121 protein-coding genes and 2 tRNA genes (1 of these 123 only partly in view) are annotated in these 108719 nt (G+C 63.3%); 72 read left to right on the forward strand and 51 right to left on the reverse strand.

The genetic code is table 11. From position 1 onward, the window contains the following. Together LJF34_RS12530 and LJF34_RS12535 are read left to right on the forward strand one after the other, a co-directional pair. On the forward strand, positions 1 to 99 hold the 3' portion of the coding sequence (locus LJF34_RS12530; RefSeq protein ID WP_231185347.1) for a DUF2240 family protein. The gene continues 348 nt to the left of window position 1, outside the view; 99 of the gene's 447 nt are visible here — the last part of the coding sequence; the start codon falls outside the window, past its left edge; it ends in the stop codon at positions 97 to 99. Positions 100 to 123: 24 nt separating this feature from the next. Continuing rightward, entirely contained in the window at positions 124 to 492 is a 369-nt protein-coding gene (locus LJF34_RS12535) for a hypothetical protein (RefSeq protein WP_231185348.1), read from the forward strand. Here the strand turns inward: LJF34_RS12535 and LJF34_RS12540 are convergent. Beyond that, positions 489 to 1169 (reverse strand): HAD family hydrolase, encoded by a 681-nt coding sequence (locus LJF34_RS12540; RefSeq protein ID WP_231185349.1) that lies wholly within the window; start codon positions 1167 to 1169, stop codon positions 489 to 491. The two genes, LJF34_RS12535 and LJF34_RS12540, sit on opposite strands and share 4 nt — an antisense overlap. A gap of 72 nt (positions 1170 to 1241) precedes the next feature. On the opposite strand from LJF34_RS12540, the gene pyrF reads away from it, so the two are divergent. Further along, a complete protein-coding gene (pyrF, locus tag LJF34_RS12545; RefSeq protein ID WP_231185350.1) occupies positions 1242 to 2039 on the forward strand; it encodes an orotidine-5'-phosphate decarboxylase in 798 nt (265 codons plus the stop codon). Between the two features lie 30 nt (positions 2040 to 2069). On the opposite strand, the gene LJF34_RS12550 is transcribed toward pyrF, so the two are convergent. Then, the gene (locus tag LJF34_RS12550; protein ID WP_231186321.1) at positions 2070 to 2297 is read right to left on the reverse strand and encodes a hypothetical protein; all 228 of its coding nucleotides are present in this window, start codon (positions 2295 to 2297) and stop codon (positions 2070 to 2072) included. A gap of 108 nt (positions 2298 to 2405) precedes the next feature. Here LJF34_RS12550 and LJF34_RS12555 point away from each other — a divergent pair, with 108 nt between their 5' ends. From LJF34_RS12555 to LJF34_RS12585, 7 genes are all read left to right on the forward strand, one after another. Further along, positions 2406 to 3968: an amidohydrolase gene (locus LJF34_RS12555; RefSeq protein WP_231185351.1), complete on the forward strand. Its 1563-nt coding sequence runs from the start codon at positions 2406 to 2408 to the stop codon at positions 3966 to 3968. Positions 3969 to 3993: 25 nt separating this feature from the next. Continuing rightward, positions 3994 to 4182, forward strand: a complete 189-nt coding sequence (locus tag LJF34_RS12560) for a hypothetical protein (RefSeq protein WP_231185352.1) — start codon at positions 3994 to 3996, stop codon at positions 4180 to 4182. 164 nt (positions 4183 to 4346) lie between these two features. Beyond that, positions 4347 to 5471, forward strand: coding sequence for a quinolinate synthase NadA (gene nadA / locus LJF34_RS12565; protein ID WP_231185353.1), 1125 nt, complete (start codon positions 4347 to 4349; stop codon positions 5469 to 5471). Beyond that, positions 5468 to 7063, forward strand: a complete 1596-nt coding sequence (locus LJF34_RS12570; RefSeq protein WP_231185354.1) for an FAD-dependent oxidoreductase — start codon at positions 5468 to 5470, stop codon at positions 7061 to 7063. Before nadA ends, LJF34_RS12570 begins: the two co-directional genes overlap by 4 nt. After that, positions 7053 to 7859, forward strand: a complete 807-nt coding sequence (gene nadC / locus LJF34_RS12575) for a carboxylating nicotinate-nucleotide diphosphorylase (RefSeq protein ID WP_231185355.1) — start codon at positions 7053 to 7055, stop codon at positions 7857 to 7859. Before LJF34_RS12570 ends, nadC begins: the two co-directional genes overlap by 11 nt. Before the next feature lie 123 nt (positions 7860 to 7982). Beyond that, positions 7983 to 8750, forward strand: coding sequence for an inositol monophosphatase (locus tag LJF34_RS12580; protein WP_231185356.1), 768 nt, complete (start codon positions 7983 to 7985; stop codon positions 8748 to 8750). A 98-nt stretch (positions 8751 to 8848) separates the two neighbouring features. Continuing rightward, entirely contained in the window at positions 8849 to 9046 is a 198-nt protein-coding gene (locus tag LJF34_RS12585) for an HVO_0649 family zinc finger protein (RefSeq protein ID WP_231185357.1), read from the forward strand. Here the strand turns inward: LJF34_RS12585 and gpmI are convergent. Continuing rightward, positions 9043 to 10563, reverse strand: a complete 1521-nt coding sequence (gpmI, locus tag LJF34_RS12590) for a 2,3-bisphosphoglycerate-independent phosphoglycerate mutase (protein ID WP_231185358.1) — start codon at positions 10561 to 10563, stop codon at positions 9043 to 9045. The genes LJF34_RS12585 and gpmI overlap by 4 nt on opposite strands. Before the next feature lie 165 nt (positions 10564 to 10728). On the opposite strand from gpmI, the gene LJF34_RS12595 reads away from it, so the two are divergent. Then, positions 10729 to 10872 carry a hypothetical protein gene (locus LJF34_RS12595; RefSeq protein ID WP_231185359.1) on the forward strand — a complete coding sequence of 48 codons (144 nt, stop codon included), beginning with the start codon at positions 10729 to 10731 and terminating at the stop codon, positions 10870 to 10872. Positions 10873 to 11042: 170 nt separating this feature from the next. Then, a complete protein-coding gene (locus LJF34_RS12600; RefSeq protein WP_231185360.1) occupies positions 11043 to 12305 on the forward strand; it encodes a DNA double-strand break repair nuclease NurA in 1263 nt (420 codons plus the stop codon). On the opposite strand, the gene LJF34_RS12605 is transcribed toward LJF34_RS12600, so the two are convergent. Beyond that, positions 12299 to 12634 (reverse strand): hypothetical protein, encoded by a 336-nt coding sequence (locus tag LJF34_RS12605; RefSeq protein ID WP_231185361.1) that lies wholly within the window; start codon positions 12632 to 12634, stop codon positions 12299 to 12301. The genes LJF34_RS12600 and LJF34_RS12605 overlap by 7 nt on opposite strands. Before the next feature lie 157 nt (positions 12635 to 12791). Here LJF34_RS12605 and LJF34_RS12610 point away from each other — a divergent pair, with 157 nt between their 5' ends. From LJF34_RS12610 to LJF34_RS28970, 3 genes are all read left to right on the forward strand, one after another. Continuing rightward, on the forward strand, positions 12792 to 14636 hold the full coding sequence (locus tag LJF34_RS12610) for an ATP-binding protein (RefSeq protein ID WP_231185362.1): 1845 nt from the start codon (positions 12792 to 12794) through the stop codon (positions 14634 to 14636). A gap of 53 nt (positions 14637 to 14689) precedes the next feature. Then, entirely contained in the window at positions 14690 to 15112 is a 423-nt protein-coding gene (locus LJF34_RS12615) for a universal stress protein (RefSeq protein ID WP_231185363.1), read from the forward strand. 152 nt (positions 15113 to 15264) lie between these two features. Next, the gene (locus LJF34_RS28970; protein WP_255666015.1) at positions 15265 to 15399 is read left to right on the forward strand and encodes a hypothetical protein; all 135 of its coding nucleotides are present in this window, start codon (positions 15265 to 15267) and stop codon (positions 15397 to 15399) included. Between the two features lie 314 nt (positions 15400 to 15713). On the opposite strand, the gene LJF34_RS12620 is transcribed toward LJF34_RS28970, so the two are convergent. Then, on the reverse strand, positions 15714 to 16838 hold the full coding sequence (locus LJF34_RS12620; protein ID WP_231185364.1) for a KaiC domain-containing protein: 1125 nt from the start codon (positions 16836 to 16838) through the stop codon (positions 15714 to 15716). A gap of 167 nt (positions 16839 to 17005) precedes the next feature. Here LJF34_RS12620 and LJF34_RS12625 point away from each other — a divergent pair, with 167 nt between their 5' ends. The 7 genes from LJF34_RS12625 to LJF34_RS12655 all read left to right on the forward strand — a co-directional run bounded on the left by LJF34_RS12625 (position 17006) and on the right by LJF34_RS12655 (position 23357). Next, positions 17006 to 17830 carry an NAD(+)/NADH kinase gene (locus LJF34_RS12625; protein WP_231185365.1) on the forward strand — a complete coding sequence of 275 codons (825 nt, stop codon included), beginning with the start codon at positions 17006 to 17008 and terminating at the stop codon, positions 17828 to 17830. 48 nt (positions 17831 to 17878) lie between these two features. Beyond that, the gene (gene mptA / locus LJF34_RS12630) at positions 17879 to 18814 is read left to right on the forward strand and encodes a GTP cyclohydrolase MptA (protein WP_231185366.1); all 936 of its coding nucleotides are present in this window, start codon (positions 17879 to 17881) and stop codon (positions 18812 to 18814) included. Between the two features lie 119 nt (positions 18815 to 18933). Next, on the forward strand, positions 18934 to 19146 hold the full coding sequence (locus LJF34_RS12635; RefSeq protein ID WP_231185367.1) for a hypothetical protein: 213 nt from the start codon (positions 18934 to 18936) through the stop codon (positions 19144 to 19146). Positions 19147 to 19476: 330 nt separating this feature from the next. Next, positions 19477 to 20874, forward strand: a complete 1398-nt coding sequence (locus LJF34_RS12640; protein ID WP_231185368.1) for an NAD(P)/FAD-dependent oxidoreductase — start codon at positions 19477 to 19479, stop codon at positions 20872 to 20874. A 56-nt stretch (positions 20875 to 20930) separates the two neighbouring features. After that, the gene (locus LJF34_RS12645; RefSeq protein WP_231185369.1) at positions 20931 to 22100 is read left to right on the forward strand and encodes an inorganic phosphate transporter; all 1170 of its coding nucleotides are present in this window, start codon (positions 20931 to 20933) and stop codon (positions 22098 to 22100) included. Between the two features lie 105 nt (positions 22101 to 22205). Continuing rightward, positions 22206 to 22853 (forward strand): DUF5828 family protein, encoded by a 648-nt coding sequence (locus LJF34_RS12650; RefSeq protein WP_231185370.1) that lies wholly within the window; start codon positions 22206 to 22208, stop codon positions 22851 to 22853. A gap of 63 nt (positions 22854 to 22916) precedes the next feature. Beyond that, positions 22917 to 23357, forward strand: coding sequence for a universal stress protein (locus LJF34_RS12655; protein ID WP_231185371.1), 441 nt, complete (start codon positions 22917 to 22919; stop codon positions 23355 to 23357). 9 nt (positions 23358 to 23366) lie between these two features. Here the strand turns inward: LJF34_RS12655 and LJF34_RS12660 are convergent, their stop codons facing one another. Further along, the gene (locus LJF34_RS12660; protein WP_231185372.1) at positions 23367 to 23951 is read right to left on the reverse strand and encodes a DUF6149 family protein; all 585 of its coding nucleotides are present in this window, start codon (positions 23949 to 23951) and stop codon (positions 23367 to 23369) included. Between the two features lie 112 nt (positions 23952 to 24063). On the opposite strand from LJF34_RS12660, the gene LJF34_RS12665 reads away from it, so the two are divergent. From LJF34_RS12665 to LJF34_RS12680, 4 genes are all read left to right on the forward strand, one after another. Beyond that, complete coding sequence (locus LJF34_RS12665; RefSeq protein ID WP_231185373.1) at positions 24064 to 25323, forward strand: FAD-dependent oxidoreductase; 1260 nt, start codon at positions 24064 to 24066, stop codon at positions 25321 to 25323. Between the two features lie 134 nt (positions 25324 to 25457). Beyond that, a complete protein-coding gene (locus LJF34_RS12670) occupies positions 25458 to 25667 on the forward strand; it encodes a hypothetical protein (RefSeq protein WP_231185374.1) in 210 nt (69 codons plus the stop codon). Between the two features lie 74 nt (positions 25668 to 25741). After that, the gene (locus LJF34_RS12675) at positions 25742 to 25999 is read left to right on the forward strand and encodes a hypothetical protein (RefSeq protein ID WP_231185375.1); all 258 of its coding nucleotides are present in this window, start codon (positions 25742 to 25744) and stop codon (positions 25997 to 25999) included. 60 nt (positions 26000 to 26059) lie between these two features. Beyond that, positions 26060 to 26479, forward strand: coding sequence for a hypothetical protein (locus tag LJF34_RS12680; RefSeq protein ID WP_231185376.1), 420 nt, complete (start codon positions 26060 to 26062; stop codon positions 26477 to 26479). A gap of 18 nt (positions 26480 to 26497) precedes the next feature. Here LJF34_RS12680 and LJF34_RS12685 read toward each other — a convergent pair whose 3' ends face one another. Next, on the reverse strand, positions 26498 to 26737 hold the full coding sequence (locus LJF34_RS12685; protein WP_231185377.1) for a hypothetical protein: 240 nt from the start codon (positions 26735 to 26737) through the stop codon (positions 26498 to 26500). Between the two features lie 179 nt (positions 26738 to 26916). Between LJF34_RS12685 and LJF34_RS12690 the strand changes: the two genes are divergently transcribed. The 3 genes from LJF34_RS12690 to LJF34_RS12700 all read left to right on the forward strand — a co-directional run bounded on the left by LJF34_RS12690 (position 26917) and on the right by LJF34_RS12700 (position 28683). Beyond that, complete coding sequence (locus tag LJF34_RS12690) at positions 26917 to 27450, forward strand: DUF5815 family protein (protein ID WP_231185378.1); 534 nt, start codon at positions 26917 to 26919, stop codon at positions 27448 to 27450. 70 nt (positions 27451 to 27520) lie between these two features. Further along, positions 27521 to 27745, forward strand: coding sequence for a hypothetical protein (locus LJF34_RS12695; RefSeq protein WP_231185379.1), 225 nt, complete (start codon positions 27521 to 27523; stop codon positions 27743 to 27745). A 44-nt stretch (positions 27746 to 27789) separates the two neighbouring features. Next, complete coding sequence (locus tag LJF34_RS12700) at positions 27790 to 28683, forward strand: Vms1/Ankzf1 family peptidyl-tRNA hydrolase (protein ID WP_231185380.1); 894 nt, start codon at positions 27790 to 27792, stop codon at positions 28681 to 28683. 4 nt (positions 28684 to 28687) lie between these two features. On the opposite strand, the gene LJF34_RS12705 is transcribed toward LJF34_RS12700, so the two are convergent. Further along, on the reverse strand, positions 28688 to 28894 hold the full coding sequence (locus LJF34_RS12705; RefSeq protein ID WP_231185381.1) for a hypothetical protein: 207 nt from the start codon (positions 28892 to 28894) through the stop codon (positions 28688 to 28690). Positions 28895 to 28959: 65 nt separating this feature from the next. Next, the gene (locus LJF34_RS12710) at positions 28960 to 29841 is read right to left on the reverse strand and encodes a homoserine kinase (RefSeq protein ID WP_231185382.1); all 882 of its coding nucleotides are present in this window, start codon (positions 29839 to 29841) and stop codon (positions 28960 to 28962) included. A gap of 131 nt (positions 29842 to 29972) precedes the next feature. Here LJF34_RS12710 and LJF34_RS12715 point away from each other — a divergent pair, with 131 nt between their 5' ends. After that, positions 29973 to 30986 carry a DUF1611 domain-containing protein gene (locus LJF34_RS12715; protein ID WP_231185383.1) on the forward strand — a complete coding sequence of 338 codons (1014 nt, stop codon included), beginning with the start codon at positions 29973 to 29975 and terminating at the stop codon, positions 30984 to 30986. Then, on the forward strand, positions 30983 to 32020 hold the full coding sequence (locus tag LJF34_RS12720; protein ID WP_231185384.1) for a dipeptide epimerase: 1038 nt from the start codon (positions 30983 to 30985) through the stop codon (positions 32018 to 32020). The genes LJF34_RS12715 and LJF34_RS12720 overlap by 4 nt, the downstream gene beginning before the upstream one ends. Positions 32021 to 32024: 4 nt before the next feature. Here LJF34_RS12720 and LJF34_RS12725 read toward each other — a convergent pair whose 3' ends face one another. From LJF34_RS12725 to LJF34_RS12735, 3 genes are all read right to left on the reverse strand, one after another. Continuing rightward, positions 32025 to 32804 carry a succinylglutamate desuccinylase/aspartoacylase family protein gene (locus tag LJF34_RS12725; RefSeq protein ID WP_231185385.1) on the reverse strand — a complete coding sequence of 260 codons (780 nt, stop codon included), beginning with the start codon at positions 32802 to 32804 and terminating at the stop codon, positions 32025 to 32027. 72 nt (positions 32805 to 32876) lie between these two features. Next, positions 32877 to 33146: a PRC-barrel domain containing protein gene (locus LJF34_RS12730; RefSeq protein ID WP_231185386.1), complete on the reverse strand. Its 270-nt coding sequence runs from the start codon at positions 33144 to 33146 to the stop codon at positions 32877 to 32879. A 56-nt stretch (positions 33147 to 33202) separates the two neighbouring features. Continuing rightward, on the reverse strand, positions 33203 to 33811 hold the full coding sequence (locus LJF34_RS12735) for a DJ-1/PfpI family protein (protein WP_231185387.1): 609 nt from the start codon (positions 33809 to 33811) through the stop codon (positions 33203 to 33205). Positions 33812 to 33940: 129 nt separating this feature from the next. On the opposite strand from LJF34_RS12735, the gene thrS reads away from it, so the two are divergent. Together thrS and LJF34_RS12745 are read left to right on the forward strand one after the other, a co-directional pair. Next, positions 33941 to 35863, forward strand: a complete 1923-nt coding sequence (gene thrS / locus LJF34_RS12740; protein ID WP_231185388.1) for a threonine--tRNA ligase — start codon at positions 33941 to 33943, stop codon at positions 35861 to 35863. A gap of 254 nt (positions 35864 to 36117) precedes the next feature. Continuing rightward, entirely contained in the window at positions 36118 to 36432 is a 315-nt protein-coding gene (locus tag LJF34_RS12745) for a hypothetical protein (protein WP_231185389.1), read from the forward strand. A 247-nt stretch (positions 36433 to 36679) separates the two neighbouring features. Here the strand turns inward: LJF34_RS12745 and LJF34_RS12750 are convergent, their stop codons facing one another. The 3 genes from LJF34_RS12750 to LJF34_RS12760 form a co-directional block, all read right to left on the reverse strand. Next, positions 36680 to 37744 carry a zinc-dependent alcohol dehydrogenase family protein gene (locus LJF34_RS12750; protein ID WP_231185390.1) on the reverse strand — a complete coding sequence of 355 codons (1065 nt, stop codon included), beginning with the start codon at positions 37742 to 37744 and terminating at the stop codon, positions 36680 to 36682. Between the two features lie 763 nt (positions 37745 to 38507). After that, positions 38508 to 39548, reverse strand: a complete 1041-nt coding sequence (locus LJF34_RS12755) for a hypothetical protein (RefSeq protein ID WP_231185391.1) — start codon at positions 39546 to 39548, stop codon at positions 38508 to 38510. A gap of 143 nt (positions 39549 to 39691) precedes the next feature. Beyond that, positions 39692 to 40564 carry a PspA/IM30 family protein gene (locus LJF34_RS12760; RefSeq protein ID WP_231185392.1) on the reverse strand — a complete coding sequence of 291 codons (873 nt, stop codon included), beginning with the start codon at positions 40562 to 40564 and terminating at the stop codon, positions 39692 to 39694. Between the two features lie 54 nt (positions 40565 to 40618). Between LJF34_RS12760 and LJF34_RS12765 the strand changes: the two genes are divergently transcribed. From LJF34_RS12765 to LJF34_RS12785, 5 genes are all read left to right on the forward strand, one after another. Beyond that, positions 40619 to 41215, forward strand: coding sequence for an alpha/beta hydrolase (locus tag LJF34_RS12765; protein ID WP_231185393.1), 597 nt, complete (start codon positions 40619 to 40621; stop codon positions 41213 to 41215). A 457-nt stretch (positions 41216 to 41672) separates the two neighbouring features. After that, the gene (locus tag LJF34_RS12770; RefSeq protein ID WP_231185394.1) at positions 41673 to 43319 is read left to right on the forward strand and encodes a CTP synthase; all 1647 of its coding nucleotides are present in this window, start codon (positions 41673 to 41675) and stop codon (positions 43317 to 43319) included. Beyond that, positions 43319 to 44236, forward strand: a complete 918-nt coding sequence (gene guaA / locus LJF34_RS12775; RefSeq protein WP_231185395.1) for a glutamine-hydrolyzing GMP synthase — start codon at positions 43319 to 43321, stop codon at positions 44234 to 44236. The genes LJF34_RS12770 and guaA overlap by 1 nt, the downstream gene beginning before the upstream one ends. Continuing rightward, complete coding sequence (locus LJF34_RS12780; protein ID WP_231185396.1) at positions 44236 to 44556, forward strand: CTP synthetase; 321 nt, start codon at positions 44236 to 44238, stop codon at positions 44554 to 44556. The genes guaA and LJF34_RS12780 overlap by 1 nt, the downstream gene beginning before the upstream one ends. A 126-nt stretch (positions 44557 to 44682) precedes the next feature. Further along, a complete protein-coding gene (locus LJF34_RS12785; RefSeq protein ID WP_231185397.1) occupies positions 44683 to 45087 on the forward strand; it encodes a GNAT family N-acetyltransferase in 405 nt (134 codons plus the stop codon). 433 nt (positions 45088 to 45520) lie between these two features. Here the strand turns inward: LJF34_RS12785 and LJF34_RS12790 are convergent, their stop codons facing one another. Continuing rightward, entirely contained in the window at positions 45521 to 46192 is a 672-nt protein-coding gene (locus tag LJF34_RS12790; protein WP_231185398.1) for an MBL fold metallo-hydrolase, read from the reverse strand. 72 nt (positions 46193 to 46264) lie between these two features. On the opposite strand from LJF34_RS12790, the gene LJF34_RS12795 reads away from it, so the two are divergent. From LJF34_RS12795 to pdhA, 4 genes are all read left to right on the forward strand, one after another. Then, positions 46265 to 46498, forward strand: a complete 234-nt coding sequence (locus tag LJF34_RS12795) for a hypothetical protein (RefSeq protein ID WP_231185399.1) — start codon at positions 46265 to 46267, stop codon at positions 46496 to 46498. Between the two features lies 1 nt (position 46499). Continuing rightward, positions 46500 to 46811: a cupin domain-containing protein gene (locus LJF34_RS12800; RefSeq protein ID WP_231185400.1), complete on the forward strand. Its 312-nt coding sequence runs from the start codon at positions 46500 to 46502 to the stop codon at positions 46809 to 46811. A gap of 70 nt (positions 46812 to 46881) precedes the next feature. Beyond that, entirely contained in the window at positions 46882 to 47082 is a 201-nt protein-coding gene (locus LJF34_RS12805; RefSeq protein ID WP_231185401.1) for a hypothetical protein, read from the forward strand. A gap of 164 nt (positions 47083 to 47246) precedes the next feature. Beyond that, positions 47247 to 48293, forward strand: a complete 1047-nt coding sequence (gene pdhA / locus LJF34_RS12810; protein WP_231185402.1) for a pyruvate dehydrogenase (acetyl-transferring) E1 component subunit alpha — start codon at positions 47247 to 47249, stop codon at positions 48291 to 48293. Between the two features lie 39 nt (positions 48294 to 48332). Here pdhA and LJF34_RS12815 read toward each other — a convergent pair whose 3' ends face one another. Next, the gene (locus LJF34_RS12815) at positions 48333 to 48563 is read right to left on the reverse strand and encodes an Lrp/AsnC ligand binding domain-containing protein (protein WP_231185403.1); all 231 of its coding nucleotides are present in this window, start codon (positions 48561 to 48563) and stop codon (positions 48333 to 48335) included. 173 nt (positions 48564 to 48736) lie between these two features. Here LJF34_RS12815 and LJF34_RS12820 point away from each other — a divergent pair, with 173 nt between their 5' ends. Beyond that, on the forward strand, positions 48737 to 49426 hold the full coding sequence (locus LJF34_RS12820) for a TrkA family potassium uptake protein (protein ID WP_231185404.1): 690 nt from the start codon (positions 48737 to 48739) through the stop codon (positions 49424 to 49426). A gap of 1 nt (position 49427) precedes the next feature. Further along, entirely contained in the window at positions 49428 to 49658 is a 231-nt protein-coding gene (locus LJF34_RS12825; protein WP_231185405.1) for an Lrp/AsnC ligand binding domain-containing protein, read from the forward strand. A gap of 137 nt (positions 49659 to 49795) precedes the next feature. Here LJF34_RS12825 and LJF34_RS12830 read toward each other — a convergent pair whose 3' ends face one another. Genes LJF34_RS12830 through LJF34_RS12840 form a run of 3 tightly spaced genes read right to left on the reverse strand, consistent with a single transcriptional unit; the run spans position 49796 to position 53335 of the window. After that, entirely contained in the window at positions 49796 to 50257 is a 462-nt protein-coding gene (locus LJF34_RS12830) for a DUF5813 family protein (protein ID WP_231185406.1), read from the reverse strand. Between the two features lie 33 nt (positions 50258 to 50290). Beyond that, positions 50291 to 52399: a hypothetical protein gene (locus LJF34_RS12835; RefSeq protein WP_231185407.1), complete on the reverse strand. Its 2109-nt coding sequence runs from the start codon at positions 52397 to 52399 to the stop codon at positions 50291 to 50293. A gap of 12 nt (positions 52400 to 52411) precedes the next feature. Beyond that, positions 52412 to 53335: a HalOD1 output domain-containing protein gene (locus LJF34_RS12840; RefSeq protein ID WP_231185408.1), complete on the reverse strand. Its 924-nt coding sequence runs from the start codon at positions 53333 to 53335 to the stop codon at positions 52412 to 52414. A gap of 173 nt (positions 53336 to 53508) precedes the next feature. On the opposite strand from LJF34_RS12840, the gene LJF34_RS12845 reads away from it, so the two are divergent. Both LJF34_RS12845 and LJF34_RS12850 read left to right on the forward strand, forming a co-directional pair. Further along, positions 53509 to 54120, forward strand: coding sequence for a hypothetical protein (locus LJF34_RS12845; RefSeq protein ID WP_231185409.1), 612 nt, complete (start codon positions 53509 to 53511; stop codon positions 54118 to 54120). Positions 54121 to 54156: 36 nt separating this feature from the next. Next, positions 54157 to 54435: a hypothetical protein gene (locus LJF34_RS12850; protein ID WP_231185410.1), complete on the forward strand. Its 279-nt coding sequence runs from the start codon at positions 54157 to 54159 to the stop codon at positions 54433 to 54435. Between the two features lie 376 nt (positions 54436 to 54811). Here the strand turns inward: LJF34_RS12850 and LJF34_RS12855 are convergent. Then, positions 54812 to 54896: transfer RNA gene (locus LJF34_RS12855), tRNA-Leu, on the reverse strand. A gap of 88 nt (positions 54897 to 54984) precedes the next feature. Between LJF34_RS12855 and LJF34_RS12860 the strand changes: the two genes are divergently transcribed. Further along, positions 54985 to 55392 (forward strand): desampylase, encoded by a 408-nt coding sequence (locus LJF34_RS12860; RefSeq protein WP_231185411.1) that lies wholly within the window; start codon positions 54985 to 54987, stop codon positions 55390 to 55392. 110 nt (positions 55393 to 55502) lie between these two features. Continuing rightward, on the forward strand, positions 55503 to 56492 hold the full coding sequence (locus LJF34_RS12865; RefSeq protein WP_231185412.1) for an NlpC/P60 family protein: 990 nt from the start codon (positions 55503 to 55505) through the stop codon (positions 56490 to 56492). On the opposite strand, the gene LJF34_RS12870 is transcribed toward LJF34_RS12865, so the two are convergent. Continuing rightward, the gene (locus tag LJF34_RS12870) at positions 56485 to 57378 is read right to left on the reverse strand and encodes a serine hydrolase (protein WP_231185413.1); all 894 of its coding nucleotides are present in this window, start codon (positions 57376 to 57378) and stop codon (positions 56485 to 56487) included. The genes LJF34_RS12865 and LJF34_RS12870 overlap by 8 nt on opposite strands. 167 nt (positions 57379 to 57545) lie before the next feature. Between LJF34_RS12870 and lysA the strand changes: the two genes are divergently transcribed. The 9 genes from lysA (at position 57546) to dacB (ending at position 66958) form a co-directional block, all read left to right on the forward strand. Next, complete coding sequence (gene lysA, locus LJF34_RS12875; protein ID WP_231185414.1) at positions 57546 to 58826, forward strand: diaminopimelate decarboxylase; 1281 nt, start codon at positions 57546 to 57548, stop codon at positions 58824 to 58826. A gap of 1 nt (position 58827) precedes the next feature. Then, positions 58828 to 59088, forward strand: coding sequence for a hypothetical protein (locus tag LJF34_RS12880; protein WP_231185415.1), 261 nt, complete (start codon positions 58828 to 58830; stop codon positions 59086 to 59088). Then, complete coding sequence (locus LJF34_RS12885; protein WP_231185416.1) at positions 59085 to 59567, forward strand: hypothetical protein; 483 nt, start codon at positions 59085 to 59087, stop codon at positions 59565 to 59567. Before LJF34_RS12880 ends, LJF34_RS12885 begins: the two co-directional genes overlap by 4 nt. An 89-nt stretch (positions 59568 to 59656) precedes the next feature. Further along, the gene (locus LJF34_RS12890; protein ID WP_231185417.1) at positions 59657 to 61375 is read left to right on the forward strand and encodes an ABC transporter substrate-binding protein; all 1719 of its coding nucleotides are present in this window, start codon (positions 59657 to 59659) and stop codon (positions 61373 to 61375) included. Positions 61376 to 61404: 29 nt separating this feature from the next. Continuing rightward, the gene (locus LJF34_RS12895) at positions 61405 to 62355 is read left to right on the forward strand and encodes an ABC transporter permease (protein WP_231185418.1); all 951 of its coding nucleotides are present in this window, start codon (positions 61405 to 61407) and stop codon (positions 62353 to 62355) included. 1 nt (position 62356) lies between these two features. Next, positions 62357 to 63418 (forward strand): ABC transporter permease, encoded by a 1062-nt coding sequence (locus LJF34_RS12900; RefSeq protein ID WP_231185419.1) that lies wholly within the window; start codon positions 62357 to 62359, stop codon positions 63416 to 63418. Next, positions 63415 to 64434, forward strand: coding sequence for an ABC transporter ATP-binding protein (locus LJF34_RS12905; RefSeq protein WP_231185420.1), 1020 nt, complete (start codon positions 63415 to 63417; stop codon positions 64432 to 64434). Before LJF34_RS12900 ends, LJF34_RS12905 begins: the two co-directional genes overlap by 4 nt. Beyond that, complete coding sequence (locus tag LJF34_RS12910; protein WP_231185421.1) at positions 64431 to 65714, forward strand: oligopeptide/dipeptide ABC transporter ATP-binding protein; 1284 nt, start codon at positions 64431 to 64433, stop codon at positions 65712 to 65714. The genes LJF34_RS12905 and LJF34_RS12910 overlap by 4 nt, the downstream gene beginning before the upstream one ends. Before the next feature lie 5 nt (positions 65715 to 65719). Beyond that, the gene (dacB, locus tag LJF34_RS12915) at positions 65720 to 66958 is read left to right on the forward strand and encodes a D-alanyl-D-alanine carboxypeptidase/D-alanyl-D-alanine-endopeptidase (RefSeq protein ID WP_231185422.1); all 1239 of its coding nucleotides are present in this window, start codon (positions 65720 to 65722) and stop codon (positions 66956 to 66958) included. A 251-nt stretch (positions 66959 to 67209) separates the two neighbouring features. Here dacB and LJF34_RS12920 read toward each other — a convergent pair whose 3' ends face one another. The 5 genes from LJF34_RS12920 to LJF34_RS12940 all read right to left on the reverse strand — a co-directional run bounded on the left by LJF34_RS12920 (position 67210) and on the right by LJF34_RS12940 (position 72219). Next, a complete protein-coding gene (locus LJF34_RS12920) occupies positions 67210 to 68046 on the reverse strand; it encodes a M55 family metallopeptidase (protein ID WP_231185423.1) in 837 nt (278 codons plus the stop codon). After that, the gene (locus LJF34_RS12925; RefSeq protein WP_231185424.1) at positions 68043 to 70037 is read right to left on the reverse strand and encodes a prolyl oligopeptidase family serine peptidase; all 1995 of its coding nucleotides are present in this window, start codon (positions 70035 to 70037) and stop codon (positions 68043 to 68045) included. The genes LJF34_RS12920 and LJF34_RS12925 overlap by 4 nt, the downstream gene beginning before the upstream one ends. 60 nt (positions 70038 to 70097) lie before the next feature. Continuing rightward, positions 70098 to 70823: a helix-turn-helix domain-containing protein gene (locus LJF34_RS12930; RefSeq protein WP_231185425.1), complete on the reverse strand. Its 726-nt coding sequence runs from the start codon at positions 70821 to 70823 to the stop codon at positions 70098 to 70100. A gap of 149 nt (positions 70824 to 70972) precedes the next feature. Beyond that, positions 70973 to 71179, reverse strand: a complete 207-nt coding sequence (locus LJF34_RS12935; protein ID WP_231185426.1) for a hypothetical protein — start codon at positions 71177 to 71179, stop codon at positions 70973 to 70975. Continuing rightward, complete coding sequence (locus tag LJF34_RS12940) at positions 71179 to 72219, reverse strand: zinc-binding dehydrogenase (protein ID WP_231185427.1); 1041 nt, start codon at positions 72217 to 72219, stop codon at positions 71179 to 71181. The genes LJF34_RS12935 and LJF34_RS12940 overlap by 1 nt, the downstream gene beginning before the upstream one ends. An 87-nt stretch (positions 72220 to 72306) precedes the next feature. On the opposite strand from LJF34_RS12940, the gene LJF34_RS12945 reads away from it, so the two are divergent. Further along, positions 72307 to 73008, forward strand: a complete 702-nt coding sequence (locus tag LJF34_RS12945; protein ID WP_231185428.1) for a MogA/MoaB family molybdenum cofactor biosynthesis protein — start codon at positions 72307 to 72309, stop codon at positions 73006 to 73008. A gap of 1 nt (position 73009) precedes the next feature. On the opposite strand, the gene LJF34_RS12950 is transcribed toward LJF34_RS12945, so the two are convergent. From LJF34_RS12950 to LJF34_RS12975, 6 genes are all read right to left on the reverse strand, one after another. Next, on the reverse strand, positions 73010 to 73816 hold the full coding sequence (locus tag LJF34_RS12950; protein WP_231185429.1) for a helix-turn-helix domain-containing protein: 807 nt from the start codon (positions 73814 to 73816) through the stop codon (positions 73010 to 73012). 88 nt (positions 73817 to 73904) lie between these two features. Further along, positions 73905 to 75545 (reverse strand): DUF255 domain-containing protein, encoded by a 1641-nt coding sequence (locus LJF34_RS12955; protein ID WP_231185430.1) that lies wholly within the window; start codon positions 75543 to 75545, stop codon positions 73905 to 73907. Between the two features lie 542 nt (positions 75546 to 76087). Further along, entirely contained in the window at positions 76088 to 76846 is a 759-nt protein-coding gene (locus tag LJF34_RS12960) for a creatininase family protein (protein ID WP_231185431.1), read from the reverse strand. Between the two features lie 96 nt (positions 76847 to 76942). Then, complete coding sequence (locus LJF34_RS12965) at positions 76943 to 77461, reverse strand: peptidylprolyl isomerase (RefSeq protein ID WP_231185432.1); 519 nt, start codon at positions 77459 to 77461, stop codon at positions 76943 to 76945. 39 nt (positions 77462 to 77500) lie between these two features. Continuing rightward, on the reverse strand, positions 77501 to 77761 hold the full coding sequence (locus LJF34_RS12970; RefSeq protein WP_231185433.1) for a hypothetical protein: 261 nt from the start codon (positions 77759 to 77761) through the stop codon (positions 77501 to 77503). Positions 77762 to 77802: 41 nt separating this feature from the next. After that, positions 77803 to 78015: a hypothetical protein gene (locus LJF34_RS12975; protein WP_231185434.1), complete on the reverse strand. Its 213-nt coding sequence runs from the start codon at positions 78013 to 78015 to the stop codon at positions 77803 to 77805. A 105-nt stretch (positions 78016 to 78120) separates the two neighbouring features. Between LJF34_RS12975 and LJF34_RS12980 the strand changes: the two genes are divergently transcribed. Together LJF34_RS12980 and LJF34_RS12985 are read left to right on the forward strand one after the other, a co-directional pair. Beyond that, positions 78121 to 79137 carry a PGF-CTERM sorting domain-containing protein gene (locus LJF34_RS12980; protein WP_231185435.1) on the forward strand — a complete coding sequence of 339 codons (1017 nt, stop codon included), beginning with the start codon at positions 78121 to 78123 and terminating at the stop codon, positions 79135 to 79137. Beyond that, positions 79130 to 79537, forward strand: coding sequence for a hypothetical protein (locus LJF34_RS12985; protein ID WP_231185436.1), 408 nt, complete (start codon positions 79130 to 79132; stop codon positions 79535 to 79537). Before LJF34_RS12980 ends, LJF34_RS12985 begins: the two co-directional genes overlap by 8 nt. A gap of 19 nt (positions 79538 to 79556) precedes the next feature. Here LJF34_RS12985 and LJF34_RS12990 read toward each other — a convergent pair whose 3' ends face one another. Continuing rightward, positions 79557 to 80876 carry a cytochrome P450 gene (locus tag LJF34_RS12990; RefSeq protein WP_231185437.1) on the reverse strand — a complete coding sequence of 440 codons (1320 nt, stop codon included), beginning with the start codon at positions 80874 to 80876 and terminating at the stop codon, positions 79557 to 79559. 83 nt (positions 80877 to 80959) lie between these two features. Between LJF34_RS12990 and LJF34_RS12995 the strand changes: the two genes are divergently transcribed. Beyond that, on the forward strand, positions 80960 to 81352 hold the full coding sequence (locus tag LJF34_RS12995) for an SHOCT domain-containing protein (protein WP_231185438.1): 393 nt from the start codon (positions 80960 to 80962) through the stop codon (positions 81350 to 81352). A 313-nt stretch (positions 81353 to 81665) separates the two neighbouring features. On the opposite strand, the gene LJF34_RS13000 is transcribed toward LJF34_RS12995, so the two are convergent. Beyond that, a tRNA-Ile gene (locus tag LJF34_RS13000) sits at positions 81666 to 81739 on the reverse strand. 35 nt (positions 81740 to 81774) lie between these two features. Next, complete coding sequence (locus LJF34_RS13005; protein ID WP_231185439.1) at positions 81775 to 82329, reverse strand: FxsA family protein; 555 nt, start codon at positions 82327 to 82329, stop codon at positions 81775 to 81777. Positions 82330 to 82788: 459 nt separating this feature from the next. Between LJF34_RS13005 and carB the strand changes: the two genes are divergently transcribed. Then, positions 82789 to 85926, forward strand: coding sequence for a carbamoyl-phosphate synthase large subunit (carB, locus tag LJF34_RS13010; RefSeq protein WP_231185440.1), 3138 nt, complete (start codon positions 82789 to 82791; stop codon positions 85924 to 85926). Between the two features lie 28 nt (positions 85927 to 85954). Here the strand turns inward: carB and LJF34_RS13015 are convergent, their stop codons facing one another. After that, complete coding sequence (locus tag LJF34_RS13015) at positions 85955 to 87091, reverse strand: hypothetical protein (RefSeq protein WP_231185441.1); 1137 nt, start codon at positions 87089 to 87091, stop codon at positions 85955 to 85957. A gap of 183 nt (positions 87092 to 87274) precedes the next feature. On the opposite strand from LJF34_RS13015, the gene LJF34_RS13020 reads away from it, so the two are divergent. After that, complete coding sequence (locus LJF34_RS13020) at positions 87275 to 88009, forward strand: SDR family oxidoreductase (protein ID WP_231185442.1); 735 nt, start codon at positions 87275 to 87277, stop codon at positions 88007 to 88009. A gap of 60 nt (positions 88010 to 88069) precedes the next feature. Here LJF34_RS13020 and carA read toward each other — a convergent pair whose 3' ends face one another. Continuing rightward, entirely contained in the window at positions 88070 to 89140 is a 1071-nt protein-coding gene (gene carA, locus LJF34_RS13025) for a glutamine-hydrolyzing carbamoyl-phosphate synthase small subunit (RefSeq protein WP_231185443.1), read from the reverse strand. Positions 89141 to 89242: 102 nt separating this feature from the next. Here carA and LJF34_RS13030 point away from each other — a divergent pair, with 102 nt between their 5' ends. Next, complete coding sequence (locus LJF34_RS13030; protein ID WP_231185444.1) at positions 89243 to 89656, forward strand: Lrp/AsnC family transcriptional regulator; 414 nt, start codon at positions 89243 to 89245, stop codon at positions 89654 to 89656. On the opposite strand, the gene LJF34_RS13035 is transcribed toward LJF34_RS13030, so the two are convergent. Further along, positions 89653 to 90357, reverse strand: coding sequence for a PHP-associated domain-containing protein (locus tag LJF34_RS13035; protein WP_231185445.1), 705 nt, complete (start codon positions 90355 to 90357; stop codon positions 89653 to 89655). The genes LJF34_RS13030 and LJF34_RS13035 overlap by 4 nt on opposite strands. Before the next feature lie 54 nt (positions 90358 to 90411). Between LJF34_RS13035 and LJF34_RS13040 the strand changes: the two genes are divergently transcribed. The 3 genes from LJF34_RS13040 (at position 90412) to LJF34_RS13050 (ending at position 93431) form a co-directional block, all read left to right on the forward strand. Next, positions 90412 to 91371 (forward strand): YegS/Rv2252/BmrU family lipid kinase, encoded by a 960-nt coding sequence (locus LJF34_RS13040; RefSeq protein ID WP_231185446.1) that lies wholly within the window; start codon positions 90412 to 90414, stop codon positions 91369 to 91371. 541 nt (positions 91372 to 91912) lie between these two features. Continuing rightward, complete coding sequence (locus LJF34_RS13045; protein ID WP_231185447.1) at positions 91913 to 92410, forward strand: CBS domain-containing protein; 498 nt, start codon at positions 91913 to 91915, stop codon at positions 92408 to 92410. Between the two features lie 85 nt (positions 92411 to 92495). Further along, on the forward strand, positions 92496 to 93431 hold the full coding sequence (locus LJF34_RS13050) for an EamA family transporter (RefSeq protein WP_231185448.1): 936 nt from the start codon (positions 92496 to 92498) through the stop codon (positions 93429 to 93431). Between the two features lie 28 nt (positions 93432 to 93459). Here LJF34_RS13050 and purQ read toward each other — a convergent pair whose 3' ends face one another. Then, on the reverse strand, positions 93460 to 94134 hold the full coding sequence (gene purQ / locus LJF34_RS13055) for a phosphoribosylformylglycinamidine synthase I (protein WP_231185449.1): 675 nt from the start codon (positions 94132 to 94134) through the stop codon (positions 93460 to 93462). Beyond that, positions 94131 to 94382 (reverse strand): phosphoribosylformylglycinamidine synthase subunit PurS, encoded by a 252-nt coding sequence (purS, locus tag LJF34_RS13060; RefSeq protein ID WP_231185450.1) that lies wholly within the window; start codon positions 94380 to 94382, stop codon positions 94131 to 94133. The genes purQ and purS overlap by 4 nt, the downstream gene beginning before the upstream one ends. A gap of 292 nt (positions 94383 to 94674) precedes the next feature. On the opposite strand from purS, the gene LJF34_RS13065 reads away from it, so the two are divergent. Further along, the gene (locus LJF34_RS13065; protein ID WP_231185451.1) at positions 94675 to 95628 is read left to right on the forward strand and encodes a formyltetrahydrofolate deformylase; all 954 of its coding nucleotides are present in this window, start codon (positions 94675 to 94677) and stop codon (positions 95626 to 95628) included. A gap of 2 nt (positions 95629 to 95630) precedes the next feature. Here the strand turns inward: LJF34_RS13065 and LJF34_RS13070 are convergent, their stop codons facing one another. Beyond that, entirely contained in the window at positions 95631 to 96269 is a 639-nt protein-coding gene (locus LJF34_RS13070; RefSeq protein ID WP_231185452.1) for a class I SAM-dependent methyltransferase, read from the reverse strand. Positions 96270 to 96375: 106 nt separating this feature from the next. Further along, positions 96376 to 97395 (reverse strand): phosphoribosylaminoimidazolesuccinocarboxamide synthase, encoded by a 1020-nt coding sequence (locus LJF34_RS13075; protein WP_231185453.1) that lies wholly within the window; start codon positions 97393 to 97395, stop codon positions 96376 to 96378. Positions 97396 to 97540: 145 nt separating this feature from the next. On the opposite strand from LJF34_RS13075, the gene cofH reads away from it, so the two are divergent. Continuing rightward, positions 97541 to 98893: a 7,8-didemethyl-8-hydroxy-5-deazariboflavin synthase subunit CofH gene (cofH, locus tag LJF34_RS13080; RefSeq protein ID WP_231185454.1), complete on the forward strand. Its 1353-nt coding sequence runs from the start codon at positions 97541 to 97543 to the stop codon at positions 98891 to 98893. A gap of 21 nt (positions 98894 to 98914) precedes the next feature. On the opposite strand, the gene LJF34_RS13085 is transcribed toward cofH, so the two are convergent. Both LJF34_RS13085 and cofG read right to left on the reverse strand, forming a co-directional pair. Further along, positions 98915 to 101146 carry a PAS domain-containing protein gene (locus tag LJF34_RS13085; RefSeq protein ID WP_231185455.1) on the reverse strand — a complete coding sequence of 744 codons (2232 nt, stop codon included), beginning with the start codon at positions 101144 to 101146 and terminating at the stop codon, positions 98915 to 98917. A gap of 67 nt (positions 101147 to 101213) precedes the next feature. Then, positions 101214 to 102302 carry a 7,8-didemethyl-8-hydroxy-5-deazariboflavin synthase subunit CofG gene (cofG, locus tag LJF34_RS13090; protein ID WP_231185456.1) on the reverse strand — a complete coding sequence of 363 codons (1089 nt, stop codon included), beginning with the start codon at positions 102300 to 102302 and terminating at the stop codon, positions 101214 to 101216. A 113-nt stretch (positions 102303 to 102415) separates the two neighbouring features. On the opposite strand from cofG, the gene LJF34_RS13095 reads away from it, so the two are divergent. Then, entirely contained in the window at positions 102416 to 103060 is a 645-nt protein-coding gene (locus tag LJF34_RS13095) for a S26 family signal peptidase (protein WP_231185457.1), read from the forward strand. 21 nt (positions 103061 to 103081) lie between these two features. Here LJF34_RS13095 and cofC read toward each other — a convergent pair whose 3' ends face one another. The 4 genes from cofC to LJF34_RS13115 all read right to left on the reverse strand — a co-directional run bounded on the left by cofC (position 103082) and on the right by LJF34_RS13115 (position 106815). Continuing rightward, positions 103082 to 103687, reverse strand: coding sequence for a 2-phospho-L-lactate guanylyltransferase (cofC, locus tag LJF34_RS13100; protein WP_231185458.1), 606 nt, complete (start codon positions 103685 to 103687; stop codon positions 103082 to 103084). A gap of 78 nt (positions 103688 to 103765) precedes the next feature. Then, on the reverse strand, positions 103766 to 104563 hold the full coding sequence (locus LJF34_RS13105) for a hypothetical protein (protein WP_231185459.1): 798 nt from the start codon (positions 104561 to 104563) through the stop codon (positions 103766 to 103768). Beyond that, positions 104541 to 105716 carry a tubulin/FtsZ family protein gene (locus LJF34_RS13110; RefSeq protein ID WP_231185460.1) on the reverse strand — a complete coding sequence of 392 codons (1176 nt, stop codon included), beginning with the start codon at positions 105714 to 105716 and terminating at the stop codon, positions 104541 to 104543. The genes LJF34_RS13105 and LJF34_RS13110 overlap by 23 nt, the downstream gene beginning before the upstream one ends. 202 nt (positions 105717 to 105918) lie before the next feature. Then, positions 105919 to 106815 carry a complex I NDUFA9 subunit family protein gene (locus LJF34_RS13115; protein WP_231185461.1) on the reverse strand — a complete coding sequence of 299 codons (897 nt, stop codon included), beginning with the start codon at positions 106813 to 106815 and terminating at the stop codon, positions 105919 to 105921. A 113-nt stretch (positions 106816 to 106928) separates the two neighbouring features. On the opposite strand from LJF34_RS13115, the gene tmk reads away from it, so the two are divergent. Then, positions 106929 to 107522, forward strand: coding sequence for a dTMP kinase (gene tmk, locus LJF34_RS13120; RefSeq protein ID WP_231185462.1), 594 nt, complete (start codon positions 106929 to 106931; stop codon positions 107520 to 107522). 28 nt (positions 107523 to 107550) lie between these two features. After that, positions 107551 to 108003 (forward strand): hypothetical protein, encoded by a 453-nt coding sequence (locus tag LJF34_RS13125; RefSeq protein ID WP_231185463.1) that lies wholly within the window; start codon positions 107551 to 107553, stop codon positions 108001 to 108003. On the opposite strand, the gene LJF34_RS13130 is transcribed toward LJF34_RS13125, so the two are convergent. Together LJF34_RS13130 and LJF34_RS13135 are read right to left on the reverse strand one after the other, a co-directional pair. Continuing rightward, entirely contained in the window at positions 107902 to 108243 is a 342-nt protein-coding gene (locus LJF34_RS13130; RefSeq protein WP_231185464.1) for a hypothetical protein, read from the reverse strand. The genes LJF34_RS13125 and LJF34_RS13130 overlap by 102 nt on opposite strands. A 70-nt stretch (positions 108244 to 108313) precedes the next feature. Then, positions 108314 to 108682 (reverse strand): DUF5802 family protein, encoded by a 369-nt coding sequence (locus LJF34_RS13135; protein ID WP_231185465.1) that lies wholly within the window; start codon positions 108680 to 108682, stop codon positions 108314 to 108316. Positions 108683 to 108719: the final 37 nt, after the last annotated feature.

A 108719-nucleotide genomic window follows, 5' to 3' on the forward strand; every position in this document is an offset into this window, starting at 1 on the left:
GCCCTCACGGTCGAAGCGGCGGCGGTCGTCTACGCGCGACGGAAGGGTATCGACGTGAGCGCCGAGGCGGACGCGGCGCTCGCGGACCTCAAAACGTAAACCGCCGCCCCGCCAACGCCGGGTATGGTCGAGGATAGGATCACCGACGGGGTGCGCATCGCACAACTGCTCTCCTCCGAGTTCGACGGTCGGGAGGACCCGCCGCTCGATTCGGTCGCCGTCGTAAACGCGGACTCGGACGTCGAACCGAGCGAGGAGGGTACGCTGGCCTACGAACTCGAACGGAGGGGCGAACCGGCGGCGAAGGTGTTCGTCCACCCCGACCGGGTTCGCATCGAACTGACCGATAAAATCGAGGCCGTCGAGCGGAAAGCCGCGGAATCGGGCATCCGCGTCCGACCGAAGGCGGTTCGCCCGCCCCGCGTCCTCGTCTTCGTGGAAAGCGGCGCGGAGGTCAAACGCGCCGTGGACGCCGTAATCGAGTCGTTCTAATCGGGATCGGAACCACACGTGTCGAGCGACGCGATTATTTCGGGGAGCGTGTTGACGAGTTCGTCGCGGTCGACGTACGCGTCGGCGACGGGTTCCGGGTCCGGTCCGTCCGGATACAACACCTGCACCGTTCGGATTCCGGCCTCGTTCGCGCCGCGGACGTCCATCTCCGGGTTGTCGCCGACGTACACCATCTCGGCGGGGGAGACATCGAGGGCCTCACAGAGCGCCTCGAACGCGTGGGGATCCGGCTTTCCCGCGTCGAGTTCCCCGGTGACGACCGTCGCGTCGAAGTGGTCTTCCCACCCTAATTCGGCGAGTTTGCCTCGCTGAGCGGCGACCGGCCCGTTGGTGAGGAGGCCAACGCGATACTCCCGACGGAGTTCCGCGAGCAGGGACGGGATGTCGCCGAGCGGTGCCAGCGCGTCCAGAATCGCCCGCTGATACGCGTCGGTGAGTTCGTCCGCGCCCGCCTCCGGGCTATCCGCGAGCAGATCCGCGAAGATGGGCTTTCGCGATTCGCTCGTCAAGTGACGGCCGTGGGCGTCGAGATACTCCTGACGGGAAAGCGATGGGGCGTTCACCGCTTGGGTCGCGTCCGCGAGCAGTTTTTCCCGCGGTCTGTCGGTCACGGCGAGGGTCTCGTCGAGATCTAACCCGACAGCGGTCACGCACATGGGACATACATGGGACCGAAGTACCTTTACCAGTTCGATAACTCCATGACCCCCGGCGGAAATTTTCCGACCATGAACTTCTTCGACCGCCTCGCGGACCGCATCGCGGCGACGGACAGTATCGTCTCCGTCGGCCTCGACACCGACATCGACCGGATTCCCGAACATCTACACGAGCACGATCTGCCGCGCTGGGCGTTCAACCGGCGCATCATCGACGCCACGCACGAACACGCGGCGGTGTACAAACCAAACCTCGCGTTCTACGAGGACGCGGATGGATGGGCGGCGCTGGAGGAGACCATCGCGTACGCACACGGAAAGGACGTGCCGGTCCTCCTCGACGCGAAGCGCGCCGACATCGGCAACACGGCGCGCCAGTACGCGAAACTCCTCGATTCGGCCGACGCCATCACGGTCAATCCGTACATGGGCCGCGACTCGCTCGACCCGTTCCTCTCGCAGGAAGAGAAGGGCGTCTTCATCCTCTGTCGGACCTCGAACCCCGGCGGGTCGGACATGCAGAACCTCGAACTCGCGTCCGGCGAGACCCTCTACGAGTGGGTCGCCTCGCTCGCCGACCTGTGGAACGGCAACGGCAACGTCGGCCTCGTCGTGGGTGCGACGACGCCCGACGAACTCGAAGAACTCCGCGAACGCGTCCCGGACCTGCCGTTCCTCGTCCCCGGCGTCGGCGCACAGGGCGGCGACGTGGAAGCGGCGGCGACCTACGCGCTCGCGGACGGGGCGGGACTCGTGAACTCTTCGCGGGGCATCATCTTCGCGGGCGAGGACGCAGGGGAGCGGTTCGCCGAAGCGTCGGGGCAGGCCGCAAAGCGACTGAAAAAGCGACTGAACCGGTACCGATAGCCGCGATGTCGATGACCGCGGACCGCGCCGTCAGAACTGGTGCGTTTCGTCCTCGGTGTCCGGCGGGGTGATGTCCTCGCTGCCGGGGCCGTTCGGCGTCCGGTGGTCGCCCTCGCCGACGCCGAGTTCCGCGGCGCACTCGACGCAAAACCCGCTCTGTCGGTCCCAGTCGTCGTCGCAGACGAGGGCACCGCAGCGGTCACAGTCGTGTGTCGCTTCCGCCGTCTCGCAGATTTGACACAGGCCGGTTACGCTCATGGTCGCCCCGACGACGGCGACGCACATCAGTCTGCGGGCGGGTTCGGTTTCTCCTCGCGTTCTGCCGTACCCCGAACAGTTATCGCCGTCCGAACAGACCACGAAAGCATGACAGCGCCAGCGGATGTGATTCTCACGAACGCGGAGGTACACACCCTGACGGACGGCGACGAAACCGCCGAAGCGGTCGCCGTCAGAGGCGGGGAGATCGTCCGCATCGATTCGGCCTACGAAGTCGCGTTCCTCGACGGCACCGAAACCGAGATCATCGACCTCGGGGGACGGGTCCTCCTGCCGGGATTCATCGACGCCCACACGCACATGCAGACGGCCGGGAGCTATCTCGTCAACGCCGACCTCTCGGCCGCCGACTCGCCCGCCGATTGCGTGAACCTGCTGGCCGAGTTGAACGCCGACCGCGAGTGGGTGCTCGGCTACGGGTTCGACGAGAGCATGTGGGACGAATCGCGCTACCTCACCCGCGAGGACCTCGACGAGGTGAGCGAAACCCGCCCCGTCGTCGCGTTCCGCGAAGACCTGCACGTCGCCTCCGTCAACGGCGTCGTCCTCGACCGACTCGGCGAGGAGATGCCCGACGAGGACATGGAAACGGAGGACGGCGAACCGACCGGCGTCATCGTGGAGGACGCGGTCAACGTCGTGTACGAGACCATCGAACCCGACGCCGAGACGACGCGGAAACTCCTCCTCGCGGCACAGCGGGACGCCAACGAGAAGGGCGTCACGGGCGTTCACGACATGGTTCGCCGGTCGCGCGCGCCGAAGGTGTACCGCGACCTCGAACTCGACGGCGACCTGACGATGCGGGTTCGCATCAACTACTGGAGCGACCACATCGAGGCCGCGGACGAGGTCGGCCTCGTGACGAATCACGGCAGTCAGATGGTGACGACGGGCGCGATAAAGTCCTTCACCGACGGCAGTTTCGGCGGTCGGACGGCGAAGCTCTCGGAACCGTACGCCGACGCCGACGACGCGGCCGATACGGATGATAATGACGACGTGACTGGCCAATGGGTCGTCGCTCCCGAGGAACTGGACGAAATCGTCGAACGGTCGGACGGCGCGGGCTTTCAGGTGACGGCCCACGCCATCGGCGACGAGGCCATCGAGGCCGTGCTGGACGCCTACGAGAAAACGGAGGACGCAGGCGAGAAGCGCCACCGCGTCGAACACGTCGAACTCGCGACTGACGAACAGATAGAGCGGTTCGCCGAGTCCGGCGTCGTCGCGTCGGTTCAGCCGAACTTCCTGAAGTGGGCGCAACCGGACGGTCTGTACGACGCCCGACTCGGCGAGGAACGACGGACGCGGACGAACCGCTACCGAACGTTGCTCGACGCCGGTGCCCACCTCGCGTTCGGGAGCGACTGCATGCCCCTCGACCCCTTGCTCGGGATTCACCAGACCGTCAACGCCCCCGTCGAGGAACAGCGCCTGTCCGTGACGGAGGCGCTCCGCGCGTACACGCTCGGGGCGGCCTACGCCGGGTTCGACGAGGACGACCTCGGCACGATCGAGAAGGGAAAGCGGGCCGATTTCGTCGTCCTCGACCGCTCGCCGTGGGAACACGCCGACGACATCGAGAACATCGACGTGGCGATGACGGTGGTGGACGGAACCGTCGTCTTCGACGGACGGAACGATTAAGCCGGGGCGACCCCCGATTTCCGTCATGTTCCTCCCCGCCCTCGACACCGGAATCGGTGCCGTCCTCCCAGTGTTCTTGCTCCTCGCGCTCGGTGCCCCGCTTCTCCTCTGGTGGTTCATCGAGACGGAACGGAACCACGAGGAGGAAGAACATCGGGACTGGGAGAGCGCGGAACGTGCCGCACGGCGCGATACGCGGGACGACCGGCGATAGCGAACGCAGGTGAAGGGCCGATTTTCTGGAGAGGTATCTTACGAATAGCCTTCGGTATCGTGGATGAGCCACTTTCAGAATCCGATAGCGCCAATTGAAGAGAAAATTTTTTCAATGCTCGCTGTTGTCGGCTAGGATACTGTAGGTGAACCACCGTGCCAAAAATGGAGACAGCAAACCTCGAAACAGAACTCAGTCTATTCAAATACGACAATTTAGAGCAACTTCCCTCGGAGTACCGCGGACTGAGTGAAAAAGAACGAACGGAGCGCATCGAACGGGCGCTCGCCGAACTGGGGGACGACGTGGTCGTCCTCGGGCACAACTACCAGCGACGGGAGATCGTCGAACACGCGGACTTCGTCGGCGACTCCTATCAGTTGAGCGTCCGGGCCGCCGAAGCGGACGCGAAGTACGTCGTCTTCGGCGGCGTCACGTTCATGGCCGAGTCGGCGGACATCATCACGGACGACGACCAGACGGTCATCCTCCCGTCGATGGAGGCGTCCTGCCCCATGGCCGGGATGGCGGAAGCGTTGCAGGTCGACTCCGCGTGGGCGGACATCGAGGCCGCCGCGCCCGACGCGAACATCGTTCCCGTCACGTACATGAACTCCTACGCCGACCTGAAGGCCTTCTGTGCCGAGCAGGGCGGTGCGGTCTGTACCTCATCGAACGCCCACCGCGTCTTCGAGTGGGCGCTCGAACGAGGGGACAAGGTACTCTTCTTGCCGGACAAACACCTCGGCGAGAACACCGCCTACCGCCTCGGATTGGAAGACGAGACGGCGATGTGGAACCCGTGGGACCCCGAGGAGCAGAGCCCGGACGCCGTGGCGGACGCGAAAATCGTCCTCTGGGACGGCTACTGCCAAGTCCACGAACGCTTCGGCGTGGAACACGTCGAGCGAGTGCGGGAGAATCACCCCGAGGCAAAAGTGGTCGTCCATCCGGAATGTCGCCGCGAGGTCGTGGAGGCGGCCGACGTCGTCGGCAGCACGGCGACGATTTGCGAGTCCGTCGCGGAGGCGGACCCCGGTGAGACGTGGGCCATCGGGACGGAGATTCACCTCGTCGAACACCTCGACCGCTGGCATCCGGAGGTGAACGTGCTTCCCCTCTGCGGCGACGCGTGCATGGACTGCAACGCGATGCGCCAAATCGACCCGAACTACCTGACGTGGGTGCTGGAGGAGTTGGTCGAGGGGCGCGAGCGGAACGTCATCGAAGTCGCGCCGGACGAAAAGGACCTCGCCGAGTTGGCGCTCGACAGGATGTTGGACCTATGAGCGGAGAGGTGGACGACGCCGAAACGACCGACGTGCTCGTCGTCGGCAGCGGCATCGCGGGGTGTAGCGCCGCGCTTTCCGCGGCGCGAGAAGGTGCGGAGGTGGTCCTCGCCACGAAGGCGACGCGGCCCGAAAACGCCTCGACGCACTGGGCGCAGGGCGGCATCGCCGTGACCCGCGACGACCCGGAATCGCTCCACGCCGACGTACTGACGGCGAGCGCGAACACGGCCGACCCGGACGCGGTGGACGTGCTGGTCGAAAACGCGAACGACGCCATCGAGGACGTGCTCATCGACACGCTCGGCGTCGCGTTCGATACGGACGGCGAGGGATTCGACTACGGGCGCGAGGCCGCACACTCAGAGGAGCGAATTCTCCACGTCGATGCCAGCACGGGTCAGTACGTCCTCGGGCCGTTTCTGTCCCATCTGGACGACCATCCCCGTGTGACGATTCGAGAGGACACCGCAGCGCTGTCGCTCGTGACATACGAAGGACGGGTTCACGGTGCAGTGCTGGAACGCGAGGGAGAACTGGGGTCGGTCTTCGCGGGGGCGACGATACTCGCAACCGGCGGCATCGGGGCGCTGTACGGCCACTCGACGAACCCTCCATCGGCGACGGGCGACGGCATCGCCATGGCCGCGCTCGCGGGGGCGAAGACGGCGGACATGGCGTACGTGCAGTTTCACCCGACGGCGTTCGCGGGGGACGGCGCGGAACACCGTTCCGCGAACGGTCGAGTAGTGCGGAACACAGTTCCGCAAACCGTTCGAGCGGGCGAGGCCCGCGAGAAGACGGCGACGCCACGAGACGACACGTTCCTCGTCAGCGAGGCGGTTCGCGGCGAGGGTGCGGTCCTCCGAAACGCCGACGGCGAACGGTTCATGTGCGACGCGCATCCCGACGCCGAGTTGGCACCGCGCGACGTGGTGGCCCGCGCGGTTCAGCGTGAACGCGAACGAACCGGGGAGGTCCGCCTCGACACGACGCCGCTCGACTTCGCCGGAACGTTCCCGGACCTCGCGGCGAAATGCGACGAGCGGGGCGTTCCTCACGACTCGATTCCGGTCGCGCCGAGCGAACACTTCCTCTGCGGCGGTATCGACGCGGACGACAGGGGTCGAACGAGCCTCGACCGCCTGTTCGCGGTCGGCGAGTGCGCCCGAACCGGCGTGCACGGCGCGAACCGACTCGCCTCGACCAGCCTGCTCGAAGGGTTGGTGTGGGGACTCCGCGCCGGGGAGACGGCGGCGAACGTCGAAACCGGCCCCGAACCGGTCGAAACTCCCGACCTGCTGAACAGCGACCCGGCGCTTCCGGCGGGCTTCGCCCGGGACAAGTTCACCCGACTACGGACGGTGATGGACGAGTGCGTCGGCCTCTCGCGGACCCCCGCCGACCTGCGGCGAGCGACGGCGATGCTTCGACGGTTGAAGGGCGAGGTGGACGCCTACGCCAGAACTCGCACCGCGCGGGACCTGTACGAACTCCGGAACGCGAGCGTCGTGTCGCTCCTCATCGCGCGGGACGCGCTGGACGCCGAGTCCGTCGGTTGTCACCACGTGGAGGAACTCCGTGCTGACTGACAGGGACGTGGAGCGCTGGCTCCGCGAGGACGTGGGACACCGTGACGTGACGAACCACGTCCCCGGCGAGACGGTCGGACGACTCGTCGCGCGGGAGTCCGGCGTCGTCGCCGGAACGGACGCCGCGCGGGCCGTGTTCGACTACCTCGGCTGCGAGGTTCGTTCCGCGGTCGGAGACGGGAGCAGCATCGAGGCTGGCGACGCGGCCTTCGAGGTTCACGGTCCGGCGACGGCCGTCCTTCGGGGTGAGCGAGTCGCGGTCAACATCGTCGGCCACGCGTCGGGCGTCGCGACGAAGACGGCAGAGGCGGTGGCCGCCGCGCGAACCGTCACCGACGACGTGGCGATCGCGGGGACGCGAAAGACGACGCCCGGCCTCCGCGGCATCGAAAAGCGGGCCGTCGCGGCCGGCGGCGGCGATACGCACCGACTCACGCTCTCGGGGATGGTCATGGTCAAGGACAACCACATCGAGGAGATGGGGATGGACGGCGCGATAGCGCACTTCCGCGAGTTGGCGTCGTTCGCCGCAAAAATCGAGGTGGAGGTGGAGCGTCCGGCGGACGGCCGCCGGGCGGCGGACGCGGGTGCCGACATCGTGATGTTCGACAACCTCTCGCCGGAGGACGTCGAGCGAGGCGTCGAACTGCTTCCCGATGGCGTCCTCGCGGAGGCGAGCGGCGGCATCGGGGTCGAGGACGTGCCGGCGTACGCCGGGACCGGCGTGGATGTGATCTCCATCGGTGCGTTGACCCACAGCGCGCCGTCGCTCGACTTCTCGTTCCGCACCGGGTGAGAAGTCGGCGGCGGACGGTCCGTCGAGACGGTGTGAAACGGATGGAGGAAAAGGGGAACGAAGGGAGAGAAATCGAAAGGGAACCACCGGGAGGGATTTCACCCCCCGGTGAAACGTATCCGTATGGACGAAAATCGCCTCGATTCGTTCGAGGAGGTGGCGGTGCGGGCGTGCGATGCCGCGGGGGAGTATCTCGCCGCCGAGTTCCGAACGGAGTCGCTCGCGGCGGAGCACGGCCCGGACGACGTGAAAGCCGTAGCGGACCGGGCGGCGGAGCGCCGCGTGCTGGACGTACTGACCGACGCGTACCCGGACCACGCCGTCTACGCCGAGGAGTCGGGACGGCGGTCCGGCGCGGCCGACTACCGCTGGGTCGTGGACCCGCTCGACGGCACGAACAACTTCTGTTCGGGGATACCGTACTTCGGGACCGCAGTAGCGCTCCTCCGCGACGACGTACCGATTCTGGCGGCGGTTCGCGACCCGCTTCACGACCGCACCTACGTCGCCAAACGGGACGGGGGGGCCACCGTGAACGGCGAGCCGATTCGCGCGGAAAGCGACGTGGCGAGCGACCACGCCACGGTCGCGTTCGTCCTCGGTCTGGACGCCGTTCGGGACGAGGCGCTACGGTCGGCGGGCGACGCGCTGAACGCGGAAATCGCCGGGCGCTGCAAGCGAGTGTGGACGAGTTGGGCACCGGCGTTGGACTGGGGACTGCTCGCACGGGGGAAGATAGAGGCCGTCGTCTGCTTCCACCCGGACGAAGTGGAACAGCACGCGGGGTGGTTGTTGGCGGGGGAAAGCGGCGCGAGGCTGGCGAGCGAGGACGACCTGTATCTCGCGGCGGCGAGCGATGAGACGTTCGAGACGCTGGAAACGGTGCTTTGAACTCCAAGGGACGGGCGAGCGGTGACGGTCCCCCTGAACGTGGAAGAAGATTGTGAAAAATCGTTATAGTTATTGTTTCCCGTGCTAAACGTCAACACATGGCAGCCAAATCGAGTCGTTCCCCCTTCGACCGGCTACGGCAGCATTACGAGGACAAGGAACGGAAATGCATCGAGTGCGGTTACGTCGATACGGAGGGCCACTGGCGCGTCACGAAACGCGGCCGCGAAATCCACTATCAACACATCTGCCCATGCTGTGATGCCATCGACACGCGCGTCCTCCGATACGATTAGTTTTCCAACAGCGACTCGCCCGTCATCTCCGGCGGTTGCCCGACGCCGATGAGCGAGAGGAGCGTCGGCGCGAGATCACACAAGGACCCCCCCTCGCGAATCGTTTTTCCGTCGTCGTCGCCCTCGGGGGAGACGTAGACGAGCGGAACGGGGTTGTACGTGTGTGCCGTGTGCGGGTTCTCCGGCGTCCCCATGTCGTCGGCGTTACCGTGGTCCGCGGTGATGAGCACGTGCGCGCCGTGGGCTTCGAGCGTCTCCGCGAGTCGTCCGATTTGTTCGTCCACTGCCTCGACGGCCGCGACTGCGGCGTCGAAGTCACCGGTGTGACCCACCATGTCCGGATTCGCGTAGTTCAGGACCAGCACGTCGGGGTCCTCCGCGTCGATGACCGAGATGGCCGTGTCCGTGACGCCTTCGGCGCTCATCTCGGGTTGCAGGTCGTAAGTCGGCACGTCGGGACTCTCGATGATGCGCCGAATCTCGCCGTCGAACTCGACCTCCCGCCCGCCGTTCAGGAAGTAGGTGACGTGGGCGTACTTCTCCGATTCCGCCAGTCGAAGCTGTGTCAGGCCGTTCTCCGAGAGCACCTCGCCCAGCGTCTCCTCGGGTTGGTGGGGCGGGAACGCCACCGGCAGGTCGAACTCGGGGTCGTACTGGGTCATCGTCACGAACTCGACGTCGGGGGGATGCGTGTCGAACGGCCATACCGGGTCGATGTCCGCGATCATGCGCGTCAACTGCCGGGCGCGGTCGGAGCGGTAGTTGAAGAACATCACCGCGTCACCGTCTTCGAGCGCGCGGCCGCCCCTCACGAGCGATGGTGCGACGAACTCGTCCGTGTCGCCGCGGTCGTAGGACGCTTCCACGGCCTCCACGGCGCTCCCTTTCTCGTACTCCGCCTCCCGATTCACGATGGCGTCGTAGGCGCGGTTCGTCCGCTCCCAGTTCTGGTCGCGGTCCATCGCGTAGTAGCGCCCCGAGACGGTGGCGATGTCGCCCGTCCCCTGCTCCTCGACCACGTCTTCGAGGCTGGCGAGGAAGCCAGCCCCGCTCTTCGGCGGCGTGTCCCGCCCGTCGGTGAAGGCGTGCGTCGTCGCCTCGATGCCCCGTTCCGCCGCGAGTTCGATGAGCGAGTAGAGGTGTTGCTGATCGGAGTGGACGCCGCCGGTACTCACGAGTCCCATGAAGTGAACGCGGCCGTCGTGTTCCGCCGCGTAGTCGAACGCGCCGTTGATGGCCTCGTTCTCGCCCAGTTCGCCGTTCGAGATGGCGTCGCTGATGCGGGTGTACTCCTGTCTGACGACGCGTCCCGCACCGATGTTCAGGTGGCCGACCTCGCTGTTGCCCATCTGGCCGTCCGGGAGGCCGACCCGCCGTCCCGTCACGTCGAGGGTTCCGTACGCCCCGTCCCGCGCCAACCGGTCGAAATTCGGCGTGTCCGCGGCCTCGATCGCGTTCCGGCCGCCGTCTTCGCTGCCTAATCCCCATCCGTCGAGCACGATGAGTCCCGCTTTCATGGGCGAACCGACGGCACCGCGGGGTAACTATTCTTCGCCCGAGCGGCTGAAACGTAGGTGCCTTCTCCTCGGTATTTTTCTTTCACTTTCACTCCGCGTAAGAATCCATTTAACTACGGTAGCGGTGCTGGTTACAGTCGCTCGTTCACAGGGACGGGTGATACTATGCCCAACAGGGCACCATCGAACGGGGTTTCCGTGGCGCTCATCACCGCCGGTGCGACGATCGTCGCCAATCGAAACGACGTCGGTTGGTTGCTCATCGTCGTGGGGGTGGTACTCGCGAGACGGAAGGCGGGCGACCGATAGTCACGTGGCCGTCGTTCGCCCGGAACTCAGCATTTTATAGCACCCAATACGTCGGACGCGCCGAGCGTTCTCGTCGAGCGCAAGCGTTCGTTCGGAAGCGGTGGCGTTCGATTATGTGTGCGAATCGGAGAACGATACCTTTTTTCGGGGTGGACCGGATTGAAGCGGGCATGACACTCGACCCCGTTCACTTCGACGGCATCGCCGAACTGGCGGACAGGATAGAGTACGAAGGGGAAGAGCGCAACCATCGTGACCTCGCACGAAGCGTCTGGGAGAACTACCTCGACCCGCTGTTTCACGAGGGTACCGAGATACTCGCGCCGCTGTCCGAACTCCGGCGGAAACGCGCGAACATCGAGGAGTTGGCGCTCGAAGCGGACCAGTTCGGGACGATGCACGGACTCGACTCGGGGACCATCAACCCGCAACCGTTCAAGAACGGGTTGGTGGTGGACGTGGCGCACGCGGCGATGAGTTCGTCGCCGTCGGACCTCGACTTACACGATTCGCGGACGGTCGTGAAGGCGGTCCACTCGAACGACGTAGAGAGGAACTTCTCCATGGAGAAGTGGGAACCATACGGCAAGAACAGCAAACGCCGAATCATCCACGCACCGCGCCGGGACGACTACGAGCAGGACATCGTTCACGCGCTGGCGCTGTATCGCGCCGAGAGCAGACACGCGCTCGACCACGCCGAGGACGTTTCCGACCTCCTCCTGCTGGACGGGCCGATGTACCCGAAGGGGTTGCTCCGCTGGCGGAACAGGGGGAGGATACTTCCCGACCTGTTCGAGGAGTCCGAGGAGGTGCGGGCGATTCTGCAGAACTACGTCGAACTGGTGGAGACGTTCGCCGAGCGGGAGGTGCCGCTCGCGGGGTTCGTGAAGAACATCTCCGCGCGGTCGATAACTCGGGTGCTGCGGGAGAAGGAAGGAAACGGGATACACGCCCCGTGGACGCACGACGCCGCCTTCTTCTCGCAGGTTCTCGAACGCGGCGAGTACGAAAACGGCGAGTACGAGCGGTTCACCGACGATCTGACCCTGACGAACTGGTTCGTCTCGCGCGCCGGGTCCGACGCCTTCTTCGGAGGCGAAAAGGCCGAACGGTACATCGACCGAGAGTACGCGCCGGAACAGTACGAAGTGACGTTCTGTGTCGTCTACGACCCGCGACGGCGGTTGCTGTTCAAGATAGAGGCACCGCGGATTTTCACGGCCGACGAGACGTGTCGGCGGCGTATCGAACGACAACTGTTGAAGGAGATAGCCATCTCGAAGGGACCGCCGACGGTCATCACGAAGGCTGATTCGCTGGCACAAATCGGCCGGGACAGCACGGAGTCGCTGATACGGAGCTTCGAGAAGTCCTTCGACACCGAACTCGACCGGAACTACGACGACGTCCGCTGGGGACTCGACTACTGAAGTTCCCCTTTCTCCATCGAGAACTCAACGTCGTCGGCGTCCACGCCGATGCGGGCGAACTGCGTCCGGACGTGTTCTTCCGCGGCGGCGAGGGCTTGGTCGCGGGTGTCGAACCCGCGGGGCATCGGCGTCTCGAACGCGACGTGGACCTCCTCGCCCGATACCATCTGGGCGGTGCCGCCGCTCTCGACCTGATAGAACTCGTCACAGACCCAGACGTACGGCGCGTCTTCGTCCGGCGCGCCCTTGAACGAGGGAGAGCGTTCACCCCGTTCGTACAACGTCCCCGTGAGGGTCGTCCCGCCTGCCTCACCACGAACGAGCAACATACCCGTACGTAGGAGTCCCGAGAATAAAAGCCAAGTGGGAGAGAGGTGTCAAACCGTGAGAAGCAGCGCGGAAACGGTTCGTTTCCGTCCGTTACAGGAACACACAACACGGGGTCCGTGCGAAACACGTTTCACTCGCGCCCGAGATGACAGGTCCATGAGCGATTTGGGCGACTTCTCGGACTACGGGAACGACACCGACGATTCGTCGACGTCGGAACCGTCGTCGGAGACGAACGAGGGGCGAACGGACGACGAGCGAACGGAGACGGCGAGCACGAGGGAGGAGACCGACGATTTCGACCGGATGGACCTCGAACCGGTCGGCGACGACCGCGGCCTCGGGAGCCTCGCCGTCTCGGAAGGCCTCTCCATCGGCGAGGAGAGCGACGAAACCTGCCTCCGAGCGTACATCACCGCGCCGAACCGGGGCGACGTTCGAATCGGGAAGTACCTCCTCGTTCCCTATCCGGACGGCGAGAAACTGTTCTGTCGCATCACGACGCTCGAATACGCACAGGAGTTCCACAGCGACGACGCCACCGAGATTCACGCCCGACGGGCGATGCGCAACGGGCAGATAGACGAGCGGGACTACAAGTTCATGGCGACGCTCGAACCCATCGCCGTGCTCTTTTCGGACGACGGCGAACTGAAACGACGGATGACCGACCGCGTGCCGAAACCCGAGACGGTGGTTCGGCAGGCCAGCGACAAACGCGAGATCAAGACTGGACTGAAGATACCGGAGGACGGCGTGTTCCTCGGGCACCTCTCCGTCGGGGGCGAGAAAGTACGGACGGCGGCGGAACCGCCGACCATCGACTACCGCGTGAAGGACGACTACGACTCGGGCGACCCGCTGGTGTTCCGCCACTCGCTCGTGGCGGGGGGCACCGGGTCGGGGAAAACCCACGGGGCGAAGAACATCCTCCGCCAGTACCTCTCCACGGAGCGCACGTATCCCATGGACGACGGCCGAAACGCCCGGATGGCCGTCGTGCAGTTCGACCCGCAGGACGAGTACGCCCAGATGCACGACGACAACCCGGCGGTGAACGCGGACGACGAACGCGCGTGGGAGCGCGAGGGAATCGCCCACGGCGGCCACGACGAAACCGTCGCGTTCGTGCCGAAGGTCGGGGGGTCGACCTACGCCGCGAGCCATCACGAGGCGGAACAGGTCGAGTTCACGATCCCGTTCTCGATGGTCAGCGACAACCAGTGGCTCGTCGCGGGCGCGAGCCTCAACGACAACCAGTACGGCGCGCTGACACACCTCCTCAACCGCTTTTTCCGCAGTCGCGGTCAGTCGGGGACGTACCAGGACTTTTGTTCCTACCTCGACGACCCCGCGCTCCGCGAGGAGTTGGACGAAAGCGGCCGCGTCCACGAGGCGACGTTCGACGCGGTGAAACGGCGCGTTCGCTCCGTCCCGGGTGGCGTGTTCGACCAATCGGCCAAATCCATCACCGAACTCGTCCCGCAGTTCGTCCGGTCCGGCAGGCTCTCGGTCGTGCCGACGTACCACCTGCCGTCGAGTCGGGCCAAGGAGATGGTCGTCCTCGCGGTGTCGAGCCTGCTCATCGACCAAAAGCTCTCGAACGCACCGGAGTACCCGACCATCAAGGAGACGCCGCTCCTCGTCGGGATGGACGAAGCGCACAACTTCCTTTCCGACGCGGACAGCGTACAGGCCCGGAAGGTCATCGGCAAGTTCACCGACGCGGCGAAACAGGGTCGTAAGGAGCGACTCGGGTTGTTCCTCATCACGCAAGACCCGCAGGACATCGACGACGCGGTGTTCAAGCAGATAAACACGACCGTCGTCCTCAATCTCGGCGACGAGGACGCCATCAAGAGCGTGAACATCCCGTCCACGTTGGAGAAGAAGGTGCCGTACATGGAGAAAGGCCAGATGGTCGTCTACTCCCCGGACAACTCCGAACCCGTCGAAATCACCGGGTTGCCGAAGTGCGTCACCCGCCACGGCCGCGATTGAATCGGTCGGACGCCGGACAAAACGATATGTGAACGGCAGCCGTACTATTCGGCATGGCAAAGCGAATTCTCGTTCCGGTGGACGGGTCCGAACAGGCGACCGAAGCGCTCTCCTACGCGCTGGAGGAGTTCCCCGATGCCGAAATCGGCGTCATCAACGTCATCGACCCCATCGACGTCGGGTACACCTCCACCGTCGGCATGCCCGGCTATTCGGAGGAGTGGTACGAGGAATCGAAGGAAAACGCCGAAGCGGTGTTCGAGGAGGCACAGGAGCTCGCGGACGAGTACGGCGTCACGCTCACCACGAAGACGGAAGTCGGGCAACCGGCCCAGACCATCGTGGACTACGCGGAGGAGTTCGACCAGATCATCATGGGCAGTCACGGACGCTCGGGCGTCTCCCGAATCCTCCTCGGCAGCGTCGCGGAAACCGTCGTTCGGCGCTCGTCCGTTCCGGTGACGGTCGTTCGATAATTCAGCTATAAACTTTACAGTTTCTAAGGATGTCATTTTAATTGTTGAACTGGACATAATATGGTGTTTGGGTCGATGTGCTGAAGACAGAGGATGGGGTCATCGAGGCCGAATAATTATCTCGTCATAGGACAGAGAATCAGGGGAAGAATATGGATACGCCCGATGACCGACCACCCACTTACAACCGACTGTTGGCCCTCTTTCTCCTCGTATTGTTCCTGAGTATCGCCGCGGTCGTCGGATACGTCCTCTGGGCAGATTGTATCATCGGATGCCCCGCATAGTCCGTTCGTTGTGCTTTGAACGATACGCGCTCTGTATGTACTGCGCCGTTTCTGTCACGCTCTCGGGGTCTCAAAGAGTCGGGATTTCACAACCGCCAGAAACGGCCGGTGACACAACCGCCAGTCGCTAGCAAACCTACCGGAAAATCTTTGATTTTCCGGGCCGACGACTGAACGGAGCGGAGTCCTCGTGAGTGAAACGAACGAGGGCACGGAAGACGAAAAGCGTCTTCCGGAGCGAAGTGAAGGAGGAGCGCTTTTGGTGCAGATTTTTATCGAGGGTCGCTCCGCGACCCTCGCAATAAAAAGGTGCGTCAGAAAAGATTGGCTTGCTGATACACGCTGATGCCCTCGTCCGTGATGTCGTAGGGTTTGATGTCGCGGGAGTGGTTCGCGTCCCGAATCTTCTGGATTTCGACGGCGAGTCGGGTTTCGATGAAGTCGTCCGTGCTCCGGACGTATCGGAGGACGAACACGGCGTCGGTGAGGTATTCGATGATGCCGTGACGGGAAGAATAGGGATTTTCGTCGCTGGCTTCGCTGGTGAGCATGGTGGTCACGCCCGCCTCTTTGAGGCTACGCGTGAAGTCGTAAATCTCGTTGCGGCGGGTGGATTGGCCCTGATACATCATTTCGAGGAGCGACACGGAGTCGAGGACGAGCCTCGACGCGCCGAAATCGCGCACGAGTTCGGGGAGTTCGCTCCGGATGCTCGACAACGAGTTGGCCATCTCGATGGGGTCCAGATCGACGACGGCGAGTTTCCCTTCCTCGATGTACTCGTCGTAGGGCCATCCCTTCTCCGTCGCGCTGTCCACGATTCGCTCGTGGCTCTCCTCCAGCGTGACGTAGACGGCGCTCTCGCCGTTCGAAAGCGCGTGGTTCAAGAACTGAAGCCCGAACGTGGTCTTGCCGGTCCCCGCACCGCCGATGGCGACCATCAGCGTTCGCTCGGGGACGCCGCCCTGAATCATGCTGTCCAAACCGTCGATACCGATGTCGATTCGTGGGATCGCGGACTCGAACGCCTCGTCGTCGAAGGAACCGCCGTCACCGTTACCGAAACCGCCGGATTCGCCGGCACCGTCGAACCCGCCCGCATCGAACCCGCCGCCATCGCCGAAGTCCGGTTCGCTGTCACCGCCGGTACCGGGCGCGGACGCGAACGCGCTGGCGAAATCGTCGTCGAACAACGGCACGTCGTCGGCGTTCGGTTCGTCGGCCGTCGTGTCGTCGGACGTCTTCACCGCCGACGTGTCGGTCACCGGTTCGGTGCCGGGAGCGTCCGCGTCCGTCGCGGAAGCGTCCGGAACTTCGGCGTTTTTCCCCGTCACCTCCGTGCCGTCTTCCGATTCTTCGGTCGCGTTGCCGGTCGATTCGCCGTCCGATTCCTCGACATCTCGGAGCGCGGCCTCGAACCAATCGTCGTCGTCGCTCACGTCGTCCCCTCCTCGTCGGTTCGGATTCGACGTTCGCCGCGAACCGACGGCCCGCTCGTCCTCGTCCGCTTTCGAGCGAAAGTTCTCATCGTCCTGTCACTGACAGCCATCGTAAATTAATGTTCGTGTCGGCGGCTTTTTGAACGCCGGGAGAGAACGGAGCCGTGATGAACGTCGGCATCGTCGCACAACGGGGAAACGAGCGGGCCGCGACACTGGCGGGACGATTGCGAGAGACGCTTCGAGACGATTCCGTGACGGTCAATCTCGACGCTGCGACTTCCGAGCGATTGGGGGTCGACGGCGTGGACGTGAGCCGGATGGCGGAAAACGACCTCGTCGTCAGCATCGGCGGCGACGGCACCTTCCTCTTCTCGGCGAGCGGCGCGGGTGGAACGCCGATACTCGGCGTCAACCTCGGAGAAGTCGGGTTTCTGAACGCCGTCGCGCCGGAGGACGCCGTGGCCGAAGTGGGCGCGGTCGTCGAGGAGTATCTGGAGTCGGGCGAGATTCCGTCGTGGGAGGTGCCACGGCTCCGCGCGACCAGCGAAGGCGACTGGTCGGTTCACCCCGCGCTGAACGAAATCGTGATACAGGGCGCACAGCGCGGGCACGGACAGGGTATCGACTACGACATTCACGTCGATGACGTGGAGTACAACAGCGGACACGCGGACGGCTTGCTGGTTTCGACGCCGACGGGAAGTACGGCGTACAACCTCAGCGAAGGCGGGCCGCTGGTCCATCCGGGTGTAGACGGCCTGATTCTCACGGAGATGTGTGCCTCCCACTCGATGCCGCCGCTGGTGTTCGAACCGGACCACGAGGTCGTGATTCGGGTTCGGAACGCGGACGCCGCCGTCGTCGGCAGCGACGGAACGCAGGTCCGTATCGAACCCCCGGAGACCATCACGGTCGCGCTCGCGTCCGAACCGGCCCGAATCGCCGGGCCGTCGCCCAACTTCTTCGAAGCGCTCGGAAAGCTCGAGTAGCTGCCGGAAACGGAAGCCTCTAATTCCGTTACTCACAAGGAAACGACAATGAAAGGGCAACTACCCGACGTGCAGGCGACGGAACCGGACGTAACGGTCGGGTTGAATCGGGTCGGCGTGACCGGGGTCGAGAAACTGGTCGAGGTCGCCCGACCGGACAAGCGACCGTACGTTCTCACCGCGGAGTTCGACGTGCTGGTTGACCTCCCGAGCTGGCGCAAGGGCGCGGACATGAGCCGAAACATGGAGGTCGTGGACGAGGTCCTCGAAGACGCCGTCAGCGAACCGACCTACCGCCTCGAAGACGTGTGCGGCGACGCCGCGGAACGACTGCTCGAAAAACACGAGTACACCTCGAAGGCCGAGGTCGGCATGGAAGCGGAATTCATGGTGCGCGACACGACGCCGGAGAGCGAGCGCCCCACCCAAGCCATGGTGGACATCATCGCCAGCGCGACGGCGACGGAGGAGGAGACGACCGAGGAAATCGGCGCGCGCGTCACGGGCATGACGGTCTGTCCCTGTTCGCAGGGCATGATGAGCGGACGAGCGAAGGAAAAGCTCCTCGGCCTCGGCGTCGGTGAGCGCGAGGTCAAGGAGTTCCTCCAGGAGATCCCGCAGGCGGGTCACTCCCAGCGCGGTCACGCGACACTCACCGTCGAAAGTTCCGGCGCGCCCGAGGTGGACCTGCACGAACTCATCGAAGTCGCGCGGGACTCGATGAGCGCCCGGATTTACAACCTCGCGAAGCGCCCCGACGAGGACCACATGACGTTTCAGGCGCACGCCGACGCGAAGTTCGTCGAGGACTGCGTGCGCGACATGGCCCACGGCGTCGTGGAGACGTTCCCCGACCTGCCCGACGACGCGGTCGTGACGATGAAACAGAGCAACGACGAGTCCATCCACCAGCACAACGCCCACGCGGAACGCGTGGCCGAGGTGGGGACGCTCCGCGAGGAAGTCGCCGAATCGAGCGAGTAGTACGGCGAATTTTTGGTCCTTTCGTTTGTCGTGAGGCGCTTCTTTTCGACTTTCGACTTCGACGGGAGACGTTTTGTGGAGTTCGTGGCTGTTCGGTGTTTCGAGCGTACTCATCCGCCGTGACCGCAACTGCTAGGGACCATGACCGCACCGCCACCGCGGACGGACGGCCGGAACCACACGGCCGTCCGTCCGCGCGGCCCCTGACCTCCCCGGTGCTCGGACGCCCTCGCCACATGGCTCGGGCGTCCTCGCCGCGCATCCCGAAAGAGGCCGTGAAAGCGCGCTTCGGACCGGCCATTCAACCACATGGACGCGCCGGGAGGACGTGAGCGCTCGCCGCGAAGCGTCCTCCCACCCGGGGAGGGATGGGGTCCGAAGGGAGGGTGGTCGGAACCGCACGACCACCCTCCCGTATGCGGTGCGGTCACGGTCGCCCAGTAGTCCCGGTCCCAACCCTCCACAAAGAAATGGTCGGGGCGTCGCGGTTGCGGTCGAGTCGCTGTTACGGTCATCGTTTTTCGAGCCGAAATTCGGACGACGGCGGTTTCACGGTCGAAAATCGGCTCGAAACACCACCGAAGGAAAAACCGTTCGTCCGCCACACCTATCGGATCCCGGGGTCGTAAGACGTATTCCACGCGACGACGAATCCGTCGTTTATGATAGGTATCGTCGGCGGGGGAATCGCCGGATTGGCCGCCGCCTACCGCCTCCAACAGCAGGGCTACGACGTGCAGATCTTCGAAGCGAGCGAGGACCTCGGGGGACTCGCCGCGACCTACGAGACGAACGGCGACCGCATCGAGAAGTTCTATCACCACCTCTCCGCCTCCGAGCAGACCATCATCGACCTCATCGGGGAACTCGGACTGGGCGACGATCTGGAGTGGCCCATCGGCAAGAACGCCTACTACGTGGACGGCGTCGTCCACCCGCTCGACAAGCCGTGGGAGATCATGGCCTACCCGCACATGAGCTTGTACGACAAGTTCCGCCTCGGTATGCTCACGCAGGAAATCGACGTTCGCGGCGGGATTCCGAAGTTCGACAGCTACGAACGGTTGGAGGACTACGAGGACGTCCCGATCAAGGACTTCCTGTTGGAACACACCTCGCGGGGCGTCTACGAGAACTTCTTCGGCCCGCTGCTGGACGCGAAGTTCGGGAGCAAAAAGGAGAAAGTGAGCGCCGCGTGGCTTCTCGGGCGCATCAAGTTCCGCGGCGAGCGCGACCTCCTCCGCGGCGAACCGCTGGGTTACCTCCGCGGCGGGTTCGGTCGCCTCATCGACGCGCTCGTCGAGGAAGTCGGCAGGGAGAACATCACGACCGGCGTGTACGTCACCGACATCGAAACGGAAGGCGGCGAAGTCACGTCGCTCACGACGAAACCGGCGGAAAGCACGGAAGTCGCCGCCGCGGACGGCGGAAGTTCGGATGGCGACACCGCGACCGAGACGCACGACGTTGACGGCGTCATCGTCGCCGCGATGCCGAACGTCCTCGAAGACCTGACCGGCTACGAGTGCGACATCGACTTCCAAGGCGCGGTCTGTGCGCTCGTGACGATGGACGAACCGCTAACCGACACCTACTGGCTCAACATCGGCCACGACGCGCCCTTCGGCGCGCTCATCGAACACACGAACTACATCCCGCCGGAGCAGTACGGCGGCGACCATCTCGTCTACGTCGCCAGCTACATTCAGGACTACGAGGAGGAGTTGTGGCGGATGGACGACGACGAAGTCGAAGACCTGTGGCTGAGCCACATCGAGGAGATGTTCCCCGACTGGGACCGCTCGTCGGTGACCAACTTCCGCCTCGCCCGCAATCCGCGCGCAGCGCCCGTGTACGAGCGCGGCTACCTCGACATGGTCGTCCCCTACGACCTCGGCGACGACATCGCCGACGGCATCTACTACGCCGGGATGGCGAGCAAGGCCCAGTACCCCGAGCGCAGTCTGAACGGTGGCATCGTCGCGGGCTACGAGTGTGCCGACCGAATTTCCGGGAGGAAAGTGGTCGTCAGCCCGGACGATAGGGAAGAACGGGAATAGTCACCTCCGACGAACGGCGGGTAGGGTTTTGCTCGTCCGTCGCTAGTATCGACGGCATGGTGGAAGTGGGGCAACTGGCAGTCATTGGTATCGGCGCAGTGGCCAGTTTTTTCATGGCGTGGACGGTCGGTGCGGGGTGGACGCCGTACGCACCGAGCGTCGGCGCTCGCAGGACGACGGTCATGCGAGGGGCTTTTTTCACCGGGCTGTTCGGAATTCTCGGAGCAGTCGTCCAAGGTGCAAACGTCACGGAAGCGATTTCGGCAGGACTCATCAACGGCGTGACGCTCACGCCGATTGCGGCCGTCATCGCGCTCATCGTCGCCGCCGGACTCGTCGCAATCGGAATCTTCACGGGATATCCGCTCGCGACGGCGTTCACGGCGACGGGTGCGGTCATCGGCGTCGGTCTGGCGCTGGGCGGGACTCCGGCATACGCCAAATATCAGCAGATATTGCTGTTGTGGGTGCTGACGCCGATTTTCTGCGGCGGTATCGCGTACGGTCTCGCTCGGCTGATTCGGCGTGACGACGTGCCGGACGAGTATTCGATTCCCCTCTTTGGTGGTATCGTCGGACTCATCCTCGCCAATTCGTCCTTTACCTTCCTCGCACCGGAATCGGGCGGTGCGTCGATCGCGGCGGTAGCCGCAGGGAGTCTCCCCCTCCCGCCCCTCGCCGGTCTCGTCGTGGCGACCCTGTTCGTCGCGCTCGTCCTCGGCGTGATTCTCCTGATAGAAGTGCGTTCCAACGTGAAAAGGGGCCAGCGACACCTGTTGTTCGGTATCGGCGCGCTCGTCTCCTTCTCGGCAGGTGGCAGTCAAGTCGGCCTCGCCGTCGGACCGCTCGCGCCGATGACCATCCCGCTCGGCGTATCGCTCGCGGTAATCCTCCTGTTTGGAGGTCTCGGTGTCATGCTCGGCGCGTGGATGGGTTCGCCACGGATGATAAAAGCGCTCGCTCGGGACTTCTCGTCGCTCGGCCCTCGGCGGGCCACCGCCGCGCTCATCCCGGCGTTCGCCATCGCACAGACCGCGGTGCTGTTCGGTATCCCGGTTTCGTTCAACGAAATCGTCGTGAGCGCCATCGTCGGCAGCGGTTACGCGGCAGGTGCTGGAAGTGTAAGCCGGGGAAAGATGGCCTACACGGTCCTCGGATGGGTCGTCTCGTTGCTCCTCTCGTTCGCGCTCGCCTACGGCGCGTTCGTCGGCGTCGGGATGCTATAGTCCGGTGAATCGAGGCTGACGATTCGCCGGGAAGCGTTATTGCAACCCCGCGACGCCGAGAACCCGGCGAAAACGTAGATAGCCGTCGACGGCGTAGCCTATGACATGGAGGAGAGTATTGCTGGCTTCAAGGAGACGGGGGACTGGGTGGCCATCGTGGAACACGGCGAGCGAATAACCACGGCGTTGGACGAGGAGGGTATCGAGGGGGAGGACTTCGACGATTGGAACGAGTGGCGGCCGAAAGCACACGAGCGACTGAGCGAGGACGTAAACGAGAAGACGGCGGAGCAGGCGAGTGCGTCGCGCGGGAAGGGAGAAAAGAAGGGCAAATCCCCCACTGAAGACGCGGGAACGGCGCGGGAGGAGTTAGAGGACACGGTGTCCGAACTCGCGGAGGGCGACATCGACGACGCCGTCGAGGAGGGGCGCGACACCGTCGAATACGCGACCCGCGCGGCCGACACGGCGGGGCGAAAGGCGCTTCGAACCGTCGAGGAGACGGTGTACAAACACGTCATGACCCAAGTGTCGCCCGCCTACTTCGACAACGAATTAGTGAGCGCGAACGTCGAACGCGACAGAAGCGGAAACCGATACACCTTCGAGGTGAACATCAACGATGACGCACTCAAAGACCGGGTGAGCGACCGACTGGAGCAGTACGACGAGGAGATAGACCGCTGGCGTGGCGAGACCGAAAAGGAAACCGAATCCGCCGAGGCCGCCGAGGGAATCGACCCGGTTGAGTGAACGGTTTAAACACGAAAGGAATCGCCGCTATCCCTATCCGCGTGCGGCGCGTGCTTGTGCGTCATGTACGACCGAATCCTCATTCCCATCGACGGAAGCGACGCGGCGGCGAACGCGATTCCGTACGCGCTCGACGCCGCGAAGACGTACGACGCCGGCCTCTACACGGTGTCCGTCGTCGATACGGGCGAGACGGACGACGACGGGGAAAAGCGCGAGGCGATGTACGAGGAGTTCGAGAAGGAATCGAAAGCGATGGTGGAGGACGTGATCGAGCGAGCGGAGCGGGAGGACATCCGCACGACGGCGGGGTCCATCGCGGAGGGCAAACCCCATCGTGCGATTCGGCAGTACGCCGACGAGCAGGACATCGACCTCATCGTGATGGGGACGCACGGACGGCGTGGCATCCTCTATCCGCTTCGACGGAGCGTCACGGAAAAAGTCGCGCGATGGGCGGACGTGCCGGTGCTGATGGTTCGATTGGGCGAGGACGAGGACTGAGCCGAGAAATCAGGCTTCGCCTTCGTCGACGCCGACCGCGTCAGAGATGTTCACGTCCTCCGGTTCGTCCTGTCCGCCGACCCGGACTTCGCCGTCGTCACCTTGGACGTACACGTCGTCGGCAAAGCCGCCTTCCGCGTGCGGGTGAACCGGGTCGTCCAGTTTTTCCGGCGTGGACGGGGGTTCCGGCATCTCCACGGGAGCGAACTCGCCAAGCGGGTCGGCGATGGTGATGCCGTGCTTCGAGAAGAACGTCTCGTAGCGTTCGTAGTGCTCTTCTAGTTCGTCGCTCGGGAACTCCATCATCTCGGTCCAGCCGTGATTGTAGAAGTCGAAGTTCGACTGGATGTGGGTGATTTCGCGGGCCTCCGCCTCCGGCGCACCTTCCTGAAGCGCGGCGAGATACGAATCCATCGTCGCATCGAAGAAGGCGTCGAGGTGTTCGCGGCGTTCCTCGCGGTGTTCCTCGTCGGCTTTTTTGAGGAATATTCCCGTGTGCATGTCCACCAGTTTCCACTTCACCACGTCGCTGACGACGGGCATTTCGAGGGCTTTTCTCGACGCGAAGTGGCGCGCGTTCTGACGGATTTTCATGCCCGTTGCTTGGGACGCGACGGTCTTCAACGTCCCGACTCGGGTATGTTGGCGTTTGACAGCAACATCGAGATAGCAACCCACTTTAACCCCGACGCAGAACGTCTCAGTCATGAGCGAATCGTACGTGATCATCGGGGATGGCATCGCGGGCAGTTCCGCTGCCGAAACCATCCGCGAGGAAAAACCCGACGCCGATATCGCCGTCATCACCGACGAGGGCGAAGCACTGTATAATCGCATCCTCATCAAGGAGTTCGCCAAGGGCAAACTTCCCGAAGCGCCCATCTCCATTCACGAACCCGAATGGTACGACGAGCGCGATATCGACCTCGAACTGAACACGTTCGTCACCGACATCGACGCGGACGCACACGAGGTCCACACCCACGCGAGCGGGACGTACAACTACGACAAACTCCTCGTCGCCACGGGCGGGACGCCGACCCAACTCCCCGTCGACAACAGCGACGCCGACGGCATCCACCACTTCTGGACGTTTCAGGACGCCCGACGCATTCAGGAGCACGCGGAAGCGGCGGACACCGGGACCGTCATCGGTGCCGGTCTCCTCGGTATCGACCTCGCCGCAATCTGCGCCGCACAGGACGTCGAAGCGAAGTACATCATGCGCGGCAACCGCTGGTGGCGCTACGGTCTGAGCCTCGACGGCGCGGAGATCATTCACGACGCGCTCGAAGAGAAGGGCGTCGAAACCGTCCTCGAAAGCGGCGTCAACGGCTTCAAGACGGACGACGACGGCAACGTCGTCGCCACCATCGACGCCGACGACAACGAGTACGAGAGCGACTTCGTCGGCATCGCCATCGGTCTCAACTTCAACACGGAGTACCTGCAGGGAAGCGGCGTCGAGACGGACAACGGCGTCGTCGTGGACCAGTACATGCAGACGAACGTGGACGACATCTACGCCGCCGGCGACATCACACGGTACTACGACGTGATTCTGGACGAGTACGCCCAGAACGGGTCGTGGGGCAGCGCGAAACAGCAGGGCGTCGTCGCCGCGAAGAACATGGTCGCAGACGACAACGAAGAGGAGTTCCGCTGGGTCTCCTCGTACTCCATCACCCACTTCGACTTCCCGTTCCTCTCCTTCGGCTTCCCCACGATTGGCGACGACGAGTGCGAGGAGAAGTACAGCGACACCGAATGGCGTCGCCTCTCGTTCAAGGACGGCAAACTCATCGGCGGCGCCCTCATCGGCGACATCGCCCCGCAGGGCAAGTACAAGGACCTCATCCGCAACGAAGTCGAGTGTGCCGACCAGAAGGAAATCCTCCTCGAGAAGGATTTCGACCCGGAGAAGCTCGCACAGCCACAGGAACAGGAACAGGAACAGGAACAGTAAGTTCGGAGCCCGGAACGGTGCGGTTTCGGTATTTTTGTCGCGAGCGGTTCCACCGACCAGCGATTGTCGCGACGTGAATCTTTAAGATCCCCTACGACAGTTGGTATCAATGACCACATCGGTCGGGAGATTTCGTGAAACCCAAAATAGCCGTCGAAGCCGTGGAGACGATTCCGAACGACGCCCGCGTCCGACACTACGACGAACTCGATTACGACGCGAAAGGGCACTTCCCGAGCGTCGTCGAACGTGGCGAACAACTCATCGACCGGGAGACGGCGGGCCAGTTCAGCGACGGCGAATTCGTCAAATACACCGGTTACTTCCGGGTACTTCTCGCGTAGCTCGATTTGGCATGTTTTTTCATACTCTTTCCGCAACGCTTAATATGTACTAAGACAATTGGTAACACGTATCAATGGCTTCGAACAGCACGAGTAGTCTGAAGTCTGCACCGACCGGAGAGACGGCAGCACTCATCATTAGCCGCACCGAAACCGTTCCAGCGGGCGTTCAAGTGCATCATTTCGACGAACTCGCGGAGGAGACACAACAGATGTTGGCGGAGTTCGACGGCGGCGAGAGAGTCGTCCGGATGACCGGTGCGTTGGCGGACGAGTTCGACAGGGACACGCTCGTGGTGTTCAACGACTACTACCGAATCGACGTGGTCTAACCCGGCCCACGCGAACGAACAACCGAAGCCGTTTTCTCCCGCACGACGGGATGTAGGGACATGAGCATGAGCGGAAGCGGCGAGATGACGCTCGCCTTCGAGTTGTCTGCGCTCAAAGCGTTGGCGAGTCCCGGAACGGTGTTCGAAGACGCCCGACGCTGGACCCGCTACGTCGGCGTCATCTCCGACCAACCGACCTACGTGGTGACGAACTTCACCCGAAAGAACCGCATCCGGCAGGACTTCTTCTCCGGCCCGAAAGGCCGCGCCGAGAGCCTCGACAGCGTGAAATCGCAGTTCGACACCGACCGCCACGTCTTCGTCGGCATCACCGACGAGGACCGCGAACTCGCCGAGGACCACGACTGGGAGTTCCTCCACGTCGAGGACGCCGCCGAGGCGGCCGAATGGGACCTCGCGTCCGGCGACGACGGCGAGACTGGGGGGAACGAGGAGGACGTGCGCGACGACTGGCCGTAGCCGTCGAAGCGTATTCCATCAGAGTTCCGCCCGCAAACACCGTTTTCCCTCCTCGGTTATCCGATAGCAACACCAGTTCGAGTTTCGGACGAGGCCTCGGTCGGCCAGAGAACGACAGCGAGTCGCGGTAACGCAGTTCGAAAGCGACAGGCGGCGCTCGATGTCGAGTCGAACCTGTATCCCTTCCGCATCGAGCAGTCGGAGGATTCGTTCGTCTATCGGGCGCAGTCGGTCGGGAACCCCGCTGGCCTGTGCCATGGACATCCGTATTTTTTCCACTATCAAATAACTCGCTAAGAGGGGTATGTACCGAGGGCAGGAACGAGGGATCGCTATTGAGCGCTACCTCTACGGGGACGACACGTGTCATATTCGACGGAGTTTCGACGACCGGGCGCAATCACGTCGTTTAAACTCGTCAGGGACCAACGGAGCGTATGGCAGAACCGCGCGTACCGGGAGGAGACGGTGCGACGCTCGACCTTCCCTGCGGCGAGTCGGTGCCGACCGGAACGCTCGACATGGGAATGCGCGAGTACGACTGTGACTGTGGTGAATCGCATGCGGTCGTCATGGACGTCCACCCGCCGTCACGCTTCGTCCCCGAATTTCTCGTGGACATCCTCCAAGAGACCATCGATACGACCGACGAGAACGTCGAATTCGGCACCCTGCACATCATGGGCGTCGTCATGGAGGAGTTCCCGGAGGAGGTCGTCAGCGAGGACGTCGCCGAAAACCCGGACCTCGGCTACGCGATGGTGTGGGTGACGGACTTCGGCTCGCGGCGACTGCACGAGGTCGTCGTCGAACTCGTCGTCGAACTCATGGAACACGCCGTCAGTCACGCCGAGGACGACGAGGCGATGAGTCAGTTCGAGGCGGACATGCTGAATTTCGACGTTCCGACATTCGTGGACCAGTACCGAGCGGAACGTGACTTCTCCGGGCCGCACGACCGACCGGCGTGAGCGGGTCATCGCCCGACAGGGGGTCGTTGTCTGACTGAATTTTAAGTACCTAACGGCCGATACGACTACCATGTCTCTTCGGGGGAGTGCGTTCGAACGGATTCGGGAAGTCGTGACCGAACGGGGGGGCGGAGAGCCGTTGACGGCGCGGGAGATTCTCCACCTCCTCGACGAGAGCGACGACGCCCACGAGGAGTTCAAGAGTACGCACGAAATCGCGACCGTCCTCGGACGGCGGGCACAGACCGGCGACGTGACCGTGATTCGCTCCTCGCCGTACCGGTACGAACTCTGACTGGACGCGAAAGTACAAGACCCCGCGACACGCCCTTCGAGTCGATGCTGGACGAGTTGCTCGGGCGCGCCGAGTTGAAAGAGCGAATCGACTCCCTCGAAGACGAAAATCACCACCTCGAACGACGGGTGGAAGCCGAAGAGGAACGCCGCGCCGAAGCCGTCACCGAACGTCAAAACGCCGAGGAGCGGGTCAACCGCCTCGAAAACCGCATCGTGGAACTCGAAGACCGGGTGGAGCGACTGCGGGACGACGAGGAGTCCGTCGAGTTCCGTGGTACCGAAACGCTCCACGGGGAGCGGGTTGACGAGGTGCTGGCCCGTCTCGAAAGCGTCGAAACGGGACCCGAGGGCGCGCTGACAGCGATGGTGGACGACGACGACGACGTACCGGAGGCGGTGGGCGAGGCGTTCGGGGACCACGGGTCGCTCGTCGCACGCGCCGCGCCCTGTCTGGCCGTGACCGACGATTCGGGACTCGTCAGCGCCGCGCTCGTGCCGCCGCGTTCGCCCGAACCGTTCGTTTCGTGGAGCGCTGGCTTCGAGTTCGAGTCGTCGTGGTTCCGCCCGGAGGGTCGGTTCGCGTTCGCGCTCGTCCGTTCCGACGTGTTCGCCATCGGCGAGTACGACGGCCGGGAGCGACTGTCCGTGACGGGATTCGAAAGCGACGTGAAGGGAGACCACTCGAAGGGGGGGTTCTCACAGGCCCGCTTCGAACGGATTCGAGACGAACAGATAGCCGACCATCTGGAGAAGTGCCACGAGGAGATAGACGCCCGCGATGCGGAACGCCTCTACGTCGTCGGCCAGCGGACGCTCCTCTCCGAGTTCCGGGACGTGGCCGACGTGACCGACCCCGTGGACGCGACCGGAAAACCGAGGGACGCGCTGGACGACGCCTTCTACGAGTTCTGGACGACGGGGCTGTTTCGGGTGTGAGCCGTCAGTCCAATTTCGCGTGAAACAGCAGACGCCCGCATTCGGGACACATACCCGTCTCGACCTCTTTTTTCTCGTTCATTCCGAGCGACCCGAGAAGCCCCTCCCGTCGGTCGCTCGTCTTCACGTACGGTTTCCACGCGTCGTTCATGCCGAACTTGACCGGTTCGAGCGTAACGCCGCAGTCTGGACAGCGGTCACTACTCGTCATATCGGAACCGTTTCCGCGGAAAACCGTGGTCGTTACGCTTTTCCCGTGAAAAATCGCGGCATGGCTTATCGCTCTTCTATCGTCGCACCGCCTCCGATTGCGGTCGGATAGGCGCGCGCGTCCACGTCGACATCGGAGAACGCGTCCAGCATCGCGCTCGCGACGGCGCTCTGTCCGTCCCCGCGACAGACGGCGAGGACGCTCGGTCCGGCCCCGCTGACCGCGACGCCCGTCGCGCCGGCGTCGAGCGCGGCGGTCCGCACCTCGTCGAACCCGTCGATGAGCGACGCCCGTGACCCCGTGATCGACCCGTCTTCGAGGCCCGCCCCGACGAGTTCCGGGTCGTCGCGGAACATCCCCGCCGTGAGCGTCGCGGCGTTGCCCACGGTACCGACCAGTTCGTCGATTTCTACGGATTGCGGAACGACCCGTCTCGCGTCCCGCGTCGAGACGACGATTTCCGGCAGGCAGGCGACGACCGGAACCGACGCATCGACGTGCGTGATGGTGTCGTCCGTGACGACGGTGAATCCACCCAGAATCGAGGGTGCGACGTTGTCCGCGTGGGCTTCGCCCGAGACGGCGGCCTCGCCCTCCGCCGCGACGCGAACGAGTTCGCGCCGCGAGAGTCCGCGGTCGTAGAGTTCGTTCAGGGCGACCGCGGCGGCGGCCGCGCTGGCGGCCGACGACCCGAGTCCCGACGAGGGTCGGACCCCCTTGTTGATTCGGATGCGTGCGGGCGTGTCGAGTTCCTGCGCGACGACGCCCGCCGTGTTCTTCGCCGGTTCGGTCGGGATGTATCGTTCGCCGACGCCCGTGACCTCTATCGTCGTCTCCGCTGCCCGCTCGACCCGGACGATGTCGGCGGGTCGTTCCAATGCCAATCCGAACACGTCGAACCCACACCCCAGATTGGCACTCGTAGCCGGTGCCCGCACTGTGACCATGCAAAGCCTATCGAAAGCACGGACAAAAACCTTCGCCTCCGGCGGGAAATTGCGCGCAGAGGGCGGCGATCCGCGCGGTTTGCGTTACCGGGAGAGACGGTTTTAAGCCGCCATGCCACCACCGCACACCCATGCAGGTTGCGATATTGGCACACGAGAAGTTCCCCGGCCGCGCGAAGACGGCGGTCGGAATTCTACGCTACGCCGACTACGAAGTCGCCGCGGTTCTCGACCGCGAACGCGCCGGAGAGCGCGTTTCCGACCACGTTCCGGACGTACAGGACGCGCCGATAGTCGCGGGAATGGACGACGTTCCGGACGTGGACGCGCTCGTCATCGGCATCGCACCCATCGGCGGGGGGTTCGACGAGACGTGGCGACCGGACGTCCGAAACGCGCTCGAACGCGGCTGTGACGTGATTTCGGGACTCCACTACTTCCTCGAAAACGACGAGGAGTTCGTCCGTCTCGCCGAGGAAAACGGCTGTGATATTTGGGACGTGCGAAAGCCCCACGACGACCTCACCGTCAGCCAAGGGGTGGCGGACGAGGTGGACGCGGAAATCGTCCTGACCGTCGGAACGGACTGTTCGGTCGGCAAGATGACCGCGACGCTCGAACTCGTGCGGGCGGCCCGCGAGCGAGGCGAGAGCGTCGGATTCATCCCGACGGGCCAAACGGGAATCATGATTGACGGGTGGGGCAACCCCATCGACCGCGTAGTGAGCGACTTCACCGCGGGGGCCGTCGAGGAGATGATTTTGGAGCGCGGCGACGAGTACGACTACCTGTTCGTGGAAGGACAGGGAAGCATCGTCCACCCGGCCTACTCGGCCGTGACGTGCGGGATTCTCCACGGATCCATGCCGGACAAACTCGTCCTCTGTCACGAGGCCGGAAAGGAGGTCATCCACGGCTACGAGTCCGTCTCCCTGCCGCCGATTTCGGAGTACGTCTCGCTCTACGAGGGCCTCGCCCGACCGGTACACGGAACCGAAATGGTCGCCGGAGCCATCAACACGTCCGATATCGAGGACGACGAGGACGCCCGCGCGGCGGTCGCCGAGTACGAATCCGCGCTCGGAGCGCCCGCAGCGGACCTCGTTCGGTTCGACGCCGACGCCGTGCTGGAGGCGATTCTGTGAGTCTCACGGCCGAGTTCGAGCGGATTTCGCTCCCGCTCGAACACGCCTTCACCATCTCGCGAGGCACGCAGACGGCCGCGGAAAACGTCGTCGTGAAAATCGAGGACGACGACGGAAACGTCGGCATCGGCGGGGCCGCCCCATCGAGACATTACGGCGAAACGGCGGCCACGGTCGAAGCGGTCATGCCGGACCTCTTGGACGTGGTCGAACGGGTGGACGACCCCCACGCGCTCGCCCGAATCGAGCGGGAGATGCGCGAAACGGTAAACCGCAACCCGGCGGCGCGCTGTGCGGTGAGCATCGCGCTCCACGACCTCGTGGCGAAACGTACCGGACTGCCGCTGTATCGTTACTGGGGACTCGACGGGAGCGAGACGCTCGAAACGTCGTTCACCATCGGCATCGACCCGACCGACGTGATGGCCGAGAAGACACGGGAAGCCGTCGAGGCCGGGTACGGCACGCTGAAGGTGAAGGTCGGCACCGACCGCGACGAGGAAATCATCGGCACGATTCGGGAGGAAGCGCCCGACGCGACGATTCGCGTGGACGCGAATCAGGCGTGGAGTCCGCGCGAGGCGGTGCGGAAGATCGACGCGCTCGCCGACTTCGACGTGGAGTTCGTCGAACAACCCGTTCCCGCCGAGAACCCCGACGGAATGGCCTTCGTCCGCAAACGCGCCGCGCTCCCCATCGCGGCCGACGAGTCCTGCATCACGCTGGAGGACGTCCCGAGAATCGCGGACAAGGCCGACATCGCCAACCTGAAACTCATGAAGTGCGGCGGCCTCCGCGAGGCGATGCGGATGATTCACGCCGCGAACGCCCACGGCTTGGAACTCATGCTCGGGTGTATGGTCGAGAGCAACGCGAGCATCGCGGCGGCGTGCCACCTCGCACCCCTGCTCGACTACGCCGATTTGGACGGGTCGCTCCTGCTCGCAGAAGACGAGTACGAGGGCGTCCCGATGCCGAACGGCGTCATCGACCTCGAAACGGGACGCGCCGGAACCGGCGTTCGAAAACGGTAGGTCCTCAATCGACCAGCGTTCCGACCCGCTCCGCCCGAAAGCCGATCATGTCCTCGTAGCCGTCGGTGGACATCAGGACGGGGTAGAACGCCCTGTCGGCGCGGAGTTCGGTTCCACCCTCGCCCTCCTTTCTGGCGAACACCTCGCCCTCCTCGACGCGGACGAAGTTCTCGCCGACGAACTCGTAGTCGCCACCTCCCACGGCGTCGAAGATTCGATACAGTTCCGGGTCCCCGCCGTCCGAAAGCGCGTCGATAGCCCCGGTTTCGCCGAGGAAGTTCCGCAGGATTCGCTCGGCGTTTCGTTCTGCGCGCTCCGTTCCCCGAAGGCCGCATTCGACCGCGACGCCGTCCACGTAGTCGATGAGGCCACCGACGACGTAGCTGATGTCCACGACCCTGCCGACGCCCGTCGCCCGCGCCAACCGTTTCGTCCGGTCGTTCATCCGCGCGAGGAGCGCGAACGCCTCCGGGTGTGACCTCGTCGAGTGCAGATCGAGAACGCCGCAGTCACGAATCTGGGGCAGGAGTTCCGCCGCGAGTCGGGATTCGTGCGTTTCTCCCTCGGAGTCGCCCGGAAACGCGCGGTTCAAATCCTCGTCGATGAACCGAACGTTCTCCGCGATGGCCTCCTCGTTGGCGATGGCGAATCGAACCGGACGGGAAAAAGTCGGATTCTCCGCCAGCACGCGCTCGATGGCCGTTTTGCCACAGCGTTCGTTTCCGTGCAGGCAGGCGACGACGGCGAGGTCTGGCGTTCCATCGCCGTGGGTCTGAACGCGCATCGATGGTCATGGCACACACCCGCATGACTTGAGACTGTGGATTTCCGACGTGATTGTTTGTTATCCGACACGTCACCGTTCCTTCTTCCCCTCGTGTTCCGTGTCGTGGGTCCGTAGCCGGACTTCCCTGTCCGTAATGCCGTGGATGGCGCTGTGCGGAAGCGGGTAGATGTCCTTCGCGTCGTCCTTCCACCCGAGGAGCATCCTGTACTCGTCGAGGAGGCTGGGGTGCGGGTCCACGTAGGCGACCCCGTTCCGGACGTCGGTCACGATGCCGACCTTCTGATCGTCCACGTTGAACACCGGTTTGTCCACGTCCTCCGGCTTCGGTGATTTGCGCATAGTGTCCGTTCGACTGTCATCACTATCAGGTTATCCGCCGAAGTGCGCGTCCGCGTTCACGTACCGTCGTCCGTGTAAACGTCGTCGCTGGGGTCGTACTCCATCTCCTCGGCGACCGTGCGGGCGATTTCCGCTCCGAACTCGCGCTCGACGACGTGAAACGCGAGGTCGATTCCGGACGTAACTCCCCCGGCGGTCAGGATATCGCCGTCGTCCACGACACGAGCGTCCACGACCCGTGCCGCCGAATCACGGAGGTCGGGGAGGGCACCGGCGTGCGTAACGGCAGGCCGTCCGTCGAGCAGTCCGGCATGGGAAAGTAGCATTCCGCCGGTGCAGACCGCCGCGACCGTCGTTCCTCGGTCGTAAAGGGCGGCCAGTGCGTCCGGGATGTCTCCCCGTTCCGCTTCCGCCCGCGCTCCCGCCTCGCTCCTATCATTCCATCCGCCGCCCGGCACGACGACGAGGTCGGGCGAGCGCTCGTCCAGCGTCGCGTCGGGTTCGACGCGGAGACCGTGGCTCGCGGTGATTCGCTCCGTTTCCGCGAGCGTGCAGAGCGAAACCGCGAGGTCCGCGCCGGCGTCGCCCGCGTTCTCGAACACTTCGTACGGGCCGATGGCGTCCAACTCGTCGAATCCCTCGAAGAGGACGATTGCGATTTCCATTTCCAACCGTCGATAGCGTTTTTCGAGGTAGTAAACCCGCCGGTGGAGCGGATATCGAACTTCCCGTCCATCGCCGTTCCTCACGCCGTCTCAACACACTTATCTGGCGCGTGGCGCGTACCCAACCGCATGAGCGATATCGTTGTCACGCTCCCGGACGGCGCCGAACTCGACATGGAGGAAGGCGCGACCGTGGAGGACGTGGCGTACGAAATCGGCCCGGGACTAGGCACGGACACGGTGGCAGGTGTCGTGGACGGCGAACTCGTGGACAAGGCGACGCCGCTGTCGGCGGACTGCCGACTCGTCATCGTCACCGACCAGAGCGACGAGTACCTGAGCGTCCTCCGTCACTCCGCGGCCCACGTCTTCGCGCAGGCGCTGAAGCGACTTCACCCCGAAGCGAAACTCACCATCGGCCCGTGGACCGACGAGGGCTTTTACTACGACATCGCGGGCGTCGAACTGGACAGCGACGACCTCGCCGATATCGAGGCGGAAGCACACGACATCATCGAGGAGGACCTCGACATCGAGCGCACCGAGAAGTCGCGCGAGGAGGCCTTCGACTTCTACGAGGGCAACGAGTACAAACAGGACATCCTCGACACCGAGGCGGCCGACGAGGACACGATTTCCTTCTACGAACAGGGCGAGTTCGCGGACCTGTGTAAGGGTCCGCACGTCGCCTCGACCGGCGAAATCGGCGGGTTCACGCTGCTCGAAACCTCGGCGGCCTACTGGCGCGGCGACGAGGAGAACGACACGCTGACCCGCGTGTACGGGACGGCGTTCCCGACCGAGAAGGGCCTCGAACAGTACCTCGAACGCGTCGAGGAGGCCGAGGAGCGCGACCATCGCAAACTCGGCAGGGAACTGGACCTGTTCTCCATCGACGAGACGACGGGGCCGGGCCTGCCGCTCTATCACCCCAACGGGAAGACCATCCTGCGCGAACTGTCGGACTACGCTGGCGAACTCAACCGCGGTGCGGGCTACGACGAGGTGGAGACCCCCCACCTGTTCCGCACGGAACTCTGGAAGAAGTCGGGCCACTACGACAACTACGTGGACGACATGTTCCTCCTCGACGTGAACGACGAGGAATATGGATTAAAACCGATGAACTGCCCCGGCCACGCGACCATCTTCGACCAGCACAGTTGGAGTTACCGCGACCTGCCGATTCGCTACTTCGAGAACGGCAAGGTGTATCGCAAGGAACAGCGCGGCGAACTCTCCGGCCTCTCGCGCGTCTGGTCGTTCACCATCGACGACGGCCACCTGTTCGTCCGCCCCGACCAGATCGAGCGCGAGATTCGGCAGGTCATGGACCTCATCTTCGAGGTCATCGAGACGTTCGATTTGGACGTGGAAGTCGCGCTCGCCACCCGCCCCGAGAAGTCCGTCGGCAGCGACGAGTTGTGGGAGCACGCCGAAGAGCAACTCCGTTCCGTCCTCGAATCCAGCGGCATGGACTACGACATCGAGGCGGGCGACGGCGCGTTCTACGGCCCGAAGATCGACTTCGGCTTCGAGGACGCCCTTGGTAGGGTTTGGGACGGCCCGACGGTCCAACTCGACTTCAACATGCCCGAGCGCTTCGACCTGACCTACGTCACCGAGGACAACGAGGAGGAGCGCCCGGTCATGATTCACCGCGCGCTGTACGGTAGCTACGAGCGCTTTTTCATGGTTCTCATCGAGCACTTCGACGGCAAGTTCCCGCTCTGGCTCTCGCCCGAACAGGTCCGCATCCTGCCCGTCAGCGACGATAACCTCGGCTACGCCCACCGCGTCGCGAACGAACTCGACGACTTCCGCGTCGAAGTCGAGGACCGCTCGTGGACCGTCGGCCGCAAGATTCAGCAGGCCCACGACGATCGTATCCCGTACATGATCGTCGTCGGCGGCGACGAGGAGGAGGCGGGGACGATTTCGGTCCGCGACCGTCTGGAGCGCGAGGAGAAGGACGTCTCGCTTTCGGAGTTCCGCAAACACCTGGAAGCGGAGCGCGACGAGAAGAGTACGGAACTCGGGTTCCTCGACTGAGGCGACTCGTCCACTGTTTTTGCCGCTTTTGCTGACGGCTCGGTTGATGGCAGGGTTCATCGGTATTGGTTCATAGCGGGCGATATCGGTCGTGTCGCTTGCTCGTTTTCGGGTTACGTACAGACCGCAAATCCTTCATAGTCTCAACATGAAATTTAGGTATGGGAACTGCCGAGCGAGGATTGGTCTCGTGGGTATCAGCGACCGTTGATTTCCTTCTGGCAGCGTGTGGGTTCACAATCGTGTTGTATCCGATGGTCTCGCTTGGGAACGCGGTTCTCGGGTCGCCAGCTTCGGCCTCAACAGTCAACTTGGTTATCGGTGTGCTGGCGGTCGGTGGAGCCTATCCCGTGGTTGCAGGGGATTGGTCACTCGGACAACTCGGTGAGTACGTGTTCGTCCTTACTGCCTCGGCATTCGGGTGGGGGCTCCTCGGGATGGCGGTGATACTCGTATCAGGACGTACGTTCGCCGGGAGTAACCCGATTCCGCAAGCAACGGTTTGGGCCGCGGCCTCTCTGACTGCCTATATCGTCGTGTACCGAACCCAACTGACGATTTTTAGCTAACTCCAATTTCATAATTCGGTCTCACGACCAGTCGAGCGACACCGATAACGGCACACACACGTACCGAATGGCCGTGTCATCGTCGACTGGCCGGAACAAACGATGAATACGTGATGACCACATCCTCTCGATTAACGCGCTCCATCTGACAGCGTCTCGTCGGATCTATTCGAAGCGTGCCGGAGGAGGGGGCGTATTCAGCAACCGCTCCCGGGAAAAGCCGCAATGCGAAATTCCGGTGTTCCGGTCAGAACTCGTCGATAACGGGAATACCGACGGTTTCGAAGTCCGTCATCGCGTCGAGTTTGTCCGAGGTTTCCGCGAGAGACACGGTCTCGGAGACCATCATCGCTGGATCGAGTTTCCCGTATTCGATCATCCGGAAAATTTCGTCGTAGCGGGGCCGGGGGAGGCCGATCGCGCCGATGAACTGGAGTTCCTGGGCGACGATTAAATCCGTCGGGAGCGGGACCTCGCCGCCCTCGTCACTGGACGTCAAGCCGATCTGGATATGTTGGCCGCGTTTCCGAAGGCTACGGACCGAGTTGCCACACGTCTCGGCGATGCCGAGGGCATCCACGGAGACGTCGGCGCCACCATCGGTGATCGCTGCCACCTCCTTGGGCACGTCGGCGACCGCTCCCGCGTTGATGGTTTCGACGGCCCCAACGTCGGTTGCGAAGTCCAGTTTCTCGTCGAACAGGTCGACGGCGATGACGTTCGCGCCGATGGCGTCGGCGATGTGGACGGCCGAGAGGCCGATGCCACCGCAACCGTGGACCGCGAGCCAGTCGCCGGCGGTGACGTCCGCCTGGTGGACGAGCGCGTGGAACGACGTCATGAATCGACAGCCCAGTCCGGACATCTCGACCGGTGAGACGCTATCCGGGAGGGGGACGACGTTGAAGTCGGCCCACGGGACGTGAAACCGTTCGGCGAACGCACCCTTCGATTCCGGGGCGAGCCCCAGCGGAATGCGGTTGTCACAGAGATTGGAGTGTCCGTTCCGACAGGACGGACACGTCCCGTCGCCGAGGCTGAACGGGACGGCGACGTGGTCGCCTTCACGAACGTGTTCGACTTCGTCGCCGACTTCGACGACGACGCCGGCGGGTTCGTGCCCGAAGACGTGGCCGTCCTCGAACCCCCTGGACTCCCAGAGCGGATCTCCCTGCCACGCGTGCCAGTCGCTCCGGCAAATCCCACACGCATCTGTCTCGACCACGACACCCGTGGGGTCCGGTTCCGGTTCGTCGATCTCCCTGATCTCCAGCGGTTCCCCCTGACCGGTAAACACTGCGGCGCGTACCATGCCATGTCAGTTGTTGGCACAAACCATAATTATACGGGCTCAAGGATACAGAATCCATTCTCCTTGAGCACGCGAGAGTCAGTTACGTGCTCGATACGTCCTTTGCGTTCATCACCCTCGTGACGACCGCGTGCCGTGCGTGATACTCGGCGACGAAGAGGAAGCGGTGGGCACGATTTCGGTCCGCGACCGTCTGGAGCGCGACGAGAAGAGTACGGAACTCGGGTTCTTGGACTGAGGGCCGTCTACGGTTTTTCTGATTTTGCTGCAATACTTGGTTACGGTCGGATTTTATCGGTACTGCCGAATAGAGGGAACGTATCTATTATTCCCCTACGGACTATCGGATTCGTGATCAGTAGCCACCGATAAATACATATTTATTTGTCATCATTTGTCGAGTAGATGAAATCAACACGGTTCGTGACCATTTGTTTCGTATATAGTGGAACAATATTACTGGCACAGGGCGCTTTCCTTTTCGAGTCTCCGATCGCCATCATTACACAAATTGGCGTTGGCCTCTCCATCTTGGGAACCGGACTCCTTCGATTGTACAAGCCCGAAGAATACGAGCGAAAGCCGACGGAGTACGGGCCATTAGCTTATGCAATGGCGACCCTCGCTCTCGTATTAACTGCGCTATTTCTCGCCCAAGTAGTCGTTTTCTAAACGGAAGCGCCCACTGTTAGACCTACGCTCTGTAGCTAGCACGTCACCGTTGACGAATATCGAAGAAAGTACCGACCTCGTTCGTGCTTCTCTAGTCCAACTCGTCGCTCCGCTTCGTCTCCCGAAGGATGAACGGGCCGATCGAAAGCGTGCGCTTCGCCACCGTCGCAATTCGCAGGATATACGCCAGCAGGATGATGAACGGGACGATTGCAATCGTAGAAGCCAAACTCACCGTCAGCACGTCGTTGCTGATGCCGACGGTGGCCCCCGGAACCGCCTTCGCGTCGAAGTAGATTATCATCGCGATGGTGACGACGAGCGCCGGAACCGCCGTGTACAGCATGGCCCGCGAGAGGTTGACGAACTCCCACTGGAAGTAGAGCGTCTTGAAGTGCTCGCGTGACGGACCGAAGAAGGACAGCGATTCGATGATGTCGTCGAACGCTTCGTCCACCTCGTCGGTGAGGGCGTCGGCGTGTTCGTTGCGGATCTTCCGCGCGAGGAAGATTTTCCACGAGTAGTTGAAGTTGAGAATGGCAGAAAGCACGTCGAACGTCCCGAACTGCGTGTCTTCGAGCGAGTTGCTCACTTCGTCGGCATTCTCGGAGAGGCCATCGACGTAGCTTCGAATCTCGTCCTTCAGTTCCTCGTCCCGACTGGTGTCCACCGCGTCCGCGAGCGCGTTCGCCCGCGACCTGGTCTCGTCGAGGAGCGCCTGCATGAACGATGCGGGTTCCGGCGGTGCGGTCGGAACGTCGAGCGCGTCCTCGATTTCCCGCCGAAAGTTCATCGCGCCCTCCATCCGACTTCGCTGGTCGCCGACGGGGCCGAGTTCCTGCGAGAGGACGAGTTGATTGAGCGTCACGACGAGCGTCACGCCCGTGATGATCGCGCCGACGAAGCCCTGAAACAGCGTATCAACTGCGTCGTCGCTCGGCCCGATATACTGTTGCAGCGGCGACGGGTCGAGAACGCCGAGAACGAGCAACGACACGAAAATGGCGAGCAGGATACCCCCCGCGACGAACCACCGGTTCGCTTCCATCAAAATCCACAACTTGAGCCGACTTTCGTTGGCTCGCTCGCGCATCGTATCTCCGGGTTGCGCGCTCCCCTCGGAATCACTCATACGGGAACGAAGAGCAACTAGTGTGAAATAGGCACTTGCCGAACTCGGTCGTTCTTGCCGGAGGAAGGGACGATACGCTTCGTCGGCGGCGCTTACGAATCGGGCTCGTCGGAAAAGTAGCGAATCGATTTCGGAGGAGGTGGCTACGAGTTGTTCTCCTCGGTGGCTTGCTCGGTTTCCGTTTCGGTCTCGGTTTCGGTTCCCGTTTCCGTTTCAGCATCGTTTTCCGTCTCTTCGGTCGCGACTTCGGCTTCGAGGTCCGAAAGGTCGATATCGTCGTCATCTGACGACGATTCCGATTCATCCTCCGTTTCGCTTTCGACACCCATGTCGGCCTTCAGGGTTTCCAACTCGGAGTCCACCTCGCCCGAGGATCGCATCTCTTCGAGTTCGCGGTCGAGGCTGCTTTTGTCCGAAAGCGCGTCCTCGAACGCGCCGGTGTCCTGCAGTTCGTCCATCGCTTCCGCACGGGCTTCCATGTCCTGCGTCTTGTCCTCGGCGCGCTCGATGGCCATCCCGACATCTTCCATCTCGTCGCCGACGCCGGTCATCGCCTCCGAAACGCGGCTGTTGGCCTCGGCGGCCTCGTAGCGTGCCTTCATGCTCTCCTTCTTCGTGCGGAACTCCTCGATGCGATTCTGGAGTTCGTCCTTCTTCTGAACGAGGTTGTCCTGCGTGTTCTGAAGCTGTGCGATCTGGCCCTCCAAATCCTCGATTTGGTTCATCTTCTGCTTTTTCTTTTCGAGGGCTTGCCGGGCCAAATCCTCGCGGTCCTGCTTGACCGCCTCGCGCGCCTGCTGGTTGTGCTTCTCGACGTTCTCTTCGAGGCGGCGCTTCTGGATTTCGAGGCGTTTCTTCTGGGTCGTGAGGTCCGCGATGCCCTGCTTTACGTCCTGCAACTCGTCGCGCATCTGCTCGTAGGAGTAATCGAGCGTCTCGGTCGGGTCTTCTGCCCGATTGAGGACGGCGTTTATCTTCGAGCGGACGACGTACGACATGCGTGAGAGTACTCCCATACTCCTATATTCAGAACCCGACCCTTAAAATCCTCACCAAGCTAACACGCCCGCATGGCGTTGAAGGAAGTCGTCGTTCCCGGCGTTCGTGACGTCCGTGCATCGTTGGACGAACCCGAAGACGGGTCAGAAACCATCGTTATCGCCTGTCCGCCCCATCCGCAGTTCAACGGCAACCGAAACGACAATCGACTCGTCGCGCTTTCGGACTACCTCGGGGAGCGCGGCGCGGCCTGTCTGCGCTTCGATTACGGCGATTGGGACGAGGGCTACGGCGAGCGCGAGGACGCGCGCAACGCCCTCCGCTGGGCGCGCGAACGCTACGATTCCGTGGGCATCTTCGGTTTCAGTTTCGGCGGCGCGATAGCGACGCTCGCGGGCGTGGACGAGGACGCGGCCGCCATCGCGCTGCTCGCGCCCGCCTCTCGACTCGCGGAAGACTTGGACGCCGTCGCCGCGCTGGACGAGGTGGACGTTCCGTTGAAGGTCCTCTACGGAACGCGCGACGACGTCGCGGAGTGGAAACCGCTGGTGGAGCGCGCGCGGGAACTGGGCTTCGAAACCGAGGAGTTCAGCGCGGACCACTTCTTCGTCGGGCAGGAACAGAAGGTGGCGGGGCGGTTGGGGGAGTTTCTGGTCGAATCGCTTTGAAAAGCGGTAGGTATGAGGGTTTGCGAGAGTCATCTTCGACAGGGGCGAGGGGAGCGAGATGATTCAGCCCTCGAAAACCTCCGCTCATGATGTGCTGGTTGTGAAGTCTCTATGACAACGACTACAGACGTCACACAACCGCACCGCCACTGCACCGCACCACGAACCTCCCCAACCGATTCGCTTCGTTCGTCCCTCACTCCGCTCATCCCTCGCATGATAGCCAGCAGGCCCTCGGACCTGCTGGCGCACGCGCCGGGATGGATGGCTAATTTCGCGCATTCTGACTTCCCACCGTGCCGCGCGCTGATGGGGAATTTCACCGTCGTCTCCACTTCCGTTTTCCCGAACTCGAATTCATCTCAGGGTCGAACTCCGAAGTATCCAACATATGCCACATCCTGTCGAACGACGACGCCTCCGAAATGGTTTTGAAGAACGGTTGCGGAAAGTCAGTATGCCGACTGACCCCGAGACAAACTACGACCCCGAGATGGGGAAGAAGTTCATTTTCGTCACAGGGGGCGTCATGTCCGGACTTGGCAAAGGCATTACCGCCGCGAGCACTGGGCGACTGCTCGCAAACGCCGGGTTCGACGTGACCGCCGTGAAAATCGACCCGTATCTGAACGTGGACGCGGGGACGATGAATCCCTATCAGCATGGTGAAGTGTACGTACTGAAAGACGGTGGCGAGGTCGATCTCGATCTGGGGAACTACGAACGGTTCCTCGACATCGACATGACCTTCGACCACAACATCACGACCGGCAAGGCCTACCAGTACGTCATCGAGAAGGAACGCGCCGGGGACTATCTGGGCAAGACGGTCCAGATCATCCCGCACATCACGGACGAGATCAAGCGCCGCATCCGCGAGGCCGCCGAGGGCCACGACGTGTGTATCGTCGAAGTGGGCGGCACCGTGGGCGACATCGAAAGCATGCCGTTCCTCGAAGCGCTGCGCCAGTTCGCCACGGAACAGGACGACGACGATTTCCTCTTGACCCACGTCACCCTCGTCCCGCACTCGAAGAACGGCGAGCAGAAGACGAAACCGACCCAGCACAGCGTGAAGGAACTCCGGAGCATCGGCCTGCAACCCGACGTGCTCGTCGGGCGCTGTAGCGACGGACTCGAACCGAAGACCAAGGAGAAAATCGCGCTGTTCTGCGACGTGCCGACCGACGCCGTGTTCTCGAACCCCGACGTGGAGGACATCTACCACGTCCCGCTCGTCGTCGAGGAAGAAGGCTTGGACGAGTACGTCATGGAGCAACTCTCCCTGACGGAGCAGGCGGTCCCGAGCGACGACCGAAGCACCGCGTGGCGCGAACTCGTCACGCGAGAAACCGAGGGCGAAGTCGATATCGCGCTGGTCGGCAAGTACGCGCTCGAAGACGCCTACATGTCCATCCACGAGGCGCTCAAACACGCCGGACTGGAGAAGAACGTGGACGTCAACGTCCTCTGGGTGGACGCGGACGAGATGGACGACGACCACGAGGAACGTCTCAAGGAGGCCGACGGAATCGTCGTTCCCGGCGGATTCGGCAGTCGCGGAACCGAAGGCAAAATCGAGGCCATCCGCTACGCCCGGGAACACGACGTTCCGTTCCTCGGTCTCTGTCTCGGCTTCCAGATGGCCGTCGTGGAGTACGCCCGGGACGTCCTCGGACTGGACGATGCGAACTCCGCCGAACTCGACGCCGACACGGCACACCCCGTCATCGATATCCTGCCCGAGCAGTACGAAGTGGAGGACATGGGCGGAACGATGCGCCTCGGCGCACACGAAACTGACATCGAAGCGGGAACGCTCGCGGAGCGGGTGTACGGCGCGACGAGTTGCACGGAGCGCCACCGCCACCGCTACGAGGTGAACCCCGAATACTTCGAGGACTTCGAAGGGGAGGACCTCGTCTTCTCCGGGCGCGCCGGAAACCGGATGGAAATCCTCGAACTGGACGACCACCCGTACTTCTTCGGGACGCAGTTCCACCCCGAGTTCCGCTCCCGACCCGACCGCGCGAGTCCGCCGTTCGTCGGCCTCCTCGATGCGGTCCTCGACGAAGCGGAGACGAGAGAGGAGGTAGAAGCCTGATGGTAGACACTGGTACATTCATCGAGGAAGCAGTCGCGGAGATTCGAGAAGCGGTCGGCGACTCACACGCAATCATCGCGCTGTCGGGCGGCGTCGATTCGTCCGTCGCCGCCGGACTCGCGTACAAGGCCATCGGCGACCAACTCACGCCGGTCTACGTCGATACCGGCCTGATGCGCAAGGGAGAGACCGATCAGATTCGAAAGACGTTCTCCTACATGAGTTCGCTGGAGGTCGTGGAAGCCGAAGACCGATTCTTCGACGCGCTGTCGGGCGTCATCGACCCCGAGGAGAAGCGGAAGGTCATCGGCGAGCAGTTCATCCGCGAGTTCGAGCGCGAGGCGCGCGTCACGGACGCCGATTACCTCGTGCAGGGGACGATTTACCCCGACCGAATCGAGAGCGAGGGCGGCATCAAGTCCCACCACAACGTCGGCGGCCTGCCGGACGTGGTGGACTTCGACGGCATCGTGGAACCCGTCCGCGACCTCTACAAGGACGAGGTGCGCGAGGTCGCTCGCGCCCTCGGCATGGAGGAGATAATCGCAGAACGCATGCCGTTCCCCGGTCCGGGACTGGCCGTGCGCGTCGTCGGCGAAGTCACGCCCGAGAAGGCGCAGGTCGCGCGCGAGGCGTGTCACGTCGTCGAAGAGGAACTGGAGGAGTACGACCCGTGGCAGGCGTTCGCCGCCGTCGTCGGCAAGGGAACCGGCGTCAAAGGCGACAACCGCGTTCACGGCTGGATCGTCGCGGTGCGGTCGGTCGAGTCGCGCGACGGCATGACCGCCCGCGCACAGGAACTCGACTGGGACACGCTCCAGCGCATTCAATCGCGCATCACCGGCCAGAACGAGAACGTCGCCCGCGTCGTCTACGACGTGACACATAAACCTCCGGCGACCATCGAGTACGAGTGATGCGCGCAGTCATCGCAGGTCCGGACGACGGTGAACTCGGTCACGCCCTCGAAACCGAGGGCGTCGAATTGACGACTGTCGACGGTGTCGCCTCCCGCCCCGCGCTCGAAGACGCGGCCATCCACGATGCCGACCTGTTCGTCCTCACGGACGTCGGACAGGCCACGGCGATCGCGGTCGCGAAGGACGTGAACCCGGACGTTCGCGTCGTCGTCTACGACGAGGATTCCATCCCCGAATTCGCTCGGAGTCAGGCCGACCTCATCGTGAACCCGAACGTCCTCGATGTAAGTGCGGTCGCCGAGGAGTTGGCGGCCTGAACGGTCGATAGAAACTCCGAAAACAGGGGAGAGCGACGAAAAGCAGGAGGCGAACGCGGCGAAGAAGAACCGACGGTATCCGCCGAAATGGGCAGGGTTAATCCCCTGCTCCGACGAGCATTTTTCATGAGCTACGAAATCCGTGACGAACTGCCGACTCCCGAGGAGTTCGTCGCCCTCCGCGACGCCGCCGACATGGCACCGCGAAGCGTGGAAGGAGTCGAACGGGGATTGCCGAACTCGGTGTTCGGCGTGACTGCCGTCGACGACGAAACCGGCGAGACGGTCGGCATGGCTCGCATCATCGGCGACGGCGGGTCGGTTTACCAAATCGGCGACATGGCGGTCCACCCCGACCACCAGCGACGGGGATTGGGCTCGCGCATGATGGAGCGGTTGATGGAATATCTGGAGGAGAACGCACCCGAAAGGGCATACGTCAACCTCATGGCCGACGTGGAGGGCTTTTACGAGCAGTTCGGCTTCGAGTACACTGCACCCGCTTCGCGCGGGATGTACCGACGGATGTGACGACTATCCGGATGTGTGACGACTACGGAGTTCGTTTTTCGTCGTCGTCGTTTGGTTTGGACGTTGCTACGTGAGATTCTCCGTGTCACCTCTGTCGGTCACTTTCGGGGACGGCTTGCTCGAAAGTGACCATCAGTTTTCTATCTCGTGGTTGTTTTACTGTGACCGCAAGTACAGACGTCACTGAAACCGCCACCGCACCGCTACCGCAACAACCACTCCCTCCCCAACCTATTGCGTTCCTCACTTCGTTGCGGTACTCATCCCTCGCACGACTTCACCGGGACGACACGGCCGATGGCTCACGGCGTTGCCGTTCGCTTTCGAGGTTTCTTCGAAACCTCGCTGACCTCGTCGCCCCGCCAGCGCGCGCCACGTTGATCAGTCGGTCAGTTGTGAGGATGTTCCTATCGTTCTTCGCGCGTTCGACGGTTCACAGCGAATCTGCGAGTTCGCGGAGGCGTTCGCTGCCGTCGCGGAGGAAGGGAACGCCGTGGCCCATCGCGGCCACCTCGAAGTCGGGGGTTCGGGATTCGAGCGAGACGATGCTGTCGCGGACCGCCTCGGTGTCGTAACTCATCGCCCACGCGGAGGGGGTCAACTTCCCGTGGTCTTCGAAAACGAGGTCGCCGAGGAAGGCCACGTCCAGCGACTCGCTGACGTAGGCCATGTGGCCGGGCGAGTGACCCGGCGTGGCGTAGGCCGTGAAACTCCCGATTTCGTCGCCGTCCACGACGGCGACGACCTCCTCGTCGGGACTGGAGAGGAGCGGGCGCGTGGCGAGTTGAAACGCTCCCTTGTGGTTGTGCCAGTCGGGTGCGTCCGCGCCGGAGAGGAGCGGCGCGTCCGCTTCGCCCACGTAGATCGACGCGTCGAACGGCAGACGTGCGAGCGAGCCGACGTGGTCGAGGTCGTAGTGGGTTATCAGCACCCGGTCCACGTCGTTGATGGAGTAGCCCGCCTCCCGGACGCCGCGCATGATGTCGCCGCTGTCGAATGGCGTCCCGGCGTCCACGAGGGTCAGATCGCCGTCATCGTCGGCGAGATAGCAGTTCACGCTCCCGAGGTCGAGCCACCACACGTCGTCCGCGAGTTGCGTCACCATACGGGAACTACGACGGCCAGCCACTTGAGCGTAAACAGGTGATTTTTGGTGATTGGAGACGCAGTGTAGGCTATGGGAACGCCACTGCCAACCGAGACGCGCGACATCGACCGGTGGCGCGCGACGAAGGCCGTCATTCCGTTTCTCGCACTCGGGCTGTTCGACCTCGTACTCATCCTCGGGTGGGGACTCAATCCGCTCTGGGGCTTCGCCATCCTGCCGCCGATGCTCTTCATCAGCGTGCTGGCGTGGATCAGCTTCAAGTCCGGGTTCATCGACGAGAACACGGAGCACGCGGAGGAGTAGCGTGTTGGACCGCATCCCAGACCTCGACCCGGACGACGGCGAGGTGCTGACGGAGGAACTGGTCGTCACCGACGACGTTCTCGTGAAAGCCTTCGCACTGGGACCCGACGCCGAACTCAGCCCGCACGAACACGGCGACAGCACGAACGTCTTTCACGTCCTCGCGGGCGAGGTAACGGTGATTCAGGACGACGAGGAGGAGACGGTTTCCGCTCCCGGCGTCGTCCTCCACGAGCGCGGCGTCGTCCACGGCGCGCGAAACGATTCGGACGGCGTGGCGATGCTGACGGCGAGCCTCTGTCCGCTCCCGTGAACTCGTAGGTATGTTTTCGTCGGTTTGGGTGCGAAAGATATTTGTTCAGTATCGCCGACAATAACTAGCGATGAACGATTCCCTCCGACGGTTCGCGCTCGGATTGTACGCCCTGTGGCTTCTCACCACCGTCTTACTGATTCTCGGAAAGTACACACCGTTCCCGACGGTTCCGGGCGTCCACGACGCGGTCGTGTTCGGCGCAGTAATTCTGACGTTAGGTGGTGCCGGAAGACTCGCTCGGGACGGGTATCGGCGGTTCGTCGCCTGAATCTCGTGTCCGCTTCTCTCGTCCGCCTCCGTTCGTTCTCCTTCTCTCGTTCGCCTCCCATTCCTCATCCTCGAAGTTGCAGTTCCGTCCAAAAATTCGCACACCCGCTAGCCGACGTGACCGTTTTCGGAACGTCTTTGAAACCGCGATACATCCCCGCTTGCATGAACCGAATCATCGGGGAACGCGAGTTGGACGAGACGCCGTTCTCCGCGGAAGAGGCACGGGAAACCTTCAGGCAGATGGTTCTCTCCCGGCGATTCGACGAGCGCGCGATCGCCCTCCAACGACGTGGCTGGATGAGCAGTTGGCCCCCGTATCGCGGACAGGAAGCCTCGCAGGTCGGTGCCGCGCTGGCGATGGCCGACGACGATTGGCTCTTCCCAACCTACCGCTCGAACGGGATGCAGGTCGCACGCGGCGTCCCCATCAGCGACATCCTGCTGTTCCGCCGCGGACGCCCGGAGTTCAACTCCGACCACGATGTCCCCACCTTTCCCCAAGCGGTTCCCATCGCCACGCAAATCCCCCACGCGGCGGGCGCGGGCATGGCGATGAACTACCGCGGCGACGAGGACGCCGTGGTGTGTTACTTCGGCGACGGCGCGACGAGCGAGGGCGACTTCCACGAGGGACTGAACTTCGCGGGCGTGTTCGACGCGCCGGTCGTCTTCTTCTGTGAGAACAACAACTGGGCCATCAGCCTTCCGCGACACAAACAGACCGCGAGCGAGAGCATCGCCGTCAAGGCCGACGCCTACGGTTTCGAGGGCGTGCAGGTGGACGGCAACGACCCGCTCGCGGTCCGCGAGACGGTCGCCGACGCGCTCGATTCGGCCCGGAAGGGCAAACCCGTTCTCGTGGAGAGTCTCACTTATCGACAGGGTGCCCACACCACGAGCGACGACCCGAGCAAGTACGAGGACGTGGAACGTGACCTGCCGGAGTGGCGAAAGGCCGACCCCCTCGAACGCTACGAGTCGTGGCTCCGCGAGCGGGACCTCATCGACGACGAGTTCGTGGAGGAGGTCCACGACGAGGCGGACGAAATCCTTGCAGAGGCGGTCGAGGAGGCCGAATCCGTCGAGGACCCCGACCCGCACGACGTGTTCGACCGGGTGTACGCGGACGTTCCGCCGCGCCTTCGGGAACAGCGAGAATGGCTCGACTCGTTCCTCGAAGACAACGACGTGTACGAACTGGAACACTGAGAAGAAGATACGAAAAGACACGCTCGGGAACCGAATTCGTCAGTCGATGGCGATGTACGTTTTCGTGTCCACGACGCCGTCGAGTCCCTGAATGGCGGACGACGACGTCTGGAGGACCTCGTACACCTCGTCCGTGTCCACCTCGACGACGATGTCGTAATCCCCGGCGACGATGTGCGCTTCCCCCACGTTCTCCAGGCCACGCACCGATTCGAGCAACCCTTGGGACTTTCCGGCGGCCGTGTTCACCATGATAAACGCGTGTACCATTGTGCCGTGTGATACTCTATCATGCGAGAAAAACCTTTGCCCGGACCGAACTGTCGTCGGGATTCCCCGGCGTATCCCCGTCCAGTACCGCGAACTGACCGCTCCCGAGACGCATTGAGTACGGGGTTCTCTCCGGAGAAAGCTTATTCAACCCCTCTATCGTACGGAGTGACATGCGATTTGTTATCATAGGTTCCGGGAGGGTCGGCTTGCGAACCGCTCGCGTCCTTCGGGAGGAAGGTCACGAGGTGGTGCTGGTGGAAAACGACGCGAACAAAGCGAAACGCGCACGCACCGACGGCTTCGAGGTGGTCGAGGGGGACGGGTCGCACGAGTCGGTCCTCGAACAGACGGACCTCGATAGGGCGGACGCCCTCGGCGGGTTGACGGGCGATTTGAACGTCAACTTCGCGGCCTGCATGGTCGGCAAACATCACGGCTGTCGGACCATCCTCCGAATCGACAACGACTACCGGGAGGACATCTACCGCAAGTTTGCGAGCGACGTGGACGAGGTGGTCTACCCCGAGCGACTGGGCGCTATCGGCGCGAAGAACGCCCTCCTCGGCGGGAACATCCGCGCCATCGCCGATATCGCACAGAACCTGCAGGTGGTCGAACTCACCATCACCGAGGAATCACCCATGCGCGGGTACTCCATCAGCGAACTGGAACTGCCGGCCGACGCGCGGATTCTCGCGTTCGGGAAGCGCGGCGACAGAATCGGCATCCCGCTGCCCGACGACTCGCTCGAAGTCGGGGACAGGGTGGCCGTTCTCGCCGATTTCGCGGTGTTGGACGATGTTCGGAGAATCCTCGTCGGCGACGGCAGTCGAGCAACCGCGGGTGCGGGGGGTGTCTGAGATGGTCGCCGCATACATCATGGTCAAGGCGAACACGGGCGAAGCGGATCGGTTGAAGAACACGATCCTCGACATCGACGGCGTCGAGGATGCCCACATCGTCGCGGGAGACGTGGACATCATCGTGAAGGTGAACGTCGAGAACCCCGCGGAAGTGAAGACCGTCGCCGCCGATGGGATCCAAGGAGTTCAGGGCGTCGAGGACACCCAAACGTACATCTCGATGGACTGATTTTCGACGCAAGAGGATCGCATACGACGCACCTTGCGTCTGGCACCGTTTTTCACGTTCGGTATCGTTTTCCGGACACGCTCAATACCGTTTTTCACAAGTCGATGTCTCGGGCACGATGTACCGCTTGCCGATAACTAGTCGTACGACTGGTGTGCTCGGTCCAGCATCCCGGCGGCGGGTTCGTCGTAGTCGTATCCCGGAATGAGTCCCTGCATCCACGTTCCCTCGGCGAAATCGACGATGGCCTTCGCGTCCTCCGCCGCCTTGTCGGGGTAGCCCGACAAGGCGACTTCGAGGACGACGACGTCGTCCGAGAGTTCTATCGTCGGTGGCGTCGCCTCGTCCGACGAGACGACCGTGTGGGCGTCCTCCAACCGGAGTTCGAGCGTTTCGAACCAGCCGGATTCCACCACGTCGGCGACCGAATCGTCGGAGACGACGGCCGAAAGCGTCGGCATCCGGACGGTCACTTCGACGGGGTCCGTGAGGGACGCGTGACCGTCGAACGACGACGTGGTCACGACGAAGCCGTCATCGTTCCGCTCGAAACCGTCGTGCAGGCGAAACGCACGTTCGACTGCATTGGTTTGTGTCATTGATTGCCCGTAGGCCCGGCGGACGGAAGAGCGTTACGAGAAATCGCGTTCGACATCGATCTCCGGCGTCCAGTACAGTTCGTCGTCGTAGACGACTGCCGTCTCCTCGAAGCCCAGATACCGTTGTAGTTCCTCGCCGGAGACGGTGAACGTCGGCAACCGGCCGCCGAGGAGGTAGGCCATCCGTTCGTTCTCGATGTAGGGAACGACGAACGAACCGACGGAATGGCGGTTCGTCGAGTACGTTCGGACTCCGAGTTCGTACTCGTCGTCCCCGAGCGATTCGACCATGAAAACCAGCGGCGCGCTCTCCGATTGGACGACTTGGACGCTGCCGTCGCCGACGGCGACGTACTGGTTTCCGACGAGTCGCCGTCGTTTCGCAATCGAGAGGGCCGAACGGAGTGGAAATCCTGCGTTGAGCAGTCTGGCTATGGTTCGGCCGATGACCGTCGCACCCGCGTTTCCGATTTCGCTGTAGGTGACGATGCCCCCGATGCTGCCCGCTTCGACGAGGCGCTTTCCGGGTACGTAGGAGCGGCATGCGTTCAGCAGGAACATATCGACGTTGACGTTCGTCGCGTCGTCGGGGTGGAGGAGGCCGTCGTGGCAGACGAACGCCTCGTTCTCGACGTGGCCGATGTAGTGGAAGAAGTCCGTCGGCTTGCGCAGACGGTCCCGGAGTTCCGCCGTCGAGCAGTCCTGATCGACCGTCACGTCGAACGGCAGGTCGTCGTCACCGTACAGCGTATCCCGATACTCCGCTCGCATCTTCGGGTCGTTGCAGACGACGGTGATTTGCGGGTCGGCCGCCGACCCGTCGCGGTCGACGCGGTGTTCGAATCCGGACTGGAGAAGCTTGTTACCGCTGACCGGTGCACCCGTGCCGAGCCACGCGTGTTCGAGTGTTTCCGTCTTCGGTGGAACGACGTACTCCTCGTTGGGAACGGGGTCCGACGGATATCGGCGGTCCACCCCCGTCGACCGGGTGAACGCCGCGATATCCGTCGCTGACGTAACCGTCGTACTCCGCTCGCGATCCGTCGTCGCCACGTCGATTATCGGGAGGTCCCGGATGACGTACGGAAGTTCGGCCACGTTCTCCGGCTCTGCGGTCGTTTGCACCGAGAGTCGCCACGTGGGGAGCGCCCCCTCGAAAATCGAAAAGGGAACGTCGAGATACGCGTTCAAGCGGTCGGAAATCGACGCATCGTAGAGGGTTTCGAAGTCGAGGTCGACGAGCGATTCGACCGCCTGTCGCTCGTGTAACGCCATGCGATACAGGCCTTCGGTTCGGGTGACGCAGTCGAAAAACAGCGCCTGTTTGAGCACGCGTGCCACTTCCCCCTCGAAACCGCGCTCCGGGTGAGAAAGGGAGTGAGTCCCCTGATTCGTGACGATTCGGGGTGTGTCTCCGGGGACGACCGTCGCACCGAGGTAGTACGCGAGCGAGGCGACGGGAAAGATGGATTCGAACGCGGGCGGGACTTCGATGGTCACGCCCGTTTCGGGGGGCGACAGTTCGTCCGGGACGTGCAGTTCGTCGCCGAACTCGACCGTCGGGGGATGGCCGCGAAGGGTGGGAAACGACCGTTCGGGGCTGGTCGTCTTCAACGCCGAGCCGAACGAGGAGATCGCCGCCATCACGTCCTCCGGATCGGTCGTCGTCGTTACCGTCCCCGCCGGGCGGGTGTGAGCGGAGCGAGCGCCGATTTCGACGGCCGTTTCGTCGCCGAACGAGAGGGTGAGTTCGTCCTCCCCGACGTCGAAATCGAGCGAGGAATCCACTCGAAGGTACGTCTTGACCGCCGTCGTCAGTTCGATGTAGTACTCGCCGGGCGGAATCGTGGCTTCCGTCTCGTGGTCGATGGTGACGAGAAGTTCGCCCGACGTGTCGCGGACGAAGGCCGACACCATGGACGGGAACTCGATTCTGTCGGTTCGAACGCGCGCCACGGCACCGACGGGTGCGTCGAACCCATCGACGGAAACCGGACGGGGATCCACGTTTCGGGACGTTCCGATGACGTACAGGCTCCGGTCGAGCGGGTCGATGATGGTCAGTCCCGGCCGATCCTCTCGGGGGCGAAAAAGCGGTTCCACGCTTCGGCCGACGGTGTCGGGAACGGGTACGTCACTCATGGTTTGTGAGTTTCAGAGGTCGAACCACTCGGTCGTGTGGTCCGTCTCGCGGAGATGCCAGCGTTGCTCCGGGCCGTTATCGCCCGCCCGAAGTTCGATTATCGCGTCGAATCGGTGTGCGATGGCGCGAACGTAGGATGAGTCCCGGTCGATGGGAAGGACGTAATGACCCATGCCGGAAACCTCCTTGATGTGGTGGCAAAGGGTTTCGAGAAACGCGTCGACCTCGGCTTCGTCGTAGTTTTCCACCAACGGGCGGAGCGTGTCGAAGCAGAACCGAAGCTCCGCAGGTTCGAACCTGCCGCGCCCCGAATCGAGCCGCTCGATGGCGGCGGCGATTTCGTCGCGGAACGACTCGATGTCCCCGTCCACGTAGTGAACGGTCGGGTCGTTCCGCATCGCGGTGCCGTCGGCGGCGGAACGAGCGCCGGAGTGAAAGTCGACGATGTGGGCGTCCGACCCGGCCGAACCCGCCGAGGAGAGACGGTCGCGAACGGTGGAAATACTGCGGTCGTGGAGCGCAAAGAGCCGGGTCCGGTTACGGGTCGAGTCGCCGAGAAGCGGGATGCTGGCGGCGTCCACGACGGAGTCGGGGACGGACCCGACGAGGAGGAGGTTGCCGCCGAGTTGTTTGATCCGCGCGAGGCCGGGTTGGACGGTTATCATCCCGTCACCGCGGACGGTCACGTGGTGGCCGTAGAGCGAAAACGAGAGTCGACCCCCGCGCCGTGGAGTGCCGTCGTCGCGCGAGTTGAACAGTTTATCGAGGGCTTCGGGGTCGATGACGTCGTAGAGTTGTTCGGGGATGTCCGCCGGTTCGACACCCGCCACGTCCGCGACAGCCACCGTCACCGTCGTACTGAGTGACTGGGGGCTGGAGAGGTCGTGTTGCACGCGGTGAACGTCGCGCGTGTCAGGGGAACCATCCTCATTCATATACTTTTTAAGTTTCTGTGAGCGAGAGTGAAAAACCCATAGTCATTTATCTGACATTGGGGTCGAGCGTGCGGTATTTAGTTGGCTCCCGCGCTTGATTAGCGAACCACGAAATCGCCATCGATATTCACCCTACCCATTCATATGCGCGGGAGAACATCCACGGAACGCCGATGAGCAGGCATCCGAGACAAACCACGAGGAGAGCCAAAATCTCTCCGACGGACCAGCCCACGGACCCACCACCACCGCCGCTCGGTGGAGCGAGGTTTCCGGCGCTCTCCGACGTGTTCGAACTCGCCGTCGAACCGTTCGGGGCGGAGACCACGTTCGTCGTCCCGTCCTCGGTTGTCGTCCTCGTCGGCGTCGTTTCGCGTGCGGTGTCGGTCGTCACGGTGGTCGTTTCCGTCGATGACTCCGACGCCGTGGAGGAATCCGTTTCGGTCGATACACGGGTCGTCTCCGTCGTGGTGCTCGCTGGCGTCGCGGTGGTCGTCGATGCACGGGTCGTTCGCGTTGCTGTCGTGGACTGCGTGGTAGATGGTTGCGTTGTGGTAGATGGCGGTGTGGTGGGCGGCGTTGTCGTGGTAGATGGCGGTGGCGTGGTAGACGTCGAGGTCGCGGTCGTCGTGGATGTAGAAGTCGTCGTAGAAGTCGGAGGAACGGTCGTTGTCGGCGGCGGGGTTGTCGTGGTCGTTGTAGTCGTCGTTGCGGTCGTTGTGGTTGGCGTAGGGGTTGTGGTTGGCGTAGTGGTTGTAATGGTCGTGGTTGTCGTCGTCGGCTGAGTCGTCGTTGTGATCGTTCCAGTCGTCGTGGTCTCGGTGGTCGTCCCAGTCGTCGTAGTCCCGGCGGTCGTTGTCGTAGTCGTTCCCGCCGTAGTCGTTCCAGTTGTGGTCGTCCCGGTCGTCGTGGTCGAGAGCGTCGTGTCGGTAACGGTCGTGTTGGTCGTGTTCGTACTGGTCGCAGTCGAGTTCGTCGTCGGCGCGAGTGCGAGCGCCGAATCGCCGCCGCTCCCGGTTAGAGGTGTAGCGTTCCCGACGACGAGGAGCCCTGCGATGAGTAAAAGGGAGAGTACACGGGGCACCGACGTTCGCGTCTGAACCGAAACCATGGGTCGATATTCATCGATTTTCAGTACCGGGTGATTATTGTTACGATTATTCGGAACAAAGGTAAATATCGTTCAATAATTTTGTCTGATTGGTTTTATTTGTGTGGAATTTATGGGCGGACCTTGAAATAGTCAATAATTATAGATGAAGACAGGTCTACGTATTCGACAGACGTGATAGCATTTCTCATTCCGGTATCGTCTATCTTCATTTGATACAACAAGTTAAGAATCCGATTGTTTTGGAGGGTTCGGGGGATGGGATTCGAACAACGCCCGAGAACCTGCGCGAAGCGCAGAACCTCGGTCTAATTCGAACCCATCCGGTCGATTCGCACGGCGCGACGGACTGTCGCGCCGACTCATGCGAGGGATGGGATTCGAACCCATGGACGTCTACACGAGCGGGTCTTAAGCCCGCCGCCGTTGGCCTAGCTTGGCAACCCTCGCGCGTCAGTCGATTGCCGCTTCCCCTGCAAGTGGGTTTCGGTTGGGGGTGGCCTCCCCGTTTATACGGCTTCGAACCGAATTCACGACCATGCTTGCCCTCTCGCGCGAAGCGTACGACACGCTCATCAGTCGCGCGCGCCGAGGTCGCCCCGACGAAATCTGCGGCATCCTCGCCGGAACCCGCGGCGACCACACGGCCGTCGAGGAGGTGTTTCACGCGGAGAACGTCGCGACGGACACGCGAACGAACTACGAGATCGACCCGGAGGAGCAACTCGCGGTCATGGACCGAATCGAGGAAGACGGCCGTGAAGTCATCGGCTTCTATCACTCCCATCCGATCGGGCCGGACGAACCCAGCGAAACCGACGCCGCGGACGCGACGTGGGACGGATACTCGTACGTAATTGTCTCGCTGAACGGGTCACACCCGTTCGTCGGGTCGTGGCGCTGGACCGGAGAGCGATTCGAATCGGAAGTGGTGCATCTGGAGTAGATGACGAGTATTCGACGAGACCCGGACGGCAATCCGGGACCGACCGAGTTCGACCCGAACGGTAGCCAACTAGGGTGTGGATTTTTCACGTCGCTTCGAACACAGGGGACATGGACGAAACGGAACCCATCGGCGGGACCGAACCAATGGACCCGACCCATCGCGCGAAACTAGCGCTACAGCGCTGTGAGACGAGACACGCACCCGATTTTCGGGTGACCGTCTTCGACGTGACTCCCGAGTCGAACGGCGACGGGATCGAACTCCGCGGGACGGTTTCCACGCCGCGTCTCGAACGGAAAGCGCGCGAGGAAGTCGCCCGCGCGACGGGACGAACGACGACCGGCGAACTCACCGTTCTCGAAACGCTCCGAACGGACGGGACCGTCACGCGGTCCGTCGTCCCGGTTCTGGGGGACGCGGACGACGACGCGGAGCAGGTGACGCAGGTCCTGTACGGCGCGCGAGTCGGTGTCTTCGACCACGACGGCGACTGGACGCGGGTGCTGACGCCCGACGGCTATCTCGGCTGGGTCGCTGAAAGCGCACTCGGCGAAGTGGCGATCGAAGGGATGAACGCCGTCGTCGCTCGCGATACGACGACAGCGGGAGACGAGACGGTGTACGCTGGAACTCCCTGCCGAATCGACGACGAAAGCGAAGCAACGGCGGTCCTCCGGACCGGCGAAGAAGTCCCGTCGGACGAGGCGGTCCAGCGGCCACCCGGGAACCCCACCGTGGAAGACGTCGTCGAAGTCGCACGGACGTTCCTCGGGACGGAGTACGAATGGGGCGGCATGACGAGCGAGGGAATCGACTGTTCGGGATTGGCGTGGATTTCCTACCGGGTCAACGGACTCGTCCTTCCGCGCGACGCGGATCAACAGCGGGTCATGGGCGAATCGGTCGAACGCGACGAACTCCGTCCGGGCGACTTGCTCTTCTTTCCCGGTCACGTCGCCGTTAGCCTCGGCGGCGACGAGTACGTCCACGCCTACGGCAGTGCTGAAGCCGTCGTCATCAACAGTCTCGACCCCGAGAGCGACGCGTACATCGCCGATTTGGACGAGACGTTCGAACTCGCACGACGCCTCATCTGAGCCACGAGAACACCGCGTCGCCGATTTCGGCGACGGCGTCCGCCGCGTCGGCACCCGTGTCGGAAGTTCCTCCCTCCGTTTCCGACTCCGCACCGCCAACCTCATCGATGAAGACGGAGAAGACGAGCGGTCGGTCCCGAGTCGGGACCGACAGGAATCCGGCATCGAGCGCCGCGGTCGGAAGACGTCCGGTTTTGTGCGCGACGTCGGTTTCGTAGGGGAGATAGCGCGGCACCATCGATGTGTCATTCTGTTCGGCGAGCGGAACGGTCATCCGTTCGTAGGCGGCGGGAGAGAGCGTCCTTTCGCACACGAGGTCCGCGAAGAACCGCGCACAATCGAGGGGAGTCGTCGCGTTCGTCGGTTCACCTGCGGGGACGTGTACGTCGGACCCCTCGAACTCCGTCTCTTCGAGCGTCGTCATCATCTTTCGCGCGAGGCGGGTCCGGTCCATGCCAAGGCGGGCCGCGGCATCGTTCACCGCCGCCATTCCGAGACGGTCGATGAGCTGGTTCGTCGCGGCGTTGTCGCTCACCGAGATCATCGCCCGTGCGAGGTCCTCGACCGTCGGCGTGGCGTCGAGGAGGTGTAACAACCCGCTTCCGCCGACGCGGTTTTCGGGTGAGAGCGGACAGGGCCGGTCGAGTTCCGCGAGTCGGTCCTCGGTATCGTACCGCTCGTAGAGGGCGTAGAGGACGGGGAGTTTGACGGTGCTCGCGCTCTGAAAGACGCGCGTTTCGGCGCGGGAACAGACGACGTCGAACTCGTCCGGGCCGGACGGAAACCCGAGAAAGACGCCGAGGTGACCGTCGAGGGTCTCGCCGTACTCGGCGATGACGGCCGACAGTTCGTCGCGCGTGTCGATGGCTGGTGTCTCAGGGCGCATCAGTCATCGACTCCGGTTTCGTGGCCATGGCGACACACTGGTTCCTCGTTCCTACAAATAGTTTCGCGTCGGGGACGCTTCGGCGGCGGTAGACGGGAAACCGGGGATCGATTTCGACCTAGCATGGGAGGGTCAACCGTTATCGGCCCTTTGTGGGAAGTTCGGACATGGAACTCAGGGACCGGAAAGAGCGATTGCGCAGACACGCCGACGACCTCGTGTCGTCGTTCGGGTCGCCGCTGTACGTCTTTTTCGAGGAGGATCTGCGCACGAACTACGGGACGCTGCGGAGCGTGTTGGACGAACACTACCCCGACTCCGAGGTTCACTTCGCCGTGAAGGCGAACTACAACCTCGGCATCCTCTCGGTGCTTCGGGACGCGGGGTGCAAGGCGGAAGCCTACGCTCGCTGCGAACTGACCGCCACGCAACGCGCCGGGTTCGAGGCCGAGGACGTGCTTCTCACCGGGATGAACCGAGCGCCCGAGGACATCGAACGGGCGCTTGACTGGGGCGTTTCCCACCTCCTCGTGGACAACGCGACGGAGTTGGAGAAGATAATCGTGGCCGCGGAGGCGACCGGAACCGTTCCCGACGTGTTGATTCGCGGCAACCCCGCGATGGAAGTGCCGACTCACCCGGAGGTAGCGACGGCGACCCGCGAAAGCAAGTTCGGCCTCGATATCGAGAGCGGGCGGGCAATGGCGGTCGCGCGGCAGGCCGCCGAATCCGACGCCGTCTCGCTCGCCGGCGTCCAGTTGCACGTCGGCAGCCAGATTCGCGGCGTCGAACCCTACGGCGTCGCGGCCCGCGAAATGCTCGGCTTCGCGGCGGCCGTGCGGGACGAACTCGGCGTCGAAATCGAGGTCCTCGACCTCGGCGGCGGGTTCCCCGTCCCCTACGACGAGGCGGTCCCGGACACGGAAACTATCGTTGCGCACATGGCCGAGACGGTCCGGGAAACGTGTGCGGAGTACGACCTCGACGAACCGCGCCTGTTCGTCGAACCGGGACGGCGTCTCGTCGGCAACGCCGGGACCTTTCTGGGAACGGTCGGTGTCATCAAGGAGACGCCATACGCCGATTTCGCCGTGCTCGATGGGGGCACGAACGCGGTGTCGTCCTACTGGCCGTACCCCGTCTACGCGGTGAAGGACCGCGAACGGACGCGGACGTACCACGTCGCGGGACCGCTCTGTTACACCGGCGACGTGGTGAGCGAGGACGTTCCGCTTCCCGAACTCGGACCCGGCGACGTGGTCGCGGTGGACCGCATCGGCGCGTACTCGCTCGGCAGTGCGAGTCACACGAACGCCGAACCGAAACCGCCGGTCGTGCTGGTTCGAAGCGACGGCGCGTACGACCTCATTAGAGCGCGCGAGTCGTGCGACGACGTGCTCGGCAAGGACATCGTTCCCGAATCGTTGAACGACCCGTCGCACCCGTGAGATGTGCTGGGAGAAAGATATTTCGAACGGCACGTGCCGTGAAAAAGATATTTCGAACGGCGCATGCCGTGAGAAAGACATTCGCAACGGCGCATGCCGTGAGAAAGACATTCGCAACGGCGCATGCCGTGAGAAAGACATTCGCAACGGCGCATGCCGTGAGAAAGACATTCGCAACGGCGCATGCCGTGAGAAAGACATTCGCAACGGCACATGCCGTGAGAAAGACCTTTGCGTGACGGGTACCGTGACGAAGCCATGAAACCGTCAGGGACGCTGTCGCCCGACCCGGCGGGCGGCATCGAGGAGTCGGGGGGGTTCTTCGCCGGGTTGGTCCCGAATCGGATCGCGCTCCGGTGTCTCTCCGTCGAACTCCGTGCGCCACGCGAAATCGTCGCCGGCGAACCGAGCAGGTTCCTATTCAAGATAGAAAACCGCTTTCCGGTGCCGTTGAGCGTTCGAGTACCGGGAGCGAAACTCTGGGGCTGGTCGGTGGACGGAATCCCGGAGGCCGACGAACGGGGGTTCGAACCGCCGGAGACGCCGCGGACGGTCTCGTTCCGACGCCGCGGTGTCAGACTGTTCGAAGGGTCATGGGACGGACAGGTCCGTCGCTCCGGAACCGACGGCGACGTGTGGAAACCGAAACCCGGAACGCACACGCTCACGGCGTTTCTTGCGACGGATTACGAATATCAAAATGTGCGTGACAGCGTGCAGGTAACGGTCGTTTCTCGTTGACCCTAGTATGAAAGGGCGGCGTTATATGCCACGTCCATCTTTGCTATTAGGTATCACGAACCGGGGCTTTCGTCCCGAAGACCGATACTATGACAGACAAATACGAACCCTCGTTGAACAGACGTCGATTTTTGACGGTCAGCGCGCTCGGCGGTGCGACGGCACTGGCTGGCTGTGGTGGTAAGAGTACGACCGGTGACAACTCCGGCGGAGCAGGAACGACCGATTCCGACGACACGGACACCGGTGGAGACGATGGCGGCAACGACAACGCGAAGAAGGGTGGAACGTTCGTCAACGTCGCACCCGAACAGGCGACGACTCTCGACCCGCGGATGAACGAACTCGCGTGGGCGAACGGAATGTTGCATTACCTCTTCGACGGCCTGCTGGCCATCAAGCCCGACGGGAGCGGTATCGTTCCGCACCTCGCAAAAGAGCTCCCGAAACAACGGGACGATACGACGTTCACCGTTCCGATCAAGGAGGGCGTCACGTTCCACAACGGGGCCAAACTCAGCGCCGACGACGTGGAGTACTCGTTCAGTTGGGTGCTCGACTCCGACAACAAATCCACGAATCAGGAGAACCTCTCGTTCATCGACAGCGTAAAGAAATCAGATGACCTCGAAGTGACGTTCAACCTCAAACACCCTTACGCGCTGTTCGAACAGACGTTGGCGGGCATGAACGCCGCCATCGTCCCGAAGAAGTACGCGAGCGACAAGGGACAGAAGAAGTTCGGCCGGAAACCCGTCGGAACCGGGCCGTTCAAACTCAAGAACTGGCAGGCCGGGTCCTCACTCACCCTCGAACGGTTCGACGATTACTTCATCGAAGCGCCGAACCTCAAGCAGCTCAAATACCGCGTCATCCCCGAACCACAGACCGCGTTCTTCGAACTGGCAAGCGGCGGCGTCAACCAGTCGTCCGTCCCCGAAAAGCTGCTCGGTGAGGCCCAGAAGAAAGAGAAGCTGAAGATGAAGCGTATCTCGCAGTTCGACTACAACGGCCTCATATTCAACGCGAACCACGAGCCGTTCGACAACCGCAAGGTGCGCAAGGCCATGCAGTACCTCGTCGATTACGACGAGATGCTGAAGGTGACGAAGGGAGAACTCGGCAAGCGCACCTACGGGTACATGCCGACGGAGGTCAACAAGGCGTGGGACTTCCCGTGGCAGGAATGGAAGAAGAAGTACTTCCCCAAAAAGGATCGCGACAAGGCAAAGCAGTTGCTCGAAGAGGCGGGCTACGGCGACGGCTTCGAAGTGGACCTGCCGACGGCCACCTCTGGGAAGTTCAAAAACATGGCCATCAAGCTCCAGAACGAGATGGAGACGGTGGGAATCAAAGCCAACGTTCGGGAGATAACCATCGGGCAGTGGCTCGACTTGCTGGACAACGGCAAGTACGACGTGACGTTCTACGGTTGGTCCGGCGGGCAGGACCCCGACGGGTTCTTCTACTACCTGTTCCGCGACCCGCAGAACGACGACAGCCCGGTTCCGGACGATTACGTCGGCAACGCTTCGGCGGGGATGCTCTATCAGGCCTACCCCGACAGCAAGAAATTACAGGACGCGGACGCGAAGATTCGCAAAGCACGCACGTTACAGGACCGAGACAAGCGTCGGGAACTGTACATCGATATCGCGGAGACGTTCCAGTCCGAGTACCCGCATATCCAAGTGTACTCCGAGCAGTCCGCGACCGCGTGGAGCAAGTCGGTGAAGGAGTACGACCCGACCGCCTACGTCGCTCAGCCGCTCTGCAACGAGTGGTCGAACGCCTGGCTTAGCAACTAACTCCCCCACCTTTCCGTACACACGAAATCATGAGCATATACCGATACACCGCCCGGCGAATTTTACAGATGATACCGGTCCTGCTGGGCGTTTTCACGTTGACGTTCGTAATGATGCACGCCCTTCCGGGCAACCCGGTCAAAATCTATCTCGGATTGAATCCGAGCAAGGAGCTTGCAGACCAACTCATTCACCAGTACGGCTTCGACCAACCCCTGTGGAAACAGTACCTCGACTATCTCTCCAAGGTGCTCCACGGTAATCTCGGCGAGTCGTTCATGCTGAAACGACCCGTCATCGACCTGATGATGGAGCGCATCGGCCCGACGTTCACCCTGATGGGACTGTCGTACGTCATCGCGCTTCCCGTCTCGATTCTGCTCGGTGTTTATGCCGCCTCGCGGCACAACCAACCCGGAGACCACGTCTCCCGGTTTGTGGGACTGGCGGGGCTTTCGACGCCGAACTTCTGGCTGGGGCTGATGCTGATGTTCATCGTCGCATACAAGTTACAGTGGCTTCCGGTGTCCGGATACGTTCCCTTCGCACAGGCCCCGGTCGAGTCCGCGAAACGGCTCGTCATGCCAGTCATCACGCTCTCGACGGCGATGACCGCGACGTTGATGCGGATGACGCGTTCCAGCATGGTCGAGGAGCTATCAGAGGATTACGTCCAGACGGCGCGCGCTTACGGATTGCCCGAGCGACGAATCCTCCTCAAACACGCGTTCAGGAACGCGCTGTTGCCGCTCGTCACGATTATCGGCCTCCAACTGTCGTTCCTGCTGGACGGGAGCGTCGTCATCGAGAAGATTTTCGCCATTCCCGGCATGGGTCGGCTGTTCTTCAACGGCCTGACGAACAACGATTACGGCGTCATCATGGGAATGACCCTGACGTTCGCGCTGTTGTTCCTGACCGGCGTCCTGCTGACCGACCTCGCCTACGCGTACATCGACCCGCGGATCAGATACGACTGATATGAGTACGAATCAACCAGTTACCGAGAGCGGAATCGACACCGAAAGTCGCCTCCGGGGCACACTTCGAGAGCTACGATACAGTCCGACGGCAATCGCCGGGGGACTCATCGTCGCCATCCTGGTCGTGCTGGCGATTTTCTCGACCATCGACATCGTGATTTTCGACAGGGCCCTCATCACTGCTCTCCTCGCCGACCCGCACGCGCAAGACACGATGCAGATATACGCGGCACCGTCGCTTTCCCACCCGATGGGCACCGACAAGTTCGGCAGGGACATACTGGCGCGGGTGATATACGGCAGTCGAATCGCGCTCGCCATCGGCGTCATCTCCGTCGGAATCAGCTTCCTCGGCGGTATCGCCTGCGGTGCGACGGCGGCGTACTTCGGGGGCAGAATCGACGACCTCATCATGCGACTATTGGAGGTGCTGTACTCGATTCCGGGTCTCATCCTCGCCCTGACGCTGATGGTCATTATGGGCCGTAGCGTCTACAACCTCTTTCTTGCCTACGGCGTTATCGGCATTCCGGCGTACGCCCGCGTGATGCGCTCGGAAGTCCTCTCCCTTCGGGAAGAGGAGTACGTCGAGGCGGCACGCGCCGCCGGACTGCCCACCCGGACCATCCTGTTCCGGGAAATCGTTCCGAACGGACTGGCCGCGGTGGTCGTCCAAGCGACGCTCTCGATGGGCGGCGTCATCATTGGTGCGGCGGCGCTGTCGTTCCTCGGCTTCGGTGTCCAACCCCCCACAGCGTCGTGGGGGCGGATGTTGAGTAACTCGCGGGAAGCCATGATCCTCGCGCCGTGGATTACGATATTCCCCGGCCTGATGATATTCCTCACCGTGATGGGGTTCAACATGCTCGGCGACGGCCTCCGCGACGCGATGGACCCGCGGACCACACTCTGGAAGCCCGACTGGGACGAACTCGGCGACGACTTCCTGCCCGGCGACGACCAAACGAGGGACGAACCCGAACCGGTGACGGACGGCACAGCCACGGACGGCGGAACAACCGCCCATAAACGACCCGACGGAGGCGGAGGAAACCGATGAGCCTACTCGAAGTCGAAAACTTGCGGACGTACTTCTACACCGAGAGCGGCATCGTGCAGGCGGTCGACGGCGTGAGTTTCGAGGTGGAAAGTGGCGAGACGCTCGGACTGGTCGGCGAGAGCGGGGCCGGAAAGAGCGTCACGGTGAAGAGCCTGCTCGGCCTCGTCAACTCGCCCGGAAAAGTGGTCGACGGCTCGGTTCGGTTCGACGGGCGCGACTTGACCGAGTGTTCCGAGCGCGAACTCCGGCGGGAGGTCCGCGGGAGCGAAATATCGTTCGTCTTTCAGGACCCGATGACGGCGCTAAACCCCGTCTTCACCGTCGGGAACCAGATCGCCGAAATCGTCGAGTATCACACCGACGCCACCGAGAAAGAAGCCTATCGGCGAGCCATCGAACTGCTGGACGACGTGGGAATTCCGGATCCGGAACAGCGGGTGGACCAGTACCCCCACGAGTTCTCGGGCGGGATGCGCCAGCGCGTCCTCATCGCCATGGCGCTCTCGTGTAATCCGAAGCTCATCATCGCGGACGAACCGACGACGGCGCTCGACGTGACCATTCAGGCGCAAATCCTCGACCTGTTCGACGAGATTCAGGAGAAGTACGACACCGCGGTCGTCTACGTCACCCACGACCTCGGGGTCGTCCGCGAGACGTGCGACCGGGTGGCCGTGATGTACCTCGGGAAAGTGGTCGAACAGGCACCGTACGAGGAACTGTATCGCGACCCGAAACACCCGTACACGCAGTCGCTGCTGCGGTCGGTCGTCCGACCCGACGAGCGCGTGGAGAACCTCGACCCTATCGAGGGGACGATGCCGAGCGCCATCGACCCGCCGTCCGGGTGTCGATTCCGCACGCGGTGTCCCGTGGCGGTCGAGGACTGTTCGAGAATCGAACCGCCGCGACTCGACGTGGGAGCGAACCACGATGCGGCGTGCATCCTCTACGAGGAGGAGTACGGCGGTGAGGTACCGCGATTGCACGAGCGAGCGACACGAGGGAAACCATGAGCCAACAGGCGACACAGCCGCCGAAAGAGCAGACCGAACCGCTCCTCAGGGTGGAGAACCTGACGAAACACTTCCCGGTGAACACCGGGTTCATCAGTTCGCTCCGATGGAACGCCGAGGGCGGCTTTCCGCTGACGCTGGACGACAAGCAGGTCAGAGCGGTCGACGGCGTGAGCTTCGACCTGCAACCCGGCGAGACGCTCGGCGTCGTCGGCGAATCCGGGTGTGGGAAATCGACGCTCGCCCGAACCCTCCTCGGGTTGACCGAACCGACCGATGGCGCGGTGGAGTTTCGCGGGGTTCGGACGACGACGTTCGATTCGGACGCGAAACGGACGTTCCGCCGGAACGCCCAGATGGTGTTTCAGGACCCGCAATCGAGCCTCAATCCGCGCCGAAAGGTGGGAACCATCATCGCGGACCCGCTCGAAGCGGCCGGATGGGACGAAGAGCGGCGACAGGAGCGCGTCGTCGAACTGCTCGGACAGGTCGGGTTGAAGGAGGAACACTACGGACGCTATCCGCACGAGTTCTCGGGCGGGCAACGCCAGCGCATCAATCTGGCACGGGCGCTCTCGATCAACCCGGACCTCGTCGTCGCCGACGAACCCGTGAGCGGGTTGGACATGAGCGTGCAGGCCCAGATTCTCTCGCTCATGCAGGACATACAGGACGAGTACGACCTGACGTACCTGTTCATCACACACGACTTGAGCGTCATCCGAAACGTCGCCGACCGCGTGGCGGTCATGTACCTCGGCGACTTCGTGGAGACGGGTCCGGTCGAGCGCATCTTCACGGAGCCACACCACCCCTACACCCGCGCGCTTCTCGACGCGGTGCCGAACCCCGACCCGGACACGCGCGGCGTCGAATCGAAACTCGTCGGGGACGTTCCGAGCCCGAGCAATCCACCATCCGGTTGTAAGTTCCACACGCGCTGTCCCGACATCATCGTCCCCGAGCCGTTCACCCGCGAGACCTATCGCGAATACATGGACCTCAAGGAGGACGTTCGAGCGGAATCGCTCAAAACGGACACCGAACCCGCCGCCGTTCGGTCAGGCTACTTCACCGACAGCCTCCCGGTTGCGGTCGACGAGACGGTCGAACAGGCCGTTTCGGCGGCATCAAACGGGGATTGGGACGGCGCACGGGAAGCGCTCGAAGCGTACCGGTCCCCGTGTGAAACCGACGTGCCGGAACTCGAATCGGTCGCCGACGGACAACAGTCGGCCTGCCACCTCGACGCCGACGAACGGGAACCGTTCACGTGGTGAGCGGAATGGACTCCGACGCCGATATCCTCGATGCGGACTCGTTCGGAACGAGCGTACTGGCCCGCGAATGCGGCGGGCCAGTTCTCGCGTCACGGAACCCGGACGTGCCGCTCCCGCCCGCGTCGAACACGAAACTGCTCACCGCCGCCCTCGCCCTCCACCATCTCGGCCCGGACTATCGCTTCGAGACGCGCGTCTCGCGGGCGGGAGATTCGCTTGTGCTGTCGGGACGCGGGAACCCGTCGCTGTCACCGACGGACCTGTCGCAACTCGCCGAATCCGTTCGGGACGCCGGAATCGATGGCGTGACCGACATCGTCGCGGAGACGGGGTCGTTCGACGGCCAGACACGCGGACCGGGCTGGGTGTGGGAGGACGGACGGCACGGCTACGGCGCGAAGAGCACCGCGCTGGCTCTCTCGGGCAACACGGTTTCGGTAACGGTGTCCGGCACCGACGTCGAGGTCACGCCGGATACCGACGCCGTCGAACTTCACACGGAATTCGACGAAACCGCAGAAGAGTTGCGGGTGTTCCGCGACTGTCCGGGGAACGTGATTCGGGTGGACGGGAAACCATCCGAGGAGGCGCAGACCGAACCCGTGCCGGTCGGCGACCCGGTTCGCCACTGCCTCCTCGCGTTCCGTGACGCGCTCGAAGGAGCGGGTATCGACCACGACGGCGGCTTTCGCGTCGAGGACGAGAGCGAACCGGACGAAACGGTCGCGACGGTGAAATCCCTGCCCGTCGCCGAACTGGTCCGCGAGATGAACGTCCCCTCGGACAACTTCCTCGCGGAGCAGTTAGCCCGAACAATCGCCCGCGAAGTCCGCGGCGACGGGTCTTGGAACGCGTGGGAAAGCGTCGTCGGCGACTTCCTCAACGCCCGCGATGCGGGACGCGTCCGAATCAGGGACGGGTCCGGTCTCTCGCGCTACAACCTGATTTCGGCGCGGGGACTGGTGCGGACGCTTGAATGGGTCGCGGAGCAACCGTGGTCGGAGACGTTTTTCGACTCCCTTCCCGCATCCGGTGAGGGAACGCTGGCGGAACGGTTCGCCGACGTTCCCGGCGTTCGAGCGAAGACCGGAACGCTCACCGGGAGCAGGACGCTCTCGGGTATCGTCCACAAAGAGGACGAAAACGACGTCGTTTTCTCCGTCCTCCTCGGCGGACTGGTCGGCGAGGACGAGGAGCGGGCGCGGAAGCGAATCGACGCGTTCGTGTCGGAACTGGCCGACTGAGCACGAAGCTTTTTCAACGAAAACGGGGGCAGTTCGCTCCATGGACCGGTCCCTCGAATCCATCGGAGAGATAGCCGTCGAGCGGCCGGTTCGAGTGCTGTTCCGGTTCTCGATTTTGTTTTTCATCTCGTCACACCCGTGGAAGTATCACGGGGAGAAGGAGCAAACGGCCACGAGCGCGCCGCCCGTGGAACCACATAATCGGTACGAGAGAGAAGCGTCGACCATCGTCGATGCGGGACCGCCACCGCCTATCCGTAGAGCTCGTTTCTCCCCGCGCCGCCGCCGTGCAACATCGCCACGGACGCCTCGAACGCCGCGACGTACGAGTCCGCTTCGATGCGGGTCGTCCGACCAGCGACGCGTTCGACCGACGGAATCCCCGCGGCGCTGGCGGCCTGATTCGTCGCCGCCCAGTCGGCCTCGATGGTCACCGGTTCGTCCGGCGTCGGTTGGACGAAGTCGGACGCTCGACGGACCGCCCGCTCCGCGCCCTCTCGAATTCGGTTTCGTGCCCGTTCGGGAGGAAGGCAGTTCGCCGTGAACCGGTCGATTCCCTCCTTGATGACGGCGGTTTCGACGTCCTCCAGATGGTCGAGCGCCTCCGTTTGGGTCGCGTCGTCGCCCGTAACGAGACCGACCGGAACGCCGAGCGAGGCCGCGAGTCCAGCGTTCCAGCCGAGTTCCCCGACCTCCGTTCCGTTCACTCGGAGCGAGAGGAGGACCTGCCCGTAGTAGGTGTGGTTCAGGACGGCCTCCGACGTTCCGGCTTTGGCGTGATAGCCGACGAAGAAGACGACGTCGTGGTCCTCGGTCAGCCCCTGCATCATCGACCACGGTTTCGTGCCGCCGCGAATCAGGCGGGCCGATTCGTGCAGCGATTCGCGGGGCAAGTTCGTCATCGAGGAGTGCGAATCGTTGACCAGTACCTCTTCGGCACCACCGGCAAGCGCGCCCTCGACGGCGGCGTTCACGTCGCCGACCATCGCGTCCCGTCCGGCGGGGTAGTCGGCCTCGCCCTTCACCACGTCGCTCGGGTCGGCGATTCCCGTGATTCCCTCCATATCGGCGGAGATGAAGACGTTCATCGTTCGTCCTCCAACACCCGTTCGACCTTCCTGAAGGTTCGCCTCCACGTCGCCCGCTTCGAGAAGACGTGGTTCTCGCCGGGATAGTGGTCGGCGTCGAACTCCTTTTCGAGGTCCGTGAGCGTTTCGACCACCACGTCGAGTTGCTCGAAGTTGACGTACCGGTCGCCCGTCCCGTGGAAGTTGTAGAGCGGAACCTCGTAGTTCGCCATGTGCGTCGCCGGGGAGGCCTCGTCCCAGCGTTCGGGCACCTCCCACGGTTCGCCGCCCATCCGCAACGCTTCGGCGGAGACGGCCGCCGGGTATTTCGTCTCCTCGGCCCACTCGCGGTACAGTTCGAGGTCCGCCAGTCCGGCGAGGTTGATGCCGACCGAGAAGACATCGGGATGCGTCCCGAGGACCTGCAACGTCGCGTAACCGCCATAGGAGAGCCCCCACACGGCGACCGAATCGGCGTCCACGTAGTCCAACGATTTCAGGTACTCGCCCGCCCGCGCCACGTCCTCGATTTCGTCCTTCCCGCGCGACCCCGCGATGGCCTGTCTGAACTCCCGCCCGTAGCCGATGCCGCCGCGATAGTTGACGAAGAGGCAGGCGTATCCCTTTGCGGCGAGGTACTGGTGATAGGTGTAGAACAGGCCGTACGCGCGCGACGGGTGCCAGCCGTCGCGCATTTGGCGCATCGGCCCGCCGTGGACGCAGACGACGGCGGGGAGGTCCGTCGCATCGTCCGCGACGGCATCGGACTGCCGCGGGTCCAGCAGATAGCCGTCGATACACCGTCCCGCGCTCTCGAACTCGATCCGTTCGGGTTCGACGGGTGGCGTCGGCCACTCCTCCACGGACGAGCGCGTGAGCCTCCTCGTCCTCGATTCGCCGTCAGCCACGGTCGAAACGCGGAGTTCCGGCGATCGCGTCCGGTCGGCGTGGACGTACGCGACGGTTTCGCCGTCCGGCGCTGGCCGAGGGTGGACGTTCGTTCCGGGCGACGCCACGAACGGCCTCGTTTCGCCGTCGAGAGAGACGGAAAACAGGTGGCGCTGTCCGGGGTCGTTCCGGTTGGAAGCGAAGACGAGCGTTTCGTCGTCGAGCCATCGCGGCGTCGCGTCGGCGACGCCCTTGTCCTCGAACAACCCCTCGGTGAGTTGCGTTCGCTCCTCGGTTTCCGCGTCGACGACGTGAACGTGGTCCCACCCGTCCATCGGGAGCGAGAGCGCGATTTTCGTTCCGTCGGGGGACACCGTCGGGGCACCGCTCGAAACGATACCCCGTTCGCGGTCGATTTCCCTGACGAGAACGCTCTCCTCGCCCGTTTCGGTGTCAGCGGCGATCGTTCTCCTGACCCGTCCGCCCTCGCCGCGCCGGTCGAAAACGACGCGACCGTCGGCCAGCCACGCGGGACAGGAACTCGCCATCTCGCCGCGCGTACGCCAGACGAGTTCGTCGGTGTCACCGCTGTCGGAGTTCACATCGATAACGCCCGCGTGCGTGGTGCCGTCCTCGACGAACCGGTACACGAGGAGCGCGTCGTCGTCCGACCACGCGAACATCCGCTCCTCGCCGAGAAACGGTCCGCGCTCGGGAACGTCGAAACTTCGCTCCGCGCCGGTCGTCGCGTCCCGAACGACCGGGCGGCCGTCGCGGTAGAACGAAAAGCGCGTCCCGTCGTTCGACCACGTGTACGACGCCGTGGCCTCCGGACCGGAGCAAATCAGGTCGGTCGTTCGTTTTTCCGGGTCGGCGAGGAACAACTCGCCCGCGTCGGTCGCGACGAGAAGTTCGGAGGTCGTCGGCGACCACGCGAACTCGGTGACGTGGCCCTCTTCGGGGACAAATTTCCACGGGGAGTCGCCGGCCGGGTCGGTCACGAACAGGACGTTTCCGTCGTCTTCGTAGGTCGTCGCCGCGAGGAAGTCGCCGTCCGCGGACCACGCCGGGGGACCGGGATACTTCACGTCCAGTACGTCGGAAATCGTGGGGGAAAGTGGCATAAAAATCGATTCGGGTCAACCCTCAAAGCGGTTCCTGATGCGGCTATCGTGACAACGTGCTCAGTAGTTTCGCTTGGCGAGTTTCGAGAGGAAGGCGTTGAGGACCTTCTGTTCGCCCTTTCGGAGGTGTTCGAGGAACGTCGGCCCGCTGATGCCGAAGTCGGCGGCGATGTCGTTCGCCGTCACGTCCCGCGGCCAGTTGTAGTACCCCGCCTCGTGCGCCGAGAAGAGACACTCCGTCTGGCGGGCCGACAGCGAGTCGTAGATCCGGTCGCTGGTGTTGGCGAACTCCACGTTGTCGTTCGGGTCCACCTCGTGAATCGACTCCAACTGCACGTCGTACTCGTCTTCGAGTCTGGTGAACACGGATTCGAGTTGGTCCGAGCGGACGAGGACGGTCCAGTACTCACATCCGCCGGTGATGTGGACGGGTTCGATGGGCATGAACTCGGAGTTGACGATTTCGGGGACGATGCTGGACGAACGCGCGTAGGTGACGACGATACGGGCGCGGTCGCCGCTGTGTTTCAGGATGGCCGTGCTCTCGACGACGCGGTGGGAGTCGATGGCCTCCACGAACGTTCCGATGTCGTGGTCGCCGTTCGTGACGATGATGAAGTCTCCTTTGACCGTCTCGTCGGTCGGGTAGAGCGACTTTTCGAGGATGTGCGTATCGTCGTATTCGTCGGTGACTTCGAGCGTCCAACACCCCGGATGCCAGAGTTTGAGTTCCACTTGTCGATGTGTCGTTCCGTCCTGATTCTCCGAGACGTGGATGACGCTCATTCAGTGTGTGTCATTCTCCCACACCATGAAAAATTTGTGTATATCGGATGGTACAGTTTTACGGGAACGAGTCGAGACGATGAAATAGTGAACGATTCGATATCGGACTGGTCGCAACGCTGAAGCCCGGTCCCGTACCGCCCTCCGAACTACACTCGCTTTTGAGCCGACCAGACCGCCGTCCCGCCGAGCAGCAGGGCCGGAATGAGCGGCAGGATGAGGTAGGCGAACTTGAACGGGAGGTACGGCGGGTCGAGGTAGATGAGGAGCGGCGAAACGATGAACGCCAGTACGATCACGCCGACCAGAATCCACCCGCTCCGTCCGAACTCCCGCTGTTCGCTGTCCTCGGTCATCATAGCTCGCTATCGGGTTTTACCACCACTTTACCAAAGCCTTCCCGGTTTTCGAGCATCTCGTGGGCGCGGGCCGTCTCGCTCATCGGGAGGACCTCCCGAATCGCCGGTTCGAAGGTGCCGTCCCACACCAGTTCCATCACGTCGTCCACCTCGCCGAGACTGGCCATCGTGGATCCGATGACCGAGAGTTGGTTCCAGAAGATTCGGTTGATGTCGGTCTCCGGTTGGCCGCCCGTCGTCGCGCCGCAGGTGACGATTTTGCCGCCCTTGGCGAGGCTCTTGAGCGAGTCCTGCCACGTGGCCTTGCCGATGTGGTCCACGACGACGTCCACCCCACGTCCGCTGGTCAACTCGCGGATTTGCGAGGCGAAATCCTCCGCCTCGTAGTCGATGGCGTGGTCGGCACCGAGTTCGCGAGCGTGTTCGAGTTTCTCCTTGCTGCTCCCCGTGGCGTACACCGTCGCCCCGGCGTAGTCGGCGATTTGGACCGCTGCGTGGCCGACGCCGCCGGACGCACCGAGGACGAGGACGTGGTCGCCCGACGTGAGGTCTGCACGCGTGATGAGCATCCGCCACGCGGTCTGGAAGACGAGCGGGGCCGCCGCCGCCGTCTCCCACGCGACGTCTTCGGGCACCGCTATCAAGTTGTCCTCGGGAACGGCGGCGAGTTCGCTGTGGACGCCGCGGACGTGCTCGCCGATGATGTGGTAGTTCACGCACATCGAGTGTTGGCCGTGGCGGCAGAACTCGCACTTGCCGCAACTGACGCCCGCCGAGAGGGCGACGCGGTCGCCGGGTTCGAAGCGGGTCACGTCCTCGCCGACCGCCACGACTTCGCCCGCCCCGTCGCTGCCGGGGATGTGGGGCATGTCGAGGGTGAGGCCGGGGAGACCGCGGCGGGTCCACACGTCCAAGTGGTTCAGCGCGCCCGCCTTCACGTCGATGAGGACTTCATCGCGTTCGGGTTCCGGGTCGGAGAAATCGCCGTATTCGATGACCTCGGTTCCGCCGTGTTCCGTGAACTGGACGGCTTTCATACGTGCACCCTCAGCGGCGAAGACTAAAACTGTGTGCAAATCGGGGGTTCGAGTGGACTTTTGGGGTGCGCCGCCCAACGGTCGGGCATGACGAAGCACGACGGCGGCGACGATGGCGGACACGACGATGACGGGCACGGCAGTCACGACCACGGGCACGGCGATGACGACCGTGACCACGGTCACGACGAACGGGGAAACCGCGACCACGACGGACACGACCATCCCGACCACCGCGACCACGACGGACACGACCATCCCGACCACCACGCCCACGACGGACACGACCATCCCGACCACCACGCCCACGACGTGAGCGAACTCGGGTTCGCGGTCGTCACGGTCTCTTCCTCGCGGTCGGTGGACGACGACCCGGCGGGTGACGCCATCACCGAACTGGTCGAGGAAGCGGGTCACGAAGTCGTCACGAGGGAACTCGTCGCCGACAATCACGACCGGGTGCAGAAGACGGTGAACAACATCGTCGGCCGCGACGACGTGAACGTCATCGTCACGACCGGGGGCACGGGCGTCACGCCGGACGACGTGACGATAGAGGCCGTGTGCCCGCTCCTCGACAAGGAACTGCCCGGATTCGGCGAACTGTTCCGCCGACTCTCATACGACGACATCGGGACGAAAATCGTCGGAACGCGGGCGACGGCGGGCGTCGCGGACGGCACCGCGGTCTGTTGTCTGCCCGGCAGCGAGAACGCGGTTCGTCTCGGCGTGTCCGAAATCGTCCTCGAAGAGGCGGGCCACCTCGTCGGCCTCGCTCGGCGCGAGTAGTTCAGAAGTGAAGCGGTTCCGCGACCTCCCACCGCGAGGAGAACTGGCTGTTGACGTTCGCGGCGAATTCGGGGTCCTTCAGGTCAATCATGGCGAACGCCTCACCGGGTGAAAGCGGGTTCGCCACCTCGATACACACCTCGATGTCGTCGATGAGGTTGAACGTGCCGTCCAGTTCGGGCGTCGTTCGGACCGAAAACTTCGGATGGTCGGAGAGGGTCGAAGCGTAGCGCCGTCCGACACTCTCGGGGAGCGTGTCGACGAGTTTCGGCGACATGAGGACCGACACCTTCACGTCGCGGGACAGCGCCCGTTCGATGTGCTCGGTGACGGTGTCGCCGATGTCGCCGATGTCGAACGTCGGCGAGACGCGCCCGGCGACCATGACGATTCGACGTTCCGCCGCGTCCAACCGCTCGATGAGCAGTTCGAGCGACTCCTCCGGACCGACCGCCGCCGTCCAGAAACCTTCCTCGATGGGGGGTTCGACGGTGTCGAGTTCCGTACTCAACTCGTCGACGATGTCCTCGTACTGGTCCGCTTTCGCGTTCAGTTCGTCCATTTTGTCTTCGAGCAACCGGTCGAGCGCGGTGCTCGGTTCGACCGCGACGTACTTTTTCGGACGGCTCGCGCTCTGACTGCGGACGAGGTTGTGCGTTTCGAGGCTGTTGAGAACGTCGTAAATCCGTCCCATCGGGACCTCGCTCACGCGGGAGAGGTCCTTCGCCGTCGTCGGACCCGTATTCAACAGCGCCCGATAGGCGCGGGTTTCGTATTCCGAGAGACCCAAATCGCGAAGACTTGCCATAACTGTTGACATTAGGCCGACAGTATAAAAACGCTACGTGCGTTCCCGACGATCCGACCGAACGGACGATTATCTTCGGACGATATCTTCAGAAAAAACTCGATGCCAGTTCACTCAGCTCGGCGGGAGATATGGCCGGTTCGGAGACCGTCTCCCCGTCAACGAGACGGGCGGTGCCTCGTTTGTACTCGCCGTCGGGGTCGAGGACGACGACCTTCTCGTGGTCGGCGAGACGGAGCGCGGCACGGTGCAAGTTCGAACCGGGTTCGGTGGCGACGACGACTTGTAGGGGCGGACGGCACAACCGGGACGCGGCGGTCGCGTAGACGGCGACCTGCACGCCGATTCTGTCGGCCGCACCGGCGAAGGCACCGACGGCGTCGCGCGCGGCGATTTCGTAGGACTCCTCGCCGGTCAGGATCGCCAAATCGACCAGTGCGTCCGCAATCGTCGCGTTGTCGTCCACGGGACGAAGCGACCGGTCGAGGAGGCCGGGACCCTCCTCCGGGCCGTCGATGAACGCGCCGTCGTCCATCCTGAGCGTGTCGATGGCGTGGTCGGCGACGGCGCGAGCGGTGTCGAGGTAGTCCCCCTCGTTCCTGAGGACCTGCGCGGCGGTGACGAACGCTCGAATCACGGCGGCTTGGTCGGCGAGGAGGCCGCGTTCTCCCTCCCCGTCACCGTTGCGGTAGTGGACGACGGCGCCGTCCTCGACGTACGACGAGAGGAGATCGAGGGTTCGCTCGGCGTAGCGGCGGGCGTGTTCGTCGTCCGTGTAGGCGACGTAGGTGAGCAGCGCGTCGGCGGCGAGCGCGTTCCGGTCGGCGAAGGCGGTGAAATCGACCGCCGGAGCCTCCTCGCTCTCGCGGTCGCTCGCATCTCCCTCGTAGTAGCCGTCGCCGGGTCGCTGGCTTCCGCCGAAGGCGTCACCCTCCCAGAGCGTCGTCGTCAGGTACTCGACGGTCTTTGCGGCGGGGTCGCGGTAGCGTTCCTCGCCGGTGTACAGGTAGGCGTTCGCGTAGGTTCGCAGGAGTGCGGCGTTCACGTCGAGCATCTTCTCGCGGTGAACGTCGTTCCACTCGCGGGTACCGGCGTAGCGGAAGAAACCGCCCTCGTAGTCGTCGTAGAGGTTCGCCGAGATGGACGAGAGCGTGGCGAGCGCCCGCTCTCGGTCGCGTTTGAGCGCGAACTCGACGGTTCGGGGAAGCGGGAACTTGGCGTCGTCGCCCCACCCGCCGTTCGTCGGGTCGAACCGGTCTTCCAGTTGGCCGACCAGCAGGCGTTCGATTTCGTCCGTCACCTCGCCCGACGGCGGGTTCTGGTCGCGGACGTTTCGCGGGACCTGCGACGCGTCGCGGCCCTTGTGCTCCCAGAGGTCCCGCACCTGCCCGACGACTTGACGCATGGTGTTCGCGTCGAGGAACGTCGCGCCGGACAGGTGTTCGCCCTCCGGCGTGAGGAACACCGTCGTCGGGAAGCCGCCCATGTTGTAGCGCTCCCTGACGCGGGGATGGCGGTCGATATCCGCCCGAATCGGGACGAACGAATCGTTGACGTTCGCCGCCAGCGTCGGCACGGCGTACGTCTTCTCGTCCATCTCGTGACACCACGAACACCACCGGGCGGAGAGCGAGAGCAGGATCGGTTTGTCGGCGTCCCGTGCCTCCTCGAACGCCGCGTCACCCCACTCGCGCCACTCGATCTTCGTCCGTTCCGCAGACTGGTCCATGGCGGACCATCGGTGCGAACGAGGGAAGTGGTTTCGGAATCCACGCGAGAGGAAGGGTCAACCGCCGGGAACCGCCCCGTCCGGACAACGGGACGCGCGGTGAACGCGATTCGCGCAGCACGCGCGAATCGGGCGAACGCCCGGGGTGGAAGGGGGACGCCGAGGGCGGGACGCGACGTGCGCGTCCCGTCCGCACGCGGTGCGGTCGGTTCTCCCTCGTTCGTTCTGTCTCGTCGGTGTATTCAATATGCGATTTGTATTCGGTATGCGATATCCGAATCCGATTCGAGACCGCATCGCACCGGTCGAAAACAGGTACGTACAGTCAGTTTCGTCCCAAACATGAACGGGAAGACGAAACTCCAGATTGCAGTCAGCTTTCTTCTCGTCGGAGGGCTTCTCGACTTACTGATCGTCACGCAGTTACGGTACGGAGTGACGGAAAGCACCGTGTTCGTCGCCGCGATTGTCGGCTTCGCGCTGGCCGAAGTCGCCCCGTCCAGCGCATCAGTCCGACTGTCGAATCGGCGACCAACCACCGTTCAGATGGCGTCGCGCTCCGCTTCGATTCGCTCCGCGTACGCCGTCGCTATCGTGTCGAGAATCTCCTCACCGGCGTCCGCGGTTCCCTCGCGCGGGTCGCCGAGAACGCCGTTCTCGGTGATGGACCTGAACCCTTCGCTCAGGAGTCGGGAGACGGAAACCTCCTCCTCGTGGCCGACTTCGAGTTCGTCGGTCCCGACGAGTCCCTCGTCTATCGCCAGCACTATCGCGGTTTCCGCGGCCCCCGCGTGAATCACGTCCTCTTGGTACTCCACGCCACCCTTCCGAAGCCCCTCGTTCTGGAGTTCCATGAGGTCCCCGAGGTCCGCCAGCGCGATGACGTTCGCGTCGATATCGCGGGCGATTTCGGGAGCGACGGTGTTGACGGGCGCGAAGTTGCCGCCGTGGGTCGGGACGAGGACGACGTGTTCGAAGCCGTGTTCGTCCAGCGACTCGCAGTAGGCGGAAATCAGGTCCATGAGGACCGTCGCCGGAATCGTTATCGTCCCCGGAAACTCCATGTGGTGTCCCGAACAACCGGGCCGAATCGTCGGCGCGGCGAGCGCGTCGCCGAGTTTTTCGGCGATTCGTTTCGCCAGTTCGTCGCCCGCCAGCGTGTCCATTATCAACGGCAGATGCGGACCGTGTTGTTCGACCGACCCGACCGCTACGACGGCGGTCCGCGTTCCGTCGTCGAGCGCGGTTTTGACGTCCGGCCAACTGTGCTCCGCGAGTTCGAAGTTCGGATTCGTGGTCATGTGTATCACTGTGTAACTGATGGCGATGAACGGACGGGCAAAAATCACCCAGCCTGATGGAAAACCGGACCGCAGAAAGGACGTTCGCGTCCGCGTTCAGTCGTGAATCTCGACGGATTCGAGGACGACGTCGTCGAGCGGTTTGTCCTGCGGGTTCGTGTCGACGTTGCCGATCTCCTCGACGACGTCCATACCGTCGATGACCTCGCCGAACACGGCGTGGCGGTTGTCGAGGTGCGGTTGGGCGTCGAGCGTGATGAAGAACTGTGACCCGTTGGTGTTCGGGCCGGAGTTGGCCATCGAGAGGATGCCCGGGCCGTCGTGGGAGAGTTCGGGGTGGAACTCGTCGTCGAACTGGTAGCCCGGACCGCCGCGGCCGGTTCCGGTCGGGTCGCCGCCCTGAATCATGAAGTCGTCGATGACGCGGTGGAAGAGCACGTCGTCGTAGAGCGGTTGGTCGGTCATCCGGTCGCCCGACTGCGGGTCGGTCCATTCTCGTTCGCCGGTCGCCAGACCGACGAAGTTCCCGACGGTGCGGGGCGCTCGCTCGTCGAACAGTCGAACCTCGATGTCGCCGTGATTCGTGTGAAGCGTGGCCGTTAGGTCGTCTGCCATATCGGAACGGTCGGCCTCCAAGGAAAAAAGACGTTCTATCTACTGACCGGCCGTCGTGTACAACAGCGGTGCAACGACCAACAACGCGACGCCGAGGTAGGCGTACGTCGGCGGCGCACCCATCGAGACGATGAGAAGGAACAGGACGCCGAACAGAATCGAGTTCAGCGACAGAACCTTCCGGGATTTCAGCGGAATCGAAGCCAACAGCGAAAGCGCGAACAGGGCGAAAACCGCGTCACCGACGTTGATCTTGAGAAGGAAGTCGTCGACGAGTGGCAGTGGGACGAACTCGAACATTCCTGCCCGACAGTCGGGGTGAGTTCTCCTTTAAACTTCCGCTATGCCCCGCCCGACCCCGTCAACTCCAGCGGTCTGACCCAGACGTACCAGATGACGATGGCGGCCGTGAGATAGCCGGAGTAGAAGATGAGGGTCCCGAGGAGTCCATAGCCGTTCTGCGTCAGGACGTATTTCACCATCCCCGGCACGATGACGCCGAGCGCCATCGCCAAGCCGAACCGAACCTTCCCCGCAGCGTTCTGTGTGCTCATGTCAGCGCGTTCGTCCTCCAGCCGCCTGAATCGCACGGTTTGTACCGGGCAGCGGATCAAGTGACAGAGCACAAAGCATTTAGCCCAACACCACACGAATCGGACATGAAACGTGAACGGATACTTGCGGGCGGCATCGCCCTCCTCGTCGTGGTGAGCCTGCTCGCTGCCGCCGTGATTCCCGGCGCACTCGCGGCAGGGTCACGGGAGGAGAAACGCCCCAGCGGTCTTCGAATCGAAGACGTGTCCATCGCGCCCGGTCACGTGTCGGGCGGGACGGCGACCTTGGCGGTCGAAACGCGACTCGAACACCGAGGCAGCGCGGCGGAGAACGTCTCCATCCTCGTCCGAGCGGTCCACTCGGACTCGGGATTGGTCGAGACGACGACGCAGTCTCGCGTACCGACCATCGACGGCGAACGGGAGGAGAGCGTCACCCAGAACCTCTCGGTAGAACGTCGGGGCGACTACAGGATCGAAACCGTCGTGTTCAGCGACGGGAAGCGAATCGCGGAGGGCGGCACGGACGTGCGCGGCGTCGGCGCGCTCCGACCCGACTACGCCCGAACGGGCGTCGATTTCCACTGGAACGACGGAACGAGCGCGTTCCCGCCCATCGACTACTCGATTGCTACCGTGAGCGACGACCGGGTGTCGCTCGACGTTTCGACCTATCTGACGAACGAGGGCGACGACCCCTCCGAGGACGTTCGCGTCGTCTTCATCGCGCGACAGGCGGACTCGAACATCGTCACCGACAGAACGACCGTTTCCGTCGGAACCATCGACGCGGGGCGAACCGCGAACCCGTCGGCGACCGTGACGGTGCCGGACGGCTACAACTACTATCTCGACGCGGTCCTCTGGAAGGACGGCGTCGTTATCGGCACCGCGCGAAGCGCCGCGAACTTGGACCCCTCGAAGACGCTCTCGGTCAACGAGACGGAATCGGACGTCGAACTGTCCGTCTCGGATTTCGAGGGGAGCAACGAGAAGGAATCGAGGTCGAAGACGACGACGGCCAACGACGCTGGACAACCGGGCTTTACCGTCGTCGCGGGAATCGTCGCCCTGCTCGGGGCGGGACTGGTGGCACGAACGAACCGGAGGAAACATGACTGAAAGCGAATCCACGACGATTGCGGACGAGGCGGCATCGACGACGGCGACGACGGCGACGACGACCGACGACGGACGAACCGCGACGACCGACGGCGGACGAACGACGATCAACGACGAACGAGCAACGCCGCCGGAACCCGAACGGGCGAACCGAAACGATGACCGCCTGCGGAACACGGCCGACGAACTCGACGTTCGGACCTACCTGTATCGGGGCGCGCTCGTCGTCCTCGTCCTCCTCGCCGTCGTAGCGCTCTTCCAGTTCTACATGAGCGCGCTGAACGTGATCCGAACCTTCGTCGCCCCGCAGTATCGGTCGCTGTTCAACGCGATATTCAACCTCGTCGTCCTCCTCGCGGCCGGCATCGGCATCTCGTTCGTCATCCGCGAGATGGACTGAGAGGCGAACGGCGACCATCCTACCGCGCCCGCACCGTCACCTCGACCGGATTTTCCGGGTGCAAAGTGACGAGGGGGACGAGCGACAACGGCGCTGACGACACGAGGTCGAACGCGAATCGCTTCCCGAGGGTCGCCAGCACGAGTTTCGCCTCGCGCATGGCGAACCCGTCGCCGATACATTTGCGCGGGCCGCCGCCGAACGGGAAGTAGGCGAACGGCGGGAGTTCGCGGCGGAACTCGTCCGTCCATCGTTCGGGTCGGAACTCCCACGGGTCGGGAAAGAAGCGCTCGTCGTGGTGGACGACCCACTGTGGCGTGGAGACGATGGTGTCCGCCGGGACATGGAATCCCGTGAGTTCGTCCGCCGCCGTCGTCTGCCGGTAGATGACGTATGCGGGCGGATACAGCCGCATCGCCTCGGTCACGATTTTGTCGAGATAATCGAGGTCGGGGAGGTCGGAGACGGTCGGCGTCCCGTCCACCACAGAATCGAGCTCGTCGTGGAACCGCGCTGCGACCTCTGGGTGCTTCGACAGGAGATACCACGCGTACGTGAGCGTCAGGGCCGTCGTGTCGTGGCCCGCGAGCAACATCGTCATCATCTCGTTGCGAACGCTCTCGGCGTCGAGTTCTCCCTCCGCCTCCCGGTCGAGCAACACGCCGAGGAGGTCGTCCTCGTCGCCGGAGTGGTCGTGTTGTCTGCGGATTTCCCGGAGGATGCGGTCGAGTTTCTCGACGGCGCGACGGTAGCGCACGTTTCGCGGCGTCGGCACCTCTTCGGGGACGAATCCCTGCGGACCGGGTTGGAAGCGCTCGCCGACTTCGACCAGCGCCTCGCGGATGGCGCGTTCCATCCCGTCGATTCGCACGCCGAGAAGACTCTCGACGACGATTTTGAGCGTGAGTTCCGACATTTCGGCGTGGATGTCGGTGTGTTCGCCGTCCACGAACGAGTCGGCCAATTCGACCGTATCGCGGACGATGATATCCCCGTACTCGTCCAGTTTCGCGCCGTAGAACGACGGTTGCATCGTCTTGCGCTGGCGTTGCCAGTGGTGGCCGTCGCTCGTCAGCAAGCCGTCGCCGAGGAGACCACCCAGACCCTCGTCGCCGCCCAGATTCGGCTTGCGATAGTTTGCGGCGTTCGTCACGAGGACGCGCCGGATGGCTTCCGGGTCGGTCACTTGGTAGACCTCCGTTCCGTACACGTCGATACGGGCCACGTCGCCGTACTCGCGTGCGACGCGCTCCATGAACCCTAACGGGTCGTCCGCGTACTGCAGACTGGACCCCAAAATCGGTACCCCCTCCGGTCCCGATGGCACGCGGTTTGCCATGCTTGGGATTGGGTTGCACACGGTAAGAATCTGCTCCCTAACGAGTGACAAGCTTTTTATGAATAGTGGTGAAGAAACGCTCTATGGGCAGTTTTCTGGACGAATTGTTGAACGAGGCTCCCGCGATACTCGTCTTCGTCATCCTCGGCACGGGGATTCTCGGCCTCTTCTTAGGGATCAGTTGGGCGTGGATGATTTTCGCGATCGGATTCGTCGTCGTGCTCCCGCTGGTCGCCATCCTCTCCGATGCGATCAAACGGGCGACGGGAACGCCGGACTGGTACGAGAGGAAGGTACGGGACGGAACGGAGGAGGGGAAAGACCCCCAGCAGGACGCCCTCGATACCCTCCGTGACAGGTACGCCCGCGGGGAAATCGACGAGGAGGAGTTCGAACGTCGGGTGAACCTGCTCCTGGAGAACGAGACGATAGGGGACGTGAAAGCGCGGCAGGAACGGGAGCGCGAACGCAACTGACCGAGGAACCTCCGATTTTCGAGAAACGGTTTCCGAACGCCACAACCGACTTCAGGGACTCGCCCGACGGAACCCCATGGAGAACGAAGGTACGGAAACCGACTATCCGAACTGGCGCGGACTGGCGAAGCACCTGCTGACGGGACTAGCGGTCATCTCGTTCGTCTGGGTGGTGCGAAAAGTGCAGGAGGAGTGAGAGCGGTCATTGACGGCTGTGACGGTGCGGAAAATCGAACCGAGGGAGGACTCTCGAAGGAGTTGTGTACCGTAAGATTAGGTGGCTGGGGAGTTTGTCCTCGGCCCCCGTTGAAGGTGGGCCAACGCGGATTTGAACCGCGGACCTCCCGGTTATCAGCCGAGCGCTCAACCTAACTGAGCTATTGGCCCCGGTTGGCGCATTTACTCGTTGCCGGTTGTGAGTTTTAAGGGTTTCCTTTCTCCTCGGAATCGTCGTCGAACTCTATGTCGTAGGCGTCCGAATCCACCCGATAGGTGTCGCCGTCCGAACCGTTCGAGGAGGAGGTTCCCGAGTCCCCGGTTCCGGTGACGTTGCCGCCGCCGGGGAAGCCGAAAGTGTAGACGTTGCCCGTGGCGAACCCGCCGGTCTGCTTGTCGATGTACGGCGTGATGATCCACTTCTTGGCTACCGTACGGAACACCGCACGCGTGGGCGGGAGCGCGAAGAGGAACCCGAGCGTGTCCGTGATGAGGCCGGGGGTGAGGAGGAAGGCACCCGCGACGAGCAGGAACCCGCCGTCGATGATGCGGTTCGTCGGGGCGTTCCCGCGTGCGAGGTCGGACTGAATCTCCCTGATGGTGTGTCTCCCCTCGGCGCGAACTAGCAACATTCCGAGCAGGGCGGTCAGCACGACGAGCACGACGGTGATCTGCCAGCCGATCTGGCTGGCGACGAAGACGAGGAACAACCCGTCGAGTAACGGAATCAACAGCAACAGCGCCAGCAACCGTTTCCACATGATTCGACGTAGTGGTTCAGACTGTAAAACCCTTTACCTGCTGATGTAACTCCGACGAGCGGAACTGAAAGACGAACGGCGACACTCGGTTAGGTTCGTCCGCCCGTGTCGTCCACGCTACGGACGGACTATCCGGCGCGCGTGCGTGGTGCGAAGTCGTGTCGCGCCGAGCGCGACGCTATCGGTCGCGGAAGTGGCGGAAAAATTTGCGGCCGGAGCGTACGAGCGACCTATCGAACCGGCCCATGTCCGAACTCACTTTCGGTCGAAAACAACGGCCGTCACTATGCCTTCGTTCAGTTCTTCCCCCCGTCTCGTCGTTTCCGTTCCGGAATCGACGAAATCCTCCCAAAAGACACAAATCCACGAGTTTGTTTCCGAAATTCGAAATTCAATTTCGTACCTCGTAATGATTCGTGGGGCTTATTACGATGTACGAACTTCACATCGATAACAGCCATGAGTAAGGACACCGAGAACAGGACGATTTTGCTCATCGGAAGCGGACCCATCCAAATAGGGCAGGCAGCGGAGTTCGACTACTCCGGCGCGCAGGCTTGCCGCGCACTACAGGAGGAGGGGGCGCGAGTCGTTCTCGTGAACTCCAATCCGGCGACCATCATGACCGACCCCGAGATGGCCGACGAGGTGTACATCGAACCCATCACGACGGACGCCATCGCCGAAATCATCCGGGAGGAGCGCCCGGACGGCGTCATCGCCGGTCTCGGCGGACAGACGGGACTGAACGTCACCGCGGAACTCAGCGAGGAGGGCATCCTCGAAGAGTACGACGTGGATATCATGGGGACGCCCCTCGATACCATCTACGCCACCGAGGACCGGGACCTGTTTCGCCAACGGATGCAGGAACTCGACCAACCGATGCCGTACTCGACGACCATCACGCTCGACGAGGGCGAATCGGCCACCGAGATGGACGAGGAGGCGCTGGGAAAGCGCGTCGAGGACGCCGTCGAAACCGTCGGCGGACTGCCCGTCATCTCGCGCACGACCTACACCCTCGGCGGGTCGGGGTCCGGCGTCGTTCACGAGATGGACGAACTGAAAGAGCGCGTGCGGAAAGGACTGCGCCTCTCGCGCAACAGCGAGGTGCTCATCACCGAATCCATCGCCGGATGGGTCGAACTGGAGTACGAAGTGATGCGCGACGCCGACGACTCGTGTATCATCATCTGCAACATGGAGAACTTGGACCCGATGGGGATTCACACGGGCGAATCCACCGTCGTCACGCCCTCGCAGGTCATCCCCGACGAGGGCCATCAGGAGATGCGCGACGCGGCCCTCGAAGTCATCCGTGACCTGGGGATTCAGGGCGGGTGTAACATCCAGTTCGCGTGGCACGACGACGGCACGCCCGGCGGCGAATACCGCGTCGTGGAAGTGAACCCGCGCGTCTCGCGCTCCTCCGCGCTCGCCTCCAAGGCGACGGGGTACCCCATCGCCCGCGTCACGGCGAAAGTCGCACTCGGCAAACGCCTGCACGAAATCGAGAACGAGATTACGGGCGAGACCACGGCCGCGTTCGAACCCGCAATCGACTACGTGGTGACGAAGGTGCCGCGCTGGCCCAAGGACAAGTTCGACGACGTTGACTTCGAACTCGGCACCGCGATGAAATCCACGGGCGAGGCGATGGCCATCGGGCGGACGTTCGAGGAGAGCCTCCTCAAGGCACTCCGCAGTTCGGAGTACGAACCCGACGCGGAGTGGGACGAAATCGGCGACGACGAACTCGAAACCGAATACCTCGAAAAGCCGACGCCTGACCGCCCGTACGCCATGTTCGAGGCGTTCGAACGCGGCTACACAGCGGAACAGGTCGCGGACCTGACCGGCATCGAATCGTGGTACGTCGAGCGCTACGGCCGCATCGCGGAATCGGCCGAGGCTGCACAGGACGGCGAGTTCGCCCCGGCGGCCGAGAAGGGATTCACGAATCAGGAGGTCGCAACGATGGCCGGTGCCGACGTCGGGTCGGTCGAGACGGCCGCACCCGAGCGCTCGTTCAAGCAGGTCGACACCTGTGCGGGCGAGTTCGCCGCCTCGACGCCATACTACTACTCCGCGCGGTCCGCCCGCGAGACGAACGTGTTCGGCAACGACGAACTGCAGGTGAACCCCGACGTGGAGAGCGTCGTGGTCGTGGGCGGCGGGCCGATTCGCATCGGGCAGGGCGTCGAGTTCGACTACTGTTCGGTCCACGCGGTCCGCGCGCTCCGCGAGATGGGCATCGAAGCTCACGTCGTGAACAACAACCCGGAGACGGTTTCGACGGACTACGACACCTCCGACGGCCTGTTCTTCGAACCGATAACCGCTGAGGAAGTCGCGGACGTCATCGAGGCGACGAACGCCGACGGCGTGATGGTCCAGTTCGGCGGTCAGACGTCGGTCGATATCGGCCACCCGCTGGAGGAGGAGCTCGAACGCCGTGACCTCGATTGCACGGTCCTCGGCACCACGGTGGACGCGATGGACCTCGCGGAGGACCGCGACCGCTTCAACCGCCTCATGGACGATCTGGGAATCGAACAGCCGACCGGCGGCAGCGCGACCAGCGAGGAGGAGGCCCTCGAACTCGCACACGATATCGGCTATCCCGTCCTCGTGCGCCCGTCCTACGTCCTCGGCGGCCGCGCGATGGACATCGTGTACGACGACGAGGAACTGACGGAGTACATCGAGGAGGCCGTTCGCGTCTCGCCGGACAAACCCATCCTCGTCGACGAGTTCCTCGCCGACGCCGTGGAACTGGACGTGGACGCCGTGTCCGACGGCGAGAACATCGTCATCGGCGGCATCATGGAGCACGTCGAAACCGCGGGCGTTCACTCGGGCGACTCGGCCTGCATGATTCCGCCGCGCTCGCTGGACGAGGAGACGCTCTCCCGCGTCCGTGACGTGACGGAAGACATCGCTCGCGCCCTCGACACGGTCGGCCTGCTGAACGTCCAACTGGCTGTGCAGGATGGAACGGTGTACGTCCTCGAAGCCAACCCGCGCTCCTCGCGGACGGTTCCGTTCGTCTCGAAGGCGACCGACGTTCCGATAGCGAAACTCGCGGCGAAGGCGATGGCCGGGAAGACGCTGCCCGAACTCGACGCGGTCGAACGGATACCGGAGCAGACAAGCGTGAAGGAGGTCGTTCTCCCGTTCGACCGCCTGTCCGGTTCCGACCCGCGCCTCGGCCCGGAGATGAAATCGACCGGCGAAGTGATGGGCACCGCCGACTCGTTCGGCAAGGCCTACGAGAAGGCACAATCCGCCGCCTCGAACGCGCTCCCGACGGAGGGCGTCGCGGCCATCGAACTGGACGTGGACGGCTTCGACGACTACTACGAACTCGCCGAGTTCGACGACACCGCGAAAGCGGTCCGGGAAGGGAAGATAGACTTCCTCGTGAGCGACGACCGTGCGGCGCTGGAGATGGCCGTCGAGGAGGACCTCCCGTACTTCACGACCGTCGCCAGCGCGACGGCGGCGCTCGAAGCGCTCGCCGCGCGCGACGAACCGCTGTGCGTGCAGTCGGTCGGCGACAGGCCGAAAGTCGAACGCGAGTGGGGTCGTTAGTCGGAGTCGATTCCCGTCTCACAGGGAGTCACGGGTTCAGGTAGAACTCGTTCTCAGAGGAGAGGTCGTAGCTATCGGTGCCGTTCGAGAAGTTCGCTTTCACTTCGTTTCCGGAGAGCATTCGGCTGCCCATCGACGAGTCGTAGTGGTTCATCGACGCGGCGCTCGACGGTTGGAAGCCGATGAAGTTCGTCCGGGTGTCGTCATCCCCGTCGGCGTTGACCTTCAACTGCCACTGGTTATACTCGTTGTACGCCGAGGATTCGTCCACGACTTCGACGTTCGGTTGGGAGTACGACCAACTGATGCCCGCCGAAACCTGTGCCGTCATCCAGCCGACGGTCACACTGAGGGAGTAGCTGGTCGAGGAGGACCCGCCCTGGGTTCCGTACGGATTCCACTGGCCGTAATCCACGTCGACGTTCCCCATCTCACTCTGGTCCCAGTGGTGGTACACCCGCCCCCATTCGTTTTTGTAGTCGCTTCCGAACGCGGACGTTCCGGGTTCGAATCCGGCCGGGGAGTGGAGCGAGAACACGTCGCCTTCGGTGCTGTCGAGCGTGTCCATGAACACGTAGAACGTGGCACCGACGACACCGTAGGGGTCGTCCGCGTATTCGAGTTTCTGGGAGTACACCTGCTCCATGTTGTCCGTGCCGGAAACCGTTCCGCCGGCCATCGTGGTGACCTGTTCGGACGCTTGGATGGTCGAGGAAAGATCGGTGACGTGGCGGTCGAACCGATCGTGGATCAGGGCTTCGGCGCGACCCGAACGGGATTGCGGTTCCGACACGTCCTCGGCCGCGACGCCGACGTAGGAGCGACCGATACCGTTCGCGTCGAACCCGTACGCGTACGCCACGACCTCGCCGGAACTCGTTTTCTGCTTGCTTGCGGGGACGACCGCAGGGGAACGGTCGTTCTTGCGCTCGAAATCACGGACGGCGCGCCGTCGAACCTCGCGCCGCTGTGTTTCGGAAATCGACGCTCCGCGGGACGCTTTTACGGTGTGGACGTCGCTTCCCCGCGGGGATTTCCCGTCCGGTGCCGCGCTGGCAAAGCCGCTCCCGCCGACGATGCTCGTCAGTCCGAGCGCGCCGGTTTTGAGGACTGCTCGCCTGTTCGATCGTGCTCTATCTCCGTCCGCGTCGTGGTTTTGTTTCATGGCTGCTTTTTCAGCAATGAAATTTGAACGTAAATAATTAATCTAGTACTGAATAAATTTATGTGTGTTTTATATTTATTATTTAGGATTTATGAAGATATATACTCTCCTCGCCGATTCCGAGGACACACCACGACACCGTTGGCCGCGAAACCTTTCAGCGTTCTACGCCAAGGTCCTACGATGTCGAACGAAATCGAGCGCGTACTCGTCGCAGGTGCGAGCGGTGAGACGGGCCGCGAACTCCTCCGAGGGCTGCGTGGAACGAACCTCACGGTCAGGGCGATGACTCGTTCGCGACAGAAGGAGCGGGAACTATCGGACGAGGGGGCGGACGAGGTGATCGTCGGGGATCTGCTCGACCCGGCGGACGCCTCCCGCGCCGTCGCGGACTGTGAAGCCGTGCTCTGTGCCGTGGGGTCGTCGCCGGGCCTCGACGTGCTGCTGGGCGGGGACCTCGCCGACGGTGCGGGCGTCGAAAACCTCGTCCACGCCGCCGTCGCCGCGGACGTCGAGCGGTTCGTCTTCGAGAGCGCCATCGGCGTCGGCGATTCCCGCGAGAAGATGCCCGTGCCGCTTCGACTCCTCCTCTGGCACGTCCTCAACCAGAAAAATCACGCGGAGGCCGTGCTTCGAACGTCGGGCGTCCCGTACACCATCGTTCGCCCCGGTGGGCTGACGAACGCGCCCGCGACGGGCGACGTGTTGGTCGGGGAGGGCGGCGAAACAGTCTCGGGAAGCGTTCCGCGTGCGGACGTCGCCCGACTGATGATCGGCGCGCTGTTCACGCCCGAGGCAGAGAACCGAACGTTCGAGGTAGTCAGTCGCGACGGCCAACGCGGAACGTCGCGGGGGCTGGTCGAACTCGACTGGCAGGTTCCCGGCGAGGAAGAAGTCGGAATCGAAATCGAAGAGTGAAAGATCGGTAATCGGTGACCGCGCTACCATCCGTCCGACGGATGGTAACGTTCGCACCCGTTAGTCGGCAACGACGAGTCGTTTTCGGGGTGCCAGCGAAAGCACGTCGTCGAAGAATCCGAGGGTGTCGTTCGGTCCGGGGTTGGCTTCGGGGTGGTACTGGCGCGTGAGAACGTCCAGTTCGTCGTTTTCCAACCCCTCCGGCGTGTCGTCGTTGACGTTGATCTGCGTGACTTCGAGGTCGCCGGGGTCGGCGACGGTGTAGCCGTGATTCTGCGTGGTCATGACGACCTGTCCCGATTCGAGGTCGCGAACGGGCTGGTTGACGCCGCGGTGGCCGAAGTCCATCTTCTCGGTCGTGCCACCGAGCGCGCGAGCGATTATCTGCTGACCGAGACAGATGCCCGCGAGCGGGAGTTCGCCCGCGAACGTCTCGACCAGTTCCTGTGCGGCTTCGAAGTTCGCAGGGTCGCCCGGACCGTTGGAGATGAACAGGACGTCAGCCTCGATGGCTTCCACCTCGTCCGCGGTCACGTCGTGCGGGAGGACGTGGACGTCCGCCCCGCGCTCGACGAGCGAGTCGATGATGCTCCCCTTCGCACCACAGTCCACGAGCGCGACGGTCTTGCCGTCCTCGTCGCCGTCGCCGAGGTGAATCTCGGTTTCGGAGACGCTGACCTGCTCGCCGATGTCGTGGTGGTCGCTCATGCCCGGACAGCGTTCGAGTTCCGCGAGCGCGTCCTCGGGCGTGGCGTTCTCGCCGACCGCGATTCCGCACTTCATCGCGCCCTGCTCTCGAATCCCGCCGACGAGATCGCGGGTGTCGAGGTGGTCCACCGCGGGGACGCCCTCGGCTTCGAGCCACTCCGCGACATCCTCGGTGAGTTCACGCGAGACGACGGCGCGCGGATGTACTCGGTCGCTCTCGAAGCGTTCCTCTCGGACGCCGTAGTTCCCGATGAGGGGATACGAGAACGTGAGTATCTGTTCTTCGTAGGACGGGTCGGTGAGGCTCTCCTCGTAACCCGTGTATGCTGTTGTAAAAACCAGTTCACCGCAAGCCGTTCCCGGAGCACGACCACGGGCTTCCACCACATGGCCACCCTCCAGCGCGACATAGGCACCCGGCATTACGATATTCATATGCAACAAAGCATAATAAACCTTGCTTTCGTAACATCGTTACGAAATTCGTAATCGTCAAGTAGCGGGCAACACTATCTGCATATCTCCATGGACGCACTCGACCGACAGATACTGAATCTCCTCCGGCGAGACGCCCGAACTCCGTACACAGAGATAGCTGAATCGGTCGGTACGTCGGAAGGCACCGTTCGGAATCGTGTCGAACGGATGACCGAGGACGGCGTTATCGAGCGGTTCACCGTCACGACCCACACCGGAAACGTGAAGGCGATGATAGAGATCGGCGTGGACGTGGCCGTCGACACGACGAGGATGTCCGACACGCTCGCGGAGTGGGAACAGGTCGATTTCGTCTGGCAGGTCAGCGGCGAGGACGACATCGTCCTCGTTGTGGACGCCTCGGACACGCAAGGCGTGAACCAACTCATCACTCGCGCGCGGGAGATGGAGGAAGTGGTGAGTACGAAGACTCGATTGATTTTGGACGAGCGACTCGGCTAGTCTTCCGGTTGCGGCGGTTCGCCGACGCCCGGTGACTCCTCCTCGGGACGGTGGAGGTTGTCCTTTCCCTCGTGTACTTCGCGATAACCGCGGCGGACGAGTTGGTCGAACGTCCCCCGCTTGACTCTCGGTTCGACGCGGCCGTCCCGTATCGCGTTGACGACGCTCTCGGGGGTCAAGACGTCCGCATCGACCATCGTGTACGCGCGCCCGACTTCGAGCGGATAATGGGCGTCGCTCCCGCCGACTAGCGGCAGGTCGTAGCGGTCGGCCAGTTGCCGCGCCCACTCCTCAGTTCTCGGGTGTTTGCCGTTGATTTCGATGGCGTCGAACTCGGCGTCCACCTCGCGCACGGTGCTGTTCCGGTACGGATGGGCGACGATGGCGGCACAGCCTCGCTCGTGGGCGAGGGCGACCGTCTCTTTCGGCGTGAGCGTTCCCGGTTCGGTGCGCGTCGGCGGGTCGGGACCGACGACGAGGACGTGTCCCTTCGTCGTGGAGACTTCGATACCCGGAATCGTCTCCACGACGCGTCCGGCGAACGGGTGGTAGTAATCGTGATTCGTCAGCGCCACGCCGTCCAATCCGCGGTAGCGCGCGCCGAGTTCGAGGAGTCGAACGCCTAACGGGTCGAACAGCGCGGCGGCGCGTTCGTGGCCGTGGAAGAATCGCGTGTGAGCGTGTAGGTCGAGGGAGAACACGTCCGTAGCTATACTGCCGATAGGTCTTTGGTTTTTCCGCCGGTCAGTCAGTGCATGAAAGCCGACGAGGAGGGTGCGGTGGACGACCTCGTGGCGAGCGAGGAGGCCGTCGAGTACGAGCGCGTCGTCGTGTTGAACCCCATCAGCGGCGATGCGAACCACCGCGAGCAGGTCAAGCGCCTCGCGACGGAGTACGATTGTACCGTCCTCGAAACCCAAAGCGAAGGGGATGCAAACGAGTTCGCACGCCACGCCGCGGAGAACGGTGCCGCCGTGGTCGCGGCCGCGGGCGGCGACGGGACGATCCACGAAGTCGTTCGCGGATTGGGCGACGCCGACGCGCTGGACGCCGTGACCTTCGCCGTGATTCCAACCGGAACGGGGAACAACTTCGCGGGGAACATCGGCGTCACCGACATCGAACGCGCCTTCGAGGTCCTCGATGCGGGCGAACGACGACGAATCGACCTCGGCACCGCGAACGGGCGACCCTTCGTCAACTCGTGCGTCGGGGGGCTGACCGCCGACGCGAGCCACCAAACCGACCCGGAGCAGAAGGCGCGCCTCGGCGTGCTGGCCTACGTCGTGAACACCCTCCGGTTGATGACCGACTACGATGGGCTTCCGCTCACGATAGCGGCGTCCGACGAGGGCGACGTGACGTGGTCCGGCGACGCGGTGTTCGTCCTCGTCGGCAACGGGCGACGGTTCCCGGTGCAGGGCCGAACGCAGGCGAACATGGAGGACGGTCTGCTGGACGTTACCGTCATCGAGAAGACTCCCACCGCGAACCTGCTTCAGGAGGCGACGATGCAGCGCCTGTTCGGCAGCGAAACGGAGAACGTGACCCACCTCAAGACACCAACGCTGGAGATAGAGGTCGAACAGGACTCGCCCGTCGAGTTCAGTCTGGACGGCGAGAAGGGCGAATGGGACGGGTTGACGCTCGGCGTTCGCCCGCACACCATGGAACTCGCCGTCGGCACGGAGTACGAGCGATACCCCGAGGAGTGAGACGGGAAATCGGTCGGTTTCGCGTCCCGTAAATCAATCCGTTTCGCATATCGTAATTTCCCACGTTGGCGCGCGCTGGCGGGACGACGCGGCCACTCTCGGCCGCGTCGTCTCGCTGAAGCCGTGCGAGGGATGAGTACCGGAACGAACGGATGTGAGTGAGGAACGCAATCGGTTGGGGAGGGAGTGGCTGATGCAGTGGGTGGTGTGGGTGGACTGAAAGGGGCCGCCCGGTCGCGCTTGCGTGGTTGCTGTGCGGGCCACTATTCTGGCCGTGTGTTGCGGAGCGGACAGAATATCCTGCACAGCAACCGCGAGCGGGCGGGGGCTTTCGAGGTCTACTTTTCGGCATCTGCAATTATACAACGACCAACTGTGATTCGTAGCGGGCGGAGGGCTTTGGAGGCAACCATCTCAGCAGGTACACTATCCCAAAAATCGAGAACTCTCTCGCAACGAGCGTACCGACCAAACGGATAACCCAATCCAGAAACCGTTCGTCGTAACAACGTTTACACCGCATGCGTGCCACCGTTCACGTATGGCAACCACCGCCCGCGAGTTGATGACGACCGACGTGGAAACCGTCTCGCCCGACGACGAAATCGGCGATGTGCTGACGCGCTTGGCGCGGGTCCAGTTCAACGGCTTTCCCGTCACCGACGACGGCCGCGTCGTGGGTATCGTCACGCAACACGACCTCGTCCACATGTTCCAACCGAGCGACCGAACGCTGTGGATTCCCATCGGGTTCCCGCCGTTCCTCGAAAGCCTCGAATACGGCTTCGATCTCTCGTGGGACGAGTTGGACGCGGGCATCGACCTCGTGAGAAACGCCGGGAAGCCGGTTCGAACGGTCATGACCGAGAACGTGGTGACGGTAACGCCCGACGACGACCTCGACCACATCCTCGACCTGCTGGCCGACGCCGAGAGCGACATCAACCGCCTCCCGGTGATAGAGGACGGGCAACTCGTCGGCATCATCGCCCGGCAGGACGTGCTGCGCGCGCTCCGCGACGAGCGACGTGCACGATGATCCACCGCCGAAACGCCGCCACTGAACCCGGCATTCGAGGGGGGTTTTCGAAACCTACTCCCCGCCTCGCACGAGACCTCGTAGAGTGAGCCGGTATCGAAACCTTCTGTTGTTCATCGTCCTCGCCGCGTTCTGGGGGTCCGCGTTCATGGCCATTCGGGCCGGACTGGAGTTCATCCCCCCGGTTCTGTTCGCGGCGATTCGCTACGACGTGGCGGGCGTCCTGATGCTCGCCTACGCGGTGTACGCGACGGACCGCTGGCGTCCGCAAACGGGCGACGAGTGGAAACTCGTCCTCGTCGGCGGCGCACTCATGATCGCGGCCTATCACGTGTTCCTGTTCATCGGCGAGCAGGAGACGCCGAGCGCCGCCGCCGCCGTCATCGTCAGCCTCAGCCCCATCCTCACGACCGGTTTCGCGCGGGTGTTCCTCCCGAGCGAGCGACTCACGCCCGCCGGAATCGCCGGGTTGCTCCTCGGGTTCGTCGGCGTCGCCGTCCTGAGTTTCGCCAACAACGGGTCGAGCGAATCGCTGGCGACGACCATCGTCCCGCAGTTCCTCGTGTTCCTCGCCGCGTTGTCGTTCGCGCTCGGGAGCGTTCTGACACAGCGAATCGAAGCCGACCTCCCCATCGAGACGATGGAAGCGTGGTCGATGCTCCTCGGCGCGGTCATGATGCACGTCATCAGCGTCGCCCGCCCGAGCGAGTCCATATCGGCGATCGAGTGGACGCCGGAGGCCATCGCCGCAATCGTCTACCTCTCCATCTTCGCCAGCGCCGTCGGGTTCCTCATCTACTTCGACCTGCTCGACCGCCTCGGTCCCGTCGAAATCAACCTCGTCTCCTACGTCGCGCCGGTGTTCGCCGCGATTACGGGGTGGTTCTTCCTACAGGAACCGGTGACGCCGCTGACCGTCGCCGGATTCTGTATCGTCTTCACGGGCTTTTGTCTGCTGAAGCGGCAGGCGATTTCCCGCGAACTGCCGCGAATAACCGGCGTCTTCACGTCCGGGCGATAGACGTCGAAAAGGAATCTCGAATCGAACTTCAGGCGAAGCCGTAGAGGACGCCCTCGCCGTCGGTGCCACCGATGTCGGGAAGCGTCGCGCGCTCGGGGTGAGGCATCATGACCGCGACCGAGTCCGAGTCGCCGACGATTCCGGCCACGTTCCCCTTCGACCCGTTCGGGTTCGTCCCGTCGGCCACGATACCGTTCTCGTCGCAGTAGCGGAAGAGGATACGGTCGTCGGCGTCGAGTTCGTCGTACTCCTCGTCCGTGATTTCGAACCGTCCTTCGCCGTGTGCGATGGGGACCTCGATGACCTGTCCCTCCTCGTAGGCGGCGGTCCACGGCGTGTCGGCGTTCTCGACGCGGAGGTAGACGTGTTCGCACTGGAAGCGTGCGCTCCGGTTGGTCGTGAACGCGCCGGGCGTCAAACCCGACTCGCAGCCGATCTGTGCGCCGTTACAGACGCCGAGGACGGGAACGCCCGACTCCGCGGCGTCCCGCACCTGTGCCATGATGGGCGAGTTGGCGGCGATGGCTCCGGCACGAAGGTAATCGCCGTAGGAGAACCCGCCGGGAAGCATCACGCCGGTCGTCTCCTCGGGCAAATCTTCTTCGTGCCAGACGAGTTCCGCGTCGATTCCGAGGTGGGACAGCGCGCGCACCGCGTCGCGGTCGCAGTTGCTCCCGCCGAATTGGACGATGGCGACCGTCATCGCTCCTCGACCGCGACCGTGTAGTCGTGAATCGTCGGATTGGCGAGGAGGCGCTCGGCCATCTCTCCGGCGCGCTCCTCCGCGTCCGAGGAGGTGTCGGCATCGAGGTCGATTTCGAACACGTCGGCGGAGCGAAGCGAATCCAGTTCGAAGCCCAATCGGGAGAGTGCACCTCGGGTCGTTTCGGCCTCGGGGTCGAGGACGCCCCGTTTCAACCGAACCGTCACCGTCGCGGTGTATGCAGTCATCGGTTGTCCGTGCGCGTTCGTGTTCAAAAGCTCTTTTGGAACGAATTCGTTGTACACATTCGTGTTGTTCGCGTCGGTGGGCGCTCTCTCGCGTTCGGCGGTCGAATCACCCGCCCTCGGTCACGCTTCGTATCCCGGTTCACGCGACGGTTATCGTCGACACGTGTTCGAGTAGGCACACCCTGCTACGTGTCAACGTGAACGGGAAATTTTGCACCGTCACAAACGTTTTTGCACCCGAGACCCGATACGTTTCTTCCATGGCAGTACCCCGTAACCGGCAGGTGAAGCGATGAACCACCGAGAGCTGACCGAAATCACCGTCGTCGGGGACGACGACACCGGACTCGTCGCCCGCGTCACCACCCTCCTCTTCGAGCGCGGAATCAACATCGAGGACGTCGACCAAGCCGTCCGCGAGGGCGTCTTCCGCATGACGATTCACGTCGAGACGAGCGAGATGTCCGTGAGCAAACACCGACTCCGCCGCGACCTCTCCGAACTCGGCGACGACCTCGGGGTGGACGTCCGCGTTCGCTTCCCGTCGGAACGCGACTCCCGACAGGTCGCCCTCCTCGTGACGAAGGAATCGCACTGTCTCCGCCGCCTCCTCGACGAACGGAGCGAGTTCGACGCCGAAATCGGCGTCGTCATCGGGAACCACGACGATCTCGAACCGGTCGCGAAGGAACATGGCGTCCCGTTCCACGACGTCGGGGACGAACGCGGCGTCCACGACGAGGAACGACTGCTCTCGCTGTTGGACGACTACGACATCGACCTCGTCGTCCTCGCGCGGTTCATGCGTATCTTGAGCCCCAACGTCGTCTTCCGCTACGAGGGGCGCATCATCAACATCCACCCGAGCCTGCTTCCGGCCTTCCCCGGCGCGAAGGCGTATCGGCAGGCGAAGGAAGCGGGCGCTCGTATCGCCGGCGTCACCGCCCACTACGTGACGACCGACTTGGACCAAGGGCCCATCATCACCCAGCGGGCGTTCAACGTGCCGGACAGCGGGAGCGTGGACGAGTTGCGCGAACGGGGACAACCCCTCGAAGCCGACGCCCTCCACGAAGCCGTGCGCCTCCACCTGAACGACGACGTGGAGATTCGCCGCGGCCGGACCGAACTGCGTGACGGGGACGAGAACGAACACTACCGCCTCGGACTGCCGGCGGAACTCGACGACGTGACGCCCGACGGCCCCATCGACGGGGCGGTCGCCGTGGGCGAATCGGACGACTGACGCTATTCCGATTCCGACGTGGGTTTTCGGGCGAGGACGAAACAGGTGTCGCTCCCCAGAACGTCGTTTACCGTCTGTCGCCAGAGAACGTCGAACCCCGCGTTTTCGAGTGTCGTAATGCTCTCGTCCGGCGACGGAACGCTCCAGTGCATCTCGACGCCGGTATCCAGCCAATCGTCGTCGCTTCCCTCCCACGCCGTTGACCCGACCGTCATGAGGAGATAACCGCCCGAAGACAGCAGGCGATAAAACTCCCGCGCCACGTCGGGGTGTTCATTCGAGGGGACGTGAATCACCGAATGGTACGCACAGATACCGTCGAACGTCCCGCTCGCGAGGCCGAGCGCGGTCATGTCCGCCTGAAAGAACCGTCCCTCGGGGACGTTGCCGCGGGCACGGGAAATCTGCTCGCGGGAGAAGTCGATGCCGACGAGGTCCGTATCGGCGGCCAGCAGTTCCGCGATGGGTCGCCCCGCGCCACACCCGGCGTCGAGCACGCGTGCGTCGTCCGGGAGATGACCGTGGAACTCCGCCAGCAGGGCGATGTCCTCGCTCTCCTCGTCGCCGCCGCTTCGGTCGGCGAGGTAGTCATCCGCGATTCGGTCGTAGGCGCGACGAACGTCGTTTCTCTCGTGGGGCATGGTTGGAAGGTGACGCGTACTGTCGTTCCATGGTTCGCTTTCGCATAAAAAGGTTCGCCGACGGCGTTCGTTCAGTCGTTCGGGTTCTCGTTTGGAGCGTCGCGCGTTACAGGTCCTTGATCGCCATCACCGCGTCCTCTAGCGACGGCGCGTCGAACAGGTCCCTGTCGATGTAGGCGTTCGCTCCGGCGGTGTACAGGTCGCGGGCGGCGGTGATGACCCCGTCCGGGAGCGGTTGTGGTTCGACCGAACACAGCGATTTCCAGTCGGCCATATCGCGCTCTTTCGCCTCGACCTTGGCGTCCAGAACCGCGTCGGCCCACGCGGTCTGTTCGCGCTTGTGGTACTGGCGGATGAACTCCTTGCTGACCTGCTGGCCGTGGAAGGTGAACCGGTTTTCGTCGAACGTTCCCACCACGTCGGCGACGCGAATCTCTCCGTCGTAGTAGAGACACTCTATCTTCCCGTCCTCGTGGGTCAGGTCGGCGTTCGCGGCCTGCCGCGTGACGAAATCGTTCACCTCGCGGGCGACTCGCTCCAGTTCGTCAACGTCCGCCTTGCCGGCGATTTCGTCCGCCTCTCCCCGCGACAGATATCGGTCGCTCTCCTCGAACTTGGTCGAGAATTCGACGGCGGGTTCTTCGAGTTGGACCGCTCCGTCGGGCCACTCGGGGAAGTCGAGTCCGTGGTCGCTGGGGTCGGTACGGCGGCGAAGGCTGGACCCCACCGGAACGCTGTTGCGGAAGACGACTTCCAGGGGGATGAGGTAGTTCTCGTCCGCACCGCTGTGAAAGAGGTCGTAGTCGTAGTCCCGTCCCTCGCGTGGCAGGTTCGGAACCTGCGTGAGGTCGATGGCCATCTCGGTGGGGGGTTCCGTGACCTCCGAAAGGGGGACGACGTCGCCGTCGGAGACGACGCCACGGTAGTGGGTGGGGACGCCCTCCGCTTCCAGTCCTTCGAAGTTGAATGCGCCCATCGCACAGAGGCTTGCACCCTTGTCGGGAATCGTATCGGGCATCTTGCCCCAATCGAACACCGAGTAGTCGTCCGTGAACACGAACGACCCGCGCCCGAGCGAGTCCGGCGTCGGTTCGCGTTCGACCCGGAACTCCTTCACACTCGTCATGGTGTTGGTTCTGCCGTCCCCCGACTAAGTAGTTTCCATCTTCGTGCTGAACTACGCCGACGTACGGCCGAAAGATGTACATATGTATGCGATATCGACTGCCGTGACCCGGCGATTTTTGGGGGTCCGCCCGGATTACAGAGCAATGGCTAACGTGCGTGCGAAGAGCAACATTCCCCGGGAACGGTTCGGCTTCGAACACGTTCCCGAAACCGACCAATCGTTCGAGAACGCGCTGGAACGGGCGCGGAACGGCGAGCGGCTGACCGTCGCCGACGGCGTCGAACTGCTAACGACCGGCACCGACCACCCCGGCATCGACCTCACCCGAAAGGAGCGCGTGCTGGAAGCCGCGGACCGGCGGCGCGAGGCGGTCGTCGGCGACACGGTCACGTTCGTCGCCAACCTGAACAACAACGTCACGACGGCGTGCAACACGGGGTGTCTGTTCTGCAACTTCAAGAACACTGCACAGAATTTCGAAGTCGGTTCGGACGAGGAGCACGGCGGATTCACGAAGACGCCCGAGGAGTCCCGCGAAATCGTCGCCGATGCGCGCGAGCGGGGAATCTACGAGGTGACGTCGGTCAGCGGCCTGCACCCCGGAATGGCGCTGAACGACGACCACCTCGAACTCCTCGAAGCGAGCGAGCGCGGCGATTTGAACTACAAGTCACCCGAGGAGTACGAAATCGACCCCGCGACGTACACGGAACAGATACGGGCGATGAGCCTTCCCGGCGTTCACGTCCACTCGATGACGCCCGAGGAGGCCTACCACGCCCGTCGCGGGACGGATTGGGACTACGAGGAAGTCTTCCGCGAACTGAAAGCCGCCGGACTCGACAGCGTTCCGGGCACCGCAGCGGAGATTTTGGTGGACGAGGTGCGCGGCGTCATCTGTCCCGGCAAAATCGGGACGGAGGAGTGGATGGAGGCGATGGAGGCCGCCGCGAACGTCGGCCTCGACACCACGGCGACCATCATGTACGGCCACGTGGAAAACGAGATGCACCGCGTCCTCCATTTGGAGCGGATTCGGGAGCTACAGGACCGAACCGGCGCGATAACGGAGTTCGTTCCGCTCTCGTTCATCCACCGGAACACGCCACTGTACGACCGCGGCATGGTGGAAAACGGCGCGAGTACCCACGAGGACGAACTCCTCATGGCCGTTTCTCGGCTGTTTCTGGACAACGTCGACAACGTCCAATCGTCGTGGGTGAAGTACGGCGACGAACAGGGGTTGAAGATGCTCTCGTGTGGCGCGAACGACTTCATGGGAACCATCCTCTCCGAGGAAATCACGAAGCGCGCGGGCGGCCAGTTCGGAGAGTTCCGCTCGTTCGAGGAGTACGTCGAGATGATAACCGCCATCGGGCGCGTCCCGGCGGAGCGCTCGACCGACTATCGACAGGTTCGGGAGATTGACCCCGAGGACCCGCCGTTCGGTCCGAGGCTCGGTCCGTGTGCCGACGGGACGCCGTTGCTCGACTGACGAGCGAAGCCGTGTGCAGCGTCAGGTGAGGATTTCGAACCGCGCACCGCCCGTTTTCGACTCGCTCGCTCGAACCTCCCAGCCGTGTGCCTCGGCGATGCTCTCGACGATCGCCAGCCCGAATCCGGTCCCCGCGTCCGTCGTCGAATAGCCGTGTTCGAACACCGTCCGATAGTCGTCCGCCGAAATCCCGTCGCCGTCGTCGGCCACGAAGAACCCATCCGTATCCGAGAGCGGTGCGACCGTCACCGTCACGTCGGAACCCGCGTGTTCGATCGCGTTTCGAAAGAGGTTCTCGAACAGTTCACGGAGCCTGCCCTCGTCGGCATCCACGACGGCGAGCGAGTCGTCGAGTCGGAGTTCGGCCTCCTCCGTCGAAACCATCATCCACGCGTTTCGGACGACCCGTGTCAGGGATACCGGTTCCGTCTCGCTCACCACTTTCCCCTGGCGGGCCATCGCCAGCACGTCGCCGATGAGCGACTCCATCCGGGCGAGCGCCCGTCGAATCGGGGGGACGTGGTCGTTGTCCACCTCCTCGGCGAGCAGTTCGAGGCGACCGGTGGCGATGTTGAGCGGGTTGCGCAGGTCGTGGGAGACGACGTTTGCGAACTCGTCGAGGCGTTCGTTTTGGCGTTCGAGTTTGCGCTGGCGCTGTTTTTGCACCGTGATATCCGTGTAGATGGTAAAGCCCTCGTTCGTCTCGCCGACGCGAACCGGCGCGGTGTGGAGCAGGAAGTCCCGGGAACCCTCTTCCGTCCGTCGACCGATCTCCTCGCCTTCGATTCGGATACCTCCCCTCACCCGTTCGTTTATCGCCCGCGCCTCGTCCTCCTTTCCCGACGGCACGAGGAAATCGTCGAGTGGGTGATCGACCATCGTCTCCCGTTCCCATCCGAACACGTCCTCGAACGCGGGATTTACGTCGCGAACGACCGGGTCCCCGCCGTCGAAAACGTAGCTCGCGGTCGCGTTCGGTACGTTCTCGAAGAGCGCCGCGAACCGGTCGATTTCCGCGCGGAGTTCGGTCTCGGACCGGACCCGATTCAACGCCTGTGTGATGTGCGTGATGAGGAGTTCCGCGAGTTCGAGGTCGTCCTCGTCGAATCCCGAAACGTCCTTCGAAACGGCCTGAAACACGCCGATATCCCCGATCGGAATGCTCAGGGCGGACGTGTAGGCCGCTTCGGCGGGCGCGTAACCCGCCTCGTGAAGGTCGGTGACGAGTTTCGACCGACCGGTACGTGCCGTTTCCGCCGCGAGGCTCCCGTCCTCCTCGACGGGCGTTCCCTCGTAGTAGCCGTTCGTCGAGGACTTCGTGGAGACGGCTTGGGGGACGAGTACGCCCTCCACGATTGCATCCACGGAGCAGATGTCGAATTCGAGGATGTCCTCCGCCGCCTCGATCGCGAGGTCGTATATCTCCTCGCCCGTCGTACAGGTGACGACGCGGGCGGCGACGGCGTGGAGGTCCTCTATCTTCTCCTTCGTCTCGCGGATTTCGGACTCCATGGCCTTGCGCTCGGTGATGTCCTGAAAGTACACCGAGAGTCCGTCCTCCGCCGGATAGATTCGCTCCTCGACCCACCTTCCGGGACGAACCGCGGATCGCGCTTCGAGGGAGATCGGCTCTTGCCCTTCGAACGCACGTCGGTACGCTTCGTGAAGCGCTCGACTCTCCTCCCCCCGAAAGAACTCCCAAACGTTCGAACCGACGAGTTCGTCCCGTGGTCGACCGATGAACTCCGCCGCACGCTGGTTGACGTAGGTTATCCTCCAGTCGCTATCGATGGCGAAGAAGGCGTCCGTGATGCGATAGAACATCCGCAGTATCTGCTGGGTCGCTTCGCTCGCCTCCACTTCCGACCGGTGTTGTGCGACCGCTGTTTCGATTCGGTTCGCCAGCATCCCGTACCGTTCCGACCCACCGACGTTCCGCAGATAGTCGGAAACGCCGATGGAAATCGCTTCGCTCGCTATCTCCTCGCTTCCGCTTCCGGTAAAGAGGATGAACGGCAACTCCGGTTCGACCTCTCGAACCGTTTCGAGGAACTCCATACCGTCCGTTTCCGGCATGTCGTACTCGCTGACGATACAGTCGATACGTTTCTCCGCAAGTACGTCCAATCCGTCGGATGAATTTCGTTCCCGTACTACCGTGATTCGGCCGCTCTCCCGTTCGAGGTGCGCCGCAGTCGAATCGGCAGCGTCAACGTCGTCATCGACGAGCAGTACCCGTATCCTGTCACCCATGCGTCGACGAGTGCGAATAGCCACACCAAGGATAAAATATCTGGTATTTGGAATCGGGATGAACGTGTCACGTTCGCTCCACGATCGAGCGATACCGTTTACCCGCCGAATCGTCCGCGTCGAACGCCGCTCGAATCGGGTCAGAAATCCGACCATCGGCGACGAATCGGTCGTACACTGCAAGGCGTTCGTGAAGAGGAACGCCGGCGGATTCCGCGATGTCCTCCAGTTCGCGCAACGCCGGCCACGCGTAATCGGGATTGATGTAGTCGTCCGTCACGGGGGAGACGCCGCCCAAGTCGTCCACACCGCAGTCCAACAACTCCCGCGTCGGCGAGAGGTTCGGCGGTACCTGCACCGAAATTTCGTCCGGGAGCGCCACCCGCGCCATCGCCACGGCCCGGCGCATCGTCTCGACCGACGGTCGTTCGAAGCGGGAGCGCTCGTTCGAGACCACGTTCTGGACGATGACCTCCTGCACGTGGTCGTACCGTTCGTGCAGTTTGCGAATGGCGAGGAGGCTTTCGGCCCTATCGCGCCAGCTCTCGCCGATACCGACCAACAGACCTGTGGTGAAGGGCATATCGAGTTCCCCGGCGTTCCGAATCGTGGCGAGGCGCTGCCCCGGATTCTTCCGGCGTGGCCCCGCGTGGGCGTCCACGTCCGCCGTCGTCTCCAGCATCACGCCCATGCTCGCGTTCACGTCCGCGACGAGTTCCATCTGCTCGCGCGTCTGGTCGCCCGGATTCGAGTGGGGAAGCAGGCCCTCCTCCAGCGTGATTTTACACACCTCGCGGAGATACGAGTGTATCGAGTCGTGGCCCCAGTCGGCCAACTGCTCGTGAACCCTCGTGTACCGGTCGTCCGGGTCGTCGCCGAACGTGAACAGCGCCTCCGTACAGCCGGCGTCCGCACCCGTCCGAAGTATCTCTCGAACCTCCTCGCGCGACAGCAGCGACGCCTCCCCCGGCGCGTCGAAGTACGTGCAGTAGGTGCAGGTGTACCGACACGCCGTCGTCAGCGGGACGAAGACGTTCTTCGCGTAGGTCAACGCGTCGGCGGGTGAGACGTCCGCCGGGGTGACGGCGAGGAGTCGGTCCACGTCCGCTTCGTCGAAGGTGATGTCGATGTCGTACTCGGCGGCCCCCGGAATCATGGTGTGGGCTACGAGGCAGGGGGTAAAAGGGTTTGGAGCTTCGGGACGAACGCGTCGAACCTGATCCCTCCAATCAGAAGTTTCAAGCAACGATACAGACGAGTAAAACGCGAATGTCCCCTCCAACCGATGCCGGGCCGAAGGAGCTGTTCCAGTGGCTCAGAACGACCGAGGAGGAGCCCGTCGCCATCGTTCGAGACGTGGTGAAAACGGCGATGTGGGTCGTCGGAATCGGCGTCCTCCTCTTCGCGATAACCGGCGTGTGGCCGCCGATGGTGGCCGTCGAAAGCGGAAGCATGCAACCGCACATGAAGAAAGGCGACCTCGTCGTCGTGATGGACGAAGGACGACTCGCGGGCGACGGGTCGTACGGTGACACGGGCGTCGTGCCGTACCGCGCCGGGAGGGGGTCCGGCTATCGGGAGTTCCACAGTTACGGCGACGTCATCGTCTACCGCCCGAACGGCGACAGCGGGAGAACGCCGATAATCCATCGGGCGCGGTTCTGGGTGCGGGAGAACGAGAACTGGTACGACCGGGCGAACGAAGCGTACGTCGGTACTGCGGACAACTGCGAGGAACTGCGAAACTGCCCCGCACCCCACGCCGGGTTCATCACCAAAGGCGACCACAACGGCGTGTACGACCAAGTCTACGAACTCGACGGGCCGATAAGCGGCCCCGTCAAGTCGTCGTGGATAGTCGGCAAGGCGAAACTCAGGATTCCGTGGCTCGGCTGGATTCGGCTGGCGATCTGAGGGAGCTTTTCCGTTCGAGAATTACCGCGTAACGGACACCCGACCGCCCGTCACGGAGAGCGAAAAGCCCGCGTCCAGAAGCCAATCGCGGGCGGTACCCGTTCCGTGCATCAACACCTCGGCGAGGTCGGATACCTCGTCCACGTCCGTGGCGATGCGGTGTGAATCCAGTTCGGTGACGGACGCGCCGATTTCGTCGGCGATTTCGAGGTGGTCGAGGTACGACGTGCCGTGGTAGTCCACCCGAAACTCGGAGTGACGGGAAACGAGCGCGTTCGTGCCGCCGCCGCGTCCCGGCGCGATGACGACGTCGCCCTCCGCCGAAAAGAGCCGTTCCAGCACCGTCGGCGTCGCCAGCGCGAGGTCCGCCATCACGATTGCGGTTGAATCGGCGGCGGCGAGTACGTCGTTCACGGCGGGCGTCAGCGGTCGGGAATCGACTTCGAGCGGCGCATCGATATCGACGTGACCGGTCGAGAGGACACGTGGCTCCCTGCCTGTCGAGCGAATCGCCGCGAGAACGTCGTCGAGCATCGCCAGCGCGAACGCCCGACGCTCCTCCGCCGTGAGCGTCCCGGCGAGTCTCGTCTTCGGTTCACCCGCGGCGAACGGCACCACCACCTGCATACCCGTTGGTATTCGGGTGGTAGGTTAAGTGGTTGCGAAAACGGCTACCGAAGGGGTACGAAAACGCGTGAAACCGAGTCAGCGCAGGCGGTAGTTGTCCTGCTGCTGGGAACGGTACCAGTACCCAGCGCCGCCGATGACGAGGAGGACGACGACCGCAACGCCGCCGTACATGAGCAGTTTGCTCTGCTGTTCGGACTGTTTTGCCTCGTCGGCCGCCGAGTTGGCGCTCTTTTCCGCTTTGCCGGCGAGGTCGATGGCGTTGTCGAAGTTCTGCGCCTCGTAGGCCGAGATGGCGTTGTCGAGGGTGCTTTCGGCGTCCGCCGTGTTCGCGCCCGACGGCGCGTCCTCGATGGCACCCTGTGCGCCGACGATGGCGTCACGGGCGCTCTTGCTGTCCTCGGTGTGGTAGTCGGCCGTCCACGTCTCGATCTCCTCGCTGTTGCCCCCCTCTCGGGACTGGCTCAGCGTGGCGAACGTGAACGACTGCTGTGGGTCGAACGTGAAGTTCGCGACTTCGGGTACGGTGCCGGACACCTTCACGACCGCTTTGCTCGCGTCAGTGTCGAGGGCGAGCGAGTGGTCGAACGACTGGCCGTCGTAGGACTCCTTCGCCTTCTGGTTACCCGCTTGATCGTACGTTGTAACGGTCCACGTCACGTCGGTCAGTTCGGTTTGCCCCTCCAACGTCCACTGTTCGTAGTCGCTGTAAAGGTCGGTCAACGTCATCGTCGCCGTCACCGAGTCGCCGACGGCGGCATCGTTCGGGATGCCGCTCTGCTCCGTCGAAATCGCCGTGGCGGGTGCAACCGCCGAGAGGGCGAGCGTGACGACGAGCAGCAGGGCGAACGATTTAGAACAACGGGTCGAGTTCATCCTCATCATCCTCGACGAGATTTTCGAGGTTCGTTTGGCTCTCCTGTTGGATGTCGTCGATGTTGTCCTGTGCCTCGATGGCGACCTGCTGGAGTTCCTTGATGCGCGGGACGTTCGTCACGCCCGAAAGCAGGACGACGCTCGCGACGCTGGGTTCGTTGACGGGGTAGTCGCCGCCGCGAACTTCCATGCTGCCGGTCTGCTCTTCGAGCCATTTCCGGCCGCGCTCGATACCTTTCCGGTTCAGGTGGGGTGACGGACCGCTCATGACGAGGAGTGCACGTTCCGTCCCCTGAATCTCACAGGGGAGGGTCAACCGACCGAGCGCCGCTTTGCGGACGAGGCTCGTGATACGATTGGTCGTGTGTGCGGTGTCCTCGGCCTGTCCGCCACCTCCGCCGGTGAACCGCGAGAGGAGACCGCCGGAACTCTGCATCTCGACTCCCTCCGCGGCGTAGCCGATGGTGGACACGCCGCCGCCGGCGAGCGTGTTGATGATTTCGCTGGAGTCCACGACGCTTTCGGCGACGTCGTCGCCGCCGCCGATTTCGCCGGCACCGAAGAGGATGCCGAACCGCGTGACTATCTCCTCGTTGATTTCGGCATAGCCGCTCTCCATGCTTTCGCCGGACTGACGCCACGCGTCGTTGTCGAACATCATCAGGTTGTCCACTTCACGGACGAACGTCTGGAACGAGCGTGCCGCATTCAAGGTGTAGATGCCGCCCTCGTCGCCGCCGGGAAGGATACCCAATCCGTAGACAGGTTCGGTGTAGATCCGTTTCAGGTGTTTCGCTATGACGGGCGCACCGCCGCTCCCCGAACCGCCGCCCATTCCGGCGATGATGAGGAAGGCGTCCACCTCGTGAACGGGGATGTTGTCGATAGCGCCCTGTACTTCGTCGATGTCCTCTTCGGCGATTTCCGCGCCGAGTTCGTTGTCCGCACCCACGCCGTGCCCTTTGACGCGGGACTGTCCGATGAGTACCCGATTTTCCTCCGGGACGTTCTGTAGACCCATGAGGTCAGCACGGGCGGTGTTGACTGCGACTGCCGCACGGACGATGCCGCTCTGGGTTCGCTGGTCGTATTCCAGGAACTTGTCGACTATCTTCCCGCCTGCCTGACCAAATCCGATCATCGCGAGTTTCATTTTTCGGTACCGTTCTCCGTTGAGAGAAGAACAGACGGAAAGAGGACATAAACTTTGTGGTATGTTCCGTTTCAAACACTCGACATTCGAGACACAAAATCGCAAGACGTAGGCAATTTAGTGTGCAGTATCGTATCCGACGATAAAACTATCATATGCCCCCTCTTTAAGTCTGGATATATCCAGACAGGTGTTCGTTCTGTTATGTCCGAGCTCTGTAGTCAATATGTAGATATTGCTCCAAGGTTGTCAATTCTTCGGGTTCGATACCGAACGACTCGACGTCATTATCCATAACCGTGTTATCAAATTTGAGCGAGCGATACTGGTCGCCGCCCATCGGGAACCCCGGAATCGCACCGCCGACCTTCAATCCGACCCCGGCGAGTTCCATCGGAATCGGGAGAACGGTGACGGACTGCCCCTCGGCCCGTCGGGCGAGTTTGGCGACCTCCGCGAGCGTCAGGACCTCTGGGCCGCCGATTTCGTAGGTGTCGCCGTCGCGGGACTTCTCGATTCCGTCCGCCAGCATCGGCGCGAGGTCGCCCACCCAAATCGGCTGGAATCGAGTCTCGCCACCGCCGGGAAGTGGAGCGAGATACGGCGGCGTGAGTTTCCTCGTGAACGAGAGGAATTTGCTTCCCTCCCCGAACACGACAGACGGGCGGAATATCGTCCATTGGCGGTCGGACTCCCTCACGAGGTTCTCGGCTCGTCCCTTGGACCGAATGTACTCCGTCGGCCCGGTCGGGTCGGCACCGAGGGCGCTCATCTGGACGATCTTTCCGACGTCGTGTTCCTCCGCCGCCCGCACGACGTTCCGAGTTCCGCCGAGGTGGACGCTCATGTGGCTAAGCCCGCGGGGCGGTTTGAACAGGGGCGAGAGGGCGACGAGGTTGACCACGGCGTCCTGCCCGGAAAACGATCCCTCGATTGACGCGTAGGCCGTCACGTCGCCCATCGCTTTCTCGACGTCGCTCGGGAAATCCGCCTCGTCGGGATTTCGCGCGAGCGCCGTCACATCGTGTCCTCGGTCGAGGAGTTCGCGGACGAGACGCTGGCCGATAAACCCGGTGCCGCCGGTCACGAGAACCTTCATGGCGCGGAACTGTGGGCGAAAGGACCTAAAACTACCTGCCAACGAGGCAGGTCCGTCCGACGGGTCCCGACCGAAACCCCGAACGTTTTACCGAGCGACTCGAACGTCCGGGCATGCTGCTAACGCTGGAAGGGTTGGACGGGAGCGGGAAATCGACCGTCTGGGAGGTACTCCGCGAGGAGTTCCCCGACGCGGTGTTCACCCGCGAACCGACCGATTCGTGGTACGGTGAGGCCGTGAACCGTTCCATCGAGGACGACGACGCGGATTCGGTCGCCGAGTTGTTCCTCTACACGGCCGACCACGCGGCCCACCTCGCACGCACGGTTCGCCCCGCGCTCGAAGACGGCAAACTCGTCATCTCCGACCGGTATTCGGACTCGCGGTACGCCTATCAGGCCGTCGCGTTGGACGGGGTCGTCCCCCGCCCGATGGAGTACATCATCGGCGTTCACAAGCCGTGGACGCGCCCGCCGGACTGCACCATCTATCTCGACGTCGACCCCGAAACCGGCGCGGCGCGGAGCGGCGCGACGAACAAGTTCGAACAGGCTGGCTTCCTCGCGCAGGTGCAGTCGAACTACGAGCGTCTGATGGACGCGGAACCCGGTCGGTTCGTCCGGGTCGATGCGACCCGATCGCCGGAGGCGGTCATCGAGAGCGTCGTTTCCACCATCGAGCGCGTCACCGAGGACGCGGACGAGTAGTTTTGACGGTGGAGGGCGTACGTCCCCTATGAGCGAGGGGGACGACGATTCGGGGCTCGGGTTCACGCTGCCGCCGATGCGCCTGCCGCCGCTGACGCTTCCCAAGCGGATTCGACTCGTCTTTCCGGTGTTCGAACTCCCGGAGCGACCGGAGCGCTCCTCGCGAGTTCGTGTACGGACGAAACACATCGTCGCCGCGCTGTTGCTGTTCGACCTGTTAGACGCGATTCTCGCGGTCTGGTTCGGGTCGCCCGCGCCGTGGGTCCGCGCGCTCGTCGGCGTCGGTCTCACGGCGCTACTGGTCGGACCGGTAAGCCTGCTCTACCTCTGGGAACCGCTCGCGGCCGTCGTCGGCGTGGGATGGTTGGCCGTGGTGCCGTCAGCGACCCTGTTGTTGGTCGCGCGCGTTGTCCGGCAGTTCGACCTCCTCGGGCGGCGGCATCCAGAACAGGTCGATGGAGACGCCGAGCGAGAACGGTAGCACCCAGATGAGGATGAGGGCGGTTCCGATGTCGCGGATGCCGCTGCCGCCGAATCCGATCACGCCGCTCAGCACGATCGTCGTGACGACGTAGACGAGCGGGACGAGCAAGAGCGTGTACACTACTGCCCCCCATCGCGTCGAAAGGCGGAGGCGGAAAAAGCGAATCACAACCGCCGTGATGACGGTGTTGACGAGGATGATGACGGAAAGTCCGAGCACCGTGGCGGCCGAAACCATACCCGGAAGTAGGGAGTCCGTACTCTTTTGCGTACCGGATGACGGACGGTGAGATATCGGTCGGTACCGTTCAGACCGCACCGTCGGTCCGGAACCCGGGATGATCACGCTGATACCGGATGAGTTGCGCCGCGCGGTCCGCTTTCGCCAGCAGCACTTCCTTCAACTCGGGCGGGTTTCGAATTCGGGTGTTTTCGAGGACGGAGTCGGGAAGTGCGAGCGTGTTGTCGGGGACGCCCTCCTCGGCGTGGACGGGGAAGTGCTGTTGCTCTATCTTCATGACGAGCGGCCAGTCCAAGCGCTCTATCCCCTCCCCGGCGGCGTAGAGGGCTTGATTCACGGACTCGTGATCGTCGGAGGCCATGACAGCGCGGTCGCCGTCGTGTGGTTCGACGTACAACCGACCGAGGTAGTAACCGCTCGAAAACGATTCGAACATGATAGACAATACCATACACGGTTCAATAGTTATATAG

Source organism: Haladaptatus sp. DYF46, from assembly GCF_021083305.1.
GTDB lineage: Archaea > Halobacteriota > Halobacteria > Halobacteriales > Haladaptataceae > Haladaptatus.

Bases quoted from the DNA above. Each gene is read 5' to 3' on its own strand.
- LJF34_RS12535 (WP_231185348.1), top strand. From the start codon at position 124: ATGGTCGAGGATAGGATCACCGACGGGGTGCGCATCGCACAACTGCTC.
- LJF34_RS12540 (WP_231185349.1), bottom strand. From the start codon at position 1,169: ATGTGCGTGACCGCTGTCGGGTTAGATCTCGACGAGACCCTCGCCGTG.
- pyrF (WP_231185350.1), top strand. From the start codon at position 1,242: ATGAACTTCTTCGACCGCCTCGCGGACCGCATCGCGGCGACGGACAGT.
- LJF34_RS12550 (WP_231186321.1), bottom strand. From the start codon at position 2,297: ATGAGCGTAACCGGCCTGTGTCAAATCTGCGAGACGGCGGAAGCGACA.
- LJF34_RS12555 (WP_231185351.1), top strand. From the start codon at position 2,406: ATGACAGCGCCAGCGGATGTGATTCTCACGAACGCGGAGGTACACACC.
- LJF34_RS12560 (WP_231185352.1), top strand. From the start codon at position 3,994: ATGTTCCTCCCCGCCCTCGACACCGGAATCGGTGCCGTCCTCCCAGTG.
- nadA (WP_231185353.1), top strand. From the start codon at position 4,347: ATGGAGACAGCAAACCTCGAAACAGAACTCAGTCTATTCAAATACGAC.
- LJF34_RS12570 (WP_231185354.1), top strand. From the start codon at position 5,468: ATGAGCGGAGAGGTGGACGACGCCGAAACGACCGACGTGCTCGTCGTC.
- LJF34_RS12580 (WP_231185356.1), top strand. From the start codon at position 7,983: ATGGACGAAAATCGCCTCGATTCGTTCGAGGAGGTGGCGGTGCGGGCG.
- LJF34_RS12585 (WP_231185357.1), top strand. From the start codon at position 8,849: ATGGCAGCCAAATCGAGTCGTTCCCCCTTCGACCGGCTACGGCAGCAT.
- gpmI (WP_231185358.1), bottom strand. From the start codon at position 10,563: ATGAAAGCGGGACTCATCGTGCTCGACGGATGGGGATTAGGCAGCGAA.
- LJF34_RS12595 (WP_231185359.1), top strand. From the start codon at position 10,729: ATGCCCAACAGGGCACCATCGAACGGGGTTTCCGTGGCGCTCATCACC.
- LJF34_RS12600 (WP_231185360.1), top strand. From the start codon at position 11,043: ATGACACTCGACCCCGTTCACTTCGACGGCATCGCCGAACTGGCGGAC.
- LJF34_RS12605 (WP_231185361.1), bottom strand. From the start codon at position 12,634: ATGTTGCTCGTTCGTGGTGAGGCAGGCGGGACGACCCTCACGGGGACG.
- LJF34_RS12610 (WP_231185362.1), top strand. From the start codon at position 12,792: ATGAGCGATTTGGGCGACTTCTCGGACTACGGGAACGACACCGACGAT.
- LJF34_RS12615 (WP_231185363.1), top strand. From the start codon at position 14,690: ATGGCAAAGCGAATTCTCGTTCCGGTGGACGGGTCCGAACAGGCGACC.
- LJF34_RS28970 (WP_255666015.1), top strand. From the start codon at position 15,265: ATGGATACGCCCGATGACCGACCACCCACTTACAACCGACTGTTGGCC.
- LJF34_RS12625 (WP_231185365.1), top strand. From the start codon at position 17,006: ATGAACGTCGGCATCGTCGCACAACGGGGAAACGAGCGGGCCGCGACA.
- mptA (WP_231185366.1), top strand. From the start codon at position 17,879: ATGAAAGGGCAACTACCCGACGTGCAGGCGACGGAACCGGACGTAACG.
- LJF34_RS12640 (WP_231185368.1), top strand. From the start codon at position 19,477: ATGATAGGTATCGTCGGCGGGGGAATCGCCGGATTGGCCGCCGCCTAC.
- LJF34_RS12645 (WP_231185369.1), top strand. From the start codon at position 20,931: ATGGTGGAAGTGGGGCAACTGGCAGTCATTGGTATCGGCGCAGTGGCC.
- LJF34_RS12650 (WP_231185370.1), top strand. From the start codon at position 22,206: ATGGAGGAGAGTATTGCTGGCTTCAAGGAGACGGGGGACTGGGTGGCC.
- LJF34_RS12655 (WP_231185371.1), top strand. From the start codon at position 22,917: ATGTACGACCGAATCCTCATTCCCATCGACGGAAGCGACGCGGCGGCG.
- LJF34_RS12660 (WP_231185372.1), bottom strand. From the start codon at position 23,951: ATGAAAATCCGTCAGAACGCGCGCCACTTCGCGTCGAGAAAAGCCCTC.
- LJF34_RS12665 (WP_231185373.1), top strand. From the start codon at position 24,064: ATGAGCGAATCGTACGTGATCATCGGGGATGGCATCGCGGGCAGTTCC.
- LJF34_RS12675 (WP_231185375.1), top strand. From the start codon at position 25,742: ATGGCTTCGAACAGCACGAGTAGTCTGAAGTCTGCACCGACCGGAGAG.
- LJF34_RS12680 (WP_231185376.1), top strand. From the start codon at position 26,060: ATGAGCATGAGCGGAAGCGGCGAGATGACGCTCGCCTTCGAGTTGTCT.
- LJF34_RS12685 (WP_231185377.1), bottom strand. From the start codon at position 26,737: ATGGCACAGGCCAGCGGGGTTCCCGACCGACTGCGCCCGATAGACGAA.
- LJF34_RS12690 (WP_231185378.1), top strand. From the start codon at position 26,917: ATGGCAGAACCGCGCGTACCGGGAGGAGACGGTGCGACGCTCGACCTT.
- LJF34_RS12695 (WP_231185379.1), top strand. From the start codon at position 27,521: ATGTCTCTTCGGGGGAGTGCGTTCGAACGGATTCGGGAAGTCGTGACC.
- LJF34_RS12700 (WP_231185380.1), top strand. From the start codon at position 27,790: ATGCTGGACGAGTTGCTCGGGCGCGCCGAGTTGAAAGAGCGAATCGAC.
- LJF34_RS12705 (WP_231185381.1), bottom strand. From the start codon at position 28,894: ATGACGAGTAGTGACCGCTGTCCAGACTGCGGCGTTACGCTCGAACCG.
- LJF34_RS12710 (WP_231185382.1), bottom strand. From the start codon at position 29,841: ATGGTCACAGTGCGGGCACCGGCTACGAGTGCCAATCTGGGGTGTGGG.
- LJF34_RS12715 (WP_231185383.1), top strand. From the start codon at position 29,973: ATGCAGGTTGCGATATTGGCACACGAGAAGTTCCCCGGCCGCGCGAAG.
- LJF34_RS12725 (WP_231185385.1), bottom strand. From the start codon at position 32,804: ATGCGCGTTCAGACCCACGGCGATGGAACGCCAGACCTCGCCGTCGTC.
- LJF34_RS12730 (WP_231185386.1), bottom strand. From the start codon at position 33,146: ATGCGCAAATCACCGAAGCCGGAGGACGTGGACAAACCGGTGTTCAAC.
- LJF34_RS12735 (WP_231185387.1), bottom strand. From the start codon at position 33,811: ATGGAAATCGCAATCGTCCTCTTCGAGGGATTCGACGAGTTGGACGCC.
- thrS (WP_231185388.1), top strand. From the start codon at position 33,941: ATGAGCGATATCGTTGTCACGCTCCCGGACGGCGCCGAACTCGACATG.
- LJF34_RS12745 (WP_231185389.1), top strand. From the start codon at position 36,118: ATGGTCTCGCTTGGGAACGCGGTTCTCGGGTCGCCAGCTTCGGCCTCA.
- LJF34_RS12750 (WP_231185390.1), bottom strand. From the start codon at position 37,744: ATGGTACGCGCCGCAGTGTTTACCGGTCAGGGGGAACCGCTGGAGATC.
- LJF34_RS12755 (WP_231185391.1), bottom strand. From the start codon at position 39,548: ATGAGTGATTCCGAGGGGAGCGCGCAACCCGGAGATACGATGCGCGAG.
- LJF34_RS12760 (WP_231185392.1), bottom strand. From the start codon at position 40,564: ATGGGAGTACTCTCACGCATGTCGTACGTCGTCCGCTCGAAGATAAAC.
- LJF34_RS12765 (WP_231185393.1), top strand. From the start codon at position 40,619: ATGGCGTTGAAGGAAGTCGTCGTTCCCGGCGTTCGTGACGTCCGTGCA.
- LJF34_RS12770 (WP_231185394.1), top strand. From the start codon at position 41,673: ATGCCGACTGACCCCGAGACAAACTACGACCCCGAGATGGGGAAGAAG.
- guaA (WP_231185395.1), top strand. From the start codon at position 43,319: ATGGTAGACACTGGTACATTCATCGAGGAAGCAGTCGCGGAGATTCGA.
- LJF34_RS12780 (WP_231185396.1), top strand. From the start codon at position 44,236: ATGCGCGCAGTCATCGCAGGTCCGGACGACGGTGAACTCGGTCACGCC.
- LJF34_RS12785 (WP_231185397.1), top strand. From the start codon at position 44,683: ATGAGCTACGAAATCCGTGACGAACTGCCGACTCCCGAGGAGTTCGTC.
- LJF34_RS12790 (WP_231185398.1), bottom strand. From the start codon at position 46,192: ATGGTGACGCAACTCGCGGACGACGTGTGGTGGCTCGACCTCGGGAGC.
- LJF34_RS12795 (WP_231185399.1), top strand. From the start codon at position 46,265: ATGGGAACGCCACTGCCAACCGAGACGCGCGACATCGACCGGTGGCGC.
- LJF34_RS12805 (WP_231185401.1), top strand. From the start codon at position 46,882: ATGAACGATTCCCTCCGACGGTTCGCGCTCGGATTGTACGCCCTGTGG.
- pdhA (WP_231185402.1), top strand. From the start codon at position 47,247: ATGAACCGAATCATCGGGGAACGCGAGTTGGACGAGACGCCGTTCTCC.
- LJF34_RS12815 (WP_231185403.1), bottom strand. From the start codon at position 48,563: ATGGTACACGCGTTTATCATGGTGAACACGGCCGCCGGAAAGTCCCAA.
- LJF34_RS12820 (WP_231185404.1), top strand. From the start codon at position 48,737: ATGCGATTTGTTATCATAGGTTCCGGGAGGGTCGGCTTGCGAACCGCT.
- LJF34_RS12825 (WP_231185405.1), top strand. From the start codon at position 49,428: ATGGTCGCCGCATACATCATGGTCAAGGCGAACACGGGCGAAGCGGAT.
- LJF34_RS12830 (WP_231185406.1), bottom strand. From the start codon at position 50,257: ATGACACAAACCAATGCAGTCGAACGTGCGTTTCGCCTGCACGACGGT.
- LJF34_RS12835 (WP_231185407.1), bottom strand. From the start codon at position 52,399: ATGAGTGACGTACCCGTTCCCGACACCGTCGGCCGAAGCGTGGAACCG.
- LJF34_RS12840 (WP_231185408.1), bottom strand. From the start codon at position 53,335: ATGAATGAGGATGGTTCCCCTGACACGCGCGACGTTCACCGCGTGCAA.
- LJF34_RS12845 (WP_231185409.1), top strand. From the start codon at position 53,509: ATGAGCAGGCATCCGAGACAAACCACGAGGAGAGCCAAAATCTCTCCG.
- LJF34_RS12860 (WP_231185411.1), top strand. From the start codon at position 54,985: ATGCTTGCCCTCTCGCGCGAAGCGTACGACACGCTCATCAGTCGCGCG.
- LJF34_RS12865 (WP_231185412.1), top strand. From the start codon at position 55,503: ATGGACGAAACGGAACCCATCGGCGGGACCGAACCAATGGACCCGACC.
- LJF34_RS12870 (WP_231185413.1), bottom strand. From the start codon at position 57,378: ATGCGCCCTGAGACACCAGCCATCGACACGCGCGACGAACTGTCGGCC.
- lysA (WP_231185414.1), top strand. From the start codon at position 57,546: ATGGAACTCAGGGACCGGAAAGAGCGATTGCGCAGACACGCCGACGAC.
- LJF34_RS12880 (WP_231185415.1), top strand. From the start codon at position 58,828: ATGTGCTGGGAGAAAGATATTTCGAACGGCACGTGCCGTGAAAAAGAT.
- LJF34_RS12885 (WP_231185416.1), top strand. From the start codon at position 59,085: ATGAAACCGTCAGGGACGCTGTCGCCCGACCCGGCGGGCGGCATCGAG.
- LJF34_RS12890 (WP_231185417.1), top strand. From the start codon at position 59,657: ATGACAGACAAATACGAACCCTCGTTGAACAGACGTCGATTTTTGACG.
- LJF34_RS12895 (WP_231185418.1), top strand. From the start codon at position 61,405: ATGAGCATATACCGATACACCGCCCGGCGAATTTTACAGATGATACCG.
- LJF34_RS12900 (WP_231185419.1), top strand. From the start codon at position 62,357: ATGAGTACGAATCAACCAGTTACCGAGAGCGGAATCGACACCGAAAGT.
- LJF34_RS12905 (WP_231185420.1), top strand. From the start codon at position 63,415: ATGAGCCTACTCGAAGTCGAAAACTTGCGGACGTACTTCTACACCGAG.
- LJF34_RS12910 (WP_231185421.1), top strand. From the start codon at position 64,431: ATGAGCCAACAGGCGACACAGCCGCCGAAAGAGCAGACCGAACCGCTC.
- dacB (WP_231185422.1), top strand. From the start codon at position 65,720: ATGGACTCCGACGCCGATATCCTCGATGCGGACTCGTTCGGAACGAGC.
- LJF34_RS12920 (WP_231185423.1), bottom strand. From the start codon at position 68,046: ATGAACGTCTTCATCTCCGCCGATATGGAGGGAATCACGGGAATCGCC.
- LJF34_RS12925 (WP_231185424.1), bottom strand. From the start codon at position 70,037: ATGCCACTTTCCCCCACGATTTCCGACGTACTGGACGTGAAGTATCCC.
- LJF34_RS12930 (WP_231185425.1), bottom strand. From the start codon at position 70,823: ATGAGCGTCATCCACGTCTCGGAGAATCAGGACGGAACGACACATCGA.
- LJF34_RS12935 (WP_231185426.1), bottom strand. From the start codon at position 71,179: ATGACCGAGGACAGCGAACAGCGGGAGTTCGGACGGAGCGGGTGGATT.
- LJF34_RS12940 (WP_231185427.1), bottom strand. From the start codon at position 72,219: ATGAAAGCCGTCCAGTTCACGGAACACGGCGGAACCGAGGTCATCGAA.
- LJF34_RS12945 (WP_231185428.1), top strand. From the start codon at position 72,307: ATGACGAAGCACGACGGCGGCGACGATGGCGGACACGACGATGACGGG.
- LJF34_RS12950 (WP_231185429.1), bottom strand. From the start codon at position 73,816: ATGGCAAGTCTTCGCGATTTGGGTCTCTCGGAATACGAAACCCGCGCC.
- LJF34_RS12955 (WP_231185430.1), bottom strand. From the start codon at position 75,545: ATGGACCAGTCTGCGGAACGGACGAAGATCGAGTGGCGCGAGTGGGGT.
- LJF34_RS12960 (WP_231185431.1), bottom strand. From the start codon at position 76,846: ATGACCACGAATCCGAACTTCGAACTCGCGGAGCACAGTTGGCCGGAC.
- LJF34_RS12965 (WP_231185432.1), bottom strand. From the start codon at position 77,461: ATGGCAGACGACCTAACGGCCACGCTTCACACGAATCACGGCGACATC.
- LJF34_RS12970 (WP_231185433.1), bottom strand. From the start codon at position 77,761: ATGTTCGAGTTCGTCCCACTGCCACTCGTCGACGACTTCCTTCTCAAG.
- LJF34_RS12975 (WP_231185434.1), bottom strand. From the start codon at position 78,015: ATGAGCACACAGAACGCTGCGGGGAAGGTTCGGTTCGGCTTGGCGATG.
- LJF34_RS12980 (WP_231185435.1), top strand. From the start codon at position 78,121: ATGAAACGTGAACGGATACTTGCGGGCGGCATCGCCCTCCTCGTCGTG.
- LJF34_RS12985 (WP_231185436.1), top strand. From the start codon at position 79,130: ATGACTGAAAGCGAATCCACGACGATTGCGGACGAGGCGGCATCGACG.
- LJF34_RS12990 (WP_231185437.1), bottom strand. From the start codon at position 80,876: ATGGCAAACCGCGTGCCATCGGGACCGGAGGGGGTACCGATTTTGGGG.
- LJF34_RS12995 (WP_231185438.1), top strand. From the start codon at position 80,960: ATGGGCAGTTTTCTGGACGAATTGTTGAACGAGGCTCCCGCGATACTC.
- LJF34_RS13005 (WP_231185439.1), bottom strand. From the start codon at position 82,329: ATGTGGAAACGGTTGCTGGCGCTGTTGCTGTTGATTCCGTTACTCGAC.
- carB (WP_231185440.1), top strand. From the start codon at position 82,789: ATGAGTAAGGACACCGAGAACAGGACGATTTTGCTCATCGGAAGCGGA.
- LJF34_RS13015 (WP_231185441.1), bottom strand. From the start codon at position 87,091: ATGAAACAAAACCACGACGCGGACGGAGATAGAGCACGATCGAACAGG.
- LJF34_RS13020 (WP_231185442.1), top strand. From the start codon at position 87,275: ATGTCGAACGAAATCGAGCGCGTACTCGTCGCAGGTGCGAGCGGTGAG.
- carA (WP_231185443.1), bottom strand. From the start codon at position 89,140: ATGCCGGGTGCCTATGTCGCGCTGGAGGGTGGCCATGTGGTGGAAGCC.
- LJF34_RS13030 (WP_231185444.1), top strand. From the start codon at position 89,243: ATGGACGCACTCGACCGACAGATACTGAATCTCCTCCGGCGAGACGCC.
- LJF34_RS13040 (WP_231185446.1), top strand. From the start codon at position 90,412: ATGAAAGCCGACGAGGAGGGTGCGGTGGACGACCTCGTGGCGAGCGAG.
- LJF34_RS13045 (WP_231185447.1), top strand. From the start codon at position 91,913: ATGGCAACCACCGCCCGCGAGTTGATGACGACCGACGTGGAAACCGTC.
- purQ (WP_231185449.1), bottom strand. From the start codon at position 94,134: ATGACGGTCGCCATCGTCCAATTCGGCGGGAGCAACTGCGACCGCGAC.
- purS (WP_231185450.1), bottom strand. From the start codon at position 94,382: ATGACTGCATACACCGCGACGGTGACGGTTCGGTTGAAACGGGGCGTC.
- LJF34_RS13065 (WP_231185451.1), top strand. From the start codon at position 94,675: ATGAACCACCGAGAGCTGACCGAAATCACCGTCGTCGGGGACGACGAC.
- LJF34_RS13070 (WP_231185452.1), bottom strand. From the start codon at position 96,269: ATGCCCCACGAGAGAAACGACGTTCGTCGCGCCTACGACCGAATCGCG.
- LJF34_RS13075 (WP_231185453.1), bottom strand. From the start codon at position 97,395: ATGACGAGTGTGAAGGAGTTCCGGGTCGAACGCGAACCGACGCCGGAC.
- cofH (WP_231185454.1), top strand. From the start codon at position 97,541: ATGGCTAACGTGCGTGCGAAGAGCAACATTCCCCGGGAACGGTTCGGC.
- LJF34_RS13085 (WP_231185455.1), bottom strand. From the start codon at position 101,146: ATGGGTGACAGGATACGGGTACTGCTCGTCGATGACGACGTTGACGCT.
- cofG (WP_231185456.1), bottom strand. From the start codon at position 102,302: ATGATTCCGGGGGCCGCCGAGTACGACATCGACATCACCTTCGACGAA.
- LJF34_RS13095 (WP_231185457.1), top strand. From the start codon at position 102,416: ATGTCCCCTCCAACCGATGCCGGGCCGAAGGAGCTGTTCCAGTGGCTC.
- cofC (WP_231185458.1), bottom strand. From the start codon at position 103,687: ATGCAGGTGGTGGTGCCGTTCGCCGCGGGTGAACCGAAGACGAGACTC.
- LJF34_RS13105 (WP_231185459.1), bottom strand. From the start codon at position 104,563: ATGAACTCGACCCGTTGTTCTAAATCGTTCGCCCTGCTGCTCGTCGTC.
- LJF34_RS13110 (WP_231185460.1), bottom strand. From the start codon at position 105,716: ATGAAACTCGCGATGATCGGATTTGGTCAGGCAGGCGGGAAGATAGTC.
- LJF34_RS13115 (WP_231185461.1), bottom strand. From the start codon at position 106,815: ATGAAGGTTCTCGTGACCGGCGGCACCGGGTTTATCGGCCAGCGTCTC.
- tmk (WP_231185462.1), top strand. From the start codon at position 106,929: ATGCTGCTAACGCTGGAAGGGTTGGACGGGAGCGGGAAATCGACCGTC.
- LJF34_RS13125 (WP_231185463.1), top strand. From the start codon at position 107,551: ATGAGCGAGGGGGACGACGATTCGGGGCTCGGGTTCACGCTGCCGCCG.
- LJF34_RS13130 (WP_231185464.1), bottom strand. From the start codon at position 108,243: ATGGTTTCGGCCGCCACGGTGCTCGGACTTTCCGTCATCATCCTCGTC.
- LJF34_RS13135 (WP_231185465.1), bottom strand. From the start codon at position 108,682: ATGTTCGAATCGTTTTCGAGCGGTTACTACCTCGGTCGGTTGTACGTC.